General features: G+C 65.8%; 101 protein-coding genes and 5 pseudogenes (1 of these 106 running past the window's edge). 55 read left to right on the top strand and 51 right to left on the bottom strand.

Features of this window, described 5'->3' with window-relative positions; all coding sequences use genetic code 11:
- Both LGM56_RS00955 and LGM56_RS00950 read left to right on the top strand, forming a co-directional pair.
- A protein-coding gene (locus tag LGM56_RS00955) for an MFS transporter (protein WP_226202236.1) crosses the window boundary here: on the top strand, nt 1-1,225 show its 3' portion. The gene continues 188 nt to the left of window position 1, outside the view; only the last 1,225 of its 1,413 coding nucleotides appear in the window; its start codon lies off the left edge, out of view; the stop codon is at nt 1,223-1,225.
- A gap of 152 nt (nt 1,226-1,377) precedes the next feature.
- A complete protein-coding gene (locus LGM56_RS00950; protein ID WP_226202234.1) occupies nt 1,378-1,554 on the top strand; it encodes a hypothetical protein in 177 nt (58 codons plus the stop codon).
- Between the two features lie 42 nt (nt 1,555-1,596).
- On the opposite strand, the gene LGM56_RS00945 is transcribed toward LGM56_RS00950, so the two are convergent.
- Nucleotides 1,597-1,827 (bottom strand): hypothetical protein, encoded by a 231-nt coding sequence (locus LGM56_RS00945; RefSeq protein WP_034186060.1) that lies wholly within the window; start codon nt 1,825-1,827, stop codon nt 1,597-1,599.
- A gap of 162 nt (nt 1,828-1,989) precedes the next feature.
- On the opposite strand from LGM56_RS00945, the gene LGM56_RS00940 reads away from it, so the two are divergent.
- The 8 genes from LGM56_RS00940 to LGM56_RS00905 all read left to right on the top strand — a co-directional run bounded on the left by LGM56_RS00940 (nt 1,990) and on the right by LGM56_RS00905 (nt 9,525).
- Entirely contained in the window at nt 1,990-3,753 is a 1,764-nt protein-coding gene (locus LGM56_RS00940; RefSeq protein WP_226202232.1) for an ATP-binding protein, read from the top strand.
- 161 nt (nt 3,754-3,914) lie between these two features.
- Nucleotides 3,915-4,343: a YciI family protein gene (locus tag LGM56_RS00935; protein WP_089496315.1), complete on the top strand. Its 429-nt coding sequence runs from the start codon at nt 3,915-3,917 to the stop codon at nt 4,341-4,343.
- A 142-nt stretch (nt 4,344-4,485) separates the two neighbouring features.
- Nucleotides 4,486-5,292: a DinB family protein gene (locus LGM56_RS00930; protein WP_226202230.1), complete on the top strand. Its 807-nt coding sequence runs from the start codon at nt 4,486-4,488 to the stop codon at nt 5,290-5,292.
- A complete protein-coding gene (locus LGM56_RS00925) occupies nt 5,289-6,029 on the top strand; it encodes an alpha/beta fold hydrolase (RefSeq protein ID WP_226202228.1) in 741 nt (246 codons plus the stop codon). The genes LGM56_RS00930 and LGM56_RS00925 overlap by 4 nt, the downstream gene beginning before the upstream one ends.
- A gap of 110 nt (nt 6,030-6,139) precedes the next feature.
- Complete coding sequence (locus LGM56_RS00920; RefSeq protein WP_226202226.1) at nt 6,140-7,018, top strand: alpha/beta hydrolase; 879 nt, start codon at nt 6,140-6,142, stop codon at nt 7,016-7,018.
- Between the two features lie 95 nt (nt 7,019-7,113).
- Nucleotides 7,114-8,007 (top strand): LysR family transcriptional regulator, encoded by an 894-nt coding sequence (locus tag LGM56_RS00915; RefSeq protein WP_226202224.1) that lies wholly within the window; start codon nt 7,114-7,116, stop codon nt 8,005-8,007.
- A 132-nt stretch (nt 8,008-8,139) separates the two neighbouring features.
- Nucleotides 8,140-8,466 (top strand): carboxymuconolactone decarboxylase family protein, encoded by a 327-nt coding sequence (locus LGM56_RS00910; RefSeq protein ID WP_089496310.1) that lies wholly within the window; start codon nt 8,140-8,142, stop codon nt 8,464-8,466.
- A 51-nt stretch (nt 8,467-8,517) separates the two neighbouring features.
- Nucleotides 8,518-9,525, top strand: a complete 1,008-nt coding sequence (locus LGM56_RS00905) for an aldo/keto reductase (protein ID WP_226202221.1) — start codon at nt 8,518-8,520, stop codon at nt 9,523-9,525.
- 97 nt (nt 9,526-9,622) lie between these two features.
- On the opposite strand, the gene LGM56_RS00900 is transcribed toward LGM56_RS00905, so the two are convergent.
- Both LGM56_RS00900 and LGM56_RS00895 read right to left on the bottom strand, forming a co-directional pair.
- Nucleotides 9,623-9,853 carry a hypothetical protein gene (locus LGM56_RS00900; RefSeq protein WP_089441800.1) on the bottom strand — a complete coding sequence of 77 codons (231 nt, stop codon included), beginning with the start codon at nt 9,851-9,853 and terminating at the stop codon, nt 9,623-9,625.
- 207 nt (nt 9,854-10,060) lie between these two features.
- Nucleotides 10,061-10,960 (bottom strand): hypothetical protein, encoded by a 900-nt coding sequence (locus tag LGM56_RS00895; protein WP_089426803.1) that lies wholly within the window; start codon nt 10,958-10,960, stop codon nt 10,061-10,063.
- 79 nt (nt 10,961-11,039) lie between these two features.
- Here LGM56_RS00895 and LGM56_RS00890 point away from each other — a divergent pair, with 79 nt between their 5' ends.
- A complete protein-coding gene (locus LGM56_RS00890) occupies nt 11,040-11,378 on the top strand; it encodes a helix-turn-helix domain-containing protein (protein ID WP_226202219.1) in 339 nt (112 codons plus the stop codon).
- Nucleotides 11,379-11,454: 76 nt separating this feature from the next.
- A complete protein-coding gene (locus tag LGM56_RS00885; RefSeq protein WP_226202217.1) occupies nt 11,455-12,111 on the top strand; it encodes a hypothetical protein in 657 nt (218 codons plus the stop codon).
- Here the strand turns inward: LGM56_RS00885 and LGM56_RS00880 are convergent.
- Nucleotides 12,108-12,791 (bottom strand): alpha/beta fold hydrolase, encoded by a 684-nt coding sequence (locus LGM56_RS00880; RefSeq protein ID WP_226202215.1) that lies wholly within the window; start codon nt 12,789-12,791, stop codon nt 12,108-12,110. The two genes, LGM56_RS00885 and LGM56_RS00880, sit on opposite strands and share 4 nt — an antisense overlap.
- Nucleotides 12,792-13,127: 336 nt before the next feature.
- Here LGM56_RS00880 and LGM56_RS00875 point away from each other — a divergent pair, with 336 nt between their 5' ends.
- Complete coding sequence (locus LGM56_RS00875; protein WP_226202213.1) at nt 13,128-14,342, top strand: MFS transporter; 1,215 nt, start codon at nt 13,128-13,130, stop codon at nt 14,340-14,342.
- A gap of 34 nt (nt 14,343-14,376) precedes the next feature.
- On the opposite strand, the gene pbpC is transcribed toward LGM56_RS00875, so the two are convergent.
- Together pbpC and LGM56_RS00865 are read right to left on the bottom strand one after the other, a co-directional pair.
- Entirely contained in the window at nt 14,377-16,791 is a 2,415-nt protein-coding gene (pbpC, locus tag LGM56_RS00870) for a penicillin-binding protein 1C (protein ID WP_226202211.1), read from the bottom strand.
- Between the two features lie 54 nt (nt 16,792-16,845).
- Complete coding sequence (locus LGM56_RS00865) at nt 16,846-22,854, bottom strand: MG2 domain-containing protein (RefSeq protein WP_226202209.1); 6,009 nt, start codon at nt 22,852-22,854, stop codon at nt 16,846-16,848.
- A gap of 301 nt (nt 22,855-23,155) precedes the next feature.
- Here LGM56_RS00865 and LGM56_RS00860 point away from each other — a divergent pair, with 301 nt between their 5' ends.
- A complete protein-coding gene (locus LGM56_RS00860; RefSeq protein WP_226202207.1) occupies nt 23,156-24,409 on the top strand; it encodes a lipoprotein-releasing ABC transporter permease subunit in 1,254 nt (417 codons plus the stop codon).
- A 32-nt stretch (nt 24,410-24,441) separates the two neighbouring features.
- Here the strand turns inward: LGM56_RS00860 and LGM56_RS00855 are convergent, their stop codons facing one another.
- Nucleotides 24,442-25,254: a hypothetical protein gene (locus LGM56_RS00855; RefSeq protein WP_226202205.1), complete on the bottom strand. Its 813-nt coding sequence runs from the start codon at nt 25,252-25,254 to the stop codon at nt 24,442-24,444.
- A gap of 592 nt (nt 25,255-25,846) precedes the next feature.
- Between LGM56_RS00855 and LGM56_RS00850 the strand changes: the two genes are divergently transcribed.
- The 4 genes and pseudogenes from LGM56_RS00850 to LGM56_RS00835 form a co-directional block, all read left to right on the top strand.
- Nucleotides 25,847-27,799 carry a Xaa-Pro dipeptidyl-peptidase gene (locus LGM56_RS00850; RefSeq protein ID WP_226202203.1) on the top strand — a complete coding sequence of 651 codons (1,953 nt, stop codon included), beginning with the start codon at nt 25,847-25,849 and terminating at the stop codon, nt 27,797-27,799.
- A 265-nt stretch (nt 27,800-28,064) separates the two neighbouring features.
- Nucleotides 28,065-29,027 carry an SAM-dependent methyltransferase gene (locus LGM56_RS00845; RefSeq protein WP_089496302.1) on the top strand — a complete coding sequence of 321 codons (963 nt, stop codon included), beginning with the start codon at nt 28,065-28,067 and terminating at the stop codon, nt 29,025-29,027.
- A 45-nt stretch (nt 29,028-29,072) separates the two neighbouring features.
- On the top strand, nt 29,073-30,176 hold the full coding sequence (locus LGM56_RS00840) for a terpene synthase family protein (RefSeq protein ID WP_226202201.1): 1,104 nt from the start codon (nt 29,073-29,075) through the stop codon (nt 30,174-30,176).
- A gap of 269 nt (nt 30,177-30,445) precedes the next feature.
- A pseudogene (locus tag LGM56_RS00835) lies at nt 30,446-30,586 on the top strand (CocE/NonD family hydrolase C-terminal non-catalytic domain-containing protein); the annotation flags it as partial.
- A 136-nt stretch (nt 30,587-30,722) separates the two neighbouring features.
- Here the strand turns inward: LGM56_RS00835 and LGM56_RS00830 are convergent.
- Complete coding sequence (locus tag LGM56_RS00830) at nt 30,723-31,631, bottom strand: LysR family transcriptional regulator (protein ID WP_089496300.1); 909 nt, start codon at nt 31,629-31,631, stop codon at nt 30,723-30,725.
- Between the two features lie 143 nt (nt 31,632-31,774).
- Here LGM56_RS00830 and LGM56_RS00825 point away from each other — a divergent pair, with 143 nt between their 5' ends.
- The 3 genes from LGM56_RS00825 to LGM56_RS00815 all read left to right on the top strand — a co-directional run bounded on the left by LGM56_RS00825 (nt 31,775) and on the right by LGM56_RS00815 (nt 34,495).
- Nucleotides 31,775-32,896, top strand: coding sequence for an alkene reductase (locus tag LGM56_RS00825; RefSeq protein WP_089496299.1), 1,122 nt, complete (start codon nt 31,775-31,777; stop codon nt 32,894-32,896).
- Between the two features lie 74 nt (nt 32,897-32,970).
- Nucleotides 32,971-33,411 carry a DoxX family protein gene (locus LGM56_RS00820; RefSeq protein ID WP_089496298.1) on the top strand — a complete coding sequence of 147 codons (441 nt, stop codon included), beginning with the start codon at nt 32,971-32,973 and terminating at the stop codon, nt 33,409-33,411.
- 76 nt (nt 33,412-33,487) lie between these two features.
- Nucleotides 33,488-34,495 carry a quinone oxidoreductase family protein gene (locus tag LGM56_RS00815; RefSeq protein ID WP_226203220.1) on the top strand — a complete coding sequence of 336 codons (1,008 nt, stop codon included), beginning with the start codon at nt 33,488-33,490 and terminating at the stop codon, nt 34,493-34,495.
- Nucleotides 34,496-34,591: 96 nt separating this feature from the next.
- Here LGM56_RS00815 and LGM56_RS00810 read toward each other — a convergent pair whose 3' ends face one another.
- Entirely contained in the window at nt 34,592-35,521 is a 930-nt protein-coding gene (locus LGM56_RS00810) for a 2-hydroxyacid dehydrogenase (protein WP_226202197.1), read from the bottom strand.
- A gap of 166 nt (nt 35,522-35,687) precedes the next feature.
- Here LGM56_RS00810 and LGM56_RS00805 point away from each other — a divergent pair, with 166 nt between their 5' ends.
- The 7 genes from LGM56_RS00805 to LGM56_RS00775 all read left to right on the top strand — a co-directional run bounded on the left by LGM56_RS00805 (nt 35,688) and on the right by LGM56_RS00775 (nt 41,176).
- On the top strand, nt 35,688-36,611 hold the full coding sequence (locus LGM56_RS00805; protein WP_089496295.1) for an ABC transporter substrate-binding protein: 924 nt from the start codon (nt 35,688-35,690) through the stop codon (nt 36,609-36,611).
- Nucleotides 36,608-37,786, top strand: a complete 1,179-nt coding sequence (locus LGM56_RS00800; RefSeq protein WP_226202195.1) for an ABC transporter permease — start codon at nt 36,608-36,610, stop codon at nt 37,784-37,786. Before LGM56_RS00805 ends, LGM56_RS00800 begins: the two co-directional genes overlap by 4 nt.
- Entirely contained in the window at nt 37,783-38,721 is a 939-nt protein-coding gene (locus LGM56_RS00795) for an ABC transporter ATP-binding protein (protein ID WP_226202193.1), read from the top strand. The genes LGM56_RS00800 and LGM56_RS00795 overlap by 4 nt, the downstream gene beginning before the upstream one ends.
- The gene (locus LGM56_RS00790) at nt 38,718-39,485 is read left to right on the top strand and encodes an ABC transporter permease (RefSeq protein ID WP_089433157.1); all 768 of its coding nucleotides are present in this window, start codon (nt 38,718-38,720) and stop codon (nt 39,483-39,485) included. The genes LGM56_RS00795 and LGM56_RS00790 overlap by 4 nt, the downstream gene beginning before the upstream one ends.
- A 33-nt stretch (nt 39,486-39,518) precedes the next feature.
- Nucleotides 39,519-39,914, top strand: coding sequence for an NAD(+)--rifampin ADP-ribosyltransferase (gene arr, locus LGM56_RS00785; protein WP_226202191.1), 396 nt, complete (start codon nt 39,519-39,521; stop codon nt 39,912-39,914).
- 158 nt (nt 39,915-40,072) lie between these two features.
- Complete coding sequence (locus tag LGM56_RS00780) at nt 40,073-40,756, top strand: lytic transglycosylase domain-containing protein (RefSeq protein ID WP_089496291.1); 684 nt, start codon at nt 40,073-40,075, stop codon at nt 40,754-40,756.
- A 21-nt stretch (nt 40,757-40,777) separates the two neighbouring features.
- Nucleotides 40,778-41,176, top strand: a complete 399-nt coding sequence (locus LGM56_RS00775; RefSeq protein WP_226202189.1) for a lysozyme inhibitor LprI family protein — start codon at nt 40,778-40,780, stop codon at nt 41,174-41,176.
- Nucleotides 41,177-41,198: 22 nt separating this feature from the next.
- Here LGM56_RS00775 and LGM56_RS00770 read toward each other — a convergent pair whose 3' ends face one another.
- Nucleotides 41,199-42,074 (bottom strand): LysR family transcriptional regulator, encoded by an 876-nt coding sequence (locus tag LGM56_RS00770; protein ID WP_226202187.1) that lies wholly within the window; start codon nt 42,072-42,074, stop codon nt 41,199-41,201.
- Between the two features lie 172 nt (nt 42,075-42,246).
- Between LGM56_RS00770 and LGM56_RS00765 the strand changes: the two genes are divergently transcribed.
- Nucleotides 42,247-43,320 carry an alkene reductase gene (locus LGM56_RS00765; RefSeq protein ID WP_226202185.1) on the top strand — a complete coding sequence of 358 codons (1,074 nt, stop codon included), beginning with the start codon at nt 42,247-42,249 and terminating at the stop codon, nt 43,318-43,320.
- 73 nt (nt 43,321-43,393) lie between these two features.
- Here LGM56_RS00765 and LGM56_RS00760 read toward each other — a convergent pair whose 3' ends face one another.
- The 8 genes from LGM56_RS00760 to LGM56_RS00725 all read right to left on the bottom strand — a co-directional run bounded on the left by LGM56_RS00760 (nt 43,394) and on the right by LGM56_RS00725 (nt 52,358).
- Complete coding sequence (locus tag LGM56_RS00760; protein WP_226202183.1) at nt 43,394-44,746, bottom strand: HipA domain-containing protein; 1,353 nt, start codon at nt 44,744-44,746, stop codon at nt 43,394-43,396.
- Entirely contained in the window at nt 44,746-45,069 is a 324-nt protein-coding gene (locus tag LGM56_RS00755; RefSeq protein WP_089496286.1) for a helix-turn-helix domain-containing protein, read from the bottom strand. The genes LGM56_RS00760 and LGM56_RS00755 overlap by 1 nt, the downstream gene beginning before the upstream one ends.
- Before the next feature lie 244 nt (nt 45,070-45,313).
- On the bottom strand, nt 45,314-45,754 hold the full coding sequence (locus tag LGM56_RS00750; protein ID WP_011354099.1) for a dihydroneopterin aldolase: 441 nt from the start codon (nt 45,752-45,754) through the stop codon (nt 45,314-45,316).
- The gene (locus LGM56_RS00745; protein WP_089426779.1) at nt 45,751-46,383 is read right to left on the bottom strand and encodes a sarcosine oxidase subunit gamma; all 633 of its coding nucleotides are present in this window, start codon (nt 46,381-46,383) and stop codon (nt 45,751-45,753) included. The genes LGM56_RS00750 and LGM56_RS00745 overlap by 4 nt, the downstream gene beginning before the upstream one ends.
- Complete coding sequence (locus LGM56_RS00740) at nt 46,373-49,384, bottom strand: sarcosine oxidase subunit alpha family protein (RefSeq protein ID WP_226202181.1); 3,012 nt, start codon at nt 49,382-49,384, stop codon at nt 46,373-46,375. The genes LGM56_RS00745 and LGM56_RS00740 overlap by 11 nt, the downstream gene beginning before the upstream one ends.
- On the bottom strand, nt 49,381-49,680 hold the full coding sequence (locus tag LGM56_RS00735) for a sarcosine oxidase subunit delta (protein ID WP_089433164.1): 300 nt from the start codon (nt 49,678-49,680) through the stop codon (nt 49,381-49,383). The genes LGM56_RS00740 and LGM56_RS00735 overlap by 4 nt, the downstream gene beginning before the upstream one ends.
- A gap of 31 nt (nt 49,681-49,711) precedes the next feature.
- Complete coding sequence (locus LGM56_RS00730) at nt 49,712-50,956, bottom strand: sarcosine oxidase subunit beta family protein (RefSeq protein ID WP_006480591.1); 1,245 nt, start codon at nt 50,954-50,956, stop codon at nt 49,712-49,714.
- A 16-nt stretch (nt 50,957-50,972) separates the two neighbouring features.
- Entirely contained in the window at nt 50,973-52,358 is a 1,386-nt protein-coding gene (locus LGM56_RS00725) for an L-serine ammonia-lyase (protein WP_089496282.1), read from the bottom strand.
- A 289-nt stretch (nt 52,359-52,647) separates the two neighbouring features.
- Between LGM56_RS00725 and LGM56_RS00720 the strand changes: the two genes are divergently transcribed.
- From LGM56_RS00720 to denD, 8 genes are all read left to right on the top strand, one after another.
- The gene (locus tag LGM56_RS00720; protein ID WP_089441798.1) at nt 52,648-53,715 is read left to right on the top strand and encodes a GlxA family transcriptional regulator; all 1,068 of its coding nucleotides are present in this window, start codon (nt 52,648-52,650) and stop codon (nt 53,713-53,715) included.
- Nucleotides 53,716-53,904: 189 nt separating this feature from the next.
- Nucleotides 53,905-54,609, top strand: coding sequence for a FadR/GntR family transcriptional regulator (locus LGM56_RS00715; RefSeq protein WP_011354089.1), 705 nt, complete (start codon nt 53,905-53,907; stop codon nt 54,607-54,609).
- Nucleotides 54,610-54,658: 49 nt separating this feature from the next.
- Complete coding sequence (gene ltnD / locus LGM56_RS00710) at nt 54,659-55,549, top strand: L-threonate dehydrogenase (RefSeq protein ID WP_006489132.1); 891 nt, start codon at nt 54,659-54,661, stop codon at nt 55,547-55,549.
- 19 nt (nt 55,550-55,568) lie between these two features.
- Complete coding sequence (otnK, locus tag LGM56_RS00705; RefSeq protein ID WP_226202179.1) at nt 55,569-56,867, top strand: 3-oxo-tetronate kinase; 1,299 nt, start codon at nt 55,569-55,571, stop codon at nt 56,865-56,867.
- Entirely contained in the window at nt 56,864-57,502 is a 639-nt protein-coding gene (locus LGM56_RS00700) for an aldolase (protein ID WP_226202177.1), read from the top strand. Before otnK ends, LGM56_RS00700 begins: the two co-directional genes overlap by 4 nt.
- A gap of 112 nt (nt 57,503-57,614) precedes the next feature.
- Nucleotides 57,615-58,940: an MFS transporter gene (locus LGM56_RS00695; protein ID WP_089458818.1), complete on the top strand. Its 1,326-nt coding sequence runs from the start codon at nt 57,615-57,617 to the stop codon at nt 58,938-58,940.
- An 80-nt stretch (nt 58,941-59,020) separates the two neighbouring features.
- Nucleotides 59,021-59,797, top strand: a complete 777-nt coding sequence (otnI, locus tag LGM56_RS00690; protein ID WP_226202175.1) for a 2-oxo-tetronate isomerase — start codon at nt 59,021-59,023, stop codon at nt 59,795-59,797.
- 28 nt (nt 59,798-59,825) lie between these two features.
- Nucleotides 59,826-60,797, top strand: a complete 972-nt coding sequence (gene denD, locus LGM56_RS00685) for a D-erythronate dehydrogenase (RefSeq protein WP_089496277.1) — start codon at nt 59,826-59,828, stop codon at nt 60,795-60,797.
- Between the two features lie 48 nt (nt 60,798-60,845).
- Here the strand turns inward: denD and LGM56_RS00680 are convergent, their stop codons facing one another.
- The 3 genes from LGM56_RS00680 to LGM56_RS00670 form a co-directional block, all read right to left on the bottom strand.
- Entirely contained in the window at nt 60,846-61,934 is a 1,089-nt protein-coding gene (locus LGM56_RS00680; RefSeq protein WP_226202173.1) for a lysylphosphatidylglycerol synthase domain-containing protein, read from the bottom strand.
- Nucleotides 61,931-63,100: a bacteriohopanetetrol glucosamine biosynthesis glycosyltransferase HpnI gene (gene hpnI, locus LGM56_RS00675; RefSeq protein WP_226202171.1), complete on the bottom strand. Its 1,170-nt coding sequence runs from the start codon at nt 63,098-63,100 to the stop codon at nt 61,931-61,933. Before hpnI ends, LGM56_RS00680 begins: the two co-directional genes overlap by 4 nt.
- 63 nt (nt 63,101-63,163) lie before the next feature.
- A complete protein-coding gene (locus tag LGM56_RS00670) occupies nt 63,164-63,514 on the bottom strand; it encodes a hypothetical protein (RefSeq protein WP_089496274.1) in 351 nt (116 codons plus the stop codon).
- A 189-nt stretch (nt 63,515-63,703) separates the two neighbouring features.
- On the opposite strand from LGM56_RS00670, the gene LGM56_RS00665 reads away from it, so the two are divergent.
- The gene (locus LGM56_RS00665) at nt 63,704-64,231 is read left to right on the top strand and encodes a cytochrome b (RefSeq protein WP_089441696.1); all 528 of its coding nucleotides are present in this window, start codon (nt 63,704-63,706) and stop codon (nt 64,229-64,231) included.
- Complete coding sequence (locus LGM56_RS36725; RefSeq protein WP_256990071.1) at nt 64,228-64,353, top strand: hypothetical protein; 126 nt, start codon at nt 64,228-64,230, stop codon at nt 64,351-64,353. The genes LGM56_RS00665 and LGM56_RS36725 overlap by 4 nt, the downstream gene beginning before the upstream one ends.
- A gap of 144 nt (nt 64,354-64,497) precedes the next feature.
- Here the strand turns inward: LGM56_RS36725 and LGM56_RS00660 are convergent, their stop codons facing one another.
- Nucleotides 64,498-64,773 (bottom strand): DUF4148 domain-containing protein, encoded by a 276-nt coding sequence (locus tag LGM56_RS00660; RefSeq protein ID WP_226203217.1) that lies wholly within the window; start codon nt 64,771-64,773, stop codon nt 64,498-64,500.
- An 80-nt stretch (nt 64,774-64,853) separates the two neighbouring features.
- On the bottom strand, nt 64,854-65,198 hold the full coding sequence (locus LGM56_RS00655) for a DUF4148 domain-containing protein (RefSeq protein ID WP_226202169.1): 345 nt from the start codon (nt 65,196-65,198) through the stop codon (nt 64,854-64,856).
- 241 nt (nt 65,199-65,439) lie between these two features.
- On the opposite strand from LGM56_RS00655, the gene LGM56_RS00650 reads away from it, so the two are divergent.
- The gene (locus LGM56_RS00650) at nt 65,440-66,129 is read left to right on the top strand and encodes an aspartyl/asparaginyl beta-hydroxylase domain-containing protein (RefSeq protein WP_089496272.1); all 690 of its coding nucleotides are present in this window, start codon (nt 65,440-65,442) and stop codon (nt 66,127-66,129) included.
- Nucleotides 66,130-66,154: 25 nt separating this feature from the next.
- Here LGM56_RS00650 and LGM56_RS00645 read toward each other — a convergent pair whose 3' ends face one another.
- Nucleotides 66,155-67,111: a LysR substrate-binding domain-containing protein gene (locus LGM56_RS00645; protein WP_089496271.1), complete on the bottom strand. Its 957-nt coding sequence runs from the start codon at nt 67,109-67,111 to the stop codon at nt 66,155-66,157.
- 80 nt (nt 67,112-67,191) lie between these two features.
- Between LGM56_RS00645 and LGM56_RS00640 the strand changes: the two genes are divergently transcribed.
- Nucleotides 67,192-67,590 (top strand): nuclear transport factor 2 family protein, encoded by a 399-nt coding sequence (locus tag LGM56_RS00640; RefSeq protein ID WP_226202167.1) that lies wholly within the window; start codon nt 67,192-67,194, stop codon nt 67,588-67,590.
- A 64-nt stretch (nt 67,591-67,654) separates the two neighbouring features.
- Here the strand turns inward: LGM56_RS00640 and LGM56_RS00635 are convergent, their stop codons facing one another.
- Nucleotides 67,655-68,158, bottom strand: a complete 504-nt coding sequence (locus LGM56_RS00635; RefSeq protein WP_226202165.1) for an ASCH domain-containing protein — start codon at nt 68,156-68,158, stop codon at nt 67,655-67,657.
- 98 nt (nt 68,159-68,256) lie between these two features.
- On the opposite strand from LGM56_RS00635, the gene LGM56_RS00630 reads away from it, so the two are divergent.
- Both LGM56_RS00630 and LGM56_RS00625 read left to right on the top strand, forming a co-directional pair.
- Nucleotides 68,257-68,526 (top strand): MoaD/ThiS family protein, encoded by a 270-nt coding sequence (locus tag LGM56_RS00630; protein ID WP_043180651.1) that lies wholly within the window; start codon nt 68,257-68,259, stop codon nt 68,524-68,526.
- A 66-nt stretch (nt 68,527-68,592) separates the two neighbouring features.
- On the top strand, nt 68,593-69,741 hold the full coding sequence (locus LGM56_RS00625; protein ID WP_226202163.1) for a WD40/YVTN/BNR-like repeat-containing protein: 1,149 nt from the start codon (nt 68,593-68,595) through the stop codon (nt 69,739-69,741).
- A 45-nt stretch (nt 69,742-69,786) separates the two neighbouring features.
- Here LGM56_RS00625 and LGM56_RS00620 read toward each other — a convergent pair whose 3' ends face one another.
- Entirely contained in the window at nt 69,787-70,713 is a 927-nt protein-coding gene (locus LGM56_RS00620) for a LysR substrate-binding domain-containing protein (protein WP_089496267.1), read from the bottom strand.
- Nucleotides 70,714-70,860: 147 nt separating this feature from the next.
- Between LGM56_RS00620 and LGM56_RS00615 the strand changes: the two genes are divergently transcribed.
- On the top strand, nt 70,861-71,286 hold the full coding sequence (locus tag LGM56_RS00615) for a PACE efflux transporter (protein ID WP_089429036.1): 426 nt from the start codon (nt 70,861-70,863) through the stop codon (nt 71,284-71,286).
- 9 nt (nt 71,287-71,295) lie between these two features.
- Here the strand turns inward: LGM56_RS00615 and LGM56_RS00610 are convergent, their stop codons facing one another.
- From LGM56_RS00610 to LGM56_RS00590, 5 genes and pseudogenes are all read right to left on the bottom strand, one after another.
- Nucleotides 71,296-71,922 (bottom strand): trimeric intracellular cation channel family protein, encoded by a 627-nt coding sequence (locus tag LGM56_RS00610; RefSeq protein WP_089498081.1) that lies wholly within the window; start codon nt 71,920-71,922, stop codon nt 71,296-71,298.
- Between the two features lie 302 nt (nt 71,923-72,224).
- Nucleotides 72,225-73,172, bottom strand: coding sequence for a choline ABC transporter substrate-binding protein (locus LGM56_RS00605; protein WP_011354069.1), 948 nt, complete (start codon nt 73,170-73,172; stop codon nt 72,225-72,227).
- A 98-nt stretch (nt 73,173-73,270) separates the two neighbouring features.
- On the bottom strand, nt 73,271-74,269 hold the full coding sequence (locus LGM56_RS00600) for a GlxA family transcriptional regulator (protein ID WP_011354068.1): 999 nt from the start codon (nt 74,267-74,269) through the stop codon (nt 73,271-73,273).
- 105 nt (nt 74,270-74,374) lie between these two features.
- Nucleotides 74,375-75,271 (bottom strand): choline ABC transporter permease subunit, encoded by an 897-nt coding sequence (gene choW / locus LGM56_RS00595; protein ID WP_006480571.1) that lies wholly within the window; start codon nt 75,269-75,271, stop codon nt 74,375-74,377.
- Nucleotides 75,264-76,552 (bottom strand): annotated as a pseudogene (locus tag LGM56_RS00590) (quaternary amine ABC transporter ATP-binding protein); the annotation flags it as partial. The pseudogene LGM56_RS00590 and the gene choW, both read right to left, overlap by 8 nt.
- 485 nt (nt 76,553-77,037) lie before the next feature.
- Between LGM56_RS00590 and LGM56_RS00585 the strand changes: the two are divergent.
- The 3 genes from LGM56_RS00585 to LGM56_RS00575 all read left to right on the top strand — a co-directional run bounded on the left by LGM56_RS00585 (nt 77,038) and on the right by LGM56_RS00575 (nt 82,565).
- Nucleotides 77,038-80,442, top strand: coding sequence for a DUF2339 domain-containing protein (locus tag LGM56_RS00585; protein WP_226202161.1), 3,405 nt, complete (start codon nt 77,038-77,040; stop codon nt 80,440-80,442).
- Nucleotides 80,439-81,782, top strand: a complete 1,344-nt coding sequence (locus tag LGM56_RS00580) for a DUF3999 domain-containing protein (protein ID WP_226202159.1) — start codon at nt 80,439-80,441, stop codon at nt 81,780-81,782. The genes LGM56_RS00585 and LGM56_RS00580 overlap by 4 nt, the downstream gene beginning before the upstream one ends.
- Before the next feature lie 129 nt (nt 81,783-81,911).
- Complete coding sequence (locus LGM56_RS00575; protein WP_089496263.1) at nt 81,912-82,565, top strand: lytic transglycosylase domain-containing protein; 654 nt, start codon at nt 81,912-81,914, stop codon at nt 82,563-82,565.
- An 8-nt stretch (nt 82,566-82,573) separates the two neighbouring features.
- Here LGM56_RS00575 and LGM56_RS00570 read toward each other — a convergent pair whose 3' ends face one another.
- The 3 genes from LGM56_RS00570 to LGM56_RS00560 all read right to left on the bottom strand — a co-directional run bounded on the left by LGM56_RS00570 (nt 82,574) and on the right by LGM56_RS00560 (nt 86,570).
- Nucleotides 82,574-83,272, bottom strand: a complete 699-nt coding sequence (locus LGM56_RS00570; protein ID WP_226202157.1) for a response regulator — start codon at nt 83,270-83,272, stop codon at nt 82,574-82,576.
- A gap of 64 nt (nt 83,273-83,336) precedes the next feature.
- Nucleotides 83,337-85,421: a potassium-transporting ATPase subunit KdpB gene (kdpB, locus tag LGM56_RS00565; protein WP_226203215.1), complete on the bottom strand. Its 2,085-nt coding sequence runs from the start codon at nt 85,419-85,421 to the stop codon at nt 83,337-83,339.
- 360 nt (nt 85,422-85,781) lie between these two features.
- Entirely contained in the window at nt 85,782-86,570 is a 789-nt protein-coding gene (locus LGM56_RS00560) for a GNAT family N-acetyltransferase (protein WP_089496261.1), read from the bottom strand.
- Between the two features lie 279 nt (nt 86,571-86,849).
- On the opposite strand from LGM56_RS00560, the pseudogene LGM56_RS00555 reads away from it, so the two are divergent.
- The 3 genes and pseudogenes from LGM56_RS00555 to LGM56_RS00545 all read left to right on the top strand — a co-directional run bounded on the left by LGM56_RS00555 (nt 86,850) and on the right by LGM56_RS00545 (nt 88,576).
- Nucleotides 86,850-87,153, top strand: a pseudogene (locus tag LGM56_RS00555) (NIPSNAP family protein).
- A 325-nt stretch (nt 87,154-87,478) separates the two neighbouring features.
- Complete coding sequence (locus LGM56_RS00550) at nt 87,479-88,129, top strand: NADPH-dependent FMN reductase (RefSeq protein WP_027790596.1); 651 nt, start codon at nt 87,479-87,481, stop codon at nt 88,127-88,129.
- Nucleotides 88,130-88,357: 228 nt separating this feature from the next.
- Nucleotides 88,358-88,576, top strand: coding sequence for a hypothetical protein (locus tag LGM56_RS00545; RefSeq protein ID WP_011354057.1), 219 nt, complete (start codon nt 88,358-88,360; stop codon nt 88,574-88,576).
- Between the two features lie 192 nt (nt 88,577-88,768).
- On the opposite strand, the gene LGM56_RS00540 is transcribed toward LGM56_RS00545, so the two are convergent.
- The 15 genes from LGM56_RS00540 to LGM56_RS00470 all read right to left on the bottom strand — a co-directional run bounded on the left by LGM56_RS00540 (nt 88,769) and on the right by LGM56_RS00470 (nt 107,850).
- Complete coding sequence (locus LGM56_RS00540) at nt 88,769-89,098, bottom strand: hypothetical protein (RefSeq protein WP_226202156.1); 330 nt, start codon at nt 89,096-89,098, stop codon at nt 88,769-88,771.
- A 146-nt stretch (nt 89,099-89,244) separates the two neighbouring features.
- Nucleotides 89,245-90,135 carry a LysR family transcriptional regulator gene (locus tag LGM56_RS00535; RefSeq protein ID WP_226202154.1) on the bottom strand — a complete coding sequence of 297 codons (891 nt, stop codon included), beginning with the start codon at nt 90,133-90,135 and terminating at the stop codon, nt 89,245-89,247.
- A 723-nt stretch (nt 90,136-90,858) separates the two neighbouring features.
- Complete coding sequence (locus LGM56_RS00530) at nt 90,859-91,791, bottom strand: M28 family peptidase (protein WP_089496258.1); 933 nt, start codon at nt 91,789-91,791, stop codon at nt 90,859-90,861.
- Between the two features lie 171 nt (nt 91,792-91,962).
- Nucleotides 91,963-92,841, bottom strand: coding sequence for an SDR family NAD(P)-dependent oxidoreductase (locus tag LGM56_RS00525; RefSeq protein WP_089496257.1), 879 nt, complete (start codon nt 92,839-92,841; stop codon nt 91,963-91,965).
- Between the two features lie 186 nt (nt 92,842-93,027).
- On the bottom strand, nt 93,028-94,638 hold the full coding sequence (locus tag LGM56_RS00520) for an MFS transporter (protein WP_144023078.1): 1,611 nt from the start codon (nt 94,636-94,638) through the stop codon (nt 93,028-93,030).
- 247 nt (nt 94,639-94,885) lie between these two features.
- Complete coding sequence (locus LGM56_RS00515) at nt 94,886-96,337, bottom strand: hypothetical protein (RefSeq protein WP_226202152.1); 1,452 nt, start codon at nt 96,335-96,337, stop codon at nt 94,886-94,888.
- Entirely contained in the window at nt 96,249-96,566 is a 318-nt protein-coding gene (locus tag LGM56_RS00510) for a hypothetical protein (protein ID WP_179254871.1), read from the bottom strand. The genes LGM56_RS00515 and LGM56_RS00510 overlap by 89 nt, the downstream gene beginning before the upstream one ends.
- 182 nt (nt 96,567-96,748) lie before the next feature.
- A complete protein-coding gene (locus LGM56_RS00505; RefSeq protein ID WP_226202150.1) occupies nt 96,749-98,068 on the bottom strand; it encodes an aspartate aminotransferase family protein in 1,320 nt (439 codons plus the stop codon).
- An 83-nt stretch (nt 98,069-98,151) separates the two neighbouring features.
- A complete protein-coding gene (locus tag LGM56_RS00500) occupies nt 98,152-99,318 on the bottom strand; it encodes an ATP-grasp domain-containing protein (protein ID WP_089496254.1) in 1,167 nt (388 codons plus the stop codon).
- 60 nt (nt 99,319-99,378) lie between these two features.
- Nucleotides 99,379-99,516, bottom strand: coding sequence for a hypothetical protein (locus LGM56_RS00495; RefSeq protein WP_179254870.1), 138 nt, complete (start codon nt 99,514-99,516; stop codon nt 99,379-99,381).
- A gap of 24 nt (nt 99,517-99,540) precedes the next feature.
- On the bottom strand, nt 99,541-100,623 hold the full coding sequence (locus LGM56_RS00490; protein ID WP_226203213.1) for an SGNH/GDSL hydrolase family protein: 1,083 nt from the start codon (nt 100,621-100,623) through the stop codon (nt 99,541-99,543).
- 290 nt (nt 100,624-100,913) lie between these two features.
- The gene (locus tag LGM56_RS00485) at nt 100,914-102,758 is read right to left on the bottom strand and encodes a carbamoyltransferase (protein WP_226202148.1); all 1,845 of its coding nucleotides are present in this window, start codon (nt 102,756-102,758) and stop codon (nt 100,914-100,916) included.
- Nucleotides 102,759-102,791: 33 nt separating this feature from the next.
- Nucleotides 102,792-105,035 carry an iron-containing redox enzyme family protein gene (locus tag LGM56_RS00480; protein WP_226202146.1) on the bottom strand — a complete coding sequence of 748 codons (2,244 nt, stop codon included), beginning with the start codon at nt 105,033-105,035 and terminating at the stop codon, nt 102,792-102,794.
- A gap of 919 nt (nt 105,036-105,954) precedes the next feature.
- Entirely contained in the window at nt 105,955-106,449 is a 495-nt protein-coding gene (locus LGM56_RS00475) for a DinB family protein (protein ID WP_089496250.1), read from the bottom strand.
- 432 nt (nt 106,450-106,881) lie between these two features.
- On the bottom strand, nt 106,882-107,850 hold the full coding sequence (locus LGM56_RS00470) for a LysR family transcriptional regulator (protein WP_179254869.1): 969 nt from the start codon (nt 107,848-107,850) through the stop codon (nt 106,882-106,884).
- Nucleotides 107,851-107,876: 26 nt separating this feature from the next.
- Between LGM56_RS00470 and LGM56_RS00465 the strand changes: the two genes are divergently transcribed.
- Nucleotides 107,877-108,284 (top strand): hypothetical protein, encoded by a 408-nt coding sequence (locus tag LGM56_RS00465; RefSeq protein ID WP_226202145.1) that lies wholly within the window; start codon nt 107,877-107,879, stop codon nt 108,282-108,284.
- 347 nt (nt 108,285-108,631) lie between these two features.
- Here LGM56_RS00465 and LGM56_RS00460 read toward each other — a convergent pair.
- A pseudogene (locus LGM56_RS00460) lies at nt 108,632-108,816 on the bottom strand (IS5/IS1182 family transposase); the annotation flags it as partial.
- A 478-nt stretch (nt 108,817-109,294) separates the two neighbouring features.
- On the opposite strand from LGM56_RS00460, the pseudogene LGM56_RS00455 reads away from it, so the two are divergent.
- From LGM56_RS00455 to LGM56_RS00440, 4 genes and pseudogenes are all read left to right on the top strand, one after another.
- Nucleotides 109,295-109,444: pseudogene (locus LGM56_RS00455) on the top strand (transposase); the annotation flags it as partial.
- Nucleotides 109,445-110,234: 790 nt separating this feature from the next.
- On the top strand, nt 110,235-111,350 hold the full coding sequence (gene ald / locus LGM56_RS00450) for an alanine dehydrogenase (protein WP_089496248.1): 1,116 nt from the start codon (nt 110,235-110,237) through the stop codon (nt 111,348-111,350).
- Nucleotides 111,351-111,530: 180 nt separating this feature from the next.
- Entirely contained in the window at nt 111,531-113,066 is a 1,536-nt protein-coding gene (locus LGM56_RS00445; protein ID WP_089496247.1) for an MFS transporter, read from the top strand.
- Between the two features lie 158 nt (nt 113,067-113,224).
- A complete protein-coding gene (locus LGM56_RS00440) occupies nt 113,225-113,626 on the top strand; it encodes a VOC family protein (protein ID WP_089496246.1) in 402 nt (133 codons plus the stop codon).
- A gap of 158 nt (nt 113,627-113,784) precedes the next feature.
- On the opposite strand, the gene LGM56_RS00435 is transcribed toward LGM56_RS00440, so the two are convergent.
- The gene (locus LGM56_RS00435; RefSeq protein WP_226202143.1) at nt 113,785-114,492 is read right to left on the bottom strand and encodes a hypothetical protein; all 708 of its coding nucleotides are present in this window, start codon (nt 114,490-114,492) and stop codon (nt 113,785-113,787) included.
- Between the last annotated feature and the right edge of the window lie 99 nt (nt 114,493-114,591).

Genomic DNA, 114,591 nt, shown 5'->3' with positions numbered 1-114,591 from the left:
CCTCGTCGCGAGCGCGAGCTTCTTCGGGATGGTGCTCGGCGCGGCCGTCGCCGGCCTGCTCGCCGACCGCTTCGGCCGCCGGCCCGTGTTCCAGTGGAGCATGGTGCTGTGGGGCGCGGCCTCGTATCTGTGCTCGACCGCGCAGAGCGTCGACGCGCTGATCGTCTACCGCGTGCTGCTCGGGATCGGGATGGGCATGGAATTCCCGGTCGCGCAGACCTTGCTGTCCGAATTCGTGCCGACCGAGAAGCGCGGCCGCCTGATCGCGCTGATGGACGGTTTCTGGCCGCTCGGCTTCATCACGGCCGGCATCGTCGCGTACTTCGTGCTGCCGCAGTTCGGCTGGCGCACCGTGTTCGCGCTGCTCGCGATTCCCGCGGTGTTCGTGCTCGTCGTGCGTCGCATCGTGCCGGAATCGCCACGCTGGCTCGAGCATGCGGGCCGGCACACGGAAGCCGACACGGTGATGCACACGATCGAGGCGAAGGTGATGCGCTCGGCCGGCGTCACGACGCTGCCGCCGCCGTCGCGGCTCGCCGAGCCGGTCGCCGCCCGCGGGCGCGGCGCGCTGCGCGAAATCTGGAGCGGCGTGTACCGCCGCCGCACGGTGATGGTGTGGCTGCTGTGGTTCTTCGCGCTGCTCGGTTTCTACGGCCTCACGTCGTGGCTCGGCGCGCTGCTGCAGCAGGCCGGCTTCGAGGTCACGAAATCGGTGTTCTACACGGTGCTGATCTCGCTCGGCGGCGTGCCGGGCTTCCTGTGCGCCGCGTGGCTCGTCGAACGCTGGGGGCGCAAGCCGACCTGCATCGCGTCGCTGATCGGCGGCGGCGTGATGGCGTACGCGTACGGCCAGAGCGCGCTGTACGGCGGCAGCATGGCGCTGCTGATCGGCACCGGCCTCGCGATGCAGTTCTTCCTGTTCGGGATGTGGGCCGCGCTGTACACGTACACGCCGGAGCTGTACGGCACCGGCGCGCGCGCGACGGGCTCGGGCTTCGCGTCGGCGATCGGGCGCGTCGGCTCGTTGATCGGGCCTTACGTGGTCGGCGTCGTGCTGCCGGTGTTCGGCCAGGGCGGCGTATTCACGCTCGGCGCGCTGTCGTTCATCGCGGCCGCGCTGGCCGTGTGGACGCTCGGGATCGAGACGAAGGGCCTCGCGCTGGAACAGCTCGCGGCGGGTGATGAAGCGGGTGGCGGTGGCCGCTATGCCGCGGCGGCGGACTAGGTGTCCTGAGCGCCCGGTCAGCCTTCAGCCAGTTCTTCGTCCGGTCGACGAACGGCAACGTCGTCTGCAGCGAAACGGGCACGCTTTCCAACTTTCCGCAATCGGCCGCGAGCCTCGCGGCCGTCGGCATCACGCCGTCGAGGGTGAGCAGCGTGATCGTTCCGCATTTCGAGGTCGACGAGACGGGCGCACTGCCCGACTTCCTCGTGGCCAATCCGGCGCTCGTCGCATACGCGCATCCGGTCTGCACGCACGGCCCGGCCATCACGCACGACATCCCGCGCGTGCTCGCCGGCGCGATCGCGCATTGCGAGGCCGCCGCCGCGTAAGTCGCGGAGGCGGCAATCCAGTGGGGGTGCCGCAGGTTCCGGTCAGGCGCCGGCGACGACGAACTCTTCGGCCGCCTTGCGCTGCACCGCGGCCATCACCGCCAGTTCGCGCTTGCTGCGCGTGTCGCCGGACACGACACCCGTCGCGTGCTTCGCCTTCGCACCCAGCGGGAAAAAGACAAACGACGCACCGGCCGGAGCCGCCGGCTCGGCGCGCAGGCGTTTGTTCAGGATTTTCAGGTACTTCTTCTTCGAGACTTCCTTAGCAGCCATGGCGCCCTCCGCGTGAACGTGGTGAGGATCAGCATACCAGTTTTGACGACGGGCTCCGGAACGTCGCAGCGTCGCCGCACGAATCGATCTGCCCTAGAATGGAGCACGCTTTCGCGACTTGTCCCCCCGCCCGAGACCGCATGTCCTCATCGGAGCGCTCCCATGCATGTCGAGTTGTTCGCGCAGCATCACGCTTGTACCGGTTGGCAGGGCGACATGGCCCGGCGCATCGCCGCATTCGACTGGGCCGCCACCGGGCTGGGCCCGCTCGACGGGTGGCCGGCCAGCCTCGTCACGGCCGTGCGCACGGTGCTCGCGTCGCCGCTGCCGCTGGTGATGCTGTGGGGCCGCCCCGGCTACATGATCTACAACGACGCATATGCCGGGTTCGCTGGCGGGCGCCATCCGTATCTGCTCGGCAAACCGGTCGAACTCGGCTGGCCCGAAGTCGCCGATTTCAACCGCAACGTGATGGACACCTGCCTCGCCGGCGGCACGCTGTCCTATCGCGACAAGGCCCTCGTGCTGCTGCGCAGCGGCCGCCCCGAAGACGTCTGGATGGATCTGCACTACAGCCCGATCCCCGACGACGACGGTGCACCGGGCGGCGTGCTCGCCGTCGTCGTCGAGACCACCGAACGCGTGCTCGCCACGCGCCACCGCGATCGCGCGGAAGCGGCGCTGCAGGCGTCCAATGCCCGGCTGCGCGACCTGACCGAGACGCTCGAGCAGCGCGTGACCGACGCGATCGCGGAGCGCGCGGCGATCGAGGAACAGTTGCGTCATGCACAGAAGATGGAAGCGATCGGCAACCTGACCGGCGGCATCGCGCACGACTTCAACAACGTGCTGCAGGTGATCAGCGGCAACCTGCAGATCCTCTCCGTCGAACTCGGCGCCCATGCGGGCGCGCAACCCCGGATCGAGAACGCGAACAACGCCGTGCGGCGCGGTGCGAAACTGGCGTCGCACCTGCTCGCCTTCGCGCGCCGCCAGCCGCTCGCGCCGACGACGCTGAATCCGCGGCAACTGATCGTGGACATGAGCGAGATGCTGCACCGCGCGCTCGGCGAAACGGTCCGGATCGTCCCCGCACTGTCGCCCGATGTCGGCAACGTGCTCGCCGACCGGCACCAGCTCGAAAACGCACTCCTGAACCTTGCGCTCAATGCGCGTGACGCGATGCGCGGCGACGGCACGCTGACGATCGCCGCCTACAACGTGCAGTCAGGCGATGCGTCGGGCGCCGGCCGCGCGCCGACGCCACCCGGCGAATACGTGACGCTCGAGCTCGCCGACACGGGCACCGGCATGACGGCCGACGTACTCGAGCGCGCGTTCGAACCGTTCTTCACGACCAAGCCGGATGGCGAAGGCACGGGGCTCGGGCTCAGCATGGTGTTCGGCTTCGTCAAGCAGAGCGGCGGCCATGTGTCGATCGACAGCACGCTAGGCCAGGGCACCACCGTGCGCCTCACGTTTCCGCGCTGCCACGGCGCGGCCGAGGAGCAGGCCCGCATGCCGCAGCACGACGCGGTGCGCGGCCACGAGACCATCCTCGTCGTCGAGGACGATGCGGACGTCCGCCTGACCGTGGTCGACATGCTCGCGCAACTCGGCTACAAGGTCATCACGGCGTCCAGCGGCGAAGCCGCATTGCGCGTGCTCGACAGCGAGACGCCAATCGACCTGCTGTTTACCGACGTGATCATGCCCGGCCGCGTGAAGGGCGGCGAACTCGGACGCCGTGCCGCGCTGCGCAAGCCGCCGTTGCCCGTGCTGTTCACGTCCGGCTACACGCGAGACGAGATCTTCCATGCGGGACGGCTGGACCCCGGCGTGATGCTGCTCGGCAAGCCATACCGGCGCGACGAACTCGCGGCCCGGATCCGCAGCGCACTCGATGCGGGCGTCGGCACGACATGACGGATTGCCGGCGCAACGCCGCACACGCCGTTCACCCCTGAGATTTTTTCCCTGCGATGTCGATTCGCGTCGCTCTCGCGCGTCGTGTTGTCGTAACCGCTCGTTTTTGCCGTCGGAACGACCGGCGGCGCCCCCTCATTCTTGTTCAAGGAGAGTCCACCATGCGCGTCCTCGTCATCGTCAAGGCCACCACCGATTCCGAATCCGGCCGGATGCCCGACCCGGAAATGATCGCCGCGATGGGCCGGTTCAACGAAGAACTGGCGCAAGCCGGCATCCTGCTCGCCGCCGACGGGCTGCACCCGAGCATGCGCGGCAAGCGTGTGCATTTTGCCGGCAAGAACCGCACCGTCAGCGACGGCCCGTTCGCCGAAACGAAGGAACTCGTCGCCGGCTTCTGGCTGTGGCAGGTGAAATCGATGGAAGAGGCAGTCGAATGGGTGAAGCGCTGCCCGAACCCGATGCCCGGCGACTCCGACATCGAGATCCGCCCGCTGTTCGAGGCGGAAGACTTCAGCCCGGCGTTCACGGATGCGTTGCAGGAGCAGAAAGCGCGGCTGAGCGCGCAGGCCGACGCCGGGAAGCGGTAAGGCGGGCGGTGCCGGCGGCGGCCCGCACGCCATCGAAGACTCGCCGATTGGCGCCGCCCCCGCAAGCTCGAATCGCCATCTTGACTGGGCCCGACCGAGTAACGTATCGTTTTGATACGTTACTCGCCGAAATCCTCCCGTCATGCATTCCCGCTTCGACCGTTTCCGCACCACGCCGCTCGGCGCCCAGCTTGAAGCGCTGATCGAACAACCCGAGCGTTACGTCGAATTCGCGGCGCTGTCGCGCGTGGGCGTCGCCGCGATCGGTGCGATCCAGCACGAGATCGCGCACAAATTCCCCGAAATCGAAACCGACACGACAGCCCGCCAGTTCTGCGGCGCGATGGTCGCGGAAGTCATGCGCCGTCACGGCCACGACGTCGTGCAGGCGCGTGGGCGGCTCGGCGGCACGCTGTTCAGCTATGGCGCGGTGTTCAGCGCATATCCGCAACGGCTGCCGTTCGCCGACGTCGTCGCCGCGCTGGCGCGCCTGCCCGATCGGCTCGCCGCGTATGCGGCGCACGTGCCGCCCGCACTGGGGACACGCCGCCCCGACGGCACGGGCTTCTCGGTCGTCGAGCATGCGTGCCACCTGCGCGATCTCGACGCGGTGTTCGCCGAGCGCATCGACGCCGTACGCACGCTCGACCTGCCCGTGATTGCCTCCGTCGACGGCACCGCGCTCGCCGCGCAACGCGACTATCTCGCGCAACCGCTCGACGCTGCGGTCACGGCATTCCGCACGGGCCGCGCCGCGCTGTGTGCAACCGCGGCCGCGCTCGATTCCGCGCAACGCGCACGCTGCGGGCTGCGCGACGGCCTCCGCCGCATGTCGCTCGACGAACTCGTGCGCGAACTGCTCGACCACGACCGTACCCACGTGCTCGAACTCGACGAACTGCTCGCCGAACTCGAATTGCCGCCCCTTCCTGCCGCGCCCGCCCCATGACCCAGCCCACGCCCATCGTCTTCATCCACGGTTTCATCGGCACGCTCGACGTGCGCGGGTGGAGCGGCCCGCATCTCGCGCCCGACCTGCTCGGCTACGGCACGCATCGCTCGGTACCGTCCGACACGATCACGCTTGCCGCGCAGGTCGAGCACCTTCGGCATACCGTTGATACGCACTTCGGCGCGCAGCCGGTCGATGTCGTCGGCCACTCGGTCGGCGGGGCGATCGCGATGCTGTTCGCGCATGCGCACCCGGAACGCGTGCGGCGGATCGTCAACGTCGAGGGCAACTTCACGCTCGACGATGCGTTCTGGTCGGCGTCGGTCGGCCGCATGACGCCTGCCGAAGCCGACGCGATGCTGGACGGCCTGCGTGCCGATCCGCAAGGCTGGCTGCGTGGCGCGATCGACGCGCCGTCGCCGGGCCTCGTCGACGACGCCCGCCGCTGGCTCGCGCATCAGCCCGCATCGACGTTGCGCGCGATGGGCCGCTCGGTGGTCGCGACGACCGGCGAACCGGGCTATCTGCAGGCACTCGCGCAAGTGTTCGCGCGTCATCCGGTCTGGCTGATGGCCGGCGAACGCTCGCGCGCGGGCTGGCACGTGCCCGACTGGGCGCTCGCGCGCTGCGCCGGCCTCGACACGATCGAGCGCTGCGGGCACCTGATCCCGGCCGAGCAACCCGATGCGTTTCGCGCGGCGCTCGAGCGCATCGTGTCCGCGCCGCCCGCCTGACAACCCGTAGGATTCGCCGAAATATGGTTGAAAGGCGCGGTTGCTAGAGTCGTCCGAACAGGGTTTTCCCGGCGCCCGGCGCCGGATGGGGTCGACACATGCGAGGATCGATGTACCTGGCACGCGCCTTCTGGCTGCTTCTGCTGGTCGCCATTTCAGGCCCTGCTCTCGCCTTTCACGCGCGGGTCGTCGTGATTCCCAGCGCCGCGATGAACGAGACGCTCAAGGCCACCGTCGTGCTGCCCGACGCCTATGCGCGCGGCACCCGCGACGGCGACCGCTATCCGGTCGTCTATCTGTTGCACGGCTCGGGCGGCGATCACACCGACTGGACGTCCAACACGCGCATCGCCGCGCTGGCCGACCGCTACCACGTGATCCTCGTGATGCCCGACGGCGGGCACGAGAGCTGGTACATCGACAGCCCGTTCGATTCGGGCAGCCGCTACGAAACCTTCATCGGCGACGAAGTCGTGTCGTACATCGACTTGCACTTCCGCACGATCGCCACGCAACGCGCCCGCGCGATCACCGGGCTCAGCATGGGCGGCTTCGGCGCGCTGCGCATCGCGCTCGACCGGCCCGACACGTTCGGCGCGGTCGGCAGCATCAGCGGCGCGGTCGATCCGCGCTGCTGCGCGGACGAGCCGGGCATCGACCACGTATTCGGCGACCCCGGCCGCCATCCGTCGTTCTGGGACCGCAACGTGATCGTCGCCAGCGCCAGCGCGTTCGTGCGCGCGCATCTCGACATGACGATCGATTGCGGCCGCGACGACGCGTTCGTCGGCTCGAACCGCACACTGCACGAACGGCTCGTCGCGCTCGGCGTGCCGCACGACTATGCGGAACGGCCCGGCGGTCACACGTGGGATTACTGGGCGAATGCGATCCGCTACCAGATGCGGTTCTTCGCGACGTCGTTCCAGCAGCGCGGCTATGCGTACCATCCCGCGCCCCATGCGCCGGGCATGACCCGCGCGGGCTGACGCGCACCGCATCGCCGCGTCACGACGCAGCGTCACGACGCGGCCCGGCGAACCCGGTGGTACGATGCGCGGGCATCGACCACCCGACACCCTCCATGCCGCGCGACAACTTTGCGGATCTTCTCGCCTTCATCGCCGTCGCGCGCGAGCGCAGTTTCACGCGTGCGGCCGCGCAGCTCGGCGTCTCGCAATCCGCGCTCAGCCATACGATCCGCTCGCTCGAAACACGCCTCGGCGTGCGGCTGCTCACGCGCACGACACGCAGCGTCGCGCCGACCGAAGCGGGCGAGCGTCTGCTGCGCAACCTCGCGCCGCGCTTCGACGAAATCGAAGCCGAACTGACCGCGCTCGCGGAACTGCGCGACCAACCCGCGGGCACCGTGCGCATCAACGCGACCGACTTCGTGATCCGCACGCTGCTGTGGCCGAAGCTCGCGCCGGTCCTGCGCGACTATCGCGACCTGAAAGTCGAGTTCGTGAACGACTACGGGCTGTCCGACATCGTCGCGGAGCGCTTCGACGTCGGCGTGCGGCTCGGCGACCAGGTGGCGAAGGACATGATCGCCGTACGCATCTCGGCCGACATGAAGATGGCGATCGTCGGCGCGCCCGCGTATTTCGCGGAACGCGCGCGCCCCGTGTCGCCGCAGGATCTCGTCGCGCACGACTGCATCAACCTGCGCCTGCCGACGCACGGCGCGCTGTACGCGTGGGAGCTCGCGCGCGGGGACGACATGCTGCAGGTGCGCGTCGACGGGCAGGTCACGTTCAACGGCACCTACGAAACCCTCGATGCGGCGCTCGCGGGCTACGGGCTCGCCTACGTGCCCGCCGAACTCGCGGCGCCGCATGTCGCCGCCGGCCGCCTCGACAGCGTGCTCGCCGACTGGTGCCCAACGTTCCCCGGCCATCACCTGTACTACGCGAGCCGGCGGCAATCGTCGCGCGCGCTCGCGGTGGTCGTCGAGGCGCTGCGCTATCGCGCATGAGCCCGCCTTGCTTTGCCTCTGCGCCGCGATTCATGAATCTAGTCGATAAGTGCATGCGGATTGGCGGGGATTATCGATAGACGCATCGGTGGCTACCATCGACGGTGTTCCCCACCTTCCCCGGAGCCCTCGATGTCCGAACCGACTTCCGCCGGACGCAAAGCGTTCGGCGCCATTGCCCCCGCCCTCGCCGACTACACCGACAACGTGCTGTTCGGCGACGTGTGGCAGCGCCCCGGCCTGTCGCCGCGCGATCGCAGCCTCGTCACGGTCGCGAGCCTCGTGTCGCTGTATCGCGTCAACGAGCTGCCGTTCCACCTGAAGAAAGCGCTCGACAATGGCCTCACGCGCGACGAGCTGGTCGAAGCGATCACGCACCTCGCGTTCTACTCGGGCTGGCCGACCGCAAGCTCGGCGCTGACGATCGCGCAGCGCGCGTTCGACGAAGCCGGCGTGTAAGCGCAGCATCCCCTCTTTCAACCGGCGGGCACGCGCCCGCATGGAGCCTTCATGGATTACCGCTATCTCGGGCGCAGCGCGCTCAAGGTGTCGCCGCTGTGCCTCGGTGCAATGATGTTCGGCGGCGAGACCGACGAAGCGACATCGGCGCGCATCATCGACAAGGCGTTCGACCAGGGCATCAACTTCATCGACACGGCCGACGTCTATCACGCCGGCCGCTCGGAAGAAGTCGTGGGCCGCGCGATTGCATCGCGTCGCGACAGCTGGGTCGTCGCGACGAAGTTCGGCTATCCGGCCGGGCCGGACGCAGGGCCGAACCGGCAGGGCCAGTCGCGCAAATGGATCGTCGAATCGGTCGACGCGAGCCTGAAGCGGCTCGGTACCGACTACATCGACATCCTCTATTTCCATCGCGCGCTGACCGACGCGCCGCTCGACGAAGGCATGCGCGCGATCGCCGACCTGATCCGGCAAGGCAAGGTGCGCTACTTCGGGCTGTCGAACTTCAAGGGCTGGCGCATCGCCGAAATCGTGCGGCTCGCGGACCAGCTCGGCATCGATCGCCCGGTCGCGAGCGAACCGCTGTACAACCTCGTCGATCGCACGGCCGAGGTCGAACAACTGCCGGCCGCCGCGCATTACGGGATCGGCGTCGTGCCGTACAGCCCGCTCGCGCGCGGTGTATTGACCGCCAAATACGCAGTCGATGCGCAGCCGCCCGCCGATTCACGCGCCGGCCGCGGCGACCGTCGCATCAAGCAAACGGAATGGCGACCCGAATCGTTGCACATCGCGCAGCAGGTGGCCGCGCATGCCGCCGCGCGCGGCACGACGTCGGTTGCGTTCGCGCTCGCGTGGGTCATGAAGAACCGCATCGTCAGCTCGACGATCGCGGGGCCGCGCACCGAAGCGCATTGGGACAGCTACATCGATGCACTGACACTCGAACTCGGCCCGGACGACGAACGGTTCGTCGATGCGCTCGTGCCGCCCGGGCATGCCTCGACGCACGGCTATACCGATCCCGGCTATCCGGTCGAAGGCCGCAAAGTTTGAAGTCGGAACGGGATATGTGAATGACATGCCGGGCGCGATGCCCGGCATGAAGATGAAAGCGCGTCGCACGACGCGCTTTCACGTAGATGCAGCGCGATCAGTTGTCGTGCGCTGTGTCGGCGCTGACGACGCGATCGAAAAATTCCTGCGCACGCGCCAGCTCGTCGAGCGCGCGATCGAGGCGCGACATCGCGCGTGCGTATTCGGCCGACGAAACGTCGTCGTCGCTTTCGCCGCGCACGGCGCGAAACGCCTGATCGACGTTGCGCGTGGCTTCGACGAAGCGCTGCGCGGCCCGGGCTTCCCGCGAACAGATGTGGGTCGACATCGACACTTCTCCCTCAGGGTTGCAGTGTGAAGCACGCCGACGCTCAGTGTGCGTGGTGCGCATGTCGGCGGCGTGAACCACAACCCATCGAGTGTCGACGCATCGGCCGCCGCGCAGCGCGCTTCGTGCCGATTGTCTCTCTGCGCTCGCCGCTCCGCTATGGCGAGATTGCAACAAATTCTTGCGCGATCTGCGTCGCGCGTTTCGTCACGCGCGCCCGATACGGGGATGCGCAAGGCCCGCGAACGCGGCCGCTTCACCCGGCGACAGGTCGAACAGGTCGCCGGTGAGATCGCGCGGATGCTCGGCCGCCGGCCGGTTGCGCAATCGCGCCGCGTGCGTGGGCGCAACATACGCGGCTGCCGTTTCGATCGGCGGCACATCGAACAGATCACGCGTGACGCCGCGCACGGCATCCGTCGGCGAACGGCCGCGCAAACGCGCGACGAGCTCGACGAAGCGATCGAAATCACCCGCGCGCGTGGCCTTGTTCACTTCCGCGAGATCGCGCGCCTTCAGCACGCACGGCTGTGCGAGCCGCACGAAATACGGTGCTTCGAGTTCGACCGACAGTGCGAGCGGATAGCTCTTGCCCGTCTGCTCCTTCGCACGCCCGACGCAATCGACCACGGCCGCCCCCTGTGCGGCGCCAAGCGGCTGGCCGGTGCTCACGCTGCGCAGGTGATCGGGAAACACGCGCAATTGCGTGCCGACCGTCAGCGCGGTGGACGACGCGCACACGAGCGCGTAGTGCTGTTCGCGGCGCCGGCCCGACGGCAAGGTCGAGCGGCTGGCGATGAACGTGTGCGGCGGCAACGGCCGCACCTGCCCGCTTGCGTCGACCCATGCGTTCCACAGCAGCATGTCTTTGCGCTCGCCTGCGCGCGGGCGCGATGCGACCGGCGAAAACAGCGCGAGCAGCGAGCCCGTGCGATGCGCGGCGACTTGCGCGCTGCTGCCGAGCGGCTGGTTGATGCCCCACAGAAAACGCCCGCCCCCGAGCCGGCGCTCCCATTCCTTGCGGAGCACGACGGTCGGCAGATCCTCGCCGGACTCGGTACCGATCTTGGTCCAGCAGAACGTGGGTGGGAGGTGTTTCAGTGTCATCAACTTTCTCGGGGATACAGCCTCGCTGGTGACAGCAAGCCCATTCAACAGCCGTAACTGTATAGGTATAATGCATCGCATGGAAGCCCCGGACCAAGATTTTCCCGTTCAAGACCTGTTGCGCCGCTTGATGGCAGATACACGCTCGTCCAGCGAAATCGCGCGACTCTCCGGGGTCAGCCAGCCGACCGTATCGCGCCTGAGGCTGTCGAACGGGCTTCGGCTGCGCCGCAGCGCGCCATTCAATAAGCTATGCAGTTTCTATGGTGTCGATACCGGGCCGTCGCGCCGCCAGTACAACGACCTGCTGCGCGACGCGATCGTCGACGCGTGGGACGGGTCGGATGAACATGGGCGCGCGCTGCTGGTCGTGATACAGGGGCTGAAAGGGCTGCAGGCGAAGGCGGATGATGGGTGATGGGGGTGGTGCGTTGCTTGTGCAGGCTGGCACCGGAGTGAAGAGAAGGCACATCGGAGATTGCGGTGGATGTCGCTTGACGCCGCGAAGCGGCCAGCCCGCACACCCGAAAGAGCATGGGTTCAGTTTCGCCGATCAACGCCTCGCGCAAGATACTATCGACTGTCAACCCGCATACCCTACCCACCAAATGGGCACATCGTATCGATTTATCTCCGCCCCAAGCGACAGCGATGCTGTTCTGACATGGTTCCGTGAACTGCCGGAACCACCGCGAGAAATCGCGGCAGCACAACACATCGTTCTGTATTTTGCGCACCTTGGAGGGCTGCAATATGGGGAGGATGGCGAAGTCGACGCGGCGAAGTCGCCAATCGTTACGATCGTCCCCCCTCGAACGGCTCGAGGCGCACTATGGACGGTCGGCGAAGTTCATTTTCTTACCAGCGCGCTCGGAAAACTCTACCCCGCGCTTTACCGCGTTAGCCGGTCATTCGGCAAATGGCTTGGCGGTTACCAATGCGTCTATTCATCCGCGGACCGCGACAACGGGTACAGCTACTATCTGGAAGGATCCGTCAAAAATCAGGTCACTCCGATTTTCGCCCTTCAGTCCGGCATGGACGCGCTCGGCAACGAGCGCTATTTCGTCGGAGCGCGGGATAACGACGCGGTGTTAGACACGGTGTGCAAGACACTGCGGTTACGCGGCCTTTCTGTTGATGCAGGTTAGCCATCACTCGCGGGTTTCGTCTGGTCTCTGATCGACAAGATGTGAAGCACCGATTCCAACAACCACTCACGCGCAATCGCCGTGCATCGCGACGGCCGCTCCAGCGTCGGGAAATGACCACACCCTTCTATCGCTTCGAATCGCGCATGTGGCATCACGCCGGCGATACACCGGCCAACGTCGACGGGAACAAAACGGTCAGCGGCCCCCCAGACGAGCAACGTAGGCACTTTGCTCGCCGCAAGCGTCGACCAATGATCCGAGCGCGTCAGCGTGGCATCAGATTGACGTGCAAACTGATCCGCCCCGGCATCGCGGGCCATCTGCATGAATGCAGCCCGTGACGTGCCGTCGTGCGCCGGAATCGCCTGGCCGGCGAACTCCGCAATGACTCGCTCGTGCTCTCCCGTACGAATGCGCCGGCTGGTGGCACGACCGGCGTCCGGATCCGGATGAACGCCCGGCTGACAATTCATCAGCCAGAGCCCACGAACGCGGTCGGGCGCTCTCGCGAGCACTTCCATCGCGAGACATCCGCCGTATGCCGTGCCCGCAAGAATGAACGCACTGCTTGTCGATGCAAGGAGTTGCTCGGCACTCTCGGCGAATGTCGGTTGCGCCAGTATCTTCACGGTCGGTGAAACAAGATCCTTCAGCGCGTCGACCTGATCGGCATACATTCGGGCGTCGCACGGCATCGCGGGTAGAAATATGAGCGGTAGCACCATCGGAATGACTCAGGCAGGTAGGGGATCGCGTCTCGAAACCATCCAACGCAATCTTGGTCGACTTCAAGTTCCTGAGCCCAGGCTCATGAGCAACGACATGTACTGTGCAGAAGAAAATCGGCTTCACTGTACATTTCATCGTGCTTCTACCTAAAACACAATGCCCGTCAGGCTCGGGATCAGAAAATCCGGAGGGCCTTCCGCACGCCATAGGTGGGTACAAGACGATCAAAGAAATCCGGCCCGCTCGAGGCATCACGGCGGCGATAAAAACGGGACGCCAATTTCATGAACACATCCGCTGACCAGCTTCCGTCTTCGCTCGCCGCTGCCACGTTCGTTCCATTCCTCGTCGCGAGCATCGCACTTTCCGCCGCCTACGGCGCCAGCTTTCTCCTTTCCGAGCATTTGCGTCAGAGCGGTCTGGATTCGTCGATGGCAGGCGCCGTGATCTCGACCGGCATCCTGAGCATGATCGTCAGCTCCCTTGTTGCAGGTTGGGTAGCGCAACGAATCGGGTTGATGTCGACCATCGTGGCCGCCGCTGCCGTCATGGCCCTTTCCATGCTCGCATTCAGCCTGGCAGCGCACGATCTGAGGATTGCATTCATCGGCGGCCTGCTTCTGGGAATGGGATGGTCGACCTTCTACATACTCGCACCGCTTCAGATCATTCATCACGTCAGCCCCTCAGCACGGATCAAGTACCTGACCTTGCTCTCGGGCGGTCAAATGGTCGGGCTGGGTCTCGCGTCACCGATGGGCCATTTCATCGCTAGCCGCTTCGGGTCGTATGCCATCGTCTATGCAGGTCTCGCGTGTCTCTGCGTGGTTGCAGCCGTCGTATTTTCGATTGTCCGAAAACAGACGGAACGCATACCGCACCCGCCCGCAGATGCAACCGGCCTGACGGCCGCGCGCGTGGCTGAAATCCTGCGCAACGTCACCCGGCTGCCGATCATCATGATCGGACTCGCCGCTTGCGTCTTTTCCGCGTTGTCGAATTTTCAGGCGATCTATGCGGAGTCGCGCCACCTGTCGCCCGATCTCTTCTTCGTGACCTTCACGTTGACGACCGTCTTCTGCCGATTCACGCTGGCGCGGACGATCAGCCGATTGCCGGTCCGAAAGCTCGCCTTCACGCTGTTCGCCATGACGCTCGTGGCGCTGGTTCTCTTCGTGTCCAATCCGGGCAGTGAAATCCTGTACGTGATCGGCTCGTTCATCTTCGCGATCGGCTACGGACTCAGCTACTCCACCTTGAACGGCATGGCGGTCAATCTCGCCAGTGAAAAGGGCTTGTCCGCATCGGCGAGCTCGCAGGTCTTCACGATCGCCTACTTCACGGGCCTGTTCGGGTTTCCGTATGTAGCGGGCGTATTGGTGACCCACATCGGCGTGAACGGGATGGTCGCCGCAACGATCGCCATCGTCGTCATCAACTTGCTGATGCTCACTCACGCGAGTCTTCGCCGCGAACACGCGCAGATCGCGGCACGTTGATCGCGAACACGCGATACGGATACAGATACAACGCCTACTGCTCCAACCCCACCGCCAGCGGCCGCTGATCGCTGCGCCCGTGATCGTCGACCACCCGCACCGTATAACTGCCGGCCGTCCGCGGCTGCCAGAACAGCGCATCGCCCGGCGCACTGCGCCCGACGAACGCATCGTTGACGAACCAGTACAGCGCGTGCGCGCTCGCATCGGCCGTGGCGTTGAACGCAATGCGCGTCTCCTCCGTACTCTTCACACGCATCGCATACGTACTCCCGCGCAGCGGCGACGTGATGCGCGGCGGATCGCCCTCGACCTGCCCCGCGTCACGACAGTCCGCGTTCTGCGGCGGCCGCCGGCGCGGAATGCCGGCCTGCACGAACACCTGCTGCAGATCCGACGGCCAGAACTCGAAGATCTCCGCATGCGTGCGCTTGCCGTCGTACGGCGGGCACGCGGCCTTTCCCGTCGCATCGTCGATCACGACCGGCCGGTGCACGGTACTCACGCGAATCGGCGACGTGCCCGGAATGAACCACGTCCAGCCCTGCTGCGGGCACCACTCGTTCGGCAAGTCGCCGCTCGCGAGGCAGATCCGCACGCGCTTCAGCTTCGGCGGCACCGCGCGCGGCGGCTCGACGAGCGTGCGCTCGGCATTCAGTGCATCGACGACCTGGAAGAACAGCGGCGCGGCCGCATCGACGCCAACGAACGCCGTGTTGGTCGAGTTGTCGAAGTTGCCGACCCACACGACCAGCACATACGGGCCGAACACGCCGGCCGTCCACGCATCGCGGAACGACCATGACGTACCGGTCTTCCAGTAGACCGGCACGCTCGACGGCTGCGCGCCGCTCGTCTCGTCGGGGCGCAAGTGCTGGCGCAGCATGTCCATCGTCATGTAGCTCGCCTCGGCGCTCAGCAGGCGCTTGCCAGGCAACGCCGGTTCGTCCGCGCGCAGCCGCAGCGGCCGGAACTCGCCGCGATTCGCGAGCATCGCGTAGAGCGCCGCGAGATCCTGCATCGTCACTTCGCCTCCGCCGAGCACCAGCGCGAGCCCGTAGTGCTGCGCGCTCGCGAGCCGCCGCACGCCGGCTTCCTGCAGGAACCGGTACAGATCGGGCGACTTGAGCTGCGATGCGACCCACACGGCCGGCACGTTGCGGCTGCGGTTCAGCGCATCGGTCGCGGTGATCGGCCCGAGGAAATGGCCGTCGAAATTCTCCGGCGCATACGGGCCGAACGCGGTCGGCACATCGCGCAGCACGGTCTGCGGGTGCAGCACGCCCTGGTCGAAACCGAGCGCATAGATGAACGGCTTGAGCGTCGAGCCGGGTGAACGCCGCGCAAGCGTGCCGTTCACCTGCCCGTCGATCGTGCGGTCGAAGAAATTCGCGGAACCGACGAGCGCCTTCACACTCATGTCGCGCGTATCGACGAGGATCGCCGCCGCGTTGCGCACGCCGCGCGTGTCGTTGCGCGCGACATAGCGTGCGATCTGCCGTTCGAGTGCGCGTTGAAGGTCGAGATCGAGCGTCGTCACGAGTCGCGCGTCGGCGTCGCTTTCGTTTGCCGCGGCACTCGAGTTCGTACGCCATGCGTTGCGCGCGGCGAGCGCCTGGTCGACCGCATGCGGCGCATCGAACGGCAGTGCGGACAATGACCGCATTGCAAGCGGCAACGCAAACAGCGGCTTGAACGACGCATCGCCCGGATGCTTCGTCAGCCAGCGCGCATACAACCGGTTGCGCGACGCGGCCAGCGCGCGGTTGATTTCATCCTGCCCGCCCCGCACGCGTCGCGCCGGGTCCTGCGGAATCACCGCGAGCGCAAGCGCCTCGGGCAGCGTCAGCGCGTCGGGCATCCGGTCGAAATAGACGACGCTCGCGGTGCCCGCGCCTTCGACGTTGCGGCCGTACGGCGCATCGTTCAGATACGCTTCGAGGATCTGCCGCTTCGAATAGAAGAGTTCGAGCTGCACCGCGCGCGCCACCTGCTCGAGCTTGCCGGCCGGCGTGCGCGTGTTCAGCCGCCACAGCGAGCGCGCAAGCTGCATCGTCAGCGTCGAGCCGCCCTGCGGATTGCCGCCGCGCACGTACGTGATCCACGCGCCGCGTGCGAGCCCGTACGGGTTGAAGCCGGGATGCCACCAGAACCAGCGGTCCTCGTGCAGCATCACGGCTTCGACGAGCTGCGGCGACATCCGGTCGAGCGGCACCCACAGCCGGTAGCGGTCGTCCTTCGCAAGCGTGAGCCGCAGCAAGCGGCCCTGTGCGTCGGTTACCGCGACCGACGACGGCTTCCAGTCGCGTAGCGGCAGATGCGGCCACAGCCGGCACGCGGCCAGCGCGCCGAACACGAGCAGCACGCCGGCGATCCAGTTCTGCCAGCGATGCAACCAGCGGCCGGTGCCGTGCAGCACGCGCCGGCGCACCGAAACGTCGTCAGCCACGCGCGGGCGCTCCTCGCACCCGGCTCGGCCGGCAACGACGTTGCAGCTTCATCGTCATCGCGCGCGCTCCACCGTCAGTGTCGACCCGCCGGGCGCCTGGGCCTGCAAGCGGCGGTCGTACATCGACTCGCCGTAGGCCGGCGGCGCGATGAAGCGGCCCGCGTTGCTCGCCTTGATCCGGTAGACGAACTCGCGCACGTCGGTCGTCGCGGTGCCGTAGATCACTACGCGATCCTCGCGCACGTCCGCGAACTGCGGCTGCCACGTGGAACCCTTCACGCCGATCGGCGACCGCCACGGTGCATCGGCCACCGGTGCCGACGCGCCGCCGTCGCCGTTGCTGTCGCCGTCCTGCGTGTCGGTGACGGGCGGCGGCGCGATGACCGGATCGAAGCCGCCCGGCAACAGATCGACGATCGCGAGGTTGCCGACGCTCGCCGAACCCGTCGCACGGATCTTCAGGTGCACGTCGATCTCCTGGCCGACCGTGATCTTGTCGAGCGGCTTGCCGTCCGTGTCGGTGTAGTCGCGCACGATCTCCAGCCCGTTCTTGATCGCCTTCGTCGACGTGCCGCGGTCGTAGCCCGACTGGCTCGTGATCCACCACGCGGGCAGCGAGCTGCCGTTCACGAAGTCGACGCGCGACGCACCGGCCGACCACGTGCCCGAACGCACGAGGTTCGCCTGGATCGACGACACGTCCTTCGGCGCGGCACCCGCGCGCACCTCGTCGATCGCGAGCTGGTCGAGCTGGCCCGCGCTCGACGCCGCATACGCATCGAGCGCGAGGATCGTCATCGCCGACGACAGCGTGTTGTAGCGATTGTCGACGAGCGGCGCGGCGAGGTTGTCCATCGCGCGCGGCGACAGCTTGCGTACGCGCTCGGGAAAGTGCTTCGCGATCAGGTACAGCACGCTCGCGTCGCGCGTCAGCGGATCGAGGTAGTAGCCGGTCACGTAGCCGCCGTCGGGCGCGCGCTTGCGCTCGAGCAGCGCCTGCGGGCCCGCGATCAGCGCCGCGGCCTCCTTGTCCTGCTTCAGCAGCTGGTACGACGCGGCAAGCCATGCGGCCGCGAGATCGTTCTTCCAGTCGTTCGGATACGCATCCTGCAGCCGCTTCTGCACGGCCGCGAGGCTGTTGGTCGTCACGTTGCCCTGGCGCGTCAGCAGATACACCGCGTACGCGCGCTGCCGCAGCAGGTCGAGCGAGCCGAGCGAATCGTTCGCCGCGAGCTTCTGCAGATACTGATTTCCCGCGTCGAGCATGTCCTTCGGCACCGCGATGCCGCGCTCGCGCGCGTCGAGCAGCACGTGCATCGCGTACACGGACACGAACGGATCGGCGTCCGGCGTGGCGCTCCACAACCCGAACCCGCCCTGCGCGTTCTGCCGGCTGCGCAGCATCCCAAGGAACTGCGTGATCGCCGCCGCGTTCGTCGAGTCGGCACCGGCGTCGGTCGCATGCATCGCGCTCGTCAGCGCCCGCACCGACAGCCACTTCGCCGCGAACACGCGCGGCACGGCCGCACTCACCAGCTGCTCGCTGCAGGTGTGCTCGAAGTTGACGAGATACGACGACAACCCTTCCGACAGCACGAGCGGCGCGGTCGAGATGCTCGCGTCGCGCGATGCATACGCGTCGTACATCGACCGCAGGTTCGGCACGCTCGCCTTCTTGCCCGGATCGAGGCGCGCGATGTCGAGCTGCGTGCGGAACGCGGCGGCCGGCCGCACCGACACGTCGACGCGCTGCTGCGCGCCCTTCGCGCCATAACGCGCGCCGAACGACAGCGAACCCGAGCCGAGCGTGTCGGTCGCCTTCACGCGGAACATCGCGACACCCTCGTGCTGCGGCGCGAGCGCGACGTTCTGCGTGGCCGGCCCGATCACCTGCAACTGCGGCCCCGTCTTCAGCGTGACCGCGACCGGCACCGGCTGGTTGCCGACACCCGTCAGGTTGTTCGCGACGCCGACGCTGACGTCGGCCTCGTCACCCGGCGCGAGTGTCGTCGGCACGTTCGGCGACAGCACGAAATCGCCGCGCACCGTCGTCGCGCCTTCGAACGTGCCGACCAGGTCCGGCGACACCGACACGGCCATCACGCGCAGCTTGCCGTTGAAGTAGTCGGGCACGGTGTAGCTCAGGCGCGTGTCGCCGTTCACGTCGACGATCCCCGACCAGTAGACGACCGGCTTGTCGCGCTTGCGCTTGAACGGGTTCAACTGGCGGCCGATTGCATCGTCGGCGTCGCCGCCCGGCGCGGCCATCGCCATCAGCTTCTCGAAGTCCGGCAGGATCAGGTCGAGGATCTGCGACGTGCCGACTTCGAGCATCCGCTTGCGGAAGAAGAACTTCAGCGGATCGCCGAGCTTGTAGCGCGCGACCTGCAGGATGCCCTCGTCGACCGCGAACACGACGACCTTCGCGGGTTTCGCCGAATGCACGGTGAAATTCACCGTGTCGCCTGGCTTCACGAGTGCCGGCGCATCGACCGATACCGCGTTGCGGCGCGCATCGAGGTTCACCGAGAACGGCACGACGCCGTAGCTCAGCGGGCTCATGAAGATTTCATCGGACGACGGATCGCGGATGTATTGCACGTTGATGTAGCCGTTGCCCTCGAAGCCGGCCGGCACCGTGATGTGCTGGATCGAGCTGGTCGTGTCCGCATGGAACCACGCGTGCGCATACACCTTGTCGCGCTCGATCGTGATCAGGCCGCTGCCCGCGTAAGGCGCGCGGATCGCGATCTCGACCTGCTCGCCCGGCTTGTAGTCGTGCTTCGCGAGCGTCACCTGCAGCTCCGCGTTGCGGTCGAGCGAGCGCGTGACGTTCGCGTCGCCGGTGACCGAATACTCGATCCGGTTCACCGCCGCGCCGGCCGCGTTGCGGATCACGAGCGCATAGCTGCCCGGCTTGTCGGTGCGCAGCGTGAAGTCGAGCCCCGCCGCCGGAATCGCCAGCGGCTTCTCGTCGACCGGCACTTCCTTCAGCCGCGAATCGTATTTGTACGCGCCGGAATCCTGCTTGGTCAGCACCGACACGTAGCGTTCCTCGACGAGCTGCGCACGCAGGTCCTTCACGTCGATCGCCTTCGCGGTCGGATCGATCGCGACGAGCCGCACCGTGCGCGGGCTGCCGCGCTTCACGTAGCCGAGATCGTCGACCGACTTGTAGCCGACGAGCCAGTCGTTGTTGGACACGAGCGTCTGCGCGTTCGCGGCGACGTTGCGCCCGCCTTCCGCTTCATAGGCCTTCGCCTGGAAGTAGAGCTGGTAGGTCGCGTCCGCGTACTTGTCGAGATCGAGGTCGAACTCCGCATGGCCCTTGTCGTCAGTCGTGCCGTCCTGCAGCGTCGTCGTATAGCCCTCCTTCGCGCGGCGCGCATCGAAGAAGTGATAGCCCTGCCAGCTGCGGAACGACGGCCACACCGGGCGCAGCGTCAGCGTCGCCGCGACCCGGCGCTTCTCCGCCGGCGTGCCGAACAGGTTCTGCGCATCGACGATGCCCTTCAGCCCCTTCGGCTTCACCCATCCTTCGATCACTTGCTGCGACAGCTTCGCATCGACCTTCATCCGGTCGGGCAGGAACTCCTTCACCTGCACCGTCGTGCTGCCGATCGGCTCCGCACCGGGCTGGCCGTCCTTGACGATACACAGGTTGACCGTCCACGTGCCGGTCGGCGCGGTTTCGGCCGTCGTATAGCCGAGCTCGGTGAAGCCGGTCGCATCGACCGTCACCGGCTTGCGCTCGACCGTGATCCCGCGCGGGTCGACGATCTCCGCCTGCAGCGGCACGCCGGCCGGGCTGCGCGCCCAGCTCGCCGCGCGCACGATCAGGCCGATGTGGAACGGATCGCCGGGCCGGTACAGCCCGCGATCCGAGAACAGGTACGCCGACAGTTGCCCCTGGCCCGTCGCGTTGCGCTCGCCGTCGACGTCGAAACGCGAGAAGTCGAGCTGGCGGTCGCGGCCGGCCACCGGCAGGAACGACAGGTCGGTGTCCTTCTTCACGACGTACAGCTGCGGCCGCTTCTCGCGGTCGAGCCCCTTGAATGCGGGGAAATGCACGATGCCGTCGGCGCTCGTGGTCTGCGTGAACAGCGCCTGGCCGTTCACCGCGAGCACCGACACCGTTGCGCCCGCAACCGGCTTGCCCGTGCGGATCGACTGGATGAATACGTCCTGGCTGCCGTCCAGCGCCTTCTTGACCAGCATGCCGAGATCGGTCACGACGATCAGGCGGGTGTCGCCGAGCGCGTTGTCGCTGTCGTCGCCATTGCCGTTGCCGCTGCTGTCGCCCGAATCAGCGTTGTCCGACTGATCCTGGCTACCGTCGCCGGACGATGCATCGCTGTCCTTCGCATCGTCGGCTTTCTTCTTCTCGGCCGCCGGATCGTACTTCGTCAGGTGCAGCAGGAACACGCCGCGCTTGCCGCCCTTCAGGTACTGGCCGAGATCGATGCCTTCGTAATGCGCCTTGCCGGGGTCGCCGGCCGGGAACGCGCGCGTCTGCACGAAGCGCTCGACGATGTGATCCTCGCTGAACGAATACGACAGCTCGGGCCGCGCATACGTGCCGTTGTTGAAGCTCACGAGATGCTGGAGCTGGTCGGGCAGCACGCGGCCGATCTCGACCTTCATCCCCGGCAGGTTGCGCGACACGACCGACAGCCGCTTGCTGCCGCTCATCGACAGCAGCGAGCCGTCGGCCATGAAGCGCAGCAGCTTCGGATAGTCGGGCACCGTGAACGCGGTCGTCACCGGCTCGGCGAGCAGGTAGCCGCCGGCCGATTTCAGGTTTTCGGCGAACCGCACGACGATACGATCGCCCGGCGTCGCGTGATATTTGAAACTTTGCAGCGTCGCGTAGTCGTTCTCTGTCGGTACCACGTCGAGCGCCAGCGGCTTCGACTGTTTCAGCACCGCGTCGCTGATGTCGGCCACGTTCCATTCGTACGGCGGATCGTCGTCCGACTGGTCGACGCCCGGCTTGCGCTTCGGCAGCACCCATGCCTTGGCGCGTGCGGCCAGATCGGCGCTGCGCACGCCGTCGGATGCCTCCGCGACGAGCACCTGCTCGGGCTCGTAGCGCTCGTTGTCGACGAGCGTCGGCGCGATGTTGTCGATCGACAGGCTGTAGAGCCCCGGCACGTCGACCGACGCATGCAGCACGTCCGGCGTGCCGTTGCCGCCGCGCGCACTCTTCACGCCCTTGTCGACGTCGAGCCGTGCCGCCATCGAGTTGAGCGGGATCTCGAGCGACTGCGAGCGGACCCATGCGCTCGTCTTCATCTTGTCGTAACTGACGGTGTAGCGCAGCGGCGTCGTATTCTTGCCGTCGCGGCCGACCAGCACGAGGCCGATGCGCTTCTCGAACTCGGCGGGATCGACCGGGTAGTTGAAGCGCAACTGCAGCAGCGCCTGCTTCTCCGCCGGATTATCGGGGTTCTGGTAGAACTCGTTGTTGCCGACCGTCGCGGCGAACACCGGCAGGTCGAACGCGAAACGGTCGTCGTGCATCAGCACCTGCGGCGCGAACACCCGGTGCACCGCGAAGCGCACCTCGACGTGCGCGCCGACCGGCCAGTCGGCCGCCGGCGTGAAGCGCAGCGTCTTGTCGTCGGCCCACTCCCATGCGCCCTTCAGCGCGGGCGTCATCTCGATGCCGTCGCCGGCCGGCTTGCCGACCTGTTCGATCGGCGCCGCCGATTGCGCGAACACGACTTCGAGCGGATGCACGGTGATCTTCGGCTTGTCGGTGTCGTCCACCTCGTAGGTGGTGATGGCCGGCGCCTTCACGGTGAAGCTGACGGTCGCGGGCTCGGGCGGCTTCGGGCGATGCTTGAACCAGTAACCGCCATAGCCGAGCGCGGCCGCGAGCAGCACGAGGCCGCCGGCATGCCACGGGCGGCGGCGCACGGCCGCGGCGGTCACGCCCATCCATGCGGGCGCCGTCCACGACACGTCGCCCACCAGCGGCCGCAGCGCGCAGCCGAGCAGCCACCACACGAAGCCCGCCACGCGAATCGGCAGGAGCAGCAGGAAGCGCAGCAAATCCATTGTTATTTCCTTGTCAAGGACATGCTGCCGGGTGCGGCAACCTTCCCCGAATTGTTATGGGTCTGTGACGGCGCGGCCCGGTTGCGCCGTAATTGCTTGGTATGTTCGACCGGATGCTGGCCGCCATTATCGATCAGACCCGAAACGATGGAAATATCGGTGTGCCGGCGCGCAACGCCGCCGGATGACCGGCCGGTCGGGCGGATCTCGGTCGTCCATCGCGCAACCTCCGCCCACGGCGGCGCCGCGTTCGCTAGAATGCGCGGCTCGGCAGGATCGAATCGAAATGAAAGGAAACCGCTTGAAACTCCCGTTCGAATGGCAGATCGGGCTGCGCTATGCGCGCGGCGGCCGGCGCTCGGCCGGCGACGGCTTCGTGTCGTTCATTGCCGGCGCCGCGATGGCCGGCATCGCGCTCGGCGTCGCCGCGCTGATCGTCGTCTTGTCGGTGATGAACGGATTCCGGACCGAAGTGCGCGACCGGATGCTGTCGGTGCTCGCCCACGTGGAAATCTTCTCGCCGACCGGCGCGATGCCCGACTGGCGGCTCACCGCTCATGAGTCGCTGCAGAATCCGGCGGTGCGCGCCGTCGCGCCCTATGTCGACGCACAGGCGCTGCTGACGAACGCGGGCAGCGTGACGGGCGTCGCGCTGCGCGGCATCGATCCCGTGCTGGAGCCGCGGGTGTCCGAGATCGCGCGCAAGCTGAAGACCGGGCGGCTCGACGCGCTCGTGCCGGGCGAGATGGGCATCGTGCTCGGCTCGGCGCTGGCGGACGCGCTGCACGTGAAGATCGGCGACCGCATCACGTTCTTCGCGCCCGGCAACACCGCACGCATCGGCGAAGCGCTGCCGCGGTTCAGGCAGTTCAACGTGGTCGGCACGTTCGAGTCGGGCCACTATCAGTACGACAGCGCGCTCGCCTACATCCACCTCCGCGACGCGCAGACGCTGTTCAACGTGCGTGCACCGACCGGCATCCGGCTGCGCCTCGACGATCTGCAGCGCGCGCCGGACGTCGCGCTGGAACTGTCGCGCACGCTGTCGGGCAACCTCTATATCCGCGACTGGACGCGGCAGAACCGCACGTGGTTCGAAGCCGAGCGGCTGCAAAAGCGCATGCTCTCGCTGATCCTGATGCTGATCGTCGCGGTCGCCGCGTTCAACCTCGTGTCGTCGCTCGTGATGACCGTCACCCAGAAGCAGGGCGACATCGCGATCCTGCGCACGCTCGGCGCGCCGCCCGGGTCGATCATGAAGATCTTCGCGATCCAGGGGATGACGATCGGCCTCGCCGGCACGCTCGCGGGTGTCGCGCTCGGCTGCGCGATCGCGGTGAGCATCCCGTGGGTGCTGCCCGCGATCGAGCAGGTGCTCGGCATCCGCTTCCTGACGCCGTCCGTGTACTTCCTCAGCTCGCTGCCGTCGAAGCTCGCGACGGCCGACGTGATCGAGATCGCCGCGGCCGCGTTCCTGATGTCGTGCGTCGCGACGCTCTACCCGAGCTGGCGCGCCGCGCGGGTGCGGCCGGCCGAGGCGCTGCGCGACGAATAGGCGCGCGGCGTCCGGCTCCGTGACGCCCGTGGCTACGCGGTCTCGTGGAAGCCGATGCTGTTGCGGCCGTTCAGGATGTTCTCGAACGCCTCCCCGAAGCCGACGTCGATCAGGCCGGCACGCCGGCCGTAGGTCTTCTGCCCGGACTCGTCGACGAAGATCGCCGCACCCGACGACAACTGGCGGTCGGTATCCAGCAGCGCCAGCGTGCCGCGCGCGGTGCCGGCCGACTGATCGAACGTCAGCCGCGTGCCGTCCTGCGTGGTGAAATGCCCGCCGGCCTCGTCGAACTTCCGGTTGCGCGCGACGGACACATTCATCTCCTTCATGAAGCGGAAATCCGCATCAGCGCGCTGGCTGGCCACCTTGCGATCCTCGTCCGTGAACGTCTCGCCGACGGCGGCCGCACCCTGCTCCGCGAAATCGATGGCCTGCTGGTGAAACGCGCGCGTTGCGAGCACGAGGCCCGCGTTCGCGTTCAGCGTCGACTCCACCCACGCGCGATCGCTTTCCGTCATCGTCTTCGATACGACCTTGATCTGGCCGTTGTCGGTCATGAAGTCGAACTGCGCGTCGGCCAGGTCCGGCCGCTTCGCGATGATCTCGTGCAGGCTCGTCGCGAGCTGGCTGGTGACGTCGCGCAGCTTCGTCGACAGGTTGCCCAGGATCGACATCTGCTTCATGCGCGCCGCCTGCATCGCGTCCGGGTCCAGCGCGCGGATGGTGATCGGCGTGTCCTGCGCTTGCCCGGCCGCCGCGGCCGTCTGCTGGCGCCCGTCGAGCGCAGCCTGCTGCGCCATCTGCACGAGCGAAAGGCCGCTCGCTGCCGTGACTGAAGTCGTCATGCCCTCTCTCTCCTTTCAATCTGTTTTTTACCGTTTACGGACAGATTGCCCGGAAATTTAGACCGATCGCAGGTCCATCGCCCCGCACGCATGAAAACTTTGTTTGACTCAAACTAAAAAAGTTTGACACCGAGATTTCACTGAGATAAGTTTTGCGCAAGCTTCCGGAAAGCATTCCGGCCAGCCCCGCCGACTCGCGTCGCGCTTTCCTGCCGTTGCAGCACCGCCGTTCGCACCATCCCCGCCTCATCGCATCGTGCCGTTCCGTTTCATCTGAAACCTGAAGGAAGATCGGGCATGCCCGCATTTGATTCGCACTCCTGTATTCACTTCGTGCCGCCGGCCTCGCTTCGACCGGGCGGCCCGAATCGGCCGCCGCGCTGACGCTTTGCGGTCGAGGCGATGCAATCGCCCCGACGCTCGCCGGGTCGCGCGATGCGTGACGCGCGTCGACACCGGCCGTGGCACCCGGGCCTCGCGCCCGGCGCTTTCGAAGGTGCAGTTCCGTTTCATCCGATGCAGCACCCGGCCGGGCCGCAGGGGGCATATCGCGTGCCGACCGGTTCCAGACAATCACAACAAGAGGTCGACAATGGACATTCATCGAACCGGATTGCGTCGCGCGTGGCTTCCCGCGCTCGTTGCGGCCGCAACGCTCGCCGCGTGCGGCGGCGACGACGGCGGCAGCGTGGCGGGCGTCTCCGCGCTCGCGCAGGGCCAACAGGAGGAGGTCGCCGCCGCGGCCGACAAGCAGTCGCTCGCGTCACGCATTTCGCCGTCGGGCGTGCCGTACGCCAATCCGGCCAGCGGCGGCCGCTACCGGCCCGTGATCACGAACGGCCAGGTGCAGCCGTCGCTGTCGGGCGGCACGATCGAGGAGAACGCGTGGGTCGACACGCCGGTCGACTCCGACGGCGACGGCACGCGCGACCGCATCCACGTGCGCATCGTGCGCCCGACCGAAACCGCGAACGGCGCGCGCACGCCTGTCATCGTGCTCGCGAGCCCGTACTACGCGGGCCTCGCCGACAGCCCCGACCACAACGTCGACGTCGAACTCGACGGCACGCCGCATCCGGTCGCCACGGCGGCCACGGCAGCGACCGGCGCCTCCGCGCGCATCATGGCCGCCGCGCCGCAGGTGCGGATGCTGCAGCAGGTCGAGGCGGCCGCCGCCGGGCGCTCGTGGATCGAGGGCTACTTCATTCCGCGCGGCTTCACGATCGTCTACGCGGATTCGCTCGGCACGGCCGGCTCGGACGGCTGCCCGACGATCCTCACCCGCGACGAATCGGTCGCGATGGCCTCGGTGATCCGCTGGCTCGGCCGCGACGCGACCGCGAAGGACGCGAACGGCAAGACGGTCGTCGCGAACTGGTCGACGGGCCACGTCGGCATGTACGGGGTGTCGTACGACGGCACGCTGCCGAAGATGGTCGCGAGCCTGCGCACGCGCGGGCTCGACGCGATCGTGCCGGTCGCCGGGCTGACGAACATGTACGGCTACTACCGCTCGGGCGGCCTCGTGCGTGCGCCGGAAGGCTATCAGGGCGAGGACGTCGACGTGTACATCAAGGCGCTGCTGACGAACGCGCATCCGGAGCGCTGCACGCACCTGATCGACGAAGCGCTGCAGCAGGAAGACCGCAAGACCGGCGACTATTCGCCGTTCTGGGCCGCGCGCGATATTCCCACCGCGTACGCGGTCGCGCCGGCGCTCGTCGCGCAGGGGCTCACCGACGACAACGTGCGGGTCGACCAGTCGACGCTGTGGCATCTCGCGATGCGGCGCCAGGGCGTGCCGACGCAGCTGTGGCTGCATCGCCTGAAGCACACCGACCCGACCCGCGTGCCGGCGATGGCCGAGGCGTGGACCGCGGAAGTGAACCGCTGGTTCACGCGCTACCTGATCGGTTTCGACAACGGCGTCGAACGCGATCCGCGCGCGGTGATCGAGCAGGCGGACGGCACGCTGCTGAAGGAAGCGGACTGGGCCGCACGCCACGCCACGCCGGTCACGTACTTCGCGGGCGGCGACGGCGCGGGCACCGGCACGCTGCTGCGACTGCCGACCGGCGGCCCGCTCGCACGCTTCACCGACGATGCACGCATCACCGCGCTCACGCTGGCGAACGCGCCGACGGGCGAGAACCGCAGCCGCTTCGAAACCGCGCCGCTCACGGCCGCGACACGCCTGTCCGGTTCGGCGACCGCGCGCGTCAGGCTGACCTTCACGGCCGTGGCCAACGTGACGGCCCTGCTGGTCGATCGCGCGCCGGACGGCACGGCGACGATCGTCACGCGGGCGTGGACCGATCCGCGCAACCGCGTGTCGGAGTGGGTCTCGCAGCCGGTTCTGCCCGGCATGCCGTACGACCTGAAGCTGACGTTCATGCCGCGTGACTACAAGCTGGAAGCCGGCCACCGGCTGGGGCTCGTCGTGCTGTCGAGCGACAACGAGGCGACGCTGCGGCCGACACCGGGCACCGGGCTGACGCTCGATCCGGCCGGTACGTCGGTGACGGTGCCGCTGGCTTCGTCCTGAGCGGGCATGCCCGTACTGAAGCCATCCCGGGACGCCAGCGCACCGGCGTCCCGGGATAGCTTCATTCATTCGGTTCCATTTCCCGATTCTTATGGAAACGGAAGCAACGGCTCTTTAAAACAAGAATTCCACGCTTCATAAATCAATTACATTATTGAATCGAAATCAGAAACAATCTGATATCGCTTGACATCGATTCCCCGCCGGCTAGATTTAAAAATCAATAATCCGGACATTTGTAGCCGGTCGCTGCGGGGGAACGGCAATGAACAACCTGATCACCGGTACAACCGCAGCATCCGCGTCACCATTGAACGATCGGCGTAACCCGCCATTCGCGGCAATTCGGGGTCGAGAGCGAAACGATTACGAATCCCGGGTCGTGGAGGCCTACCAGGACGACCCGGTGAACTGGAGCAAGGCCATCGGCGATCGCCTCTGGTTCCAGTTCGGCGTCTTTGACCATCCCCAATCGCCGAGGCCGGTCGATCTCGACGAATCCGGCCTCAGGTATTTCGAACGGCAATTGAAGATCGCCGGTCTGGAGACGCCAGGGCGCCAGCCGATCAACCGGGTACTCGATATCGGATGCGGATGGGGAACCGTGCTGCGCGATCTATCCGAGCGGTTTCCCGACTGCCATCGCCTGGACGGCATCAACATCAGCAGCCGCCAGCTCGAATATTGCGCCGAGGTAAACGCCGCGCGGCGATTGTCCGACAGGATCAACCTGTTCCAGTGCAATGCGCTGGACATCGACCTGCTGCCGGATGTCGACCAGCCCTACGACCTCGTGATCATGCGCGGTGTGATCTCCCATTTCCCCTATGATCTCTTCGAAATCGTGATGGCCAAATTGCGTCAGCGGCTGGGCGCAAACGGGACAGTCATCGTTTCGGATAACTTATATAACGTCGACCTCTCCGAATACCGTTCCGATACGCCCGACCTGGTCGACAGGCTCGCATGCAAGTATCGCAAGACCCCCGCGTACCTGCGCCAGGTATTCGAGCAAAGCGGCTTCCGCGTCCAGGACATGCAGGTCCTGCCGAACCGGACAGACGCGACGCGATGGCTGTTGAACGTTCAGGACAACATCGAGCGCCATTTCCCGACGGGCGCGGTCGGCGCGCTGGAGGAACTCCGCGTGATGTGCGAAAGCCTGGCAGTCGCCATCGTGAAGCATCAGGTTTCCATCTATAGCTTCGTTCTCAAGCACGGTCGATGAAGGCCGCCCGTTCCCGCCGCCGGACATCAAGCCCGAGAACCCGCCATGACAGATACTCCCAACTTCGTCCGCAACCTGCCTGGCCTGCCGAAGCCCGGGGAGACAATCTTCCATCCGGACTTCCATCTGCAGTTGAAACCCATGTGGCATCCGCACCATGACGAGGCGGAACGCCGGATCGCGCTCACGGACAGCCCGTACATCCTGGCCTACTACGGCAGCCAGAAGGCCGTCGAACATTATCTGGCGCAAAGCATGCCGTCATTCGGCGGCCTGTGCTATCCGCACACCCTGAACGACAGGATCTACGATCTGGAACGGATGATGAGCATCACCACGCTGATCGACGACACCATCACCAACCCCGCGATGCTGGAGCAGGCGCACAAGCGCTCGACATTGCGCCAGCACTACTTCGATGCAATCGCCGGCATTCGCCCGCCCGACACCGCGCCCATCGCGCAATTGCTGTACGAGGGGCTCTTGCCCGTCAAGGCACATCTGGCGTCGAAACCGCGTGTCTGGAAACGCATGGAGGACGCGCTGCATACGCTGATCATCAGGCAGACGGATCCGCTGGCCCTGAAGATGGACGAACTCACATTCGACGCCTACCTCGAGATGCGGCGCATCGACAACTACGGGGAATGGGCAGCCATCATGACGGAGTACGCCATCGACGTCGACATGACCGAGCACCTGGTGGCCGACCGCTCGCTGGCGGAAATGAGAACGGCCGCCATCGATTCGATTACGCTGGTCAACGACCCGTATTCATTCCGAAAGGAAATTCATATCGCCGATTCGGTCAACTCGGTCTGGCTGCTGATGTACAGGGAGGGCCTGAAACTCCAGGATGCGCTGAACAAGCTGGCAACGCTGGTTGCGGAGAACGAGCGCAATCTGATGGCAGCGCGCGATCGCGTCCTTGCCGGCCCGCTCGGGAATCGGGCGGATGTGCGCGCCTACGTGACCGAGCTCGAGCATCTGGCGTCCGGCAATGCGGAATTTCACGCGATCAGCACGCGCTACCATGGCCGGGATTTCAAAGGGAAACGGTTCATTTCCGGTGAGGTGACCATTCGGCCGCTCCCCTCCACGGATGAAGTCGCGGCGGCCGATCTGGCCGGTGTCCGTCCCGCGAATTGAGGCAACCGGATCGGCCACGCAAACGCATCGATACGGTCGAAACAACGGCAACGGACATGCTTCGCGCTGTCGCGAACACCCGCGCGCGCAATAGCGAGCCGCATGCCTCGCGCCGTTGGTCTGCCGGCATGACCACATCCTCACGGGCCGGTCATCTCAATCTGCGGCACGTATCCGGCCAATCGCCGGACGCTAAGGAGTGAAATGCTGTTTCATGCAGATCGTTATTTCGGCGCTTGATTGGCCGCCGCGACGCAATTTTTTTCATCTTCTTGCTGGAAGCCGGCCACCGGCTGGGGCTCGTCGTGCTGTCGAGCGACAACGAGGCGACGCTGCGGCCGACACCGGGCACCGGGCTGACGCTCGATCCGGCCGGTACGTCGGTGACGGTGCCGCTGGCTTCGTCCTGAGCGGGCATACGCCGCGCGGAACGCGCTTCCGCCGGCGTGCGTCGCTGACACGGCCGAGCGTCCGGCCAGCCTTCAATCGTCGCGGATTGCAAGGCTGGCCGGGCGGCCTGCCCGGCCGGCCGCCGCCGGGCATGGGTCAGGCCCGCCGGCCATTCGGATCGCCCTGACGACTCAAATAATCGATCAGCCACTGCGCGGCGGGACCGCTCGCGCGATCGGCACGCCGGATCAGCGATAGTCCGTATCGGAACGTGCGCCGGTCGGCCAGTTGCACCGGCACGAGACGGCCCGACTGCAGATCGTCCTCGATCAGATGCATCGGCATCGATCCCCAGCCCAGCCCGGCGAGCAGCAACCGATGTTTCGCGCCAAGGTCGGCCACCTTCCAGGTGCGGGTCGCATGGATTCCGAACGATTGCCCGTCGGTGACCTTGCTGCGGTCGGTGAGCACGATCTGCGTATGTTCGCGCGCCTCCGAGAGCGGAATCGGCAGGTCGCGCAACCCGAGCGGATGCATGGGCGCCGCAACGGTCAGCAACTCGATCGCCCCCATCGAGGTCGCGTCGATCGCATCCGGCCAGTTCGGAATCGGGCCGCTGATGCCGAGCGCACAGCCGCCGTCGAGCACCAGCTTCATGACGCCGCCGAGCGCTTCGATCGCCAGGTTGAGTGCGACGGTCGGGAACGCCTCGGCAAACGCCTGCATGCCTTCGACCAGCTTCGGCAACGGAAACATCACGTCGACGGCCAGCGACAACTCGGCTTCCACGCCGCCCCGCAAACCGGCCGTCTTCGCCTGCAACTGCCCCATCAGCATGTCGAGCCGACGCGCATCGGCGAGCACGACCTCGCCGGCCGCCGTCAGCTGCGGACGGCGTCTGCCGCGTTCGAACAACGGCATGCCCAGCTGTGCCTCGAGGCTGGCGACCGCATAACTCACCACCGATTGCGCCCTGCCGAGCCGACGCGCCGCCCCTGAAAAGCTGCCTGCCTCGACGACGGCGACGAACGCACGAAGCTGATCCAGATTGGGGCTGCGATCCACGATCTATCCAGAAAATTGATTTTAACGATCCATTCTAGCCAATTGTTTGGATCGAAACGATCCCCTACATTCCTGTCACGCCATGTCGATCGCGGCTTCCCCGCGTCGACAATCCCCCGTCAATGTCACAGGAACATGGAACCATGACGACCGACCGCTTTCTCTCGCCGCCCCGGGCGCCTGCGCGTCCGACGCTGTTCGACCCGATCGGACTCGGGCGCATCACGCTCAGGAATCGCATCGTAATGGCGCCGATGACGCGCAGCCGTGCCGGTGCCGGCGACGCGCCCGGCCCGATGAACGCGACCTACTACGCACAACGGGCCTCGGCCGGCCTGATCGTCACCGAGGGCGCGCAGATCTCGCCACAGGGCAAGGGCTATCCGTTCACGCCGGGCATCTACAGCGACGCGCAGATCGCGGGCTGGAAACAGGTGACCGACGCGGTGCACCGTGAAGGCGGCCGCATTTTCGTGCAACTGGCCCATGTCGGCCGCATCGGTCACCCGGACCTGCAGCCGGACGGCGCACGACCGGTCGCGCCGTCGCCGATCCGGCCCGACGGCGACGCGTATACGCCGACCGGCCCGCAGCCTTACCCGGTACCGCGCGCGCTCGAAACCGCCGAATTGCCCGCCATCGTCGATCAATACGTGCTGGCCGCTCGTGCCGCATTGCAGGCCGGGTTCGACGGCGTGGAGATCCACGCCGGCAACGGCTATCTGCTTGACCAGTTCCTGCGCGACGGCACGAACCGCCGGACCGACGACTACGGCGGCACGATCGACAACCGGCTTCGTCTGCCGCTCGAGATCGTGCGCGCAGTCGGCCTCGTTTCAGGCCCCGATCGATTAGGGATCCGTATCTCTCCGGTCACGCCGCATTTCGGTGGAATCGCGGATAGCGATCCGCAAACGCTGTTCGAGCAATTCGCCAACCGGCTGAGCGGCCTCGCGGTCTATCTCCATGTCGTCGAAGGCGTCCCCCAGGCCGCACCGGACGCGGTGCCCGCATTCGACTACGGCGCGCTCAAGCGCGCGTTCGGCGGGCGTTACATCGCGAACAACGGCTATACGAAAGCACGCGCGGAAACGGCGCTTTCCACGGGCCACGCCGATCTCGTGTCGTTCGGCTACCCGTTCATCGCGAACCCGGATCTTGCCGAACGCTTCCGGCACGACCGGCCGCTCGCGCATGCGGACATGTCCATGGCCTATGGCGGCGGCGAAGCCGGCTATACCGACTACCCGCCGTTCCGCGCATGAGCGCGGCCCCGAACCCGAACCGCTGAACACGGCGGCGGATCGCCGATCCGCCGCCTCACGAACGAGGACTCACCATGATTCGATCGATCAACCGCACCCTGTACCGAACCGCTACGCAGGCGCCCGCCGTCAACGCCATCCTGTCCGTCCTGGTGCGCACCCTCATCGCCGGCGTCTACGTCGGCGCGGGCATCAGCAAGATCTTCAACTACGCAGGCACCGAGCAATACATGGCGCACATGGGCGTACCGGGGGCACTGCTGCCGCTCGTGATCTTCGTCGAGGTCGCCGGCGGCCTCGCGTTGATCGCCGGCTTCATGACGCGACTCGCCGCGCTTGGGCTCGCGATCTTTTCGGTCATCGCCGCGGTGATCTTCCATAGCGGCGGCGACCAGACGCAGCAGACCTTCTTCATGATGAACCTGTCGATGACGGGCGGCCTGCTCGCGCTCGTGCTGAATGGCGCGGGCCGCGCCTCGTTCGATCGCGGCGATCGAACGTCCCTGCCGGAGTGATCCGGCCGACGCCGCGTCCTGCCCGACACCTCACACACCCCGGGGGCAACGCCCCCGCATCCAGCGAGATTTTCCCGTGAATACCATGAATGCCATTCAGATCGATCGTTTCGGCGCTCCGTCCGTACTCCGTCCGGTCGTGATCGAGCGCCCGACACCGGCTCCCGACGAAGTCCTCGTGCGCGTGACGCGCATCGGACTGAATTTCGCGGAAACGCTGCAACGCGCCGGTACCTATCCGGGCCCGGCGCCGACTTTGCCGGCGATATTGGGATCGGAAACGGTCGGCACCGTCGAAGCCGTAGGCGCGAACGTGCGGGACTTCCGCGTCGGCGATCGCGTGGCCGCGGCGCTGTTCGGTGCAACGAGCGGAACCGGCGGGTATGCCGAATATGTGACGGTACGCGCTCCGCTGATCGTCGCGATTCCCGACGCCGTTTCGGACGACGACGCCGTCGCGGTCATGCTGCAGGGGCTGGTCGCCCGCATGCTGCTGCGCGAGACGCCGGTGGCCGCACGATCCGTCGCCATCACCGCCGCTGCCGGCGGCGTCGGTTCCATGCTCATCCAGCTGGCGAGACTCGACGGTGCCAGGACGATCGTCGGCCTGGCCGGTTCCACGGAGAAGCTATCGACGGTGCGGGCGCTCGGTGCCGATCAGGCCGTGAGCTATCGCGACGACGCGTGGGTCGATCGACTGGGCGCCGCAACCGGCGGCACGGGCCCCGACGTCGTGTTCGATTCGATCGGTGGCGCCGTGGCCCGCACGCTGGCGTCCAGCCTTGCGCCGCAAGGTCGTTTCGTCGCCTATGGCGCGGCAAGCGGCCAGTTGCTCGCAGTCGACGACAGCCTGATGAACGCGCTCATCTTCGGCTGCCGCTCGCTGTCGGGTTTCGCGTTGCATGCGTTCCTCGCCGATCACGTCGTCCAACAAACGCTCGGCGAGTTGTTCGGCCTGCTGGCCACCGGTGCGCTGAAGCCGCTGATCGGGGGCAGCTATGCGCTCGACGCGATCGTCGACGCGCATGCGGCGCTCGAGTCGGGCGGCACGACCGGCAAGCTCGTGCTGCGTATCGATCGATAGCGCTGCGCATCCGCCCTCGACCGTTGCGTGGCGCCTCTCATGCCGACATCGATCCCGGACGAAACGGTGAGCGGCGAATCATCGTCCCGGCGCCGCTCACACCGGCGTCAACACCGGCCGCCCTGAAAAGTGCCGCTCGGCATTGTCGATGAACTGCCGCACCGACCGATCGAGCGCCTCGGGCGACCAACCGCCCATGTGCGGCGTCAGCACGACGCTGTCGAGATCCGTCAGCGCGCGCGGCGGCTCGGGTTCGCCTTCGTACACGTCGAGCCCCGCGCCCGCGATGCGTCCTTCACGCAACGCGTCCGCCAAAGCAGCGGTATCGACAACGCTGCCGCGTGACACGTTGACGACGAACCCGCCAGGGCCGAGCGCGTCGAGCACCGCGCGATCGATCAGGTGCCGCGTACCCGCGCCGCCGGGCGTCGCGACGATCAGGAAATCGGCCCATTGCGCGAGCGTGTCGACGCGCTCGAAATAGCGGTAAGGGACGTTCTTCTGCGACCGGTTGTGATAACCGATCTCGATGTCGAAGCCGGCCGCGCGGCGCGCGCACTTCTCGCCGATCTTGCCGAGCCCGACGATGCCGAGCTTCTTGCCCGACACGTTCGGCGGCATCGCCAGGCCGTCGCGCCACACGCCCGCACGGGTTTTCGCATCGAGCTGCACGACGTTGCGCACGGTCGCGAGCAGCAGCGCGAACGCATGATCGGCGACGCAATCGTCGTTGGTGCCGGCGCCCGTGACCACGGTCACGCCACGCGCTTTGGCATGCGCGACATCGATGTGCTCGTAGCCGGCGCCGAGCGCGCTGACGAACGCGAGCTGCGGAAGACGATCGATTTCGGCGGCGGTGAGCCCCGTGCTGCCGTTGGTCAGCACCGCGCGTATCGTGCCGCCGTGTTCGGCGATCGCACGTTCGCGTTCATCGGATGTCGGGGCGTAGCGCACGTCGAACGACGCGGCGATCTCGCGATGCGCGTCTCCGCGCAATGCGATGAGAACCAGCAACTCGGGCTTCATGTCAGGAAGTGTCGGCAAGGCGGGAACGGATTCAGTGTAACAAGCCTGCCACACGGATGCGGGTAATCCCCACACGGGCTGTGGGCACGCCGCCGCACGCGGTTTGCCAAAGCCCGCTCAGTCAAGTAACTTTCGGCGTACGCCCCCGTCCTGGAGATTGGCCCGTATGAAGCTCGCCCTGCCCGCCCGGATCCTGGGCCTCGCGTTCGCCGCCGCCCTCGTCGCGCCCGGCGCGCATGCCGACACGCCCGTCGTGGTGTCGTCGAAGATCGACACCGAAGGCAACCTGCTCGGCAACCTCATCGCGCAGGTGCTGAAGGCCCACGGCATCCCCGTCACCGAAAAGATCGCGCTCGGCACCACGCCGATCGTGCGCAAGGCGCTCACGAGCGGCGAGATCGACGTCTACCCCGAATACACCGGCAATGCCGCGTTCTTCTTCAACAAGGCGGACGATCCGCTGTGGAAGAACGCGAGCCAGGGCTACGACACCGCGAAGCAACTCGACTACGCGGCGAACCATCTCGTCTGGCTCACCCCGGCGCCCGCGAACAACACGTGGGGCGTCGCCGTGCTCGCACCGGTCGCGCAGTCGCAGCACCTGAAGACCTTCTCCGATTTCGGCAAGTGGGTGGCCGGCGGCGGCAAGGTGAAGCTCGCGGCGTCGGCCGAATTCGTGAACAGCGCGTCGGCGCTGCCGTCGTTCGAGAAGGCGTACGGCTTCAAGCTGAAGCCCGACCAGCTCGTCGTGCTGTCCGGCGGCGACACGGCCGCCACCATCAAGGCCGCCGCGAACCAGACCGACGGCGTGAATGCCGCGATGGTCTACGGCACCGACGGCGGAATCTCGTCGAGCGGCCTCGCGGTGCTCGACGACGACAAGCACGTGCAGCCCGTCTATGCCCCCGCGCCGGTGATCCGCGAAGCCGTGCTGAAAGCGCATCCGCAAATCGCCGACTACCTGAAGCCCGTGTTCGCGAGCCTCGACCTGAAGACGCTGCAGACGCTGAACGCGCGCATCCAGATCAACGGCGAACCGGCCGCCGGCGTCGCGAAAAGCTACCTGAAAGCGAAGGGCTTCGTTAAATGACGGGTCGCGCGGCAGCGTCCGCGCGGCGCATCACGGCGGACAAGGTCGGCATCCTGATCGGGGTCCTGACGATCGTCGCCGTGCTCGGCCTGCCGTTCGCGGTACTGCGGCCGAACCGCATCGCGGCCGGCACCGACCTGTCGGTGTTCGCCGCGCTGCCGGCCCTGCAGGGCGCCGTGCTCGCCGCGCTGTGGATCGTCGGCGCGCTGTGGGCAATGACGGCCAGCCGCCCCGCGTGGCGCCTGATGGCCGGCTGCGCGTGGCTCGCCACGCTCGCGTACGCGGTCGGCGCGGCCGCGACGCACCTCGTCGCGCCTGACGACACGCTCGCCCGCGTATCGCCCTCCTCCGGCGTCTGGCTGCTGCTGTTCGCGTGGGCCGTGCTCGTCGCGGATGCGCTCGCACGGCTCGCATTCGGCCCGTGGCGGCGCCTCGCCGCGCTCGTCGTCGCGATAGCAGCGATTTCCGTGCCGCTCGCGAGCGGCTGGTGGGACGGACTTTCCGTGATGCGCGAATACGCGGTGCGCAGCGACGACTTCTGGATCGAGGCGATCCGGCACGTGTCGCTCGCCGGCGGCTCGGTGGCGGCCGCGCTCGTCGCGGGCGTGCCGCTCGGCATCGCCTGCGCGCGCATCGCGGCGGTGCGTACCGTCGCGATGCCCGTGCTCAATATCGTGCAGACGATCCCCAGCATCGCGATGTACGGGCTGATGATGGCGCCGCTCGGTTTGCTCGCCGCGCACGTGCCGCTCGCGGCCGCGCTCGGCATCCGCGGCATCGGCGTCGCACCGGCCGCGCTTGCGCTGTTCCTGTATTCGCTGCTGCCGATCGCGTCGAGCGTCGTGGTCGGGCTCGGCCAGGTGCCGCCGCACGTGACCGAAGCGGCGCGCGCGATGGGCATGACGCGCGCGCAGCGGCTGCTGCGCGTCGATCTCGTGCTCGCGCTGCCCGTGATCCTGAGCGGCGTGCGCATCGTGCTCGTGCAGAACATCGGGCTGACCGCGGTCGCCGCGCTGATCGGCGGCGGCGGCTTCGGCACCTTCATCTTCCAGGGGATCGGGCAATCGGCCGCCGATCTCGTGCTGCTCGGCGCGATCCCGACGATCGCGCTCGCGCTGGTGGCGGCCGTCATATTCGAAGCCGCGACCACGCTCGCGAAGGGGCGTGCAGGATGATCGAGATCGAACGTGCGGGCAAACGCTTCGGCGATATCGTCGCCGTCGACGACGTCTCGCTGACGATCGAGCGCGGCACGATCACCGCGCTCGTCGGTGCATCGGGCAGCGGCAAGTCGACGCTGCTGCGCATGATCAACCGTCTGATCGCGCCCACCAGCGGCACGATCCGCATCGACGGCGTCGATACGGCCACCGTTGCGCCCGAGCAGCTTCGTCGCGGCATCGGCTATGCGATCCAGGGGCACGGGCTGTTTCCGCACTGGAGCGTCGCGCGCAACATCGCGACCGTGCCGCGCCTGCTCGGCTGGCCGGCGGATCGCATCGACGCGCGCGTGAACGAATTGCTCGAGCTGTTTCATCTCGCGCCGGCCGAGTTCGCGGGCAAGCTGCCGCACGAACTGTCGGGCGGCCAGCAGCAGCGCGTCGGCGTCGCGCGCGCGCTCGCGGCCGAGCCCGCGATGCTGCTGATGGACGAGCCATTCGGCGCGCTCGACCCGATCATCCGCAACAAGGCGCAGGACGACCTGTTTGCCTTGCAGCGCCGCCTCGGCATCACCGTCGTGATCGTCACGCACGATATCGAGGAAGCGCTGAAGCTCGGCGACACGATCGCGGTCATGGACGGCGGCCGGCTGCTGCAGGTCGCAACGCCTGCCGAGATTCTCGGCAAGCCGGCAGCCGGCGTCGTCGAACAGCTGGTCGCCGGCGTCGACCGGCCGCTGCGCCTGCTCGCGCTGACGCCGATCGATGCGGTGGCCGAACCCGGTCATGCCGACGGCGAACCGATCGCCGCGACGCGCACGCTGCGCGATGCGGTGTCGGAGTTGCTGTGGCGCGGTGTCGATGTGCTTCCAGTGGAAGATGGCGACGGCCGCAACACGCGCCGCATCACGCTCGATGCGATCCGCGCGCACGCAAGGAAGCCCGCATGACGACGCACGGCAGCACGCGGCCCGGGCGGTCGGCACTTCCCGCCTACCTCGCACGCGCGGCCGCGCTCGCGCTGCTGCTCGTGCTGCTGTTGCGACCCGCCTGGCTGCAAGGCTTGTTCGCGCCGTTCGCCGACAACGGCGCGCCAGTGATCTACGATCGCGCGAGCCTGCTCGACCTCACGCTCGCGCATCTCGGCACGGTCGCGTTGTCGAGCGTGATCGGCACGATCGTCGCGGTCGCGGCCGGTATCGCGGTCACGCGGCCGTGGGGCGCGGATTTCCTGCCGGTCGCGCGCAGCGTCGTCGACATCGGCCAGACCTTCCCGCCCGTCGCGGTGCTCGCGCTCGCGGTGCCGGCCGTCGGCTTCGGCCTGAAGCCCGTGCTGATCGCGCTCGTGCTGTATGGCCTGCTGCCCGTGTTCGAAAGCACGATCGCGGGGCTCGAGGACGTGCCGCGCGACGTCGTCGATGCCGCGCGCGGGATGGGGATGAGCGGCTGGCAGCAACTCGTGTCGGTCGAGCTGCCGCTCGCGTTTCCGGTGATCGTCAACGGCGTGCGGCTCGCGGTCGTGATCAATCTCGGCACCGCGACGATCGGCTCGACGGTCGCCGCGCGCGGGCTCGGCGACGTCATCATCGCGGGGCTGCAGACGTCGAATACCGCGTTCGTGCTGCAGGGCGGCGTGATCGTCGGGCTGCTCGCGGTGCTCGTCAGCGATGCGATCGGCGCGATTGCACGGGTGGCGGCCGCACGGCGCGCGTAGAAGCCGTTGCGCGATTTTTAGAAGGGGGAAACCATGACCGTTTCGGACACCGGCCCGTTTTTTCATGGCACGAAAGCGGATTTGCGGATCGGCGACTTGCTGACGGCAGGCTTCCGATCGAATTATCGCGACGACGTCGTGATGAATCACATCTACTTCACGGCTTTGCCCAAAGGCGCCGGCCTGGCTGCGGAAATGGCCAAAGGCGACGGCCGGCCGCGGGTCTATATCGTCGAACCCACCGGCGAATTCGAAAACGACCCGAACGTCACGGACAAGAAATTCCCGGGCAATCCGACGCGATCGTATCGAAGCACATCGCCTTTGAAGATCGTCGGCGAACTCGATAGCTGGGAACCCTACGATCCGGCGTTCATCCAGCAGCTCAGAATCCGCATCGAAACCGGCACCGGCGAGATCATCAACTAGCGTTCGTCCGGACTCCGATGCGTGTCCGTGCAACGATCGGCGCCTCGATCGGCTCGCCGCGACACAAGCCTACATGCCGCTTTCATTCGAACCGGCACTCGACCACCGGCGGCAATTGGCCGATATACTAGGCGCCTTCCCATTCCCCGCACTCCACCATGCGACGGTTTCTCTGGCTGATCGTGCTTTCGCTCGGCATCGCGCAACAGGCGTCGGCGCAGCAAGCGCCCGCACTGCCTGCGTCCGCGCCCGAAGCAGCCGCATCGGCGCCGTCCGTCGCATCCGCGCCGCTCGCCGACGCCAACGATCAGCCGAACGAAGCAAACCGCCGCATCACGTCCTACCTGACGAAGAAGTTCGGCGTCGCGAAGGAACGGGCCGCGAAGCTCGCCGATATCGTGAGCGTCACTGCGACGAAATATTCACTGCCTCCCGCGCTCGTTTACGCCATTATTTCGATCGAATCTCGCTTCCAGGAAAAGGCGCGCGGCCAGCATGGCGCGACCGGGCTGATGCAGGTCGTGCCGACCGCGCACCGCGGCCTGGTGCGCAACGTGAAGGACCTGACCGACCCGAACGCGAACGTCGAAGTCGGCTCCGCGATCCTGTCGGGCTACGTGAGGGCGGCCGGTGGCGACGTGCGGGCCGGACTGAGGAGCTACAGCGGCGGTTCGAACGCGTATGCGGCGAAGGTGATGCAGCGCGTCGACTCGTTCCGCTTCGTGCTTGAACCTGACGACGATGCGAAAGCCTCAAGTCCTGCGAATTCCGCGAACGATGCGAAGGCCCGCATGGTGCCGGTCAGCGAAAAGACGAGCCCGACGTCGGCCCGCGGCAACTAGTCCCCCCTTCGTTCGACGCGCATGCGCCACGCCCCCCGCTTCCTTGCCGTCGCCGCGCTGGCGATCGGCCACACCACCGCGTTTGCCACCGTCGATTGCGAGAAACACGCGCTGACGATGAACGACGTACGGACCTGTGTACTCGGTCAGAACGATCAGGCCGTCGAGCGCGCATACCGGTCGCTCGAGCACAAGCTCAAGCAGCGCAACCCCGATGCCGCCAGCGCGCTCGCGAAGTCGCAGGCAAGCTGGACCCGCTTCGCCGACGACACCTGCGACTACGTGAAAGCCGCCAATCCGCAGCAGATGATCCCGGAAGACGCGCGGATGAACTGCTGGGTCGATTTCAGCCAGGCACGCACGCGCATCCTGAAGAAATGGGAAGCGCAGCTGGACGCACCGCCGCCAGCGCAGAACTGAACGACGAACGGCTACCCGCCCGTCACGCCTGCACGAAGCGCTCCCGCAAGAACTCGATGAAATGCTGCGTCTTCGCGGGCAGCAGCCGCGTTTCCGTCATCGCGTAGACCGCAATCGGCTCGCCTTCCCATGCGGGCATCACGCGGCGCAGCCGGCCGGCGGCCAGATCGTCCGCGACGATCGCTTCGGACAGCACGATGATGCCCGCATCGAGCGTGGCCAGGCGCCGCAACATGCCGACGCTGTTTCCCGCGAAGCGGCTGCTCACCGGTACCGCGACGGTGTGCGTGCCGTCGTGCAGCGTCCACGTGCCGGCCCTCGCCAGGCTGAGGCACGCGTGCCGCGCCAGGTCGTCCGGCGTGCGCGGCTCGCCCTCGCGCGCGAGATAGCCGGGCGACGCATACAGGTAGTTCCCGAGCGTGGCCAGCCGGCGCGCGATCAGTTGAGAATCGTCGGATTCACCCAAGCGGATCGCCACGTCGAACGGTTCGCTCACCAGATCGACCCGCCGTGACGTCAGCTCGAAATCGAATGTCAGCTTCGGGTAACGCGTCGAGAACTCGACGATCAGCGGCGCCAGGTAGGTCACCGCGAAATCGACCGGAAACGATGCGCGCAGCACGCCGGTCGGCTCCGCCAGCAACCCGCCGAGTTGCTCGTGCGCGAGCCGCGCCTCGTCGACGATGCGCTTGCAGCGCTCGAAGTAGAGCTGGCCGGCCTCGGTCAGTTCGATCCGGCGCGTCGTGCGATGCAGCAGCCGCAGCCCGATCGCCTTCTCCAGCGCGCTGATGCGCCGCGACAGCGTCGAGTTCGGCATCCCCAGCGTCTCGGCCGCACTGCGAAAACCCTTCGCCTTCACGACTTCGACGAACAGCGCCATGTCGTTCAGTAGTTCCATGCCCACTGCTCCATCAATGGATCAATGTTATCCAGATTACCCGGTTTATCCCGAAAAGGAAGCAATGGATGATGGGTGCGTGGAGGCGAGGTCGGCACACCCGTGCGCGGCCGGCGCCCGAGGGGGCACCGACCCGGTGCCACCGTCCCGACTCTCGAGGAGCTGACGCATCATGAGCCAACTGTTCACCCCGGTCCGCGTGGGCCGATATACGCTGGAAAACCGCCTGGTCATGGCGCCGATGACCCGCAGCCGCGCCGCCTTCGACGGCACGCCCGGCGAATGGGCCGCCGAGTATTACGCGCAGCGATCGAGCCTCGGCCTGATCGTCAGCGAAGGCACGCAGCCGTCGGACGACGGGCAAGGCTACCTGACGACGCCCGGCATCTATACCGACGCGCACGTCGCCGGCTGGAAGGCGATCAGCGACCGCGTGCATGCCCGCGGCGGCCGGTTGTTCATCCAGTTGATGCACGTCGGGCGCATGTCGCATCCCGACAATACGCCGCATCACCGGCAGGCCGTCGCGCCGTCGGCGATCGCGCCGAACGCGCAAATGTTCACGATGAAGGGGATGCTGGACATCCCCGCGCCGCGTGCGCTGACGCTCGACGAAGTGCGCGAGACCGTGAACGACTTCCGCATCGCCGCGCGCCGCGCGATCGAGGCGGGTGCCGACGGTGTCGAGATCCACGGCGCGAACGGCTACCTGATCCAGCAGTTCTTCGCGCCGAATGCCAACACGCGCACCGACGCGTACGGCGGCTCGATCGAGAACCGCGCGCGCTTCGCGATCGAGGTGGCCACGGCGATCGCCGACGAGATCGGCGCGGATCGCACGGCCATCCGCGTATCGCCCGGCAATACGCTGGGCGGCCTCGACGAAGGTGCGGAAGGGCCGGACCTGTATCGCCATCTCGCGACGGAGCTCGACCGGCTCGGCCTCGCCTACCTGCACGTGATGCATCAGGGCAACGAAGCGCTGCTGGCCGACCTGCGCGCGCGCTGGAGCGGCACGCTGATCCTGAACCGTCCGGGCCGCACGCGCGACGCGATCGGCACGGACGTGACGTCGGGGCTGGCCGATCTCGAAGCGTACGGGCAGATGGTGCTGGCGAATCCGGATTTCGTGACGCGGGTGAAGACCGGCGCGCCGATGAACGACGCGCGGCGCGAGACATTCTTCGGCGGCGATGCGCGCGGGTATGTCGACTATCCGGCGCTGGATGGGGCGGCTGCAGCTTGACGCCTCGGCTCAGCGTGATCGCAACGACAGGCTGGAACGGATGTCGCTGCGATCGCCCGGTGAATGCCCGATTTCAAAGCAGATCGATGTTCACCTTGGACACCAGAGGCGCAATACGCAGCACGCGGTCGGCCTGGGTACACACGTACTCCGAAATATTGCCTACCCATCCACGTTCGTCGCCCACGTAAATGTCGGACGCCGCCAATTCAGGTGCCAGCTTCTTCGCCAGGCTCGCCATCTTCGACATTTCGCGCGCGACGAACGACGGCCGAATCCGTGTGCGATGCGCAAAATCCGCGAGCGCGAACGCGGTCAGTTCCTCCGTGCGAAACACATCTCCATAAGCCATCGCCATATCCTGGACGTACGCGTCGCCATACACGTTGACGCAAACGAGGTCGTAAAGCGGCGCCGGCGCAAGCCCGCCACCGCTGACGAAAAACGAGATGTTCTTGCCATGCGCGTCGCTGTTGCCGATCAGCAGTTGCAGCAGGGCCCAGCGCAGCATGGCCGTGCGCGCGGCTGCCGGGGCCTCGAGATACGGCGTCAGCGAGAACAGCTTCTCGAAGCTCACGCCTTCGCGAATATTGCGCACGTCCGCGTTGTTACCGAGGTTGCGCTCGTACTTGAGCGTTGCCGGCAAGTCCAATGCCTGGCATCCATCGATGACATGAAGGCGCCGCACCGCACTGACGCGCGTCGGATCGTCCGGCTCGGTCGTGACGATCCGGTCGAAGCGCTCGATGAGCAGAATGGGTTCCGGGATGCGGCGAATCTCGACGGGCGCCACTGGCAGCCCCATTCTCGCGGCCAGTGACATGCAGAAGTGCTCATTGGCGACCATGAACGGCGCATGCGGGTTGCCGGACTCCGGCTTCAGAATGTGCGTGCTGCTGAGCGCCCCTTCGACGAGTGCAACTTGCTCCCCCTCGACCAGCACCTGCAGTTTGTCCTGATGGCCGGCAATCGACAGACGAACCTGGCCGTCCCATACCGGAAACGGAATCGCGTCACGCTTGCGAATGCGGTCGGTCAACTCTTCCGCGGATATCACGCGACGTTCGGACTCAAGGGCTGCCGGGGCCTGTGCATTCTCTCCGTCGTCCGGCAGGAAACTCAGCGCACCGACCGGCTCCTTGCCGAGCATCCGGATCAAGCCGAAAACGTTGTCCTTCGATAGCTGATACATCGCCGCGGCCACGTCGAGCGCACGCCCCTCGGGCAACAGATTGCCGATGAAGCGCTGCACCGCGCCCGCAGGTAGCGAACGACCGTCGAGCGGAATGCACGGCGACAACGCGAACGCATCGGCGCGCGCCTGCCACGCCGGGTCATACGAAAAACCGTAGTCATCCTGACGGGCGTCGTAAGTCAGTTGCCCGACGGGGGAACCGTTGGTCGAGATGCGCAGGCGATGAACCATCACGCGCCCTCCCGCGACTCCGCCGGAACAGTCGGCTCGGCAAGTTCATGCAATGCCTTGCGAGCGACGGGCACTTCGCGCTTCGGTACGACGAGCAAATTGAGTCCCAGACCGTCGAGCACCTTGAACAACTTGTCGAGGCTCACCGCCCGGCCGTTTTCGAGCCGCGACAGCACGTCCTTTGAGACGCCGAGCATGTCGGCTGCGTCGTCGATCCGCATCTGGTTCTGCGCCCGCCGGTTGCGGACGAGCGCACCCAGCGCCGCGAGATCCTGCGCGAGCGGGTCGGGTGATGCAATCGGGCGGGGTAAGGTGCGGGCCATAATTCCGGGATACCAGGAACAAAACGCCGACGAACGGGTTTCGACGGCATTGTTACGAGAATATCGGAATTATAGGCTTGAATGTCAGCGCCGGCCAATTGTTCTCATATTTCAGGAACAAACGCCAACATGCTCACAGTCGACGCATTATTCTCATATTTCAGGAACTATACAGACCAGCAAGTGCCACGGCCGGCAGCCGACCGGCATCGTTTCGATGCGCTCGTCGGCCGCCTCTCCTGCCTCAAAACTGCCCCGCCGCCCCCGTCCACCGCAAATAATCCCCGCGCGTCCAGTCCAGCGACACGCCGACCCGCTTCGTGCCGGGTCGGATCTTCGGCTTGTACACCGACAGCGTCAGCGACTCCAGCGCCGGCCACTCACGGAACGACAGCACCGCGATATCGGCGACGAGCGTCTCGAGCAGCCGCGTATGCGGCTTGTGCGACAGGAACGCGGCAAGGCGCGCGCAATAACCGTCGTAATCGATCCACTCGCCCTGCTCGCTCGGCTCGCACCGGTAGCCGAGCCGTGCATCGATCACGATCGGCTGCGGCGCTTCATGCTCGTGCGCATGAATGCCGATCCGCGCGGGCACCTTCAGTTCGTCGACGAACACGCTCCAGCCGCGCCCGCGCAGGCGCGGCGCGTCGATCGCCACGAACGGTTCGTCGAACGGCTTCATGATGCGAGCGGCGCGGCCGCGTCGAGCATGATGCGCACGAAGTAGTCGGCGAAGCTGCGGCGCACGACGATCTCGAACGCATCGTCACCGGTCGGGATCAGCACGATCGACGACTTGAAGTAATGCGACTGCGCGCACTGGCCCGGCTTGAACGCACGCGGATGGAGATCGAGCGGGCAGCCGCGGGCGAGCACGTCGCGCACGCGTTCGCCGCTGATCTCGACTACCGTATAGCCGCTGCCGACGTCGACGGCCGCCGAATACGTGCCCTGCACGGCTTCCGCGAGCTTCGCTTCGAGCACGCCGGCCGGCACGGGCCCGTTCGAGCGCACGAGCCACTCGTCGGGGCCGAGCCACAGCACGTCGTACTCGGCACCGCGCGCGACCGTGTTCGGCGCCGCGGGCGGCCGGCAGCCGACCACGCGCTCGAACGCGCTCACGAACGCCGGATCGCTCAACTCGCCGCGCACGTTGACGAGATCGAGGAACGGCCGCTCGCGCAGCGTGAACTTCTTCGAGGCGCGCGCCTGGTGCGGCTTCAGCACGTCGGCCGCGCCGACGAACGGCGATTCAAGCGTCACGCCGCCCGCGCCCGCCACCTGCGTCTGGTTTCTGGTTTCATTCCACATGCTGGCGCACCCCTTCGGTATCGTAGAAAACCGGGCTCGAGATCGTCGCGGTGATGCGGCGGCCGTTGGCCAGCGGAATCACGACGCTCTCGCCCATCTTGTTCAGGCCGCCCTTCACCACCGCGAGCGCGATCGAGCGCTTCAGGATCGGGCTGTAATAGCTCGACGTCACGTGGCCGAGCATCGGCGTCGGATCGACCGCCGACACCTGCGTGTCCTTCGCGATGATCTGCGCGCCTTCCGGCAGCACGAACTGCTCGTCCTCGGTCAGCAGGCCGACGAACTGCTTGCGGCCTTCCTTCGCGGTGTCCGAGCGCGCAAGCGAACGCTTGCCGAGGAAGTCCTTCGACTTCGCGACGAGCCCGCCCATCCCGAGGTCGTACGGCGTAATCGAGCCGTCGGTATCCTGGCCGACGATGATGTAGCCCTTCTCCGCACGCAGCACGTGCATCGTCTCGGTGCCGTACGGCGTGATGTCGAACTCGGCACCGGCCGCCATCAGCGCTTCCCACACCGCGCGGCCCGCATTCGCCGGCACGTTCACTTCATACGCGAGCTCGCCCGAGAAGCTGATCCGCATCACGCGCGCCTTCGCGCCTGCAACCGTGCCGTTCCGGTAGCTCATGAACGGGAACGCCTCGTTGCCGAAGTCGATGTCCTGGCACACCTTCTGCACGACCTTGCGGCTCTTGGGGCCGACCACCGCGAACGTCGCCCAGTGATCGGTGACCGACGACAGCCGCACCTTCATGTCGGGCCATTCGGTCTGCAGCCAGCGCTCGAGCCACGTGAGCACGCGCGCCGCGCCGCCCGTCGTGGTCGTCATCATGAAATGCTGGTCGGCGAGGCGCACCGTCACGCCGTCGTCGAACACCATCCCGTTCTCGTCGAGCATCAGCCCGTAGCGGCACTTGCCCACTTCGAGCTTGTTCCACGGGTTCGTGTACATCCAGTTCAGCAGCTTCACCGCGTCCGGCCCCTGGATGTCGATCTTGCCGAGCGTCGACGCGTCGAGGATGCCGACGCTGTTGCGCACCGCCAGGCATTCGCGCTTCACGGCCGCATGGAGATCCTCGCCGTTCTTCGGGAAGTACCACGGCCGCTTCCAGTTGCCGACGTCCTCGAACAGCGCGCCGTGCTCGACGTGCCACTCGTGCACGCAGGTCTTGCGGATCGGGTCGAGGAAATCGCCGAGCTCGCGGCCTGCGAACGTGCCGAACGACACGGGCGTGTAGTTCGGGCGGAACGTCGTCGTGCCCGTTTCCGGAATCGTCTTGCCGAGCGCCCCCGCGAGGATCGCCATCCCGTTGATGTTGCCGAGCTTGCCCTGGTCGGTGCCGAAGCCCATCGCCGTGTAGCGCTTCACGTGCTCGACCGACTCGAAGCCTTCGCGTGCGGCCAGCAGGATGTCCGCGGCCGACACGTCGTTCTGGAAGTCGACGAACTGCTTCGGCCCGCGCGCCGCGGCTTCACGGCTGCCGACCAGCCACAGCGGCTGCAGTGCGCCTTCGACGGTTTCCGCGACCTGCGGCGCGACCGCGCGCTGCTCTGCGGTGAAACCCGCCGCCTTCGCGGCTTCCACGCCTGCATCGACCGCGAGTCGCAGCGCACGGGCCAGGCCGAATTCGCCGGCTGCTGCGCCGATGCTCGCTTCCGCCTGCACGGGCTTGCCCGGCAGGAAGCAGGCCTTCTCGTCGTTCCAGCAGGCCTTGCCGCCCGACTGCGCGAACAGGTGCAGCACCGGGCTGAAGCCACCCGACATCGCGACGAGGTCGCACGGCAGCGTCTGCAGCTTGCCGCCGGTCTGGCCGTTCGAGTAGGACGCGACGTCGACCGACGATACGCGCCACTTGCCCGATGCGCCCGTCACGACCGCGCCGCTCATCACCGTCACGCCCTGCCGCTTCGCGGCGGCCGGCAGCGCACCGTTCGACGACGCGCGCGAATCGACGACCGTCACCTTCGCGCCGCACGCCTTCAGGTCGAGCGCGGTCTGGTACGCGCGATCGTTGTTCGTGAACACGACCGCGTTGCGGCCCGGCAGCACGCCGAAGCGATGCACGTAGGTGGACACCGCGCCGGCGAGCATTACACCCGGCAGGTCGTTGTTGCCGAACACGATCGGCCGCTCGTGCGCGCCGGTCGCGAGGATCACGCGCTTCGCGCGGACCTTCCACAGCAGCTCGCGCGTGCCCTTGCGCATCGACACCGGCAGGTGATCGGTCAAACGCTGCGTGACCGTCACGAGGTTGTGGTCCTGGTAGCCGAACGCGGTGCTACGCGACAGGATCGTCACGTCGGGCAGCTTGCGCAGCTCGGCCTCGATCTTCTCGACCCACTGCAGCGCGGGCTTCGCGTCGATCTCGGCGCGGCACGACAGCAGGCTGCCGCCGAGCTCGCGCTGGTCGTCGACGAGGATCACGCGCGCGCCGGCCGTGGCCGCCGCATGCGCGGCCGCGAGGCCCGACGGGCCACCGCCGACCACGAGCACGTCGCAGTGCGCGTAGCACTTGTCGTAGCGATCGGCGTCGAGCGCTTCCGGCGCCTTGCCGAGGCCGGCCGCTTCGCGGATCTTCTCTTCGTACTTCGGCCACATGTTGCGCGGCCACATGAAGGTCTTGTAATAGAAGCCGGCCGGCAGGAAGCGCGACAGCTTCTGGTTGATCGCGTACTTGTCGTTCTCGAGCGACGGCTCCGCATTCACGCTGGACGCGACGAGCCCCTGGTACAGCTCGATCTCGGTCGCGCGCGCGTTCGGCACCGTGTACGGGCCCGATTCGAGCTGCACGACGGCGTTCGGTTCCGCGACGTCGGCCGTCACGATCCCGCGCGGGCGGTGGTACTTGAAGCTGCGCGCGACGAAGTGCACGCCGTTCGCGAGCAGCGCGGACGCGAGCGTGTCGCCCTGGAAGCCCTGATACGTGCGGCCGTTGAACGTGAAGGTCAACGGAATCGCGCGATTGATGCGGCCACCGGTGCCGAGGCGGTCTTTCTGGCTCATTTGCTCGTGCCCTCTTCGTGTGCGTTGCCGGCAGCTTCGCCACCGAACTTTTCGTAGCCCTTGATATCGTAGGTCACCGTGTCGCGGGTGGCCTTGAACCAGCGGCGGCAGCCCTGCGTGTGCAGCCACTGCTCCTTGTGCAGCCCGCGCTTGTTCTCGCGCATGAACACGTACTCGCCCCATTCGCGGTCGGTCATATTCTCGTTGTTCACGGGGCGCACGATGTCGGCTTCACCGCCGCACGAGAACTCGGATTCGGCGCGCGGCCCGCACCACGGACATTCGATCAGCAACATGTTTCTTTCTCCTGTGTCTGGGCGGTAGCGGTCAGTGCGCGACGGCGGCAGCGCCGTGCTCGTCGATCAGGTGGCCCGTGTAGAAACGGTCGAGCGCGAACGGCGCGTTCAGCGGGTGCGGTTCGTCGCGGGCGATCGTGTGCGCGAACACCCAGCCCGAGCCGGGCGTCGCCTTGAAGCCGCCGGTGCCCCAGCCGCAGTTGAAATAGAGGCCCTTCACGTCGGTCTTGGTGATGATCGGGCACGCGTCCGGCGACACGTCGACGATGCCGCCCCACTGGCGGTTCATCCGCACCCGCGAGAACACCGGGAACATCTCGACGATCGCCTGCAGCGTGCTTTCGATGATGTGGAAGCTGCCGCGCTGGCCGAAGCCCGTGTACTGGTCGATGCCGGCGCCGATCACGAGGTCGCCCTTGTCGGACTGGCTGATGTACGCGTGCACCGCGTTCGACATGATCACCGAGTTGACGACCGGCTTGATCGGCTCGGACACCAGCGCCTGCAGCGGGTGGCTCTCGATCGGCAGGCGCACGCCGGCCATGTCGGCGAGCGTCGTCGTGTTGCCGGCCGCGACCACCGCGACCTTCTTCGCCTTGATGAAGCCCTTCACCGTATCGACGCCGACCACCGCGCCGCCTTCGCGGCGAATGCCCGTCACCTGGCAGTTCTGGATGATGTCGACACCGGCGCGATCCGCGCCGCGCGCGAAGCCCCAGGCCACCGCGTCGTGACGCGCCACGCCTGCACGGCGCTGGATCGATGCGCCGAGCACCGGGTAGCGGCTGTTCAGGTTGATGGTCGGCTCGATTTCCTTGATCTGCGCGGGCGTCAGGAATTCGGCGTCGACGCCGTTCAGCCGGTTCGCGTTCACGCGGCGCTCGGTGTCACGCACGTCCTGCAGCGTGTGCGCCAGGTTCATCACGCCGCGCTGGCTGAACATCACGTTGTAGTTCAGGTCCTGCGACAGCCCTTCCCACAGCTTCATCGCCTTCTCGTACAGCGCGGCCGATTCGTCCCACAGGTAGTTCGAGCGGACGATCGTCGTGTTGCGCGCGGTGTTGCCGCCGCCGATCCAGCCCTTCTCGAGGATCGCGACGTTCGTGATCCCGTGCTCTTTCGCGAGGTAATACGCGGTCGCGAGGCCGTGGCCGCCGCCGCCGACGATCACGACGTCGTATTCCTTCTTCGGTTCCGGGCTCTTCCACTGCTTTTCCCAGTTCTCGTGATACGAGAGGCCGTTGCGGAACAGGCTGAATATCGAGTAGCGGCTCATGTGAGTGATCCTTCGTTTAGCATTCGATGACGTTCACGGCCAGACCGCCGCGCGACGTTTCCTTGTATTTCGTCTTCATGTCGGCGCCCGTCTCGCGCATCGTCTTGATGACCGAATCGAGCGACACGTAGTGCTGGCCATTGCCCTTGAGCGCCATGCGCGATGCGTTCAGCGCCTTGATCGCGCCCATCGCGTTGCGCTCGATGCACGGGATCTGCACGAGCCCGCCGACCGGGTCGCAGGTCATCCCGAGGTTGTGCTCCATGCCGATCTCGGCCGCGTTCTCGACCTGGTCGGGCGTGCCGCCCATCACCGCGGCGAGCGCGGCCGCGGCCATCGAGCACGCGACGCCCACTTCGCCCTGGCAACCCACTTCCGCGCCGGAGATCGACGCGGTTTCCTTGTAGATGATCCCGATCGCCGCGGCCGTCATCAGGAATTCGACGATGCCGGCTTCGTTCGAGCCCGGCACGAACTTCACGTAGTAGTGCAGCACCGCGGGAATCACGCCGGCCGCGCCGTTGGTCGGCGCGGTGACGACCCGGCCGCCCGCCGCGTTCTCCTCGTTGACGGCCATCGCATACAGGTTGACCCAGTCGAGCATCGACAGCGGGTCGCGCAGCGACTCTTCCGAACGCGCGCGCAGACGATTGTTCAGCTCGGCCGCGCGGCGCTTCACGCGCATCGGGCCCGGCAGGTCGCCCTCGACCTTGCAGCCGCGCTCGACGCAGGCGGCCATCGTGCGCCAGATCGCGAGCAGCCCGGCGCGCACTTCGTCGGCGGGACGCAGCGCGCATTCGTTGCGCATCATCAGCTCGGCGATCGACAGCCCGTGCTCGCGGCACTGGCGCATCAGGTCGTCGCCGGTGCGGAACGGATACGGCACCTCGACCGCCGCGCGCACGCCGTTCACGCGATCGCCGTCGCGGTTCACGACGAAGCCGCCGCCGACCGAGTAATACTCTTTCTCGACGAGCAGCTGGCCGTGCTCGTCAAATGCCTGGAAGCGCATCCCGTTCGGGTGCACGATGCTCGTGCCGCTCATCAGCTTGCGATAGAAGCCGATGTGCTCTTTTTCCTCGAAACGGACGGTCTGCTTGCCGAGCAGCGACAGCGCCTTCTCCGCGCGGATCGCGGCGAGCCGCGGCTCGATCAGGTCCGGATCGATCGTGTCGGGCAGGTGGCCCTCGAGACCGAGCAGCACGGCCTTGTCGGTGCCGTGGCCCTTGCCGGTCGCGCCGAGCGAGCCGTATAGTTCGACCCGCACGCGGCGCACGAAACCGAGCAGGTTCGCGTCCTCCACGTGCGACGCGAAGCGGCACGCGGCGATCATCGGGCCGACCGTATGCGAACTGGACGGGCCGATGCCGATCTTGAACAGGTCGAAGACGCTGACGTTCATTGGCTTCCTCTGGGTGGGACACACGTGAAATGACGTTGGCGCCAGTACATCAAAGCGTAAAATCGGCCGATAGAACAAAAACGGCATCGGCGTGGGATACCGCCGCCAAGCGCCCCGCCGGCAGGCCCGAAAGTGCGTTTTGGCGATGGTTCGCGACGGAAAACCACAAGTCGTGCCGGAACCGATCAGCGACGCTGGCTGCATCCGCCCCGCCCGGCCGCCGTACCCGCATGACCCGTATCAACAGACTGAGTGAGACCGCCCGCCCGGCGTGAAGAGATTGGCCGCGATGACAACCGACGTACCCGCTTCCCCCCTCGCAGAACCCGCGCCGCGGCGTATCCGCTTCGGCATCGTGCTGCTGCCGAACTTCACGCTGACGGCCTTCTCCGGCTTCGTCGACATGCTGCGGCTGTCGGCGGACGACGGCGACTACAGCAAGCCCGTGCGCTGCGCGTGGAGCGTGATCGGCGAGACCCTCGCGCCGGTGCGCGCAAGCTGCGGGATCCAGATCACGCCGTGGGAAACGTTCGACGCGGCCGAGCCGTTCGACTATGTGGTGGTGGTCGGCGGGCTGCTGCATTCGGGGCCGCAGGCGGGCCCCGAGACACTCGACTTCATCCGCCGCGCGGCGGCGGGCGGCGCGACGGTCGTCGGCATCTGCACCGGCGTGTTCACGCTGATGCGGGCCGGCGTGCTCGACGGCTACCGCACCTGCGTGAGCTGGTTCCACTACTGGGATTTCATCGAGCGCTTTCCGGCCGCCGATCCCGACCTGCTGATCGCCGACCGGCTGTTCGTGATCGACCGGCGCCGCATCACCTGCTCGGGCGGCCGCGCGTCGATCGACGTCGCCGCAGCGATCCTGCTGCGCCATTTCGATCACGCGACCGTGCAGAAGGCGCTGCGCATCCTGCTGGTCGGCGAGATGCAGAAAGGCAACGCGCCGCAGCCGCATCCGCCGGGCCTCGAGCCGGCGACGCACCCGAAGGTCAAGCGCGCGATTCTCCTGATGGAACAGCATGTCGGGCGTGCGCTGTCGCTCGACGAGCTCGCGAGCAAGCTCGATTTGTCGACGCGGCAGCTCGAGCGGCTGTTCAAGGCGGAAACGGGCAAGAGCCCGCAGGCGTTCGCGAAGCAGGTACGGCTGCGCACGGCCGCGTGGCTGCTGACGAGCTCGGACCGCACGGTGGCCGATATCGCGTCGAGCTGCGGATTCGCGGATGCGTCGCACCTCGGGCGCGAATTCCGCAAGCAGTTCGGCGTGCCGCCTGCGACGTATCGGGAGCGTGGCGGGGAAGTGGCGGAAGCCGGCGCGGCAATCGCGGCGGACGCCGTCGAGGACATCGCCGACTGACGGCGACGGGCACCCGCTCCTTTTCCAACCGATCGCGACACGACACTCGAACGCATCGGTTTCGATTCAATTGGAACCGGTTTCAATCAACTTAACCGACGGTGCGCCCCACTCACCGAGGGTTATCCCGGATGCTGTCGCCCATTCAAATTTGTATGATGACCACATAACCTGACAATCCAGAGCACCATGTTCGAGAAAATTCCCGCCCGTGCGATGAGCGACCATGTCGCGCAGCAACTGCTCAAGCAGATCGAAGTCGGCAGTTTCTCCGCCACCGGCAAGCTGCCGACGGAGGCCGTGCTCGCGCAGGAATTCGGCGTGAGCCGCACGGTGATCCGCGAGGCGATCTCGCGGCTGAAGAACGAAGGCGTGGTCGAGCCGCGCCAGGGCAGCGGCGTGTACGTGAACCAGCACGGCGCGATCCGGCCGCTGCGGATCGACTATGCGGAGGCTGTCGAAGCCACGTCGCTGCCGCACCTGCTCGCGGTGCGCCGCGCGATCGAGGCCGAGGTCGCGGCCGAAGCCGCGCTGAACCACACCGATGAAGACATGGCCGACATCGACGACGCGCTGCGCAAGATCGACGATGCGGTGGCCGAAGGGCGCGACGGCGTCGCGGAAGACGTCGCGTTCCACCGCACGATCGCGGCCGTCACCGGCAACCCGTATTTCCTGAAGACGCTGCAGTTCCTGAACCAGTACCTCGAAGCCGGCGTGAAGGTCACGCGTCGCAACGAAGCGACGCGCGAGGACTTCTCGCGCCAGGTGCGCGAGGAACACGCGGCGATCGCCGACGCGATCCGCGCGCGCGACCCGATGGCCGCACGCAACGCGGCGCGCACGCACATGTACAACGCCGCCCGCCGCCTCGCGGAAGCCGGTATCTGCTGAACCCGGCGGCCGCCGCGCCGCCCCTCTCCCGAATCGATCAAGGTTGACCATGTCACGAAATGTTGGAGTCATCGGCCTCGGCGCGATGGGCCTCGGCGTCGCCCGCTCGCTGCTGCGCGCCGGCCTGCGCGTGCACGCATGCGACGTGCGCGACACCGTGCTGCAGGCGTTCGCCGCCGAAGGCGGCATCGCCTGCGCGACGCCGGCCGAACTCGGCGCGCAGTGCGACGTCGTCGTCACGCTCGTCGTCAATGCCGCGCAGACCGAAACGGTGCTGTTCGGCGAGCACGGCGCGGTCGCGGCGATGAAACCGGGCGGCGTCGTGATCGCCAGCGCGACCGTCGCGCCCGAATTCGCGGTCGCGCTCGGCGCGCGGATCGAGGCGGCCGGCCTGCAGATGCTCGATGCGCCGGTATCCGGCGGCGCCGCGCGCGCGGCCTCCGGCGAGATGACGATGATGACGTCGGGCCCGGCCGCCGCCTATGCGGGCTGCGAGGACGTGCTCGCGGCGATCGCCGGCAAGGTCTATCGCCTCGGCGACGCGCACGGCATCGGCTCGAAAGTGAAGATCATCAACCAGTTGCTGGCCGGCGTGCACATCGCGGCGGCGGCCGAGGCGATGGCGCTCGGCCTGCGCGAAGGCGTCGATGCGGACGCGCTGTACGACGTGATCACGCACAGCGCCGGCAATTCGTGGATGTTCGAGAACCGCGTGCCGCACATCCTGAACGGCGACTACACGCCGCTGTCGGCCGTCGACATCTTCGTGAAGGATCTCGGCCTCGTGCTCGATACCGCGCGCCGCAGCAAGTTCCCGCTGCCGCTGTCGGCCACCGCGCACCAGATGTTCATGAGCGCGTCGAGCGCCGGCCACGGCGGCGAGGACGATTCCGCCGTGATCAAGACTTTCCCCGGCATCACGCTGCCGCCCGCCCGCTGATTCGACCGACGTACTTGCCATGACCGCTTCCGCTTCCCGTCCCCTGCTCGGCTGCATCGCCGACGATTTCACCGGCGCGACCGATCTCGCGAACATGCTCGTGAAGAGCGGCATGCGCACCGTGCAGACGATCGGCGTGCCCGCCGACGGCGCCGCAGGCACCCCGCTCGACGCCGACGCGATCGTCGTCGCGCTGAAGTCGCGCACGATCCCCGCGGCCGACGCCGTCGCGCAATCGCTCGCCGCCTACGAATGGCTGCGCGCGCAAGGCTGCCGGCAATTCTTCTTCAAGTACTGCTCGACATTCGATTCGACTGACGCGGGCAACATCGGGCCCGTCGCCGATGCGCTGCTGGATGCGGCCGGCGGCGGCTTCACGATCGCGTGCCCGGCGTTCCCCGAGAACGGCCGCACGATCTATCGCGGCCACCTGTTCGTCGGCGACGTGCTGCTGAACGAATCGGGGATGGAGAACCACCCGCTCACGCCGATGGAGGACGCGAACCTCGTGCGCGTGCTGCAGCGGCAGACGAAGTCGCCGGTCGGCCTGATCCGCTACGACACGATCGCGCTGGGCGCGGCCGCCGTGCGTACGCGGATCGAGCAACTGCGCGCGGAAGGCGTGCGCTTCGCGATCGCCGACGCGCTGTCGGACCGCGACCTCTACGTGCTAGGCGAAGCGTGCGCGGGCCTGCCGCTCGTCACCGGCGGCTCGGGCATCGCGCTCGGCCTGCCGGCGAATTTCCGTCGCGCGGAGCAACTGCCCGAGCGCGACAACGCAGCGTCGCTGCCGCGCATCGAAGGGCTCTCGACGGTGCTCGCCGGCAGCGCGTCGAAGGCCACCAACGCGCAGGTCGCCGCATGGCGCGCCACGCGGCCGGGCTTCCGCATCGATCCGCTCGCGGCCTCGCGCGGCGAACCCGTCATCGACCAGGCGCTCGCGTTCGCGCGCGCGCACCTGCCGCAGCCCGTGCTGATCTACGCGACCGCGACGCCCGACGAAGTGAAAGCCGTGCAGCAGGCGCTGGGCGTCGATGCGGCCGGCCATCTCGTCGAAGCCACGCTCGCGGCGATCGCGCGCGGCCTGCGCGATCTCGGCGTGCGCAAGTTCGTCGTCGCCGGCGGCGAAACGTCCGGCGCGGTCGTGCAGGCGCTCGACGTGAAGTCGCTGCAGATCGGCGCGCAGATCGATCCGGGCGTGCCGGCGACGGCCACCATCGACGCGCAGCCGCTCGGCCTCGCGCTGAAGTCCGGCAACTTCGGCACCACGGACTTTTTCGACAAGGCGCTGCGCGCGCTGGACGGAGCCGCACGATGAGCGACGAAGCGAAACTGCGCGAAGAAATCTGCGTGGTCGGTGCGAGCCTGTATGCGCGCGGCCATGCGGTCGGCAGCGCGGGCAACATCAGCGCGCGCCTCGCCGACGGCTGGCTGATCACGCCGACCGATGCATGCCTCGGCCGGCTCGACCCGAACGACATCGCGAAAGTCGGCCTCGACGGCCAGCCCGTATCGGGCGGCAAGCCGTCGAAGACGCTCGCGCTGCATCGCGGCATCTACGCGCGTAATGCCGAAGCGAACGGCGTCGTCCACACGCATTCGACGCATCTCGTCGCGCTGACGCTCGCGGGCGTATGGCGCGACACCGACGTGCTGCCGCCGATCACGCCGTACTACGTGATGAAGGTCGGCCACATTCCGCTGATCCGCTACCGCCGCCCCGGTGATCCGGGCGTTGCCGCCGAAGTCGCGGCGCTCGCCGACCAGGTGCGCGGCGTGCTGCTCGAGCGCCTCGGCCCGGTGATGTGGGGACCGTCCGTGTCGCATGCGTCGTATGCGCTCGAGGAACTCGAGGAAACGGCGCGACTGTGGCTGATGACGCACCCGAAACCCGAGCCGCTCGACGCCGTCGCGCTCGACGAGCTGCGCGCCAGCTTCGGCGCGCGCTGGTAGCGACGCGCCGCGCAACGATTCCCATGCCCGCCGTGTGCGCGGGCCCTTCCGTCAGCACACACACGACCGGCGACGTACGCGCCGCCGGCACACGACATCATTGGAGACGACGATGACTGCTCTCGACGCGGCCGCTGGCCGCTCGCCCGCCGCGCCCGCCCATGCCGCGGAACTCGACCGCACCTACAAGAAAGTGTTCTGGCGCATCGTTCCGTTCCTGATGCTCTGCTACGTGGTCGCGTATCTCGACCGCGTGAACGTCGGCTTTGCGAAGCTGCAGATGTCACAGGATCTCGCGTTCAGCGAAACGGTGTTCGGGCTCGGCGCCGGCATTTTCTTTCTGGGCTATTTTCTGTTCGAACTGCCAAGCAACCTGCTGATGCACCGCATCGGCGCACGCATCTGGATCGCACGAATCATGATCACGTGGGGCCTGCTGTCCGCGTTGTTCGCGTTCGTGCAGACGCCGACGCAGTTCTACGTGCTGCGCTTCCTGCTCGGCCTCGCGGAAGCCGGCTTCTATCCCGGCGTGATCCTGTACCTCACGTACTGGTTCCCGTCGCATCGCCGCGCGAAAATCATCGCGGTGTTCATGTCCGCGATTCCCGTGTCGGGCATCTTCGGCAACCCGCTGTCGGGCTGGATCATGGAGCGCTTCCACGGCGGCTCGGGCTTCCACGGCTGGCAGTGGATGTTCATGATCGAAGCCGTGCCGGCCGTGCTCGTCGGCATCGCGACGATCCTGTATCTCGACAACAGCATCCGCGGCGCGAAGTGGCTCGACGAGCGCGAGAAGCAGCTGCTGGAGGACGAGATCGCCGCGCAGCCGCAGGAACAGCAGCAGCACGGCCACTCGTTGAAGGCCGTGTTCGCGGACCCGCGCATGTGGTGGATGTCGCTGATCTACTTCGCGTTCGTCACGGGCCAGTACGGCCTCACGTTCTGGATGCCGACGCTCGTCAAGTCGACCGGCATCACCGATACGCTGCAGATCGGCCTGCTGTCGGCCATTCCGTTCCTCGTCGCGATCGTCGTGATGAACCTGTTCGGCCACAGCGCGGACAAGCGCCGCGAACGCCGCTGGCACCTGATCGTGCCGGCGCTGATGGGTGCAATCGGGTTTGCGGTCGCCGCGTCGTACTCGCACAATACGGCGGTGTCGATCGTGTTCCTGTCGCTCGCGGCGGGCGGCGTGCTGACCTGCGCCCCGCTGTTCTGGTCGCTGCCGACCGCGTTCCTCGCGGGCTCCGCGGCCGCGGCCGGGATCGCGATCATCAACTCGGTCGGCAACCTCGCCGGGTTCGCGAGCCCGTACGTGATCGGCTACCTGAAGGACGTCACGCACAGCACGGCGTCCGGCATGTACGTGCTCGCCGCGATGCTCGTGATCGGCGCGATCGCCGTGTGGCTCACGCCCGCGAAACTCGTGAACCGCTGATCCGCCCCACGAACGATCCGGCCGCCATTCGACGCGGGGCGCCGTGCGCCCCGCCCCATTCATTCACAGGACCCGCTGCCATGCCACGCTTCGCCGCCAACCTCTCGATGATGTACACCGAGCACGCGTTCCTCGAACGCTTCGCCGCTGCCGCCTACGACGGCTTCAAGGCCGTCGAGTACCTGTTCCCGTACGACTTCGCCGCCGAGGATATCCGCGCGCGCCTCGACGCGCACCACCTCGAACAGGCGCTGTTCAACGCGCCGCCCGGCGACTGGGCCGCGGGCGAACGCGGCACCGCATCGCTGCCGGGCCGCGAGGACGAGTTCCGGCGCGGCATCGACCAGGCGCTCGACTATGCGCGCGTGCTCGGCAACAGGAAGCTGCACGTGATGGCCGGCATGGTGCCGCCGGGCGCCGACCGCGCCCGCCATCGCGACACCTACCTCGCGAACCTGCGACATGCGACGCAGGCCGCCGCCGCGCACGGCATCACGATCCTGATCGAGCCGATCAACCAACGCGACATGCCCGGCTATTTCCTGAGCCGCCAGGACGACGCCCAGGCGATCCGCGCGGAAGTCGGCGCGCCGAACCTGAAGGTGCAGTTCGACTGCTACCACTGCCAGATCGTCGAAGGCGATCTCGCGATGAAGCTCAAGCGCGATTTCGCAGGCATCGGCCATATCCAGATCGCGGGCGTGCCCGAACGCCACGAGCCGGATATCGGCGAACTCAACTACCCGTATCTGTTCGCGCTGATCGACGCGCTCGGCTACGACGGCTGGATCGGCTGCGAGTACCGCCCGAAGGCCGGCACGTCCGAAGGGCTCGGCTGGCTCAAGCCGTACCTGTAATTCCAGCATTCTTCCGAGGGTAAAGAACATGAAAGTACTGATCACCGGCGGCGCCGGCTTTCTCGGCCAGCGTCTCGCCCGCAAGCTGCTCGAGCGCGGCGAACTCACCGGCCCCGATGGCCGCAGCGAGAAGATCGACGAGCTGGTGCTGCTCGACGTCGTCGCAGGCAGCGATTTCGGCGACGCACGCGTGACGTCGATCGTCGGCGACATCGCCGAGCGCGCGGTGCTCGACCGCGCGATCGACACGCAGACCGGCGCGATCTTCCACCTCGCGGCAATCGTCAGCGGGCAGGCCGAAGCCGATTTCGATCTCGGCATGCGGATCAACCTCGACGCGTCGCGCACGCTGCTCGACGTGTGCCGCGCGCGTGGCCATCGGCCGCGCGTCGTGTTCACGAGCTCCGTCGCGGTCTATGGCGGCACGCTGCCCGACGTCGTGCAGGACGACACCGCGCTGAACCCGCAATCGTCGTACGGCGCCGAGAAGGCGATCGCCGAGCTGCTGCTGTGCGACTACGCGCGGCGCGGCTTCGTCGACGGCCGCGTGCTGCGGCTGCCGACGATCAGCGTGCGGCCGGGCCGCCCGAACGCGGCTGCGTCGTCGTTCGCGAGCGGCATCATCCGCGAGCCGCTGAACGGCGAGGAAAGCGTGTGCCCGGTGCCGGGTTCGACGCGGCTGTGGCTGCTGTCGCCGCGCGGCGCGATCGAAGCGCTCGTCGCGGGCTGCGAGATCGACAGCGCGAAGCTCGGCAACAAACGGGTGATCAATCTGCCCGGCCTGTCGGTGTCGGTCGACGAAATGATCGCGGCGCTGCGCGAAGTCGCGGGCGATGACGTCGTGAAGCTGATCCGCCATGTGCCGGACGAGCGCGTCGAGAAGATCGTCGGCAGCTGGCCGGGCCGTTGGGATACGTCGCGCGCGGAAGCGCTCGGGCTGACGGGCGATACGTCGTTCGCGGACGTGATCCGCAGCCATCTCGCCGACGAACGGCGCTGATTCCCGCGCCGCCCGCCGAGCGTGGCGGGCACGGGCTGCCCGGTCGCATCAATGCGGCCGGGCCGATTCCCCGATGGGCAACGACGCGCGTTTCGTTCCGCCCGGCCGCTTCGCCGAACCGGCCGCCCACTGCCAGGCCAGCAGGCCCGGCAGATAGAACAGCAGGTCGCGCACGCGGCGAGCGCCGGCCAGTGCGAGACAGGTCGGCGGGTCGAACCCGAGCAGCCCGCCGATCAGCACGAACCCGCCCTCCTGCACACCAAGGCCGCCCGGCATCAGGAACGCGATGCTGCCCACGAGCTGGATCAGCGCCTCGATCGCGAGCGCCTGCGCGAAGGTTGGCTCCGCGCCGAGGAAATACAGCGCGAGCCAGATTTCCAGCGCATAGCCGACGAACTGCAGCGTCTGCCAGATCACGAGATAACGCACGACGATGCCGGTCCTTCTCCAGATCATCCGGATCGACTGATCGGTGCGCGCCGATTCGCCGACCAGCGCCACCACCTTGCCGCTCGTGACGCGGTTGAGCACCCGCATCGCGCGTTCGAACGGCCGCGCGTGCTGCACCAGCGCGAACAGCAACAGCACCGGCACCAGCGCGGCCATGCCGATCGCGAGGTTGCCGGCCACCCGCGCGGCACCGGACGACACGTGCTCGAGCACGTAGCCGATCGCGACCAGCGCGTACACCAGCTGGCTGATCAGCGTCAGCTGCATGTCGGCGACGAGGCTGGCGACGGCGGTGGCCGGCCGCACGCCCGCCTGCCGCAGCAGGCCGAACGACACGATCTCGCCGCCGATCCGCGCGACCGGCAACAACCCGTTGATCGATTCGCGGATCCACACGAGTTTCAGCATCGTCGCGAACGACGGCCGGCGCGGGCCGCGGATCAGCATCCGCCAGTCCCACGCATTCGCGAGCATCGGCAGCATGTGCGCCAGCGCCGCGAGCAACAGCCCGGCCCCGGCGATCTGCAGGCGATGCAGGATGTCCAGCGGATGCTCGCGCCAGATCAGCCACACGGCGAGCGCGAGCCCGCCTAGCGCCGCCGCCTGCCCCACGTGGCGCAGCCGTGCGTCGCCCCGCGCGGCGTTGCGCTCCGCGGCATCGGCAGCGGGGTTCGTTGGGGTCGTCATGATTCGCTCGCGGGCGACAGCAGCCCTTCCCGGTCGACACGAAAACGCGTGCCGCGCCACACGACATGCGACGAGAAGAAGCTCGACACGAACACGAAGAACTGCAGGAGATCGACGAACGGCAGCCACAGCGCGCCGCGCAGGCCCGCGCCGGTCGCCCGGCTCGTGTTCAGCATCAGCAGCGCCCGCGCGGCAAGCGCCGCGACCGTCAGCCCGCACGCGACGGCCGTGCCGCCGGAAAACAGCAGCGCCAGCAGCGCGAGCGGCACGGGGTGCATCAGCACCGAGCCGGCGTGACCGAGCCGGTCCGCCGCGCGGATCGTGCAGCTCCAGCGCAATTCGTGCGCGTACAGCTTCGCGAACGTCTCCTCGACGCACGCATGCCCGACGACGAACGGCGGAATGACGACCTGCGCGCCCACCTGCCGCACCGCCTCGCCCAGCGCATGATCCTCGGCCAGGTGATGCGCGAAACGCGTGAGCCCGCCGATGCGTTCGAGCGTCGCGCGCGTGATCGCGATCGTCTGGCCGAAGCAGGGCCGTGCGCGCCCGATGAAGAGCCCGGTGATCACGCCCGGCAGGAAATGGTAGTTCGTCATCGCGACGGCGACGCCGGGCCAGAAGCCCGGCGAGGCGATGCCGCGATACACGCTCGTCACGATGCCGACCTCCGGCTGCTGCAGCGCACCGACGACGGCGCGCAAATAATCGCGCTCGACCCGCACGTCGCTGTCGGCGAGACAGAGCACCGAATACTCCGCGTGTTCGAGCATGTTCACGAGATTGGAAATCTTGCGGTTCGGCCCGTAGAGCCGCGCATCGGCGACGACCTTGATGTTCGCGTCGGGGTAGCGCGCCCGCAACGCCTCGACGGCCACGAGCGCCTCGTCGTTCGCGTCGTGCACGCCGAACAGGTGCTGGACCGGCCCCGGATAATTCTGCACGAAGAAGCTTTCGAGATGCTGTACGAGTTGCCACTCGTCGCCGTGCAGCGGCTTCGCGACGGTGACGCCCGGATAATCGCGCGGCTCGGCCGCCGCCCGGGAAAAGAACCGGCCGACCAGCACGCTGGCCGTGATCGTGTAGGCAATGCCCAGTAATACGCCCAGCCCGCAGACGATCGACATTGCTCCGGCCAGCTCGCGCAGCACATGCAGCAAAACCATGCTTCTCCCCAGTGGTGACCCGTGCGACCACGACACCCCGGGAGCCGCCGCGCGCACGCAGGGTCACCCGTGCACGCCGCCGTATCGATTCCCGTGGAGCCGGATGTGAAGGACGACCAAGCGACGATACGCGCAATCAGATGACACAACTACCGTGCGGTGATCGATTCCTGTCACGCGCACGTAGCCGCAGGCGAGCGCGGCGCGGAACGCGACGTCGGCAAGCTTGCGGGCCGAAAGGATCGCGGTGGCCAACGCGATGGCGACCCATATACGAAACGTCATCGTGGTGAAAAATGCTTCGGGCACGTGCCATGCAAGCAACGACACCAGCATGAAACACTGGATGAACACGCCGGCCAGCGCGGCGATCAGCAGGTGGGCACGCCATCGCTCGATCGTCGAAGGTGCCATGATGAAAGAGTCTCCCGTGCGGACGACCGCTATCGATCTGAAAGATTCGAAAGGTCGCGTGGGTCAGGATGAAGAAAAGCGACAGTCCAGCGGAGAACGATTGTGGCGACGCCCGCTTAACGTTTCGTTAAGAAAGCGAACGTAGAATCCACTCGACCGATATCGTCCCCGTCGTCCGCAGGAGTCTCCATGTCCACGCCCGCCCGATATGACACCGTTGCGCGCTTGCTTCACTGGCTGATCGTCGCGCTGGTCATCGCGCAATATGCGATCGGCTGGACGATGCCCGACGTGCATCGCGACACGCAGCCCATCGGCCTGATCGCCGCGCACCTCCTCGTGGGCACCGCGCTGCTCGCGGCGATGGCTTGCCGCGTGCTGTGGCGCGTGACGCATCGCCCGCCCGCGAGTGACCTGCCGCCCGCGATGCGCGCACTGTCGGGCGCGACGCATTTCGCGCTCTACGCACTGCTGATCGCGGTGCCGCTGCTCGGCTGGATCAACGCGTCGTCGCGCGCCTGGAGCGTGACGTTGCTCGGGATCGTGCCGTTGCCCGCGCTGTCGGCGGCCGGCTCCGCATTCGGCCATGCGATGGGCGACGTGCACGGCATCCTCGCGTGGGCACTGTTCGTCGGCATTTGCCTGCACGTGGCGGCCGCGCTCGCGCACCGCTTCGTGCTGCGCGATCAGGTCGTGCAGCGCATGATGCCCTGGTGATCGCCACGCTGGCGGCACCGCATGCCATCGCGCGCATGAGCCGGATTGCCGCCGATACCGATACCGTCTTCGTTCCGGTTCATCGCACGCCTGGCCAGCCGCTCATCGCACGCGGCCAATGAGATGATCGCGCCGCCGCGCGAAGCGGCGCGCGATGACGGGCAGCGCGGCCGGCGCCCTTCTGCCGCGTCGAGCGGCGCGAAGGGCTGCCGTACTGCCGTGCCGCGAACACGCCGGCCTGAAGTCGCACAAGACCATGTCGACACCTAGTTGCTGGTCTGCGCCGGCATACCGGAGGCCGGTGCGTGCGCGGCGGCTGCCGCCATCCGGGCCCGGTCCTGCTCGGCAAGCTTCGCTTCCGCCGCCTGGATGTCCGCCGGATACTCGCCGTCGTCTCCCTTCGCCGGGTCGTACCCGGCCGCTTCCAGACGCATCAATTCGTCGCGAACCTGCGCACGCGTCAGCGGCGCGGCCGATTGCGCGAAGGCCGACTGACCGACGATCGCGCCGATCATCGTCAGTACTGCGATATATGTTTTCATCATGAACTCCTTCAATGTTCCGTATCGATCAACCGTGTTGAATCCCTCGAATGCCTGACCTGCAAACGCAGGCGGCTGCGTCAGCTTCCGAAATAGACCGCGCAGAAGCTCGCGGGGCCGACGCAGGCGGCAGAACCCTGGCGCGGCGACATCGTCGCCGGCCTGCCCGCGTCGGATGACGCGGCCGGATCGCGGCCGACCGCCGTGCTGGCCTGATGCGCCGGCATCTGTTCGGCCTGCCGCTGGAACAGCGGGCTCACGTCCGGATACGACGTATCGGTCACGAAGCGCAGCCCGTTGTTTTCGGCGTCGATCAGTTCCTGCCTGACCTGCGCGCGCGTCAGTTCCTGTGCCGACGCTTGCGTCGCGATACCCGCGAGAGAAATCGCCGCCACCGCGGCGGCCACCAGCCAATGCGTGTTCATGTTCCACTCCTTGAGAAGTCAACGAGACGATGTGCTACACCCGTATGACGACGGAGCACGTGCGTTTATTCCCGCGCGTCGCGCGACTCGGATCACTCGACTTCTCCGGCGCCGGGCGCCCGGGAGGGACGTTCATGCAACTGTCATTCTTTCGTCAGCCGGCGTAACCTGACGTAACGCAGCGCCCGCCGCGCTTCGGGCAGACTGACGTCACCCCTTACGGATCGCCCTTCGATCGATCATGTCCGTCGTTTACGACTATGCCGCCGGCTTGCTGCGCACGCTGTACGACCGCCATATCGACGGCGGCGCGGTGCTCGATCCGGCCGCGTTTCCCGACGCCGAGCGTTTCGTCCGGGCGTGGACCGACATCCAGGCTGAGGCATTCGCCGTGGCGCGCGACATGCCGCGCATCCCGCGCTTTCACGAGATCATGCGCGAGCAGTACGACATCTCGGCCAACGATGCACGCGACTGGCGGATGTTCATCATGCAGGCGTACGGCCAGCCGTTCCCGCGCAACCTGTCGCGCTGCCCGACCGTCGCGTCGATCGTCGCGGCATCGCCGGACGTGCTGTCCGCATCGCTGTCGTTCCTCGCGCCCGGCAAGCACATTCCACCGCATCGCGGGCCGTTTCGCGGCATCCTGCGCGGCTATCTGGTGCTGTCGATGCCGACGCGCGCGGACGGTACGCCGGCCGCCGTGCTGAAGGTCGACGGCCACGAATACCGGCTCGAGGAAGGACGTTTCCTGCTGTGGGACGACACGTTCATGCACGAGGTGTGGAACGACAGCGACGCGGTGCGGATCGTGCTGCTGCTCGATATCCGCCGGCGCGGAATGCCGCGCCTGCTCACGTGGCTGTCGAATGCGGTGATTGGCGTCGTGCGGATCGGGATCAGGATGCGCGGGCGATCGATTCCGGTTTAGCGCGTGTGAGCGGCATGGCTTCCCGTCACGCCATGCGCGGCGAATCGTCCTGTGCCAGCTCCGTCAGGATCGACGTCAGCGCGCGTATCTTGGGCTGCATCGCACGCGGCGACGGGTACACGAGGAAATAGCCGAGACCGTTGTCCACGACGTCGCCAAAGGGGGCAACCAGCGACCCGGCCGCGAGCCGGTCCCGGGCCATGCGCGGGTCACCGATCGCCACGCCGTGCCCCCGCTCGGCGGCGGTGAGCGTCAATTCGAGCGTGTCCAGTACGAGCCCGGTTTCCGGGTCGACCTGCGTCGCGCCGACGGCCGCGAGCCAGCAGCGCCACTCGTCGTGCCCGGGGGCGGGATGAAGCAACGTGGCCTGCGCAAGATCGGCGATCGATCTCAATGAAGCGGCCAGCGTGACGGTGCACATCGGTGTCAGCCGCTCTGCAAAGAGCGGAACCGACACCATGCCGGCCCAGTGCCCGGCACCTCGTACGACGATCGCGTCGACGTCGGTTCCGGCGAAATCCGGCGTGTCGTCCGCCGACGTCTGGATACGCAGCTCGGTCCGCGGGAGTGCGCGATTGATCGCCGGAAGACGCGGCAGCAGCCAGCGGATCGCGAAGGTCGACGGCAACCGCAGCGTGAGAACCGGCGCGACGCCGCTATGCGCCTCCGCGTGGCGTGCCAGTTGCGTCAGGACGTCGACCGCCACCGTCAGCAACGCGCCGCCTTCCGCAGTCAGTGTCAGCCCCGACGCATGACGCACGAACAGCGCGCACCCGTAATGCACTTCCAGTTGCTGCACCTGACGACTCACCGCACCCTGAGTCCGGCACAGATGATCGGCGGCCCGGCTGAAGCTGCCGAGTTCGGCCGCGGCAACGAAGGCCTGGAACGCCGTCAACGGCGGCAGCGCCCGCGTGAGTTCGGCAAGTGGGTATGCACGGGCCGCATGCCCGGGTTGCGGATTTTTCGATTGTTCGGACATCTGTGCATCGCTATCGTGGTTGCGCCGGATCCGCCTCACCTGTCGCGGCCCGGCTCGTCAACAACCAGCGGAGAAAGAGAATGGACCCATCGTCGAAGGCACTATACACGCGGCAGGTCGACACCTACCTGAAGGCGCTCGAGGGCGGCGACGTCGCCGCGATCTGCGCATTGTTCACGCCGGATGCGCGGATTTTTTCGCCGTTTCTCGGCTGGATGCAGCCCACACCGTTCTTCGAAAAGGTCGTTGCGGCATCCGGACAAAGCCGCATCACGGCGATCGACATCTGCGTCAGTGCGACCGGCGCGCGACGGGCAACCGGTTACTTCGTGTACGACTGGGGGCTGAAGGACGGCTCGGCGGTGCAGTTCGAATGCGTCGACGTGTTCGAATTCGACGAAAGCGGACTCGTCGAGCGCATGGTCATCGTCTATGACACGCATCCGGTCAGGGCGGCGGTGGGCGACAAGTACGCGTAGTACGACTGCACGATATCTGTCCGGCAAACCTCACCAATGGCTCCGTCGTTCCCGGGCGCGGGAGTCAGGATGCATGACGCTGCGGGGTCTCCAGTGCATAGACCCCTCGTTTCGCTGCACATCGGAATGGCGGATCGATCGCCCGCACGTTCGTCAGTTCCCAGCACACGTATCCGGCACACCATTGCTTGCCTTGCGCGCGGGCTTCATCCGGCGTCCAGTCGTGTACCCCCACGACGTCGACCAGCGCGAGCGCGATCCCGTCAGGGTCCTCCTGTCCGTCCTGTCGCAGGAAGATCGTGTTCTGCACCAGGACGAGATCACGCAACGGTATGACCGGCGGCGCCCACGACCGGATTTCGACCCGCTTGCGGCCCGCGACGATATCGTCGACGGCGGGTTTGACGATCGACAGCGCGGATCGAGGCATGGCACGTATTTCCTTCATCGGCCAATGGAAAGCGTACGACTGACGGTCGGCATGGCGGTCGATTCCTGTATGCGATGACGATCCGGCAAGGATTGTTGCCGATTCGCCGGAACGTGTCGACCCGGCCGGATCGGACACGCCGGCGCACCGCGACTACGCGATGCCGGCTTTCCGCCCCCAAAGGATCGCCTAAACTACAGACCGTCCCCTCAGCGAGGCTCCTGCCAGCCACCGCCATGGCGCACCTCTTCTTCGCCGCCTCGATCCAGCGGCATATCGAAACGCCCGAGCGCGAAATCGACGCCCACTCGGTCGGCGAAGCATTCGACACCGTTTTCGGCGAGCAGCCGCGGCTGCGCGGCTACATCCTCGACGACCAGGGTGCGCTGCGCAAACACCTGTCGGTATTCATCGACGGCCAGCCGATCCGCGACCGGCAACACCTGTCCGATGTGCTCGGCGACGCCAGCCGGGTCTATGTCGTACAGGCGTTGACGGGCGGATAAGGGGACATATGCACAAGCACCGGCCGCGCACCCCAACGTCAAGCCGGGCATCCGGAGACATCGCACATGAACGATCGACTGCTCGTCGCCACCCGCAAGGGCCTGTTCGTCCTGCAGGCCGACGGCCACGGCGGCTGGACGCTCGGTGAGCCGCACTTCGCCGGCGAGCCGGTCAGCATGGCGCTCACCGACCCGCGCGACGGCACGCTGTATGCAGCGCTCAATCTTGGCCATTTCGGCGTGAAGCTGCATCGCCTGCGCGCCGGCGCCACCGACTGGGAAGAATGCGCGGTTCCCGTCTATCCGCCGCAACCCGCCGACGCCCCACCCGCCGGCGCCAGCGTGAATGCCGGCACCGGCGACGACGACGACGCGCCACCCGGCCCGCCGCAGCCGCCATGGACGCTCCAGCAGATCTGGTCGCTCGAAGCCGGCGGCGCCGACGAACCGGGCGTGCTGTGGGCCGGCACGATTCCCGGCGGCCTGTTTCGCTCCGACGACCATGGCGATTCGTGGGTGCTCAACCGCCCGCTATGGGATCGCCCGGAGCGCGCCGAATGGGGCGGCGGCGGATACGATGCGCCGGGCATCCATTCGGTGATGGTCGATCCGCGCGACAGCCGGCACGTGATGGTCGGCATCTCGTGCGGCGGCGTCTGGCAGACAGCCGACGGCGGCGCGACGTGGCGCGTGACCGCCGACGGCATGGAAGCCGACTACATGCCGCCCGAACGACGCGGTGAGCCCAACGCGCAGGACCCGCATCGCGTCGTGCAGTGCGCGGCCAACCCGGACGTGCTGTGGACGCAGCATCACTGCGCGATCTTCCGCTCGACCGACGGCGCCGAACACTGGCGGCGCATCGAGGCGCAGCCTTCGAGCTTCGGCTTCGCGGTAGTCGTCCACCCGCATGAACCGGACACCGCGTGGTTCGTGCCGGCCGTGAAGGACGCGTGCCGGATTCCGGTGAACGGCCGGTTCGTCGTCACGCGCACGCGCGACGGCGGGCGCAGTTTCGAGCAATTCGCGAACGGGCTGCCGAGTGCGCCGGCGTACGACCTCGTGTATCGGCACGGGCTTGCGATCGATGACACCGGCACGCGCCTCGCGATGGGATCGACGACTGGCGGGTTATGGACGTCCGGCGACGGCGGCGAAAACTGGCAACTGGTGTCTGCGCATTTGCCGCCGGTTTATTGCGTCAGGTTCGGGTGACGGTGGGTGGGCGGGTCGGTTCGCATCCGGCCCGCTCGGCCCGCTTTACCGCTCAACGCCCGCCATCCGCCCCACCGCCTCCCGTGTCTGCGCAATCTCCGCTTCGAGCCAGTCGAGAAACGACCTGACCTGCGGCTCCCGCTCCCGCCCGGGCCGGCACAGCGCGACAAAACGCGCGCCGTCGATCCGCACCGAAGGCTCGATCGGCGTCAATGCCCCATGCGCGACATGCTCGGCAGCCAGCACGGAGCTGAGCAACGCGATGCCCTGCCCGTGCAGCACCGCCTGCAACGCGTAATGCTCGTCGTCGTAGTGACGAAACACCGCGCGCTCGAGCCACGCGTCGCGGCCGGCCGCGCGACACCACGACACCCAGTCGACCGACACCGGCAGCGGCGTATCCCACACGGTCTCGATCAGGTCGAGCGGCTCGTCCGTGCAATGCGCGTCGAACCCGGCAGCCGCATACGCGCCGAAATACTCGTCGATCAGCGCAATCTCGTGCAGCGCCGGAAACGTGCGCGACGTCGCGCGAATCGCAAGATCGATCCGCGCATCGCGCTCGAGATCTGCGAGCATGTTGCCGGTTTCGACCTTGATGTGCAGTTGCGGATCGATGCGACGAAACCGGCCGAGGCGCGGAATCAGCCACATTGCGGCGAACGCGGGCGTGGTGGTCAGCACGAGCGTGCGCTCGCCGGCCGCCTCGGGCCGCACCGCGTCGAGCCCGCGGCTCAATGCGAGCAGTGCATCGTGACTCGCGCGAAACAGGCGTTCGCCCTCGTCCGTGAGCCGCACGCCGCTCGCGCCGCGCTCGAACAGCAGCACGCCGAGCCGGCTTTCAAGCGACTTGATCTGATGCGACACGGCGGCCGGCGTCACGGACAGTTCGTCCGCGGCAGCCTTGAACGCGCCGAGCCGTGCCGACGACTCGAATACACGCAATGCGGTCAGGGGGATTTTCGAGAACACGGGGCCTCGCGGGCCGGCTCGGGCCGGGTTGAATTCAATTGAATCCGGGTGAGATTAGGTGAATTGAAGCGGGCGTGCAACGCGGATAGCCTTGCGGGACGTCGCGGTACGGTGCCGCGGCGAGTGACGTCCCACCGGAGCAACAACGTGCAAGGCCTACCGCGCAGGATCACGCAAGCGGTGCTCTACGAAGCGATCGCGATTTCCTGCATCTCGCCCGTGATCGCGGCGATCTTCAAGCAGGACCTCGTCTATTCGGGCGCGCTGTCGGCGACGATGTCGGCGATCGCGATGCTGTGGAACATGATCTTCAACGCGCTGTTCGAGCGCTGGGAAGCGTCGCGTCGTCAGCCGACGCGTACGCTCGGGCGGCGGATTCTGCATGCGACCGGATTCGAAGGCGGGCTGATCTTCATCCTGGTGCCCGTCGTGGCGGGGTGGCTCGATATCTCGTGGCTCGACGCGTTCGTCGTCGACATTGGGCTGTTCGCGTTCTTCTTCTGTTACGCGTTCGTGTTCCAGTGGGCATTCGATCGGGTGTTCGACGTGCCGGCGGCGACGAAGGGGCAATGAGCCGAACGCTCACGCCCCGGCGGCAATTTTTGGTAATTGCCAGCCGAATCGTACCGCCACCATCCGCAGCGCAAAGCAGGCGGCGCCGCCGAGCACGGCCGCGACGACCGGCGGACAACCGAGCCGCCGGCACGACACGACAACGACCGCGCCAAGCAGCGCCGCGCTCGCATAAATGTCCGTGACCAGGACGACCGGGATCCGCGCGAGCAGCACGTCGCGCACGACACCGCCGCCGCAACCGGTCACGGCACCCATCAGCGTCGCAATGAATGGATGAACCCGGAATTCGAGCGCCTTCACCGCGCCCGCGACCGCGAACAACGCAAGGCCGGCCGCATCGAGCGACGTGAGCATCGACGGCGAGAACTCGGCCACCCGCGCATGAAAGACGAACGCGAACAGCCCTGACGCGAACGCAAGCGCCGGATAGCGCCAGTCGCTCACGGCGCTCGGCGGCCGAGCGCCGATCAGCAGATCCCGGATCACGCCGCCGCCGAGCGCGACGACGAGCGACAACACCATGACCCCGAACAGGTCGAGTCCGGCACCGATCGCCGCATTGGCGCCCTCGATTGCGAACACCGCCGTGCCCGCGAGATCGGCGGCCAGCACCACTTGCTCGATGCGCTTCATGCGCGTGAATGGCCGCAGTGCGGCATCGTCCGGCTGCAGCCTGCGTCGCGACAAGCCGACCCGCCGTTCGGCCTCGGCCGCCTGCCGGTCACCTGTCGCCATCCGGATACCTCAAGCGCACTGCGTATCATGACCGCCTCCTCGATCGGAATCGGGCAGTCTAGCGCATCGACCGCTCACGGTCGGGCCGCGCATGAAGCCGAATGCAAAAAGCCGGCGGCAGCAGGATGTATACCCTGCTTCCGCCGGCTCGACCGCACGCCGGGCCTCCGGTCAGGACCGCTAAGCCCCGCGCACCTCGCTCAATGCACGCCGAGATAAGCCTTCACCGCCGGCAGGCCCGGCTTGCCGTCGAGCGTCGTCACGCCGGCGAGCCACTTGTCGAGCGCCTGCGGGTTCGCCTTCAGCCACTCGGCCGCCGCCTTGTTCGGATCTTCCTTGTTCATGATCGGCATCATCACGTGGTTCTCGATCGACGTCGTGAACTGCAGGTTCGACACGAACTTCGCGACGTTCGGGCAGCGCTGCGCGTAGTCGGGCGGCGTCGCCGTCAGCACCTTCGCTTCGCCGTAGTTCGGGCCGAACACGTCGTCGCCGCCGGTCAGGTAGTCGATCTTCATCTGCACGTTCATCGGATGCGGCTCCCAGCCGAGGAACACGATCCACTGCTTGTCGCGGATCGCGCGATTCACCTCGACCAGCATCCCGGCCTCGCTCGACTCGACCATCTTGAACTTGCCGAGGCCGAACTGGTTGCCGTCGATCATCTTCTTGATCAGCAGGTTGCCGTCGTTGCCCGGTTCGATCCCGTAGATCTTGCCGTTCAGCTTGTCCGCGTACTTTTGAATATCCGCGAACGACTTCAGGCCGCCCTGGTACACGTAGTCGGGCACCGCGAGCGTGTATTTCGCACCGGTCAGGTTCGGCGTCGACAGCACCTTGATCTGGCCGGCCTTCGTGAACGGCTGGATGATCGGGTCCATCGTCGGCGACCAGTAGCCGAGGAACACGTCGATCTGCTTGCTCTTGATGCCGGCGAACGTGATCGGCACCGAGGCGATCGTCTTCGTCGGGCTGTAGCCGAGCCCCTGCAGCATCGTCGATGCGAGGCCCGTGGTCGCCGCGATGTCGGACCAGCCGACGTCCGCGAAGCGCACGTTCTTGCACACGGGCGGATCGGCCGCATACACGGCCGACATCGGCGCGGTTATCCCGATCCCGCACACCGCTGCGATCAATAGGCGCTTCATCTTGCTTCTCCTCAAAGTGATGTCGTTTGCTTGAATGCGGGATCGTTTATTGAAGCCGCGCGCCGCGATCCCGGCAGCGTCGCGGACCATTGGGTCGGTCAGCGCCCCGGCAACCGGCGCTCGTAGCTCGGCGCGTGGCCGAACTGCGCACGATAGGCCTTGCTGAAATGGCAGGGCGAATGAAAGCCGCAGACCGTCGTCACGCGTGCGATCGACGCGTCGGTCGTGCGCAGCAGGTCGCGCGCGCGCTTCAGGCGCAGCGTCAGGTAATAGTGGGTCGGCGACACGTTCAGGTACACCTTGAACATGCGCTGCAGGTGCCGCTGCGACAGCCGCACGAGCCGTGCGAGCTCCTCGAGCGACAGCGGCTCCTCGATGTTCGCCTCCATCAGCCGCACGACCTCGATCAGCTCCGCGCGCGAGAAGCCGACGCGCGCATCGACCGGAATCGGCTGCGTGTCGGTCGAGCTGCGGATGCGCTCCAGGATGAACTGTTCGGATACCTGCGCGGCCAGCTGCTGGCCGAAGCGCATCCCGACGAGATTCAGCATCAGGTCGAGCGGCGCGGTGCCGCCGGTGCAGGTCAGCCGGTCGCGATCGACGACGAACAGTTCGTCCGCAAAACCCACTTGCGGAAACTCGGCATGCAGCGCGGACAGGTTCTCCCAGTGCACCGTGCAGCGATAGCCGTCGAGCAGCCCGCTCGACATCAGCGCATACGCGCCCGTGCAGATGCCGCCGAGCGGCAGACCACGTTCGGCGAGCGCCGCGAGCGTATCGCGCGCGCCTTCGTCGACCACGTCGCGGATGCGGATGCCGCCGCACACGATCATCACGTCGGGCAGGTTCGTGTAGTCGAGCGCCTGCGTGGGCCGTACCGCAATGCCGTTGCTCGCGTGCACCGGACTGCCGTCGAGCGAATAGATCGACCACTGGTAGTGATCGGCACGGCCGACGTAGTTCGCCATCCGAAGCACTTCGACGGCGCTCGAGAACGCGATCATCGAAAAGTTCGGCAGCGTCAGGAAGCCGAAATGGGCGAGCGATGAAACCGGTGAAACGCAGGCTGCGGGCGCGACAGCGACGGCGGACGTCACATCGGTCTCCTGGCGAGGAGGTTGCAGGGGGCCAGCCCCGCGGCCGAAACCGCGGAAGCCGTTATTCATTCAGGGTGAGCGGCCGGGGGTGCCGGCCGCCGGAGGTCAGGCCTGCGCGGGCGCGGCCTTCACGCGAAACAGCTGCTTGAGGCCCGAGAACAGCGGCGCCTTCACGGTGCCCGGCGCACGGCCGAAGCTTTCGGTGATGCGGTCGAGAATGATCGCGAGCAGCACGACCGACAGACCGCTTTCGAAACCGAGGCCGATGTCGAGGCGCTGGATACTGGCGAGCACGTCGTTGCCGAGGCCGCCTGCACCCACCATCGACGCGATGATCACCATCGACAGCGCCATCATGATCGTCTGGTTCACGCCCTGCATGATCGACGGCAGCGCATTCGGGAACTGCACCTTGTACAGCAGCTGCCACGGCGTGCAGCCGAAGGCCTGGCCGGCTTCGACGATCTCGCGGTTCACGTGGCGGATGCCGAGGCTCGTCAGGCGCACCGCCGGCGGCATCGCGAAGATCACCGTCGACAGGATCCCCGGCACGCGGCCGAGACCGAACAGCATCGCGGCCGGAATCAGGTAGACGAACGCGGGCATCGTCTGCATCAGGTCGAGGATCGGGCGCACGATCGCGGCAACCCACTTGCTCTTCGCGGCCCAGATGCCGAGCGGGATGCCGAGCACGAGGCTGATGATCGTCGACGACAGCGTGAGGCCGAGCGTGATGACCGTCTGGTCCCAGAAGCCCGTCGCGAAGATCAGCAGCAGCGACAGCGTCGTGAACAGCGCGAAGCGCCAGCCCACCCGCCACAGCCCGACGCCGATGAAGATGGCCATCATCAGCCACATCGGGATCGCCTGCAGGCCGTGCTCGACGAATGCCGCGAGCCCCTCGATCGCCTGGCCGATCGCGTCGAACGTCTTGGCGTCGTGGTCGAGCAGGTAGTGAACGGACTGGTCGACCCAGGTACCGAGCGGAATCATTTCAGACATGGGAACCTCGCGAACGCGTGATGGCCTTCAGGATGAGCGCACGATCGACCGAGCCGCAGTAGCAGCCGTCGTCGTCGACGACCGGCAGCGCATTCGGGCTCGCGACCACACGCGCGACGACATGTTCGAGCGACGCGTCGCGCCGGATGGATTCGATCGGGCTCACGGACGGCGTCGCCTGACCGATCGCTTCGCGCGTGACGAAGCCGCGGATCTTGCGTTGCGCATCGAGCACGAACGCATAGTCGGCACTGCCGTTCAGCGTCGCCGCGACGTTCGCGGCATCGCACTTCGACACGATCGGCACGGCGCCCGTCTGCATCAGGTCGCCGGCGGTCAGGTAGCGGCTGGTGTCGATGCCGTCGAAGAACGCGCGCACGTAATCGTCGGCCGGGTTCGCGATGATGTCCTGCGGCGTGCCGACCTGCACGAGCCGGCCACCTTCCATGATCGCGATGCGGTTGCCGATGCGCAGCGCTTCTTCCAGATCGTGCGACACGAACATGATCGTGCGGCGTTGTTCCTTCTGCAGTTGCAGCAGCACATCCTGCATTTCCCGGCGCTTGAGCGGATCGAGCGCGGAGAACGCCTCGTCCATGATCATCAGCGACGGGTTCACGGCCAGCGCGCGTGCAAGGCCGACGCGCTGCTGCATGCCGCCCGACAGCTCGGACGGCAGCTTGTGCGAGAACGGGGCGAGGCCGACCTGCTCGAGCACTTCCATCGCGCGGCGCTCGCGCTCCTTCTTGCCGACGCCCGCGACTTCCAGGCCGAACGCGGCATTCGACACGACGGTGCGATGCGGCATCAGCGCGAACGACTGGAACACCATGCTCATGTCCTTGCGGCGCAGCGCGGTCAGCGCCGAGCGGCGCGCCGACGCGACGTCGAGCCCGTCGATCATCACCTTGCCGGCGCTGGGATCGACCAGCCGGTTCACGAGGCGGATCAGCGTGGACTTGCCGGAACCGGACAGGCCCATCAGCACGAAAATTTCGCCTTCCTGCACATCGAAGGAGACGTTGTGCACGCCGACGACCTGGCCGGTGCGCTTGAGCACATCGTCCTTCGTCGCGCCGGCGGCGAGCATGTCGAGCGCCTGCTGCGGGTTGCTTCCAAATACCTTGCACAGACCTTCGACCACGACCTTGGGGGCATCCATCGAAACCTTCTCCTCGTGTAGCGGGGACTCGCGCTTGTCTTAGCGTGCCTACATAGTTGCCAGAAAAAACCCCGACCTGCCGACGAATTACGACAAACGCTTGCGCAAATACGACACGGCTGCCAGCCCCGCCGGGCGGGCCGCGGCACGCGGCGGCCCCCGATTGCGGCGGCGCAATACGCGCACGGCCAGCAACGGCGGGCATCGCGCGTCGGACTTGTGCGCAGCAGCGCGGCGCATATCGCGTCGCGCGTTGCGCCAATTCGCATCGGGCACGCGTCGCTTTACGACAATTTCACGTCCGATCACGCGCCGATCTGCTCAGACGAAAGCGCCTCGCCTCCACCAATAAAAAGCATGACCGTGCAAAAAGCCGCGCGGCGACACCGGACGGTGCACGCCGCGATACCGCGCCAACCCGGAAAATCCCCGACAGCCGCTGTGATACATTCCCCGCCAACAGGCTGATCGCGACGCAGGCCGCCACGCGGCCACCGTGGTCAGCAGCGCATGCCGGTTCGCCTGCCGGCCATGCCGATACCGCCTCGATCGGCGAACATCCGATCGCAGGCCGATAACGATACGAGAGAGGGAGCAAGGCGAGATGAACTGGGCTTTTACCGCAATCGGCTTCATCGTGGGCGGGATTGCCGCATTGATCGGGGATGTCTCCGCCATCACCGGCGCAGTGCTCGGCGCCGCGATCGGGTTCTGCCTCGACAACACGCTGCAACAGCGCAAGCGCAAGAACAAAGGCACGGCCCCCGATGCGTTCGCGATGCAGGCACCGCCCGCCCAGCCGCCGGTTCCCCTGGCCGAGCGCGTCGCGCGCCTCGAGGCGACCGTCGAGACGCTGACGCGCGAAGTCGCGTCGTTGCGCGGCCAGCTGGCCGGCGCGAAGGCCGGCTCGGCCGCGACCGCGTACACGCCCGCCGGAGCCGCCTCTGCCTCTGCCTCGGCAGCCCCATCCGCATCTTTCCCGCCTTCGGCCGTCCTGCCACCGCGCGTGCCTGCCCAGCCGGTCGGCGCACGCGCGGACGCACCGGCGTCCGCCTCGGCACCGGCTCCCAGCCCCGTGCGCGCCGCCACGCCGGCACCGACACCGGCCGCCGCGATCCGCGCGAGCGCAACACCTGCCGCCCCGGCGCCCGCACCGTCGGCGCCTCCCGCACCGCCCAAGCCGCGCGAGCCCGACCTCGTCGAGCGCGCCTTCCGCGCCGCACGCGACTGGCTGCTCGGCGGCAACACGGTCGTGCGCGTCGGGATCATCGTGCTGTTCTTCGGCGTCGCGTTCCTGCTCAAGTACGCGGCCGACAACAACATGCTGCCGATCGAATTCCGCCTCGCCGGCACCGCGCTCGCCGCGGCCGCGCTGCTCGCGATCGGCTGGCGCGTGCGTGCGCGGCGCGCGGCGTACGGGCTCGTGCTGCAGGGCGGCGGCGTCGGCATCCTGTACCTGACGATCTTCGCCGCGACCAAGCTTTACGCGCTGCTGCCCGTCGGCGCCGCGTTCCCGCTGATGGTGGCCGTGTGCGCGCTGAGCGCGTTCCTCGCGGTGCGGCAGAACGCGCTGCCGCTCGCGTTCATGGGCACCGCGGGCGGCTTTCTCGCGCCGGTGCTGCTGTCGACCGGCCAGGGCAACCATGTCGCGCTGTTCAGCTACTACGCGTTGCTGAACGCGGGCATCTTCGCGATCGCGTGGTTCAAGGCCTGGCGTCCGCTGAACCTGCTCGGCTTCGTCTTCACGTTCACGATCGGCTCGGCATGGGGCGTGACGGCCTACCGCCCCGCGCTGTTCGCGAGCACCGAGCCGTTCCTCATCCTGTTCTTCCTGATGTATGTCGGCATCGCGCTGCTGTACGCGGTGAAGCGCGAGCTGGCGCTGCGGCACTACGTGGACGGCACGCTCGTGTTCGGCACGCCGATCGTCGCGACCGCGCTGCAGGCGTCGCTCGTGAAGGACATGCCGTTCGGGCTCGCGTGGAGCGCCGTCGCGCTGTCGGCGTTCTACGTCGTGGTCACCGCGTGGCTCGCGCGGCGCCGCGACCGCCTCGCGCTGCTGTTCGAATCCACGCTCGCGCTCGCGGTGATCTTCGCGACGCTGGCCGTGCCGCTCGCGTTCTCCGGTCCGACGACCAGCGCCGCGTGGGCGATCGAAGGCGCGGCCGTCGTCTGGCTCGGCGTGCGCGAGAAGCGCATGCTGCGGTTCGGTTTCGGGCTGCTGATGCAGGTTGCCGCGGCCGGCGCGTTCTTCACGAGCCTGCTCGGGCCGGCCGACGCCACCGCGCTGCCGGTGCTCAATAGCCCCTACATCGCGATGCTGCTGATCGCGCTCGCCGGCCTGTTCACCGGCTGGTGGCTGCACGGGCGCGGCGAAGCGCGCGCGTGGCATGCGTGGATGCCCGAGATCGGCGCCGCGGCCGCCGCGTGGGGATTGCTGTGGTGGGTGAGCGGCGGCCTGCACGAGATCCTCGTCTACGCGAGCCGTCACGTCGACCTGCATGCCGACCGCTTCGTCGTCGATTCGACCGCACTGTTCGCGGCCGGCACCGCGTGGCTCGCGCATATCGCGCGCCGCCGGCTGGCGTGGCCGCTCGCCGAATGGCCGGCGCTCGCGCTGACGCCGGTGCTGGCGTTGCTCGCGCTGCGTGCGTTCGATGCGCACGAAGCGCCGCTGTCGGGGATGGGCGCATTCGCGTGGCCCATCGCCGTCGGCGCAGGCCTGGCGCTGCTGTGGCGTCAGTCGCGCGGCACAGCAGGCGTCGATGCCGCACCGGGCTCGGCGCGCGGCGTCGCGCCATCCCTCTCCGCGGGCATCGTCGCGCCGCTGCATACGCTGATGTTCTGGACCGTCTGCGGGCTGCTGTCGCTCGAAGGCTTCTGGCGCCTGCGTGCGTACGTGCCCGAAGGCGCGTGGAGCTGGAGCGCGTGGGCCTACGGCTTCGGTGCGCTGCTCCTGCTGGTGTCGGGCCCCGGCTCGAGGCTGCGCTGGCCCGTCGCGGCGTTTCCGCGCGCGTACCAGGTGTGGGGCGCGGCGCCGCTCGCGGCGTTGCTGTGGCTGTGGAGCCTTGCCAGCGTGATCAGCGACGGCAACGCGGCGCCGCTCTTCTGGCTGCCGCTGCTCAACCCGCTCGACATCGCGCAGGGCCTGGTGTTCATTGCATTCGCCGTGTGGCTGCGCCGGCTGAAGACGCTCGGGTTCGCGTGGCATCCGCGCGTCGTCGACTACGCGGCCATCGCGACCGTGTTCCTGTGGTTCAACGCACTGATGCTGCGCACGCTGCATCAGCGCTTCCACCTGGCCTACGACATCGACACCGTGCTGTCGTCGTTCGGCATCCAGCAGGTGTTCATGGTCGGCTGGAGCCTGTTCGCGTTCGCCGGGATGTGGCTGACGCGCCGCGACGGCATCGCTCGCATGTGCGCGCTCGCGTCGCTGCCGCTGATCGTCGTGATGTGGGTGTGGACCTTCTACGCGAACTTCACGCAGGACGGCGGAAGCTGGGCACGCGTACCGCTCTTCAACCCGCTCGACCTCGTGCTCGCGGTGGTCTATGCGCTCGCCGCATCGTGGTTCGTGCGCGCACGCAAGCTCGGCTGGTCGTTCGGCAAGTATCGCGTCGAGCTGCTGAGCGCGGCCGGCGCGACCGCGTTCCTGTGGCTCAACGCGATCCTGCTGCGCACGCTGCATCACTGGGCCGCCGTGCCGTACGAACTCGGCGCGATGGCGGAATCGACGCTCGTACAGGCATCGGTGTCCGTGTACTGGACGCTTTGCGCGCTCGCGATCACGATCTGGGCCACGCGCCGCGGGCTGCGTCCGCTGTGGTTCGTCGGCGCCGCGCTGCTCGCGCTCACGGTCGTCAAGCTGTTCCTGTTCGACCTGTCGCACGTGACCGGCATCGAACGCATCGTGTCGTTCATCGGCATCGGCGTGCTGCTGCTGTTGATCGGGTATTTCTCGCCGCTGCCGCCGAAGGCCGCCGCGCCGCAGGACGACACGCCATGAAACGACTCGCCGCCCTGCTCGGACTGAGCCTGCTCGCGTCGTTCGCGGCGGCCGACGGGCACGTCGCGCAACGCTTCTCGCTCGACCTCGACGGCACCGCCGCGTATTACCAGCTCACCGTGCCGCAGCCCGTCTACGCGGCGAGCCGGCGCGACGACCTCGGTGACGTGCGCATCTTCAACGGCGCGGGCGAGCCGGTGCCGTATTCGCTCGACGCCCCGGCGGCGGCCGCACCCGCCGTCCCGCCGAAGCGCACGCCCGTGCACTGGTTTGCGCTGCCGCCCGCCCGCGCCGACAAGGGCAACGCGCCGCTCGGCGTGACGGTCGGCCCGGACGGCGCGCTGCGCGCGGGCGTCGCCGCACCGGTGCGCGCGAAGCACGGCGCGGATCTCGTCGACCTGTCGCATGCGGACGGCGAGATCGACGCGCTGCTCGTGCACGTGAGCGACGACAGCTACCAGGGGCGTGTCGCCATCGAAGCCAGCGACGACCTGCGCAGCTGGCGGTCGCTCGGCAGCACGCAACTGCTGAAGGTGGGCCACGGCGACGCGATGCTGGTGCAGGAACGCATCGCACTCGAAGGCGCGGCGCCGCGCTACCTGCGGCTCGACTGGCTCGACGGCGCACCCGCGATCGCGTCGATCGACGTCGAAACGCACCCGCGCGACACGCGCGAGACCGACACCGCGTCCGTGCCGCGCCAATGGCGCGACGTGGTGCGCGTGCGGGCCGGCGGTGCCCCCGGCGAATACCTGTTCGACACCGACGGCGCGTATCCGGTCGACCGCGTGCGCATCGACCTGCCGCAGCCGAACACCGTCGCGCGCGCGACGCTGCAGAGCCGCGCCGACCCGCAGGCGCCGTGGCGCGACGTCGCGGGCGCCGTGCTGTTCCGGCTGCAGGGCAAGGCCGGCGAGCAGCGCAATCCGCCGCTCGAATTCGCGGCGAATACGGATCGCGCGTGGCGGATCGTCGTCGACATGCGCAATGGCGGATTCGGCGGCGGCCAGCCGGCCGTCGCGATCGGCTGGCATCCGGCGGCGCTGACGTTCGTCGCGCGCGGCACGCCGCCGTTTACGCTCGGCGTCGGCGACGCGTCGCTCGTGTCGTCGGCCGTGAGCCGCGACGCACTGCTGGTGGGCATGGCGCCCGAAGTGCGGCCCGCGCGGGTCGGCGCGGCGCTGCCTGTGTCGGCGGTGGCGCCGGCGCCGGCCGCCGATACGGATGCCCCGCGCCGCTACGTGCTGTGGGGCGCGCTGGTCGTCGCGGTCGGCGTGCTCGGCACGATTGCGTGGCGCCTCGCGAAAGGCGGCGGCGATACGCGCGGCCACGACGGTTGACGCCGCGCAGCCATGCACACCACCCGTTCACCCGTCTTTACGCGCCGTTTATCTCGCGCGCCGGTTTCTTTCGACGGTCGCAATGCATAACTGCGTACAGTCGTCGCATCGGAACCACGATGCGACGACATGCAGGAAACCTATCCATCGTATGACCGGCCGGTGCCGCGCACACGCGTGCGCCCGGCCCTGCGGCTGAAGCGGCTTTTGCTGCTCTTCCCGATCGTGCTGCCGCTGTCGATCGCATGGCCCGCGCATGCCGACGACACGCCCGCAGCGCCGATCACCGCCGCCAGCACGCCCGAACCCTCGCTTCCCCCGACCCTCGACACGATCGTCACCGCGCTGCGCAACCGCTTTCACCTCGCATACGCCGACGCGCGCACGATCGCGCGCGCGGTGCAGACCGAATCGGATCGCTACGGGCTTGCACCGGCGCTGCTGCTCGCGATCATCGCGGTCGAGTCGGGTTTCGATCGCCACGCAGTCAGTGTCGCCGGCGCGCGCGGGTTGATGCAGGTGATGCCCACCGCCCATCGCGATCTCGTCGCGCATGTGAAGGATCTCTCCGATCCGGCCACCAACGTGCGGATCGGCGCCGCGATCCTCCGCGGCTATCTCGACGATGCGGACGGCGACGTCGAAACCGCGCTCGTGCGCTACAACGGCGGCACGAAGCGCTATGCGCAGCGAGTCGCGCTGCGCGTGCAGCAATTCGATGCGCAGTTGCGTCGTTCGAACGGCGCGGCGAGCGACGCGCTGCGGACGGCCGCGAACCCCTGAGCGCGGCGCTACCGCGCGCCGTCGAGCCGGTAGCCGGCGCCCGTCTCCGTGACGATGTACGCGGGCCGCCGCGGGTCGCATTCCAGCTTGCGCCGCAGATGGCCGACATACACACGCAGGTCGTGCGCATCCTTGCCGTGCGCCGCGCCCCACACCTCGCTCAGCAGGCGGTCGTGCGTCAGCAGCCGGCCCGCGTGATGCGCGAGCGCGGCCAGCAGCCGGAATTCGATCGGGCTCAGATGCACGCGCGCCCCGCCGCGCAGCACCTGGCGATCGCCGAGATCGACGGTCACGTCGCCGAAGCGCACGCATACCGCATCGATGCGCCCGCCGCCCGCTTGCCGCCGCAGGTGCGCACGCATCCGCGCGATCAGCTCGGCGGCACCGAACGGCTTGGTCACGTAATCGTCCGCCCCCGCATCGAGCGCGGCCACCTTGTCGCGTTCCGCGCTCAGCGCCGACAGCACGATCAGCGGCGCGGCCGAGCACGCGCGCAGTGCACGGATCAGGTCGGTGCCGCCAAGGTCGCGCAGGTTCGTGTCCGCGACGATCAGGTCGGGACGTCGTGCGCCGACGGCCGCCACGCCCGCCGCGCCGGTCGCGGCCTCGAAAACATGCATGTGCTCGGCCTTCAGCGCGACACGGACGAATCGCCGGATGAACCTGTCTTCGTCGACGATCACGATGACGATGCCCGATTCGCTCATCCGGCAGCGCCTTCGTCCGGTGCGTGATGCGCGCCTGCGCAAGCGGCACGGTACGCGCCCATGCTCAGGCCCATCCGCATGCCACCAGCACCATGTCGATCAGCTTGATGAACGGGAACGGCAGCAGCACGCCGCCGAGGCCGTACAGCAGCAGGTTCCGGCGCAGCAGCGGCGCCGCGCCGAGCGGGCGATAGCGTACGCCCTTCAGCGCCAGCGGAATCAGCGCGACGATGATCAGTGCGTTGAAGATCACCGCCGACAGGATCGCCGACGCCGGCGACGCGAGATGCATCACGTCGAGCACGCGCAGTTGCGGGTACGTCGTCGCGAACGCGGCCGGGATGATCGCGAAATACTTCGCGACGTCGTTCGCGATCGAGAACGTCGTCAGCGACCCGCGCGTCATCAGCATCTGCTTGCCGATCTCGACGATCTCGATCAGTTTCGTCGGGTTCGAGTCGAGGTCGACCATGTTTCCGGCTTCCTTCGCCGCCTGCGTGCCGGTGTTCATCGCCACGGCGACGTCGGCCTGCGCGAGCGCCGGCGCGTCGTTGGTGCCGTCGCCGGTCATCGCGACGAGGCGCCCTGCGGCCTGATGCTCTCGGATCGTCGCGAGCTTGGTTTCCGGCGTCGCTTCCGCGAGGAAGTCGTCGACGCCCGCTTCCGCCGCGATCGCCGCGGCCGTCAGCCGGTTGTCGCCCGTCACCATCACGGTCTTGATGCCCATCTTGCGCAGTTCCGCGAAGCGCTCCTTGATGCCGCCCTTCACGATGTCCTTCAGCTCGATCACGCCGAGCACGCGGGTGACACCGCCGACGCGCTCCGCCACCGCGAGCGGCGTGCTGCCGCGACGCGCGATGTCGGTCACGACGGCTTCGACTTCGCGCGTGACATGACCGCCGTGAGACTCGACGTAGTGCTTGATCGCGTCCGCCGCGCCTTTGCGGATCTCGCGGCCCGGCGCCCCGGCGGAAGTCCCCGTGGGGAACAGGTCGACGCCGCTCATCCGCGTCTGCGCGCTGAACGACAGGAACACCGGATGCAGCGCCTGCATGTCGCGCTCGCGCAGGTTGAACCGCTGCTTCGCGAGCACGACGATGCTGCGGCCTTCCGGTGTTTCATCGGCGAGCGACGACAGCTGCGCGGCATCGGCCAGCGCTTCCTCGGTCACGAACGGCGCGGGTACGAACGCCGACGCCTGGCGGTTGCCGAGCGTGATCGTGCCGGTCTTGTCGAGCAGCAGCACGTCCACGTCGCCGGCGGCTTCCACCGCGCGGCCCGACGTCGCGATCACGTTCGCCTGCATCATCCGGCTCATCCCGGCCACGCCGATCGCGGACAACAGGCCGCCGATCGTCGTCGGAATCAGGCACACGAGCAGCGCCACCAGGGCGGTGATCGTCACGACATGGCCAGCCTTCATCGCCTCGACCGCGAACGTCGAGAACGGCAGCAACGTGGCGGTGGCGAGCAGCATCACGATCGTCAACGCGACGAGCAGGATCGTCAGCGCGATCTCGTTCGGCGTCTTCTTGCGCTTCGCGCCCTCGACCATCGCGATCATCCGGTCGAGGAACGCCTCGCCCGGATTGACGGCCACGCGCACGACGATCCAGTCGGACAGCACGCGCGTGCCGCCCGTCACCGACGAGAAGTCGCCGCCCGCCTCGCGGATCACCGGCGCGGATTCGCCAGTAATCGCCGATTCGTCGACCGACGCGACGCCTTCGATCACGTCGCCGTCGGCCGGGATCGTGTCGCCGGTTTCGACGAGCACGACGTCGCCCTTGCGCAGGTCGGTCGACGCCATCACTTCGACGACCGCCTTCGCGCGCGGCGCCGCGAGCTTTTTCGCGACCACGTTGTGCTTCGCACTACGCAGCGACGCGGCCTGTGCCTTCGAACGCCCTTCCGCGAGCGCCTCGGCAAAGTTCGCGAACAGTACGGTGAACCACAGCCACAGCGCGATCGCGACGATGAAGCCCGCGGGGGCTTCGGCCTGGCCGAACAGCGCGGCGATCCACAGGATCGTCGTCAGGATGCTGCCGACGTACACGCAGAACATCACCGGGTTGCGGAACTGCGTGCGCGGCGTGAGTTTCCGGAACGAATCCGCGATAGCCGGACGCACGAGTGCGGGATCGAACATCGAGCGCGCGGCCGTGCGCGCATGGCCCGGCTGCGTGGGGCGCGGGCCTGTCACGGGTGCGAGAGACATGGCGGTTTCCTTTTGCCGGCACGCCTCGCGCAGCAGCACCCGGCATCGGTCACGCGAGCCGGCTGCCTGCGCGCGATCTCGCGTGCGGCTTCCGTTTCCATGCAACCATCTTATGAAGGTTCGCGTGAAGATCGCGGCAAAGGATCGCGTCAGGGTATAAAAAGCGCGTAAACGTCCGTTTCGCCGCGGCGCGGCGGGGGTGTCTCAAGGGCCGTACACGAGCGGGAGCGCCACACTCCGCTCATCCGACGCTTACGCGGCAAAGCAGGAAAACGAACCGGCGCGCGACGGTCAGCCGAACGTATAGCGCCCATGCTGACGCGGACGCCACGGCGTCGAGCGGCAACTCGCGGCACCGGCCGCGCGTCGTGCCGCCCAGCCTGCGCCACGGCGCACGTGCTGGCCACGCCGGGCCACGGCGACCACGCGCGACGGCAACGCATACGCAAGACGCCGCACGGCCGCCACGCGCGCGGCCATGCGCGACGCCGGCGACACGCGGCGCGCCACCTGCGCGACGGGCCGCTTGCAGAGGATCGCGCTGTCGTAGCGCTTGCCGTCGAAGCGCATCACGTCGACGACGTCGAAACCCTGCGCGCCGTAGAACGCAAGCAGGTGCGAAGCGGGATGCGGCGTATCGAGCGCGAGCAGCGCATAGCCGCGCAGCGCGGCCCACTGTTCGGCGAACGCGAGCAGCAACGCGCCGATCCCGCGGCTCTGGCAATCGGGGTCCACCGCCACCTGCCGCACGCTCGCGACGCCTTCGCGCCGGTACAGCGAGCACGCCGACGACGGATCGGTCGCATACAGCGTGGCCGTGCCGATCACGCGCCCGCCGCACACGGCGACGTAGCACTCGCCCGCTTCCGCGCGGCGGCGCGTGACGTCCTCGCTCTGGTCGACGCACGTGCAGTTGAGTCCCATCGCGCCGAGCCGCGCGAACGCGCGATGCAGCATCGGCGTGAGTTGGGCATAACTGTCGAAGGCCGGATCGAAACGCCGCACGATCACCCGATCGGCGCACACGGAAGGCGGCGCGGTGGGGGTGTGTTCGGCGATCGCGTTCCAGGGTATCGACATTGCCTTGCTCCGTGGTTGGGATGCCCGAAGTCTATGAGCGCGCCAGCTGCCCTCGCAAGAAAAAATGTCGTAAAAGTTTGGGGAAATGCATGCGGGAGCGAGGGTTGCGACGGTGCGCGCCGTGGCTCTGCGTGCGTCGGTGCGAACGCATGACGGAACGCCGATCGTTGTTTGCGCAAGCAATGCATCCCGTGACCAGATCACGCGTTGGCGCGTGCCGTTGACACATGCGACGGCACCTTCCAGACTCGCGGGTTCCTTCCCTCCCCGAGCGCGCCCATGATCACCTGCTACCTTCGCTACGTCATCGATCCGTACAAGCTCGATCAGTTCGAAACCTACGGCAAGATGTGGATTCCGCTCGTCGAAAAATTCGGCGGCACGCATCACGGCTACTTCCTGCCGTCCGAAGGGGCGAACAACATCGCGCGCGATGTTCTCGTTCTCGAGCCTCGCCGAATACGAGCGTTACCGCGAACGCTCGATGGACGATCCGGCCTGCCAGGCCGCGTTCCGCTACGCGGAGGAAACACGCTGCATCGTCAGCTACGAGCGCAGCTTCTTCCGGCCGGTGTTCGAGTAATAGGTAATAGGCGACGGGCAACGGCCCGACGCATCGCGCCCCTTTTTCCTGACCGGGACGAAAAAAAGCCCCGCCTGCATCCGCGCGGCGGGGCCAACCCATGTCAGTAGAGACATCATGGAGGAGACGAGCCCATCTTATCGACCACGGCGCGCCGTCCCAACCAAGCATTTCTGCTATCGATCTGGGCGGCCTCGCACACGATTGCCCCTGTCGCGCGGCATATCGATAGAACGAAAAGTCGTTTTCAGAGTGGCGGCGGGGTCGTTACCATCTGGTTTTAAGCCTGTGCTTAGCCGGGCAAGCCATCCCCAAGGAGCGCCCCTTGACTGCATTCGATCAACACCGCCGCCCGTTCGTCGTCGGCATTGGCGGTACCACCCGCGCAGCGTCGTCGACCGAACGCGCGCTGTCGTTCGCGTTGCGCGGCGCGCAAGCGGCCGGCGCACGCACGCGGCTGTTCGACGGCCCGTTCCTGCATACGCTGCCGCACTACGCGCCCGAACACAAAACGCTGACCGACGCGCAGCGCGAACTGATCGACGCCGTGCGCCAGGCCGACGCGATCATCATCGCGACGCCCGGCTATCACGGCGGCGTCTCCGGCCTCGTGAAGAACGCACTCGACACGCTCGAGGAACTGCGCGCGGACGATCGCCCGTATCTCGACGGTCGTGCAGTCGGCCTGATCGTCACGGCCTACGGCTGGCAGGCGGCCGGCACCGTGCTGACGTCGCTGCGGTCGATCGTGCACGCGCTGCGCGGCTGGCCGACACCGTTCGGCGCCACAGTGAACACGCTCGAAACGCGCTTCGACAGCGCCGACAGTTGCTCGGATCCGAAGGTCGTCGCGCAGCTCGAGACGGTCGGCACGCAAGCGGCCGAGTTCGCGCTCGCGTTCGCCTCGCATCGCGCGGCCTCGCACGCGGCATCGGTCGATGCGCTCGCACCCGTGCTGAAGATCGCCAACCAGTAATTCTCCCGCCTTCCACCGCCCGCGCCCGGCCGATTCCATTCGCCGGCGCGGGCGGCGCGCATTCGGACGAGCGGCCACGCGCCGTGCATGTCGACGCCTCTCCCTGCCGCCCTTTCCCCGCACCGATAAGAATTCGGCCCGCCGCGTGATTTGCATTGGCCGAAAGATTGGTTCACGCCGCGAGCGGGTTTTCGTACGCTGAACCTCCGAACTTTCTCCGCGCACGCCATGAACCGTACGATCCGCTACAAGGGCTACGAAGTCGCCCCCGCTGCCGCCCGGTTGCCGAACGGGCTGTTCGCCGCCAACCTGACGATCGAGAAAGCGAGCGGCGGCCCGTCGCCGCGCGCCGTGTCGTTCGACGCAATCGATTTCTTCTTCGAGGAAGAACACGCGCTGGCCTACGCGTCCCGCTGGGGCCGCCTCTGGGTCGACACGAACGCGTGACGCACGCCTTGCCGGCGCGCTATCGTTTGTCGGTAAAGTTGAGCGACATACGCCAATAAAATCAATGGCTTACAAAAGACATTGCCATGATTGCTCGCATCATTTTGCCATTCAAGAAGAGCCAAAGCCGCTGAATTGACAGGAAATTCGAGCACGCGCTAATAGGTTTGATTCCCCCCTCGATGTGGCGAACTAGCGACCGATTTCCGTCAAGATGAGCGGAGCGCTAACGGGCCGTTGAAATACCTCGGCCCGTCCTGCACGATGTAGGTTCCCGAGAGCCAGATGCAGGTAGCAGAACACGATGTGATGCGAGCGGATGTGGGCGCGTTCGCTGTCCTGCGGCGCCTTGGCCTTGACGATCAGGTCCGCGTGACTGAATACGTCCGCGCCATTCGCGGCGATCCGCGCACCGGCGGCGAGAAAAGCATCGTCGTTCGCGCCGATCCCCTGGCCGGCCCCGGTTTCAATCACGACCTGATGTCCACGGGCGGTCGCTTCGCGCACCGCGACGGGCGTCATTCAGATCCGGTACTCGTGACTCTTGATCTCTTTCGGTACGCCGATACGCATGTCATCCCCCATGGGCGGATTGCGCTGCGCATCCCTTTTACATCGCGGGCGGGAATCATCGAGAAGGACGCGCGCCGGCCTCGCACGGCACGCACCTATCGCGATGGGAAAACGTGCTCCGCCAGGAAATCGACGAAGGCACGGACCTTGGGCGCGGGCTGCTGACCGCTGGGCCAGAGAACCCGATATTCGACCGACGACGCGGCATCCCAATCGAGAATCGCGCGCAACGCACCGCTCGCCAGTCTTTCCTTGACCTCGTAATCGAGCAGGCAGGCGATGCCGAGGCCCTCGCTCGCCATCGCGAGCAGCGTCGTGCTGGAGTTCGACACCATGGTGACCGGGAATCTCGACGCATCCGTCGGCACGTCGTCCGCGAGCGGCCATTGCTGAATCTTTCCGTTGCTCGGATACCGGTACAGCAGCAGCTTGTGATCCTTGAGGTCATGGGGATGCTCGGGCGTGCCGTGCTGGTCGAGGTAAGCCGGCGCGGCGACGATCACGCGACGACACGTCCCAAGCTTGCGCGAGATCAGGCGCGAGTCGTCGGGATAGCCGGTGCGCAGCACCGCATCGAAACCTTCCTCGATGACGTCGACCAGACGATCCGAGTAATCGATCTCGAGTTCGACTTCGGGATAACGCCGCAAAAACGCCGCGATCAACTGCGGCGAGAGCATGCTGATCAACGGCAGGCTGACCCGCAAGCGGCCTCGGGGCGCCTCAACCGACTGCTGCAACTCGATTTCGGCGGCCGTCAGTTCGTCGAGAATGCGCCGGCATCGCTGAAGAAAGAGCGTGCCTTCCGCCGTGAGGCTGATACTACGGGTGCTGCGATGAAACAGCCGTACGTTCAGGTGTTCCTCGAGACGCGCGACGCTCTTGCTCACGGCGGAGGCGGACACGCCCTGAAGCCGCGCGGTCGCGACGAAGCTTCGCGTCTCGGCAACCTGTACGAAGGACTGCACCCAATTCAGATTGTTCATTGGCAAGAGTCAATCAAACGAGCGATGAGCATGATGCCATCCCGCGAGCGGATCCCATCGGCCATGCGCGTGGCCGCGCGGCCCACCTCGACCGACGGGCCGAACGCGCGCACCACGTGATGAACGGACAGCAGCGGATGAGTGGCTCAATCACGGATACGACGCGTGAAGACCGGCCGACTCCCTGAGCGTAGCGACGACACTTGGAAATGGAGAATACGACAAAGACCCGTTTCGCAACGCTAACGTAAGCGCGCTTTTCATCATGATAGGTTCAGCGCAGAATCTTATCGTGAAATACCACGAAGCGTTCCCCCGTTCTGCTGCCATGAATGGGCATTGCATCCGGGCAAGAAGGAATTCAGCGCCATACGTCGAGCGTATATCGGATATACGACATCGCGACATCATTCGGATGCTTGAATGAATCGACGCATCGGCGCAATCGATTCCGAATCGAAATCGATGCATGTCCCCGCGCCTTCACATCGAGGCGTCCGGACGTCGAATCATGGGATTTGAGAGGAACCACGTCCGATCCCGCGTGCGAGGCGGAAACCGCTGATTCGAGCGCACGGCGCCGAGTCGCCGCGATACGCGACTACAGTCGAACCGGCATGTCGAGGCGCTCGCCTCGACGCCGCATGCACCGAGAAAAAATGTTGCGGGTGGCTCGTCAACGAACCAGCCCGCAACCAAGCAAAGCACCTGCGATACCTCTTGTCATGCCGTCATGATCGCGCTGCCATTGCCCATTTCAACGGCATATACGAGCGCCAGCCGGCCGAGTTTCAATGCATGATTTCCGGTCGGATCGGAATTCGACAGCGTATCGTTCACGGTATGGATATACGGGCTATCCTCCAAGGCCGGGTTGAACGGAAATGACGCCGGGTATCCTTGGCCATGCCACGAGGCATGATCCGAGGAAGCGAATCCGCTCTCCGCGACCAGAATTTCCTGATCCGGGAAGTAGGTTCGAATCAAGCGTTCGATAAACAGATTCTGCTTTTCGTCCGTGAAGTCGTAGACCAGGCAGAAGTTGTGCTCGTCGCCGACGTAATTCGTCACATCCAGCTGCAGCACGCCCGCCACCTTCACCTCGCGCACCTTGAAATCCTTCGCGATGATGGCGGAGCCCAACAGGCCGAGTTCATTCGCCGAATACGCCATGAACTTGATGGTCAGCACCGGCCTGTAGTCGTTGTCCAGCATCACCCGCAGCGCTTCCGTCAAGCTCGCGATGCCGGAAGCGTCGTCGTCTGCGCCGGGCGCCACCGTATCGCTTTCCATCTCCTTCAGATTGCCGACCGTGGAATCGAGATGAGCGCCGAGAATCACGGTGCCGCGCTCCGGCTCCGAACCGGGAATCGTGAGGATCACGGACGACTGCGGCCACGGATGCGTGTATTGCTCGACCACCACGTCCGGACGATGCCGCGCCATGTTGCGCCAGTGATCCGCCAGCCAGTTGGACGAGGCCACGCCATGCGACGTGTTGAAGAACCGGTTGGGGAACGACTCCAGCGCAGAGATCGTCTGCACGACGTTCTCTGCCGACATCTCCTCCATCCACTTCCGAATCTTCGGCGAGTTGGACACTTCGTAATGACGCACGATCGGTGGCCGTTTCATGGCGAACATACTTTCAGACATAGCAAAACTCCTGTGAGGTAAGGTGTTTTTCGTCCAACAAGCAAGGAAAGACTGCCGGACTCACGCATCGAATCCCCGGCATTTCATCCAACCGAACAAACAACGGAATGACCTGCTTCCGATCCGCGCAACGCGAGCCCGAGCACGCAACGCCAGCCATCGGGTACGCCGTCAACTGCCGACGCCATCCAATCCGATCCTGCTGATGTATTTCCTGAATTGCTCGGCATAGGCGTTATGCCATCGCGACAACGCCGGGCGATTCTTGATCATGTCGTCGATCGACCATTGCAGGCGGCGCTGGTCGAGTTCCCACGTCACCTCGTTGTCGGGGCAAAAGATGTAGAAATCCCCGCTCTCCATGCCCTCGATCATCCGGTCGGCCACCTGATCCGCCTCCCAGGCGCCTTGCGGCTTCGGCGTGTCGGGCGTCATGCCTGGGAAATTCATCGGCGTGAACGTGAAGCCGGGAATCAGCAAATGCGCCGAAATCTTCTCTCCGACGCATTCGCGCAATTCGTGCGCCAACTGCTCCGTCAGAACACGCACGGCGGCCTTCGAAACGGCATAAGCCGCATTCCCGGGCGGCGTCGTGATGCCCTCCTTCGATCCCACGTTGACGATCGCCGACTTCTCCGCCTGTTCGAGCATCACGGAGACGAAAAGACGCTGCATCTCCAGGACCGACCAGAAGTTGACGTCCATGACGTTGTGCCAGGCCTGGTCGTTCCCCCACGGCCCCGCCCGATGCAGGATGGCGGCATTGTTGACCAGCAGCGATATCGGCCCCGACGCGCGCACGAGCTTGAGCAACTCGAATCTCGACTCGTATGCCGTGACATCGCCCTGTAGAACTTGAATGACCGATTCGCTCGATTCGCTTTTCAGCTTCTCGGTCGCCGCCGCCAGCGCGGCCTTGTTCTTGTCGAATAAAACCAGATTCATGCCCCTGCGGGACAGTTTTGCGGCGATCGCCAAACCGATTCCCGATGCGCCGCCCGTGATCACGGCGAGCTTCGCCTTTTGAATGACAGAGTGCGGAGTATTCATGACGTTCGAATAGAAAGTTATTGCATCAGTCACATGACCTCATCCCTGGACGGCACGTCATCCGACGATTCCCCGGGTCATCGGTTTCCCGATGGAATACCACCGGACGATCGATCGTGCCGCGCGTATTCGGCTACGACGTCTCGCGGAACCGGCGGAGCGCCTCCCGCCGGACGCGTTGCCCCGTCAGTTCTTGGCCGCGGTCAACATGTCGGGTTGCGGAACCCCCTGCAGCTTGCCGCCGAAGATCAGGCGGCTGATGACCGCGAGGACCGCGGCGCCCACGCCGCCATACAGCATCACGATGCTGAACCCGTGCACCAGCGCGGCGTGCGTGATGGCCCCGGACGCGTCGGCCGACATCAGCGCCGGAAACGCGCGCCGCAATTCGTCGCCGCTGCCTGCCGCCACCTTCCCCGCCATGGCGAGCAGCTGCGCATCGTCGAACGACGCCGGCAACGCATGCCTGAGATAGGCCCAGATCCCCTCGAGCAAAATGAATCCCATCAGCGAAATGTTGACCGCGAAGGTAATGAGCCGCGCGCTCATGTCGATTCCCGACGCCATGCCCGCCCGTGCCGCCGGCACCGATCCCGTCACCGCGTTCGTGACCGGGGTGTTGGTGAGACCGAGCCCGATGCCGGCGATGATGCAGCCGGGCACCATCGCCGCCCAACCGGCCTGCAGCGTCGTATTGCCGATCAGCATCAGGAAGAAGCCCACACCGATCGTCATCAGCCCCGCCGGAATGATCACCCTCGCCTGGTAACGCAGCGAAAGGCGCTCCGCCAGGGGCGGAATCAACAGCGTGGGCAGCGTGTAGGCGAGCTGCAGCATCCCCGCATTCACCGCGTCGTACCCCAGCACGGTCCGGAAGTAGATGGGCAGATAGATGTTGAACGGCCAGAAGCTGAAGTTCATCGCGATGGAGCCCATCAGCGCGCCCGATACGTTCCGGATGCGGAACACCGAGAACATGAACATCGGATGCGCCGAACGGTTCTCGATCACGATGAACGCGATGAACAGGATCACCACGGCCGCGATGCCGCTCATGCCGGCCGCCCCCAGGCCGGGCCGCTGCGTGATCAGGTAGGTCAGGCCGAACACGGCGGCGGACAACGTGGCCATCCCGCCTAGATCCAGCTTGCCTGCCTGGGGATTGCGGGATTCGTCGATGCCGACGTAGGTCAGGACCAGGGTCAACGCGACGAGCGGCACATGGACCAGGAAGATCCAGCGCCAGTTCAGCAAGGTGACGATGACGCCCCCGATCAGCGGTCCCAGGCCGAGTCCCACGCCGAATACGAAGCCCCACATCGCGAAGGCCTGACTCCGCTCCTTGCCCTCCTGGAACTGATGGGACAGATTCGCGATCTGGCAGATCATCATCGCGCCCCCGCCGATTCCCTGCAGGAAGCGGCTCGCGATCAGCGTGTAGGTGTTTTCGGCGAGCCCGCAGATCAACGACGCCACGCCGAAGATAATGAGGCTCAGGACGAAGATGCGCCGTCGGCCGTACCGGTCGGCCAGCGTCCCGACGGCCATCAGGACGGTGGTGCACGCGATGGTGTACGCGTTCATGATCCATTGCAGATCGGCGAAATCCGCACCGAGCTTGACCTCGAGCGTCGGCAGGATGATCGGGACACTGGAGATTTCCAGGTGGAACATGACGCCGGCCAGGCAAATGGCCGCCAGGGCGAGCATGTTCCGGTAGGCATGAGTGGTAGAAGTCATTCGCATATTCCCGGTGGACGTCGCGTGCGCCACCGACAGCAGGCGGCACACCAGCATGGAATCAACGGCGACGTGGGCAGAACTCGAGCTGGATCGATTAAGGGCGCGACGCGCCGCCGACAGGACTGCACGGCGGAGCATGCCGCTGGAAGTAGCGTATCGCCGGCGGCCCCGACGAAAAACAGGCTCGCGCTCCACACACCCTGAACCGATCAGTCAGCAATTCCGGGCGATCCGCCGCGCTGGTCGGCCATTCGGACCCGCCCGCGCCCCACGGACCGCGGCGCGCCTGCCGTCGGATCGCTCATAGCGCCACATCCCGAGACGCGTGCTCGCGGTCCAGGTCGGACAACTCGCCCGCGCCGGACGCGTCGCCCACCGCCGACAGAGCGTCGAACGCCCTCGCGGGCTCGGCCCCGATCCGGCCGAAGGCGAGCGGATCCGCATAGCGTCGGCCGGGCCCCCGCGTCAGCAGCGCGGGGGCCCGCACCACCCATCGGCCGTCGACCAGCACACCTTGCGGTGCATGACGCACGAGCATGTCGAGCACATCCGCGCACGCGAGACGCATCGACGCCTGCCCTGGGAGCAGACGCAGGTCGTACAGCAGCAGATCCGCTCGCAGGCCCACGGCCACGCGCCCGGTCTCCGGAAACTGCACCGCCTGCGCGCCTTTCCAGGTCAGCACGTCGATGACGTCGCCCGCGCGGTCGTCGTCACGCGCGGGCGCCAGATCGCCCGGCCCCGGCAGCGGCCCCGCGCCCCAGTGCAGCGACGCGCGCGGCCGACCGGTGATATCCGTCCGCGCGATCTCGCCGCGTCGTCCCGGCCGCCCGTCGAGTTCCTGGATGTCGTGAACGACGTTGGTGTGGCACTTGCGCAGATGGCTCCGCTCGAGCGGCGACATCTGCGCCGTCGGCACGATCAGCGTGTGCGCGTCCACCACGTCCAGGCTCCGCAACAACGCCAGCCCCGAACAGCCATAGGCGTCCCGGAACGATTCGGCCCACGGCGCGCCGCCGTCCACGCGAATCACGAATCGCCCGTTGCGCTTCTTCGCGGCCTCGTGCAAACCCGTGAGCAACTGCGTCGATGCAGCGAGCTGAGACCCGACGGCCGGCTGGATCGCCAGCAGCGCGCCGTCGAACCGTCGCATCAGCTTGTCGTAATCGCGCAGACACGCCGCCACGTCGTGTTCGACCGCGCGCGGCTCCGGTCCCAGCCAGATGTCCATGTATTCGCGATAGAGGCTCGCGCGCACGCCGGCCTTCGTGATCAGCGCGATGTCCGCCTCCGCCCGGCGACTGAACACGCCCACCGTCGTCACGCCGCGCATGACCGCCTGACGCAACGCGTCGCCCAACCGCGCCGCGCGTTCGACGCCGCTTGCCGCCTCGGACGTGCCGTCGCCATCGACGAGGCAGCCGTTGACGAGGCCGGGCGTGCATACGAGCCCGTGCCCATTCATTCGCGTCGGCACCGACGACGTGGTCGGCGGCGTGATTGCGACGATTTCGTTGTCGCAGATCTCGATGTCCGCGCGCTGCAGCGCGCGGTGTTCCGTATCGAAATAGAGCACGTTCGAGATCGCCCAGACGTCATCGATCACCGCGCCCCATTCCGGATTGTCGGCTGCTGAGAACAATCTGATTCCCCTCTTTCCAAGGTCAAGCGTGAGAAACCGCGACCGCGGCCGCCTCGTCCAACCGTATCGCGCCGGCGGACAGGCCGTCTTCCCGGCGTCGCGCGGCAGCATCCTCGGCGCGGTGCGCGAGTTCCGACAATTCGTCGGGGTCAGCGCGTCTGAGCAGATCGATGACCCGCAGGAATGCATCCCGATCGACCGGTTGCCCGCATCGCGGATGACAGACGTACCAGGCGTCTCCATGACGGAAAAGGTAGCCCGCGTGTTTCGGCAAGCGTTCGAAATCCGCCTGTTCCAACGCCCAGCCGTCCAGCGCTCGTCGATCAAGGTTCATGTCCATTCCCGATATCGAAGGTCCTGGCGAATCAGCCAGATCACCATTTACAAAGGATGACTAACCGATCGTCACGGTGCTCGCACCGATTCGAGCGATCGTGACGAAGCGCGCGTTTCGTCGCGCGCCCCGTCAAACGGCGCGGCCCACGTTCGTGAACGCCGCCGGACCGGCCGCCCTATCCGGCATCAGCCCAGCTCACGCGCGAGGACCCGGGCGAACATCGACACGACCTGCTGGACTTCGTCTTCCGAAATCACGAATGGCGGAGCGAACAGGACGTGCTCGCCAAGCTTGCCGTCGATCGTTCCGCCCAGCGGGTAGCACAGCAGCCCCGACTCCAGCGCGGCGGCGCGCAATTTGAGGCTGCGGTTCGGATCGAACGGGAGCGGCGCCTTGGTCGCGCGATCCTGCACCAGCTCCACGCCGACGAACAGCCCGCGTCCGCGAATGTCGCCGATGTTGGGATGATCGGAGAAGGTGTCGTGCAGCGCCTGCCGCAGTTGGGCGCCGCGCGTCCTGACCGCCTCCAGCAGGTTCTCTTCCTCGATGACGCGCTGCACCTCCAGCGCGGTGGCGCAGGCGGTCGCATGAAACGCGAACGTCTGTCCGTTTCTCAGCGCGCCCGAACCCGCTTCGATCGCGTCGTAGATGGGCTGACGGACCAGCATCGCGGAAATCGGCTGATAGCCGGCGGCCAGGCCTTTCCCGACCGTCAGGATGTCGGGCCTCACGTCATCCTGGCTACAGGCGAACAGGGACCCCGTTCGACCCATGCCGCACATCACTTCGTCGAGTATCAGCAAGACGTCATACTTGTCGCACACCTTGCGGATACGCTGAAAGTAGCCTTTCACCGGCGGCACGGCCCCCGAAGTCGACCCCACCACGGTTTCCGCGATGAACGCGGCGACGTTGTCCGGGCCCAGTTCGAGGATCTTCGCTTCCAGTTCGTCCGCCAGGCGCTGCGCGTAGTCCGCCTCCGTCTCGCCCGCGCGTTGATTCCGATACGCGTAGCACGACGAGACGAAGTTGCCGCTCGCGAGAATCGAATCGAAGATGTCGCGCCGCTGAATGTTGCCCGAGATGCTCAGCACGCCGAGCGTGCTGCCGTGGTAATTCTGCCGTCGCGATATCACCAGCCGCTTGCTGGGCTGATTACGCTCCACGAAGTACTGGAGCGCCGTCTTGAGCGCGATCTCGACGATCTCGGAACCGCTGCAGAGGAAGTACGCCTTGTCCAGACCCGGCGAGCGTTCGATCAGAAAGGTCGCCAGTTCCTCGGCCGCTTCGTTTCGGAACACGCCGCCATATACGTAGGCGAGTTTGGCCGCCTGCTGCTGCAAGGCCGTGATCACGCGCGGATGGTTGTAACCGAGATTGGTCACCGCCACGCCGCTGCAGGAATCGAGATAGCGCCGGCCCGCGTCGTCGGTGACGTAAATGCCCTCTCCGGACGCGGCCATCGGCATCTTGGTTCGCGGAGAACGATAGAAAACGTGCGTCATCAGTGTGCCCTCGACATGCATGCTGATCCGTTGACGAAAACGATGCGCCCGATCAGCGGCGGCGCATCCCTCAGCCGTGCGTCTCAGTCGCCCACCGGCACCGGCACCGGCGAGAAGAATTTCCGGTAGTCCACCTCGAGAACGGGCTTCAATGTGTCCACCTGCGGCCGCTTGATGTACGAGATGCCGAAGAGCGGACAGTTGGTATGATCGAGCGGCTCGTAATACAGCAGACCCGGCGCGAGAAAATCCTTGAACGCCTCGTGGTCCGGAACGTGATCCTTCGTCACCATGCCCTCGCCGTTGTAGCCGACCACGCAGGCATAGCTCTCGGTCTTGCCCTGCCAGACCGCTTCCGGGGCGAGATTTTCCCCCTCGAAAAAGGCCCGATACGGGTTGATTCCCGCGACGTAGTACATCAGATCGGCCAGACCGTATCCGCCGAACCGATACGGGTTAACCTCGATCGGCACCAACGCGCCGCGATGGACCTTGAACTCCGCATGCATCGGAAACGATCGAAGGTCCAGCCCGAGGCCCTGCAGCGCCGTGAAGAACTCAATGACCTTGCCCGCATAGCGCCGGAAGATCTCCGCATTCGAGTAATACAGGGTGTGGAAATAGGCGGCGCGCGTCGGGTGGGGATGATGGTACAAACCCACGATGCGCGGCACGCCTTCCCGGTCGTAGAAGAGATCCGCCGCCAGTTCGCACGACTCCAGTGACAGCGAATTCCTGATGTCCTCGCCGATGAATTCCTCGACGATGACGGCGTTCCCCGACAGCATGCTGTCCGGGTAGTAGCGTCCGCGCTCGGCCAGCTCGGCCTGAATGTCGCGTTGCACCGCGTTCAGATCGCTGCGATGATCGATCTCCCGCACCCCCGTCGCGTAATACCCCCGGCGCGGTTTGATCACGAACTTCCTGCCGTCATCGAAATTCAGATCGAGCTTCCCGATGTCGCCCGTCGCGCATTCCGCGTAAAAGAAATCGGGAAACAGCGTCGCCACCTTCGTCCTGAACGCGCACTTGTCCTTGAACAGGCCGATGGCGCGTCTGATCGGCGCGCTTTCGCTGCGCGCCGCGACCAGATTCAATCCATCCTCCGATGGGACATACAGGATGTCGTCGACGCCGAACGAAATGTCCCGCCGGACGATCTCGTCAACCGACAGGATCTCGACGTCCTCCCCAGCTTGCCGGAGCCGCGCACTGGCGTATCCATCACTCAAAATGGCGAATTTCTTCATGTTTCGATGTCCTTGAATGGCTGTCGAATGCGATTGACGAGGTGCGCTCCGGCTTGCCCCTTACCTCAGCGGATAGATGGAGTTGCTCGCTTTCTTTTTCTTCGAGAACAGCTTCCTGATCAAGGCGATCAGCAGGTTCTGTTTCCGTTGCGCGCCACCGTTCATGGCGCGCGTGTCAGCATGGCTTCTCGGGTTCATGGTCGGGCCTCTTTGTGGACAATCTCAGGAAATGATGTGGTGTTGGATCAGGCGGGCGATTTCCGCATAGCCCTGATCCGTGCAGTGAACCCGGTCGACGAACAGATCCTCGTGCGCCAGCGGCGAATCCTTGAGCAGATCGTTCATGTCGAAATAATCGACGCCGGCCTCGCGGCAGCCGTCCGCGATCAGCGTCGAGAACGGGCGATGGACTTCCTTGCCCAGGATCTTCCCGAACAGCCGCCAGAAATTGTTCGGACAACTGTCGATGGCATTGAAGATCTCGTTCTCGAACGGCGTCATGTGATCCTTGCTCCAGTACGTCAGGGGCTGCAGCACGAAAACGGGCTTCACCCCGAACGGCGCCAGCAGTTCCTTCCACAACGCCGCCGATCTGACGATTTCACCGGACGCGCGCCGCAGCCGCTCCTCGGCGGGGCTGTCGCGGTCGTCGATCACGGTCGCGGTCGGATCGCCGTCGTCCACGTACTCCTCGATCAAGTTGGTCAGCCTGCCCAGCACGCCCTTCTTCGCGCCCGCCTGGGTCCCGCCGCCGCTGCGTCGCCGGAGATCCTGCGAGTACTTGTTCATGTACTGGGTGTACTCGTAGGAGTAGTAGAAGCGCCCGTGATCGGACGATAGGCTGTCCGGCAGTCCCTCCAGCGTGAGCGTGTTCATCCCGCTCAGGATGACCACCCGCTTGAGGCGATCGTCGAAACGATGCCGATGCATGAGGAACAGCAACGCCTCCTGAATCGAGTTGTAGCCGCGGCTGCCGAAATTGAGCCAAGCCTCGCGCGTGATCTCGGACAGGCACGCCGACGTCGTGTAGGCGTCGTGCGTGGCGCCCGTGCCAACGACGTTCGAGCCGCCCACGAGCAGATTGACGGGTCCCGTCTCGGGCAGCGCGCCGACACTGAGGCTGCGGCCGTTCCAGGGACTGTCGCGAAAGCCGAGCGAATCGGTGTTGACGACTTCCGAACGATAATTCGCGGGATGGAAGAACATGGTGTACGGAAGCCAGCGCACCTCGGAGATGAAGTCGTCGTAGATCTTCATCTGCGGCGTCAGCCGATACACCTCCTCCAGCGCTTGCTCCGGCGTCATTTTTTTCAAGGTTGCCTCGTCAGAATATCGATTGGATAAATGGAGGGATCAGCCTGTCCCGCCCATGCATGTCGACACTGCACTACCGCCTGAAATTGAAATACGTCTCGCTCGACACCGGCAGACGTATCCTGTGACGATCGTTGAATGTCCGGAACAGCGTTCCGAGCGGCACGACCACGACCACGAACAACACGGAGAACGCGAGCCATCTGATCAAGCTGTTGATTGTCACCATGGGAACTCCCTATTCGAATCGTCGCGTCGACGAGAGGCGACGCGCCTCGACATCAATCCAGCGCGAATTCCTCGCGCCAGTCCTTTTCCTCGATCAGTTCCGCCTGATCCGTTTTGCGCAGGATGTACCGCCCGATCACCAGATAATCCATCTGCGTTCTCATGAAGCAGAGGTAGGCGTTTTCGGGGCTTTCGACAATCGGCTCGCCGCGCACGTTGAAAGACGTGTTCACGAGCACGGGGCAGCCGGTCTGTTGGTAGAAGGTCTCCAGCAGGCGCCGGAACGGCACGTTGCCGCTCTTTCCCACGGTCTGCACGCGTGCGGAATAGTCGACGTGCGTCACGGCGGGAATGCTCGACCGGATGCACTTGAGCAACTCGATGCCGTCCAGCGCCTTCTCCTGCTGAGTCAACGCCCGGCGACGCGACTCCTCGACGCCGACCACGAAGAGCATGTAGGGGCTCGGCCCATCCGTCTGGAACCACTGCGATGCATGTTCCTCGAGAACAGCCGGCGCGAAGGGGCGAAACGATTCGCGATTCTTGATCTTCAGGTTGAGCACGCTTTGCATCGTGAGGTTGCGCGCATCGCCGAGAATCGCCCGCGCGCCCAGGGAACGCGGGCCGAACTCCATCGCTCCCTGGAACCATCCGACCACGTTGCCCTGCGCCAGCAGATCCGCCACCTCGTCGTACATCGCCTGTTCGTCCACGCGCCGGAACACCGCGCCGCAGGCCGTCAACGCCGTCTCGATCTCGGCGTCGTCATAGCTCGAGCCGAGCAGCGCGGACTTCATCGAGTCGCGGCCGGCGGCGAGCTTGCGCGGCTGCTTCTTCTCGCCGTGCCAGCCGGCCAGCGCGGCGCCCAATGCGCCGCCGCTGTCGCCCGCGGCCGGCTGGACCCAGATGTCGTCGAAGATGCGTGTCTTCAGCAGCCTGCCGTTCGCGACGCAATTCAGCGCGACGCCGCCCGCCAGGCACAGCGCCTTCTGCCCGCTCTGCATCCGCACCGATTTCGCGAGCAGGATCAAGGTCTCCTCGAGCACGAGCTGGATGGACGCCGCCAGGTCGAATTCGCGCTTGGTGATCAACGCCTCCGGTTTGCGCCGGGGTCCGCCGAACAACTGCTCGAATTTCGGGCTGATCATGCAGTTCCCGACCGCATAGTCGAAATACGCCATGTTCAGCCAGAAGCTGCCGTCCGGCTTGACGTCGATGAGATGGTCGCGGATCGTCTTCGCGTAACGGGGCTCGCCGTAGGGCGCGAGGCCCATCAGCTTGTACTCGCCGGAATCCACCTTGAAGCCGCAGAAATAAGTGATCGCCGAATAGAGGAGTCCCAAGGAATGCGGAAATTCGATATCCCATACCGGGTTGATCGCGTTTCCATCACCGATCCACGCCGAAGTCGTGGCCCACTCCCCGACTCCGTCGATGCACAGCACGGCCGCGCGCGGGAACGGGCTCGGGAAGAATGCCGCGGCGGCATGCGAGACGTGATGGTCGATGTATTCGATCGGCGGCAAGGGTGCATTCGCGCCGAATTGCCTCATCAGCTCCCTGGACAGGGTCTTCTTGACGTTGACCTTTTCGAAGAGCCAGGACGGCAGTTCGGAAACGAACGAGCGATAGCCCGGAAGACCGAAATGGAGATAGGTCGACATGATGCGCCGCAGCTTCTTCTTCGGATTCTCGTAGTAGAAAATCTTCTCCACGTCGCCGATCGAGATGTTCGCGCGCCTCAGGCAAAAATCGAGTGCATGGGCAGGATAGTTCTTGTCCTGCTTGATTCGGGTGAAGCGTTCCTCCTGCGCCGCGCCCAGGATCTCTCCATCGGCCAGCAACGCAACCGCACTATCATGGTAGTAGGCGGACAAACCCACGATGTATGAAGTCATTGGCGGGACTCTCGATGTATTGGGAAGATAAAGTCAGTAGGCGTATACAGCGGGCTTGAATATCTCCGTCCACTTCCTCGCGCGCGGCGTCAATGCCCGGTACCCGGTCCAGACCCTGCGCCATCTTTCGGCGACCAGCCGCGCGTCGCCGGTTCGCACCGCTTCGTCCATGTGCAGCTCGATCGCTTCCAGCGCCAGCGCCGAGTGCCCGGTCGATACGTTGTCGATCGTGTTGTGCAGATCGACGAACAGGGTGCTGAATCCGTAATGCCGAAGCTCGTCGTGCGCGGTCTTGTACGAGCCGCCGACGCCGGATAGTTCCATCGCGAGATTCAGGCCCAGCGTTTCCGCGAGATACGTGCGCGGAAACAGCGCGATGCTCAGCCAGAAGACGGGCACGTCGAACGCCGAATCGCGAAAGCCCGGCCACTGCGCGAATTCCGGCGTTCTGAAATCCGGAAGATCGACGCCCATCTGGCCAATCAGATTCCGGTATATGTTGGGGTGGTTCCAGTCGACGTTCCCGTTTCCGATCTCATCGGCATATATCTTGAACAGATGCGATCCGATCTGCGTTTCCACCAGGCCGACATTTCCCCACTTCTGCAGCCAGGCCCCATCGATGAAAATCATCGGGCACAGCTGCAGGGCTTCGTCCACGACCTCCTCGCGCGTCTTCTGAACGGTTCGATCCGATTCCGCATAGCTTCTCAGCTGCGCCACGGTCTTCTCGTCGAACCAGCTCCGCAGCCTGTCGCGGGAGTAAGTCTCGAACGGGATCGCGCTGTCGTCGCGCGCCATGCCCGCCGCGCTTCTCGCCAGCCAGCACCGCGCGAAATGTCTCGCGTCTCGATGCGTGCCCGGATCCTGCTCGTTGTTGAGGAGCTTCGTGTACATCGCGCGCGCGCACAACCGGGCCGCCGCAGCCTCGCCCGTGGCGTCGGGATGCATGCCGACGCCACGCGGAGCATCGCGGCCCGGGAACCGCGCCCCGCCCCCGACGCTTCGCCCGATCGAGAGCGACGTACTGGTGCGCGTCGCTGTATCGTCGGGAATGGCCGTGATCCATTTTCGAATCGTCTCGATCTCGGAATCCGAGAACACCCGGAACATCGGTCCGCCGAACTCGATCAGCTTCGTGATCAACAGGCTCTTTTCCGGATGTCCCGGCGCGATCCATCGTGAGCGTTCGAGGGCGCGGACGAAGGCCGACGGATCGTCGATGATCAGACGATCGAATGCGGCCTCGCCTACCTTCAATCGCTCATGGTAGCCAACCGCATGGATGCCCTTGCGCTCGATCAGCCGGATCATGGCGCTGCGCGGCGCGAGGTACTCGCCGTCGAGCAAGGTCCGCAAGGCGTGCTGCCACGCGGTCGAGCACAGCGCGGAGGTCCGGAATCCCGTCAGGATCCGCCGGCGGTACGCGACAGCGGCGGCTGGCGCGCCATCCCCTGTCTGCCGCGCCAGCGCATGCGCGATCACCTGCCGGACGACCCGGTTCAACTCATCACGCACCGCACGCTTGTGCTGGATGTAAGGGCTGTTCGACACGCCGGCCAGCCGCGTCAATGGCTTCGCGATCGTTTCCGATACGTCGAATAACGCCGCGCCGAAAAGCTCGGCGTCGAACCGCTTCGGAAACAAGGACAAGCTCAACTGATACGCAGGCAGATCCCATGACGATGCAACGATGTCGGGATGCGCGAAGAACTTTTCCGACAACACATCGGGCGCATCGAGACCGTACTGCGACAACAGCAGGCGGTAGAGATTCGCGGAATTCTCCCGTATCTGGCCATCGCCGACTTGCATCGCGTGTAGACGATGCACGAGGCTCGCGATGACCTCGTGGGAATTCGACGCATTGCAAAAGTTCTGCAGCAGCGCGCCACGCAGGAGTTCGCGCGGCGCGCATTGCATCAACACGAACCGGACGACATCATCCGTGTTCGCGCCGGCGTCCCATGGCAGCTCCGCAGACGCCGCCGCCATGGCGTCGAGACTCGCCTCAAATGCCTCGGCCGTCAGGCTCGCGCATTCGTCGACCCAATGGGATTGCCCCGCCATGGCTTCGTCCTGTTTCTGCCGGACGTAATGCTCCGCATGCGCCGACATCCGGCACGGATCGACCGTCACGCTCAAGATGGCGCGACACGTCTGAACCGCCGCGACATGCGAACCATCGGCCCGTGCGTGGATTTCTTCCCAATCCGATTCAGGCTGAATCGCAGCGTGCCTCAACTCTCGATTCGACGAAACTTGGTTCAGATTCAATGGATCGCTCCTTAATCTTCATTTCGACCGAAAAGCACGATTCATCTCCGATATCCATCAATTAGGATACCGTAGAATAAAACGAATTCGGATGACTATTCTCTACGCCTCGACGAATCAGGAAACAGCAAGCGCCGCACATGAGGAGCATGTGCGTCGTCAAGTACTCGTCAGCGGGAATCTCTCAATGGTTGCTCGGCGGATGACGCCACTCGGTCACGATCCGGTCTCGCCTCGCGTCGATCGTCTCGAGTCATCGGGACGATGCCATCGATCTACTCACCTCTCGACACAATGCGCGAACGAATCCTGCGCCTTGGTGAACCGATACTAATGGATCGTCCACCAGTTCGGTAGGCGAAGTTTGCGCATAAATGTTATTCACGAAACATCGCCTTGCATAAATTCAGGTAGCGTCGCCATCTGCTCGTTGAATCGAGCAACACTGCGTGATTCAGGACGCGATGCTGAAGTGCACGCGCGAACGCTGCACGCTTCATTGAAGATGTGGGGATTATTTCCGGAAAGCGACGAGTGTCGCCGCTTGAAGGAGACTGCAGCGACGGAATCGCGAAATGCAGCGATCGCGTCCGCAGCTGGATGGGTGGTGGCCGGTCATCCTGGATCGATTCCGCGCATTGCTCTGTTCTACTATGCAGCCTTGAACGCGCGCGGAACGAGGAATCATCGCGCCAAGGGATATCTGATCACGCTTGCCTGGCCCGATCGGCTCGATGGGAGTGTCTCCATATACCCGACCATCGGCATTGATGTCGATGAATGGCATGCGCCCAAACCGAATATCGGTGTAGCGTACGAACAGAAATTCAATCCAATGGCGTGCGCGAACCGCGTCGACGCGCCCGGCCACCCCGCATCGCACGAACTAGACGCATGCGTATCGCCCGCGCCGACGCGCTCATTCACACAAATACACCGACAGATCCATATCGGGCGGATCCGCGTCGAACTCGTAGAACATCTGCCCCACCCAACCGCGATGGTAGGTCTTGTGATTGCAAATATGCAGCAGCACCGCGCCGCGCTGCATGCGGGTGGTTCGTCCCGAAATGAAACGGATCGGGATGACTTCGGCGAGATCCCGTTCCCGCTGGACCTCGACCCACGCGCCGAGCCATTCGTTCACCCCGGACTGCGCCGCGCGCAGTTCGCCCAGATCGGGATACAGCATGTCGCGCCGGGAAGTGAATCCATGCGCCTTGCCTTGCAGGTGGGCTTTCCAGATGAGATCCACCTGATAGTTGTGATTCAGCGTCCCGATGACCGAGCCGAACAGCGTGACTCTCGATCGATGAACTTCTTCCACGGGAACGGCCGCCAACGCATCGAACAGTATCCGGTCCGCCCATGCGTTGTAGCGGACGAGCATGCGGGCGGCTTCAACATCTAACATGTGGGCTCCTGAGCGGGTCCGCTATCGATACGATGCATTGGAACGCCTCTGCAACCTCTTCGCTTCGTGGTTGCGTGGCTAGATCGACGCCCGAACGCCGTCAGCCCCGATACGAGCGGGGCGCTGACACCCCGGGCTTGTCCATGCAAGGAACAGGGTCACGCGAGACCGCCTTCGCAGCGCGCGCGTCCTAGACGTGACCGGACCGCCACGCATCACGATGCCATCAAGCTGGTCATACTGTAGGCGCTCGCCCGAGGCATGGCTAGGCGTTCCAGACAGTCATGCCTCGAGAGTCTCGAATCTCCTCGGGTGAGCACGCGCATGCGTCTCGAGCGAGCAACGAACCCGCGCGATGTCAATGGTTTTTTTCGTCGATTCGCACGCGATCGGCGCATTCCGCCCGACGCCGATCGTTCCGTCACGCCATGCTCACCGCCCCTCGATCGGTTGTTCGAGCTCTCGCGTGCGCATCCGCTCGGCCAGCACTTGTGCCCGGCCGAGATGCCTCGCCACCACGTCCTCGGCAATGCCGACGAACTGCCTGAGCTTGGCCGGATAGAATTTTGCCTTGGGATACACGGCGTAGAGCGGCAACGACGTGCCCCACCAGTCGGGCAGCAGCCTCACCAGCTTCCCGTCGTCGAAATCGGCGAGCACCATCCACTCCGAGATGAGCACCGCACCGATGCCGAGGCGCGCCGCGACCTTGGCGCCGAGCACGTGATCCAGCGCGAATCGCGGAGAGATCTCGACGCGCTTGATCCGGTCGGAGCGATCGCGCAGATCGATGCCGTTGATGTAGTACGACGTCATGGCGATCCAGGGCAGCTTGCTCAGGTCTTCCGGGGTGAGAATCTCCCCATAGCCGCGAACGACGGACGGGGCGGCTGCCAGCACCCGGCGCAACTCGCCCAGGGGGCGCGCCACGTAGGAATTCTTTTCCGGTTCGCCTGCCCGGATAACGCAATCGATCGCATCCTCCTCGAAGTTCACGGAGCCGTCGCTCAGTCGCCATTCGAGCCGCATCTCCGGGCACGCCTTGAGATACTGATCCGCGAGTTCGATCAGCCACTCCTGCCCGATCGCGGTCGGCACGACGACTCTCAACGTGCCGCTCGACACGAACGCCTGTCCCCGCATCTCCTCCTCGAACTCCGCCATCTGTCCAATCAGACCTCGCGCATATTCGTAATAGCGCTTCCCCGCCTCCGTGAGGTTCATGCCATGCGTGGAGCGGATCAGCAGTTGCGTCTCCAGGTGATTCTCGAGCGCCCTGAGATGACGGCTTACGGTTGGTTGGCTCGTGTTCAACTGCTTGGCTGCCACGGACAGGCTACCCGCCTCGACTATTCTGACGAATGTGCTCATCTGAATAAGGTGACTTCCGATCTCGGACATAGATCTCTCACATATTGGAATTCGCAATGGAGGTGATATTCGAATTAACAACCAATCCCGGCATATTAAAGATCCGGGCAATTCAAAACTCCCAATTCCCGAATGAATCGACGACATGGCGATCAGTCGTCCAGCACCGATTCGGGATGGAGGCTGCCGCTCGCCATTTACGGTATGCGCACTTGTTTAATGGATGCAAAAGCCTTGATTTCGACATCTGGCTCGGCATATGGAGCCATAACGAACGAATCGACGGCGTACGCGCCGTGGCGCCGGCGCATCACGATATGGCGAAGAGAAACGCCCCTCAAGCCGGAACGGTGCGTTTGCGCACATGGTGGGAGGTGTCCATGCGTCCAGGCAACGCTGGGCCATTCGGCGGGAAACCGCATGGCAGGCTCGATATTACGATTAGCCAACGCATGGCGACTTGAAGTCTCCATGGGATCGCCACGCGTCGCACTCGACATCCGCACGGTGAAAACGGTGGCCGACATCGCGCCGGCCCTCGACCATGAATGAGAAATGCGCGGCACGCGGGAGCTTCCTCGCTTCATGATCGACCCTGCAAAAGACTCCGGACGAGAAACACGCCGATGCCTTTACGGGTTCACGAACGGCACGAACCCGCGACAAGGACTTCGGATGGTCGGGTGGGGAAGTCAGGCAATGTCAACAAGCTTTCGAAGAGATTCTACCTGATTCCAATGAAATACAACGTACTTCCAACCGCAAACTCGAGGACGCAGGAAGTCGACGCGCTGTGCGTGCCAGGTCCTGTTCACATTCTCACCAGCGGCCCAAATGCGCAGGCAAGCACGGCGAAGGCGAGATAGTTGCCGGCGAGTTTGTCGTAACGAGTGGAGACGCGGCGAAATGGTTGATGCGATTGATGACGCGTTCGACAATGTTCCGAGTTCGATACAGCATGCGGCTATACCGCCGCCTGGTCTTTCGATTCGACCTAGCGCGCAGCGAGCCCGTGCGCCTCGCGATCGGTTGAGATTTGGTCGTTTTATAAGCCCCTCTGGTTTGTCCAGCCGAAACTGCAACGCAATGTTCTTCGGATGAGGAGGGTTCACGGTGGCGGGCCCGTATTGGGCAGATGGGCGATCGGCCGGCCTACTTGCCGAGGCGCCTTTGCATATCAGCCAGATCACGTCGATTGATCTGAAAAACACCGTTCAGCGTGACCCTTATTGCATCTCGCCGTCGTCAAAAGTCGAGTCAAGTTGAGTTGGCTCGGCGTCTCCGCGTGGCTCGCCAGTACATCGGAAAGATGGAGAGTTGTGGTAATTGAGTCTCAAAGATATGGCGATTATGCCGGCTGACATGCACAAAGGCGCACGATGAATAACGCTTATACAAGAATTTCATCTACCGAGTTTAAGGTCGGTCCATTACTATTGAGTCGCCGCAGGGTTGTGCAACATTTTTCTGTAAAAAACGGATCAATCGCGAGTTCAAGCTTCAAACCCGCGTCGCATCGATCTTCCCGAATGCCCCATGCTGCTTTCGTCTCGTCTCTGCCTTGCTGGCCGAGTGCGACGAAGAGTGGATGAGCGCAAAAATCTATCTCAACATGAACGCGTGATCTGCGCATCTCCGTGGAATTGCCTGAACGGTCTTACAGAAGAAATGTTGCACAACCCTGCAATAGGCCGACAGCGAAACTTGTTGGCTCTGTGCATGCTGCATAAACGCAATGCAAATCGAGTCATTACATTCCAAAGATTGTGTGATGTAGCGAACTGGCCAGACCATGAGGTTGCAGCCCGGCCGCCCGACATCGTCTGGCCGTATCCGGTGGTTGGTGCTAGCGACGTGCCGATTTTGACGCGCATGCGCCAAGACGTCGGTGAGCCCTCTCTGGTTGCGGTTACGGGAACGGAGCGGCAGACCGACCAGCCAATTCGCGCCTGATGGCGTTTACGACGAAGGATGTGTCAGATGATGACGTCAGTGTGCGGCGGTGCAACCTGTGGCTCCACAGTGCGTGACGGCAGCGCGCAGTTGTGATTCGGGCCTCAAAGGCAGCGAGATTGGCATCAGGAGCGATCTTGGACGACGGGCGGGTTTGGCAGGCTGTCACGGTGGCCAAGTTGCGTGAGTCGCGACGGCGATGAGGGGTTGCACGGTGTTGCTGGTGCGCGACCCGAGGACGTGTCATCCCTCGTGGCCCGGCAGACCAATGCGGACATCGGCATTGCGATGCTCGACAGGATGTCAGGTGCCGTACAACTGGAGTCTGTTCGCTGTCAGGTACGTATCACAAAAAATTGGGAAGGGAGATATTGCTGTCATCTCCAGCACCAATGCCATTGATCATTCCAATTCACACCGTGATTGGGAATGTATAGCGCAACCAGCCACTGGAGGACGATATGCGAATTGGTGTACCGAAGGAAATCAAGAGCCACGAATATCGTGTCGGGATGACGCCGGTCGCCGTGCGCGAGGCGACGGCCCGCGGACATCAGGTCATTGTCGAAACGCGAGCGGGTCATGGGATCGGCGCCGCCGACGATGATTATCTTGCCGCAGGGGCGCGGATCGGTTCCAGCGGGGAAGAAGTTTTCGGCAGCGCCGACTTGATAGTCAAGGTAAAGGAGCCGCAGGAGAGCGAACTGGCCAGGTTCGCGCCTCATCACATCGTGTTTTGTTACTTGCATCTGGCCGCAGATCGGGAGCTGTCGATGAGTTTGGCTGCCAGCGGCGCGACGTGCCTTGCGTATGAGACGGTGACCTCGGACGAAGGAGGGTTGCCGTTGCTTGCCGGCGGCTCGGAAGTGGCCGGACGCATGTCCATCCAGGTTGGCGCACGCGCGCTCGAGCGGGCGAACGGCGGCCGGGGTTTGCTCCTGGGCGGTGTGCCTGGTGTTGAACCTGCCACGGTAGTGGTGCTGGGAGGAGGGGTAGTTGGTGCGAATGCGGCCGCGATGGCAATCGGTATGGGCGCGAGAGTGGTCGTTATCGATCGATCACTTGACGTGTTGCGACGGCTCACGGTGCAGTTCGGTAGCCGAATCGAGACGGCCTATTCGACTCAGGACGCGATCATCCGCCACTTGCGCGATGCGGACTTGGTGATCGGCGGCGTGCTTACGCCGGGAGCAGCGTCACCGAAGCTGGTGACGCGGGCGATGCTGAGTCAGATGAAACGGGGCGCGGTGCTGGTCGACGTGTCGATCGATCAGGGCGGCTGCTTCGAGACGTCCAGACCGACCACGCATGCAGAACCAACTTATGTCGAGGATGGCATCGTGCATTACTGCGTGCCGAACATGCCCGGCGCGGTTCCGCTGACCTCGACGTATGCATTGAGCAATGCCACCTTGCCTTTTGTTCTTCAGTTGGCTGATCTCGGCTTGAACGAGGCGCTACTGTCAAATCCCCATTTGATGAATGGCCTGAATATCACTCGCGGTAAGATCACCAACCGCGAAGTCGCGAAGTCGATCGACCAGCCATTTGTCGCGCCGGAGACCGCGCTGATTTGAGTGCTAAGCTCGACCGTAGGTTGACGGGCGTATATTTATGCGTGCTCGACTGTCCAAGACAGTCGTCAACCCATCCAGCCGAGTGATGCGAGGCGCGTTCTATTCCGTGCGCTGCAAATCGACATTACTCAGTTTCGCAAAGCAACGCTTCAGGATGTCACTTCTCACCGAGAACACGCGATGCGCATTCCTTATGTCAGCAAGAACCTAGTAGCGTTGGCGGCAATCTGCTTGGCTGCACTGATGTTCGGTCTGGAGATATCGAGTGTGCCCGTCATCCTGCCCGCTCTCGAAACCGTATTGCACGGGGATTTCAAGGACATGCAGTGGATAATGAACGCTTATACCATTGCCTGTACAACGGTTCTGATGGCGGTTGGGACGCTCGCCGATCGCTACGGGCGACGACGCGTCTTTGTCGTCAGCCTGCTGATATTTGGAATTACCTCGCTGGCGTGTGGATTGGCAACGAGCCCGTCCATCCTGATCGCAAGTCGGTTCTTGCAAGGCATGGGCGGGGGCGCGATGTTCATCTGCCTCGTGGCGATCCTATCGCATCAGTTTCAGGAGGGGCGAGAGCGCAGCCGGGCGTTCGCCGCGTGGGGGATCGTTTTCGGCATCGGCTTGGGTTTTGGGCCGATCATCGGCGCAGCGATCATCGCACTGTCCAATTGGCAGTGGGTGTTCCTGATCCATGTTCCGCTGACGATTGTGACGCTGTGTCTGGTGTTCGGCGGCATGACGGAATCGCGGGATCCCGAAGCTAAACGCCTCGACATACTGGGAATCATTGCACTTTCGTTGTCGGTGTTTGGATTGACCTATTACATCACGCAAGGATCCGACCTCGGCTTCTGGAGTCCGCCCGCGATCGCGATTCTTGCCGCAACGGCCGCAGGGTTCGCAATTTTCGTGCTGGTCGAGAAACTGTCTTCGCGGCCAATGTTTGACTTCTCGGTGTTCAAGATTCCCAATTTCTCGGGGGCGATCATGGGCTCCATGGGTATGAATTTCAGCTTCTGGCCATTCATGATCTATCTGCCCATCTATTTTCAGGGCGCGCTGGGCTACCAAGCAGTACCCGCAGGCCTTTCGCTGCTTGCCTATACGCTGCCTACCGTTCTGGTCCCCCCGCTGGCGGAGCATCTGTCTCGCAGCTATCAGCCACGCATCGTCATACCGTTTGGATTGTTCACGATCGGCCTCGGCTTCATGCTGATGTGGCTGGGTTGCGATGCGGATCACGCGAGTTGGCTGACGATGCTGCCCGGTTTGGCGCTGTCCGGTATCGGTTTGGGATTGACTATCACGCCGGTCACCAACACGACCACAGCGGCCGTACCCAGCAACCGTTCCGGCATGGCGTCAGGGATCGACATGAGCGCCCGCCTGATTTCGCTGGCCATCAATATTGCGCTAATGGGATTTATCTTGTTGAGTGGAACGCTGTCGTACCTGACGAACGCATTTTCCAAAACCTTGGGGCCGGCTCAATTGCGGCTACTCGCGGAAAAAGTGGCAGCCGGAGATTTTTCGTCGTTCCAGACGCGCTTTCCCGAACTGGCTCACCTGGATACGGGCGGTATCGTTCGCTCGGCCCTCGTACACGGTTTCAGTCTTGTCTTGCTGTATGGGGGGATCGGTGTCTGGATCTTGGCGACGCTCAGCTTCGTGATCTTCAACACCGGAAAACGAACGGTCCAGGTTGCCTCGTGAACGATCGATCGAGCCGGCGGATATGACCGGCGTCGCCAGTTCCGAGTACCACCTTCTTGAATGTCCGGTGCCCGACACATCACTTTTGACCACCCCTGAATCGGCAGTTACGCGATTCGGGCAACGGGCAACATTCGTCGCCGGCGAAGGACTTGCAAATGTTCAGTCACGTCACCGTTGGTGTTAGCGACATCAACCGCGCGTCGTTATTCTACGATGCCCTTTTAACTCCGCTTGGCCTGAAGCGTCGACCAGTGACGCCCGACGGCGGGCCGGTCGCCGTTTGCTGGGTTGAGCAAGGCCGCCCATTGCCACGCTTTTACGCATACTTGCCGTTTGACGGGCGGCCCGCCGGGGTCGGCAATGGAAGCATGGTTGCGTTCCTCGCCCCATCGAACGACGCGGTTGCGGCATCATTCGCTGCAGGTCTTGAATCGGGCGGAACGAGTGAAGGGGAACCTGGGCCTCGCCCTCAATATGGCGAGGGGTACTTTGGTGCGTATCTCCGTGATCCGGATGGCAACAAGATTCACATCGTTCATCGTAGCGATGTGACGTAGTCCTATTTGACAAGGTCCGTCGAATGGAGGGCTTGGGCGAGCGATTGCCGCAACTTTCCCGAGACCGACAACGGGCCGACGTCGACCAATCATTCCCCAAGCTTTTCTCGTCGGATCTGGAGACGAGCTCCACACCGGTGTTTCTCCACCGCATACTGTCAAGACCCAGCAATGGTAAAGGCTAAACCTATTGCGGTTGGTGAAATAGTCGCGACCGCCTGGTCGGGGCTAACCACCCACATCAGGAGCCTCGTTACTTGATCTGCACATTGGACGGGAAATATCACTGCCTCAAGATGAGGGAGCGCCAGTACAATTTCTCGCGCCTGATTCGGTGCTTCATTCAGTGCGGTGACTATGCCATCCCAACTCTTGGTTTGGAATATAGATTCGAGCATCGGCAACAGGAACCGCGGATATCGGCCCTGCCGCAGATCGAGAACTGATGTATCCACGTGTTTCCATCGATCAATTGAGTTTTTGGTGTTGGTCGCAGGATTCGAAAAATACGCAGTGATCTCGAAATAAGCAAACTGATGTGTCGGGACCCGGGTGGGGCCAGGTCGGTACCCGAGGTCCGCGTCCGCCTTGACGAAGTCAAGTGCGGCACTACCGTAGTACGCACAAAAACCGGGCAACGTCTTTCCAAACACTGGGGATAAATCGAGTCCCTCCCAGGAAGTAGGTTGATGCGGTATCACATGCAGTGGCCATCGGTACGTACCATACAGGCGGACTTTCGTCTTTTTTGATCCTTTCATTCGATTGTTGACCCTGTTTTCACGGATCGCCGTAAAGAAGCCGGGGTTGATCGGCGTAAAGAGATCAGCAGAAACGGGGTAAAACTCGGATTCGAACGGCTTCAAGATTGCGGTTTTTTGCCGTTTTTCGCAACCCCATTTTGGCTAAAAGCGCCCAATACCCATAAATGGAAAATCCCGGACAAAAACCGCGCCAGGCTGGGC

The sequence above is a fragment of the Burkholderia sp. AU38729 genome (assembly GCF_020419725.1).
Taxonomy (GTDB): Bacteria; Pseudomonadota; Gammaproteobacteria; order Burkholderiales; family Burkholderiaceae; genus Burkholderia.
Note: the sequence above shows the minus strand (reverse complement) of the source record. Positions and strands in the feature narration are given on the sequence as shown.

What these genes read in the sequence shown, in the direction of transcription:
- LGM56_RS00610 (WP_089498081.1), bottom strand. Translation starts at nt 71,922, where the DNA reads ATGAAGCGCATCGAGCAAGTGGTGCTGGCCGCCGATCTCGCGGGCACG.
- LGM56_RS00440 (WP_089496246.1), top strand. Translation starts at nt 113,225, where the DNA reads ATGTTCAGTCACGTCACCGTTGGTGTTAGCGACATCAACCGCGCGTCG.
- LGM56_RS00900 (WP_089441800.1), bottom strand. Translation starts at nt 9,853, where the DNA reads ATGTCGACCCACATCTGTTCGCGGGAAGCCCGGGCCGCGCAGCGCTTC.
- LGM56_RS00940 (WP_226202232.1), top strand. Translation starts at nt 1,990, where the DNA reads ATGCATGTCGAGTTGTTCGCGCAGCATCACGCTTGTACCGGTTGGCAG.
- LGM56_RS00820 (WP_089496298.1), top strand. Translation starts at nt 32,971, where the DNA reads ATGATTCGATCGATCAACCGCACCCTGTACCGAACCGCTACGCAGGCG.
- LGM56_RS00910 (WP_089496310.1), top strand. Translation starts at nt 8,140, where the DNA reads ATGTCCGAACCGACTTCCGCCGGACGCAAAGCGTTCGGCGCCATTGCC.
- LGM56_RS00605 (WP_011354069.1), bottom strand. Translation starts at nt 73,172, where the DNA reads ATGAAGCGCCTATTGATCGCAGCGGTGTGCGGGATCGGGATAACCGCG.
- arr (WP_226202191.1), top strand. Translation starts at nt 39,519, where the DNA reads ATGACCGTTTCGGACACCGGCCCGTTTTTTCATGGCACGAAAGCGGAT.
- ald (WP_089496248.1), top strand. Translation starts at nt 110,235, where the DNA reads ATGCGAATTGGTGTACCGAAGGAAATCAAGAGCCACGAATATCGTGTC.
- LGM56_RS00855 (WP_226202205.1), bottom strand. Translation starts at nt 25,254, where the DNA reads ATGACGACTTCAGTCACGGCAGCGAGCGGCCTTTCGCTCGTGCAGATG.
- LGM56_RS00880 (WP_226202215.1), bottom strand. Translation starts at nt 12,791, where the DNA reads ATGTATGCCGATCAGGTCGACGCGCTGAAGGATCTTGTTTCACCGACC.
- LGM56_RS00510 (WP_179254871.1), bottom strand. Translation starts at nt 96,566, where the DNA reads ATGGACATGAACCTTGATCGACGAGCGCTGGACGGCTGGGCGTTGGAA.
- LGM56_RS00790 (WP_089433157.1), top strand. Translation starts at nt 38,718, where the DNA reads ATGACGACGCACGGCAGCACGCGGCCCGGGCGGTCGGCACTTCCCGCC.
- LGM56_RS00540 (WP_226202156.1), bottom strand. Translation starts at nt 89,098, where the DNA reads ATGACGCCCGTCGCGGTGCGCGAAGCGACCGCCCGTGGACATCAGGTC.
- LGM56_RS00930 (WP_226202230.1), top strand. Translation starts at nt 4,486, where the DNA reads ATGCATTCCCGCTTCGACCGTTTCCGCACCACGCCGCTCGGCGCCCAG.
- LGM56_RS00650 (WP_089496272.1), top strand. Translation starts at nt 65,440, where the DNA reads ATGTCCGTCGTTTACGACTATGCCGCCGGCTTGCTGCGCACGCTGTAC.
- LGM56_RS00935 (WP_089496315.1), top strand. Translation starts at nt 3,915, where the DNA reads ATGCGCGTCCTCGTCATCGTCAAGGCCACCACCGATTCCGAATCCGGC.
- LGM56_RS00490 (WP_226203213.1), bottom strand. Translation starts at nt 100,623, where the DNA reads ATGACGCCGGAGCAAGCGCTGGAGGAGGTGTATCGGCTGACGCCGCAG.
- LGM56_RS00530 (WP_089496258.1), bottom strand. Translation starts at nt 91,791, where the DNA reads ATGTCTGAAAGTATGTTCGCCATGAAACGGCCACCGATCGTGCGTCAT.
- LGM56_RS00845 (WP_089496302.1), top strand. Translation starts at nt 28,065, where the DNA reads ATGAACAACCTGATCACCGGTACAACCGCAGCATCCGCGTCACCATTG.
- LGM56_RS00495 (WP_179254870.1), bottom strand. Translation starts at nt 99,516, where the DNA reads ATGAACCCGAGAAGCCATGCTGACACGCGCGCCATGAACGGTGGCGCG.
- LGM56_RS00760 (WP_226202183.1), bottom strand. Translation starts at nt 44,746, where the DNA reads ATGGTTCATCGCCTGCGCATCTCGACCAACGGTTCCCCCGTCGGGCAA.
- LGM56_RS00840 (WP_226202201.1), top strand. Translation starts at nt 29,073, where the DNA reads ATGACAGATACTCCCAACTTCGTCCGCAACCTGCCTGGCCTGCCGAAG.
- LGM56_RS00915 (WP_226202224.1), top strand. Translation starts at nt 7,114, where the DNA reads ATGCCGCGCGACAACTTTGCGGATCTTCTCGCCTTCATCGCCGTCGCG.
- LGM56_RS00810 (WP_226202197.1), bottom strand. Translation starts at nt 35,521, where the DNA reads ATGAAGCCCGAGTTGCTGGTTCTCATCGCATTGCGCGGAGACGCGCAT.
- LGM56_RS00680 (WP_226202173.1), bottom strand. Translation starts at nt 61,934, where the DNA reads ATGACGACCCCAACGAACCCCGCTGCCGATGCCGCGGAGCGCAACGCC.
- LGM56_RS00505 (WP_226202150.1), bottom strand. Translation starts at nt 98,068, where the DNA reads ATGACGCACGTTTTCTATCGTTCTCCGCGAACCAAGATGCCGATGGCC.
- LGM56_RS00780 (WP_089496291.1), top strand. Translation starts at nt 40,073, where the DNA reads ATGCGACGGTTTCTCTGGCTGATCGTGCTTTCGCTCGGCATCGCGCAA.
- LGM56_RS00670 (WP_089496274.1), bottom strand. Translation starts at nt 63,514, where the DNA reads ATGGCACCTTCGACGATCGAGCGATGGCGTGCCCACCTGCTGATCGCC.
- LGM56_RS00755 (WP_089496286.1), bottom strand. Translation starts at nt 45,069, where the DNA reads ATGGCCCGCACCTTACCCCGCCCGATTGCATCACCCGACCCGCTCGCG.
- LGM56_RS00920 (WP_226202226.1), top strand. Translation starts at nt 6,140, where the DNA reads ATGTACCTGGCACGCGCCTTCTGGCTGCTTCTGCTGGTCGCCATTTCA.
- kdpB (WP_226203215.1), bottom strand. Translation starts at nt 85,421, where the DNA reads ATGTTCGATCCCGCACTCGTGCGTCCGGCTATCGCGGATTCGTTCCGG.
- LGM56_RS00745 (WP_089426779.1), bottom strand. Translation starts at nt 46,383, where the DNA reads ATGTGGAATGAAACCAGAAACCAGACGCAGGTGGCGGGCGCGGGCGGC.
- LGM56_RS00725 (WP_089496282.1), bottom strand. Translation starts at nt 52,358, where the DNA reads ATGAACGTCAGCGTCTTCGACCTGTTCAAGATCGGCATCGGCCCGTCC.
- LGM56_RS00945 (WP_034186060.1), bottom strand. Translation starts at nt 1,827, where the DNA reads ATGGCTGCTAAGGAAGTCTCGAAGAAGAAGTACCTGAAAATCCTGAAC.
- LGM56_RS00570 (WP_226202157.1), bottom strand. Translation starts at nt 83,272, where the DNA reads ATGAGCGAATCGGGCATCGTCATCGTGATCGTCGACGAAGACAGGTTC.
- LGM56_RS00750 (WP_011354099.1), bottom strand. Translation starts at nt 45,754, where the DNA reads ATGAAGCCGTTCGACGAACCGTTCGTGGCGATCGACGCGCCGCGCCTG.
- LGM56_RS00770 (WP_226202187.1), bottom strand. Translation starts at nt 42,074, where the DNA reads ATGGAACTACTGAACGACATGGCGCTGTTCGTCGAAGTCGTGAAGGCG.
- denD (WP_089496277.1), top strand. Translation starts at nt 59,826, where the DNA reads ATGAAAGTACTGATCACCGGCGGCGCCGGCTTTCTCGGCCAGCGTCTC.
- LGM56_RS00720 (WP_089441798.1), top strand. Translation starts at nt 52,648, where the DNA reads ATGACAACCGACGTACCCGCTTCCCCCCTCGCAGAACCCGCGCCGCGG.
- LGM56_RS00735 (WP_089433164.1), bottom strand. Translation starts at nt 49,680, where the DNA reads ATGTTGCTGATCGAATGTCCGTGGTGCGGGCCGCGCGCCGAATCCGAG.
- LGM56_RS00585 (WP_226202161.1), top strand. Translation starts at nt 77,038, where the DNA reads ATGAACTGGGCTTTTACCGCAATCGGCTTCATCGTGGGCGGGATTGCC.
- LGM56_RS00805 (WP_089496295.1), top strand. Translation starts at nt 35,688, where the DNA reads ATGAAGCTCGCCCTGCCCGCCCGGATCCTGGGCCTCGCGTTCGCCGCC.
- LGM56_RS00575 (WP_089496263.1), top strand. Translation starts at nt 81,912, where the DNA reads ATGCAGGAAACCTATCCATCGTATGACCGGCCGGTGCCGCGCACACGC.
- ltnD (WP_006489132.1), top strand. Translation starts at nt 54,659, where the DNA reads ATGTCACGAAATGTTGGAGTCATCGGCCTCGGCGCGATGGGCCTCGGC.
- LGM56_RS00500 (WP_089496254.1), bottom strand. Translation starts at nt 99,318, where the DNA reads ATGAAGAAATTCGCCATTTTGAGTGATGGATACGCCAGTGCGCGGCTC.
- LGM56_RS00465 (WP_226202145.1), top strand. Translation starts at nt 107,877, where the DNA reads ATGGAGGTGATATTCGAATTAACAACCAATCCCGGCATATTAAAGATC.
- LGM56_RS00485 (WP_226202148.1), bottom strand. Translation starts at nt 102,758, where the DNA reads ATGACTTCATACATCGTGGGTTTGTCCGCCTACTACCATGATAGTGCG.
- LGM56_RS00905 (WP_226202221.1), top strand. Translation starts at nt 8,518, where the DNA reads ATGGATTACCGCTATCTCGGGCGCAGCGCGCTCAAGGTGTCGCCGCTG.
- LGM56_RS00560 (WP_089496261.1), bottom strand. Translation starts at nt 86,570, where the DNA reads ATGTCGATACCCTGGAACGCGATCGCCGAACACACCCCCACCGCGCCG.
- otnK (WP_226202179.1), top strand. Translation starts at nt 55,569, where the DNA reads ATGACCGCTTCCGCTTCCCGTCCCCTGCTCGGCTGCATCGCCGACGAT.
- LGM56_RS00875 (WP_226202213.1), top strand. Translation starts at nt 13,128, where the DNA reads ATGAACACATCCGCTGACCAGCTTCCGTCTTCGCTCGCCGCTGCCACG.
- LGM56_RS00890 (WP_226202219.1), top strand. Translation starts at nt 11,040, where the DNA reads ATGGAAGCCCCGGACCAAGATTTTCCCGTTCAAGACCTGTTGCGCCGC.
- LGM56_RS00525 (WP_089496257.1), bottom strand. Translation starts at nt 92,841, where the DNA reads ATGAATACTCCGCACTCTGTCATTCAAAAGGCGAAGCTCGCCGTGATC.
- LGM56_RS00520 (WP_144023078.1), bottom strand. Translation starts at nt 94,638, where the DNA reads ATGCTGGTGTGCCGCCTGCTGTCGGTGGCGCACGCGACGTCCACCGGG.
- LGM56_RS00700 (WP_226202177.1), top strand. Translation starts at nt 56,864, where the DNA reads ATGAGCGACGAAGCGAAACTGCGCGAAGAAATCTGCGTGGTCGGTGCG.
- LGM56_RS00515 (WP_226202152.1), bottom strand. Translation starts at nt 96,337, where the DNA reads ATGCTGCCGCGCGACGCCGGGAAGACGGCCTGTCCGCCGGCGCGATAC.
- LGM56_RS00865 (WP_226202209.1), bottom strand. Translation starts at nt 22,854, where the DNA reads ATGGATTTGCTGCGCTTCCTGCTGCTCCTGCCGATTCGCGTGGCGGGC.
- LGM56_RS00695 (WP_089458818.1), top strand. Translation starts at nt 57,615, where the DNA reads ATGACTGCTCTCGACGCGGCCGCTGGCCGCTCGCCCGCCGCGCCCGCC.
- LGM56_RS00470 (WP_179254869.1), bottom strand. Translation starts at nt 107,850, where the DNA reads ATGTCCGAGATCGGAAGTCACCTTATTCAGATGAGCACATTCGTCAGA.
- hpnI (WP_226202171.1), bottom strand. Translation starts at nt 63,100, where the DNA reads ATGGTTTTGCTGCATGTGCTGCGCGAGCTGGCCGGAGCAATGTCGATC.
- choW (WP_006480571.1), bottom strand. Translation starts at nt 75,271, where the DNA reads ATGTCTGAAATGATTCCGCTCGGTACCTGGGTCGACCAGTCCGTTCAC.
- LGM56_RS00800 (WP_226202195.1), top strand. Translation starts at nt 36,608, where the DNA reads ATGACGGGTCGCGCGGCAGCGTCCGCGCGGCGCATCACGGCGGACAAG.
- LGM56_RS00645 (WP_089496271.1), bottom strand. Translation starts at nt 67,111, where the DNA reads ATGTCCGAACAATCGAAAAATCCGCAACCCGGGCATGCGGCCCGTGCA.
- LGM56_RS00535 (WP_226202154.1), bottom strand. Translation starts at nt 90,135, where the DNA reads ATGAACAATCTGAATTGGGTGCAGTCCTTCGTACAGGTTGCCGAGACG.
- otnI (WP_226202175.1), top strand. Translation starts at nt 59,021, where the DNA reads ATGCCACGCTTCGCCGCCAACCTCTCGATGATGTACACCGAGCACGCG.
- LGM56_RS00445 (WP_089496247.1), top strand. Translation starts at nt 111,531, where the DNA reads ATGCGCATTCCTTATGTCAGCAAGAACCTAGTAGCGTTGGCGGCAATC.
- LGM56_RS00825 (WP_089496299.1), top strand. Translation starts at nt 31,775, where the DNA reads ATGACGACCGACCGCTTTCTCTCGCCGCCCCGGGCGCCTGCGCGTCCG.
- LGM56_RS00630 (WP_043180651.1), top strand. Translation starts at nt 68,257, where the DNA reads ATGGCGCACCTCTTCTTCGCCGCCTCGATCCAGCGGCATATCGAAACG.
- LGM56_RS00895 (WP_089426803.1), bottom strand. Translation starts at nt 10,960, where the DNA reads ATGACACTGAAACACCTCCCACCCACGTTCTGCTGGACCAAGATCGGT.
- LGM56_RS00625 (WP_226202163.1), top strand. Translation starts at nt 68,593, where the DNA reads ATGAACGATCGACTGCTCGTCGCCACCCGCAAGGGCCTGTTCGTCCTG.
- LGM56_RS00665 (WP_089441696.1), top strand. Translation starts at nt 63,704, where the DNA reads ATGTCCACGCCCGCCCGATATGACACCGTTGCGCGCTTGCTTCACTGG.
- LGM56_RS00850 (WP_226202203.1), top strand. Translation starts at nt 25,847, where the DNA reads ATGGACATTCATCGAACCGGATTGCGTCGCGCGTGGCTTCCCGCGCTC.
- LGM56_RS00475 (WP_089496250.1), bottom strand. Translation starts at nt 106,449, where the DNA reads ATGTTAGATGTTGAAGCCGCCCGCATGCTCGTCCGCTACAACGCATGG.
- LGM56_RS00660 (WP_226203217.1), bottom strand. Translation starts at nt 64,773, where the DNA reads ATGAAAACATATATCGCAGTACTGACGATGATCGGCGCGATCGTCGGT.
- LGM56_RS00730 (WP_006480591.1), bottom strand. Translation starts at nt 50,956, where the DNA reads ATGAGCCGCTACTCGATATTCAGCCTGTTCCGCAACGGCCTCTCGTAT.
- LGM56_RS00580 (WP_226202159.1), top strand. Translation starts at nt 80,439, where the DNA reads ATGAAACGACTCGCCGCCCTGCTCGGACTGAGCCTGCTCGCGTCGTTC.
- LGM56_RS00640 (WP_226202167.1), top strand. Translation starts at nt 67,192, where the DNA reads ATGGACCCATCGTCGAAGGCACTATACACGCGGCAGGTCGACACCTAC.
- LGM56_RS00765 (WP_226202185.1), top strand. Translation starts at nt 42,247, where the DNA reads ATGAGCCAACTGTTCACCCCGGTCCGCGTGGGCCGATATACGCTGGAA.
- LGM56_RS00775 (WP_226202189.1), top strand. Translation starts at nt 40,778, where the DNA reads ATGCGCCACGCCCCCCGCTTCCTTGCCGTCGCCGCGCTGGCGATCGGC.
- LGM56_RS00655 (WP_226202169.1), bottom strand. Translation starts at nt 65,198, where the DNA reads ATGAACACGCATTGGCTGGTGGCCGCCGCGGTGGCGGCGATTTCTCTC.
- LGM56_RS00795 (WP_226202193.1), top strand. Translation starts at nt 37,783, where the DNA reads ATGATCGAGATCGAACGTGCGGGCAAACGCTTCGGCGATATCGTCGCC.
- LGM56_RS00715 (WP_011354089.1), top strand. Translation starts at nt 53,905, where the DNA reads ATGTTCGAGAAAATTCCCGCCCGTGCGATGAGCGACCATGTCGCGCAG.
- LGM56_RS00925 (WP_226202228.1), top strand. Translation starts at nt 5,289, where the DNA reads ATGACCCAGCCCACGCCCATCGTCTTCATCCACGGTTTCATCGGCACG.
- LGM56_RS00545 (WP_011354057.1), top strand. Translation starts at nt 88,358, where the DNA reads ATGAACCGTACGATCCGCTACAAGGGCTACGAAGTCGCCCCCGCTGCC.
- LGM56_RS00740 (WP_226202181.1), bottom strand. Translation starts at nt 49,384, where the DNA reads ATGAGCCAGAAAGACCGCCTCGGCACCGGTGGCCGCATCAATCGCGCG.